Source organism: Akkermansia sp. BCRC 18949, assembly GCF_045011645.1.
GTDB lineage: Bacteria > Verrucomicrobiota > Verrucomicrobiia > Verrucomicrobiales > Akkermansiaceae > Akkermansia > Akkermansia massiliensis.
The window spans coordinates 1,377,787-1,493,129 of record NZ_CP123619.1; the positions used below are offsets into that span (position 1 = coordinate 1,377,787).

Here is a 115,343-nt window from a genome sequence, read left to right on the forward strand (position 1 = left end):
ACCAGCCACACGCCTCCCAAACGGCAAGGCACCTTTCTTATACGTTATCACACACCTCGTTAACACCCACCCCATATGGCCAATCTCAACAAAGTCTTCTTAATGGGCAACCTGACCGCCGATCCCGAGCTGCGCTACACCCCCAAAGGCACCGCCGTCACGGACATCCGCCTCGCCATCAACCGCTACTATGCGGGCGACAACAGCGAACGCCAGGAGGAAACCACCTTTGTGGACGTCACCCTGTGGAACCGCCAGGCGGAAGTAGCCGGCAACTACCTCAGCAAGGGCCGCGGAGTCTTTGTGGAAGGACGCCTGCAACTGGACTCCTGGGAAGACAAGGCCTCCGGACAGAAGCGCACCAAGCTGCGCGTGATCGGTGAAAACATCCAGCTCTTCCCCCGCGGCGGTGAAGGCGACATGGGCGGCGCTCCGCGCCAGCAGCCCCAGGGAGCTCCCCGCTCCAACAACTACGGGCAGTCCCGTCCGGCCCAGAACTACAATCCGCCCCCCATGCCTCCCTCCAACCAGCCGTCCAGCGACTTTGGAGACATGGACGACGAAATCCCGTTCTAAAGCCAGGACAAACAACTTCTTTTCACAGGCCGCCTTTCCTCCGTGTCAGGCGGTCTTTTTCATGGCCGGGATCCCCGCGGAAGCAAAACACCGCCCAGGGGCACGCAGACATTCCACAGCCGTCCCCTGAATCATGAAAGCCCCTTGGAGCAGCACGGAAAAAACCGTATGCCGGGAGTGCCTTCCCCGTTCATTTCAGCTTGGCAAAATCAGTCCGTCCCGGCATACTTGCCGCGTATGAAAATAGCCGTTATTGGAAAAGGTGGGCGTGAACACGCACTGGTCAAGGCGCTCAAGGAATCTCCCTCCGCACCGGAAATGTACTGTTTCCCGGGGAGTGACGCCATCAACCGTCTGGCAGCCCCCATTCCCGCCAGGGATCTGCCTACGCTGATCGACTGGATGGTTTCCAATAAAGTGGACCTCTGCGTAGCCGGGGAGGAAAGCTATCTGGTGAAGGATGAAGGCCTGGCGAACGCCTGCGCCCGCGTGGGCATTCCCTGCTGGGGGCCGATGAAGGAAAGCGCCCAGCTGGAAGCCAGCAAGGAATTTGCCAAGGAATTCCTGCTCCGCCACCACATCCCCACCGGGCAGGCCCGTGTGGCCGCCACTCTGGAGGAAGCCCGGCAATTCATCGGCGGCGTTTACCCCACCGTGCTCAAATTTGACGGCCTGGCCGCCGGCAAGGGCGTGGCCGTCTGCATGAGCAAGGAAGAAGCGGACTCTTTCCTGAAAGAAGTATTTACGGACAGGCGCTTCGGTGAAGGCCGCCTGCTGGTGGAAGAATTCCTGACCGGGCCGGAAGTCTCCATCTTCGGAGCCCTGGTGGACGACCACTACCTCATCCTGTGCCCGGCGCGGGACTACAAACGCCTCAAGGAAGGCGACGCGGGCCCCAACACGGGCGGCATGGGCGCGGTGGCCTCCCGCCAGCTTGTGGAGCCGGACATGCTGGAACGCATTGAAGAGGAAATCGTGGCCCCGACGGTAGCCGGGCTGAAAAAGGACGGACTGCCCTACCGCGGCTTCCTGTACTTCGGCCTGATGCTGACCCCGGACGGCCCCAAGGTGATTGAATACAACTGCCGCTTCGGGGATCCGGAATGCCAGGCCGTCATGCCCCTGCTCTCCGGGGATCTGGCCTCCTTCTGCCTGCATGGGGCCAAGGGAGAATTCACTCCGGAAGAAATCTCCTTCCAAAACGGCTGGAGCGTCTGCTGCGTGCTGGCCTCCAAGGGATATCCGGAAACCTCCCGCTCCGGCGACGCCATCCAGGGGCTGGACGACGTTGCGAATGCCTCCGTTTACCACGCCGGCACCAAATGGAATGCGGACAAAAACTGTTATGAAACCAACGGCGGCCGCGTGCTGGCCGTCGTGGCGCAGGGGGAATCCCTTTCCGAAGCGCGCCAGCGTGCCCACAACGAAACCAAAAAGGTCAAATTTGACGGCATGCAGCGCCGTCCGGACATCGGCTTTGCCAGCTTCGTCTGATTTTTACCCTTTTCCTAGCCCAACTACCCCATGAAACCCGCCGCCCTTCTCACCTTCCTCTTCCTTTCCTGTTCCGCGTGCCTGATGGCGGACAACGCCGCACTGGCCGCCAAGGCGCGCGAACAGATAGGAGTAACAGTCTCCTACAACGGAGGCTATCAAACCATCCCCTACCCCAACGGGGATGTCCCCAAGGAAACGGGAGTATGTACGGACGTGGTCATCCGAGCCATGAGGGCTTTCGGCCTGGACCTCCAGAAAGCCGTGCATGAAGACATGAAGGCCCACTTCTCCAAATATCCGAAACTATGGGGCCTGAAAACCACGGACCGCAGCATTGACCACCGCAGGGTTCCCAATCTCCGCGCCTTCTTTGCCCGGAAGGGATGGTCCGTTCCCATTACGGAAACCGCGGCGGACTACAAGCCCGGCGACCTGGTTACGTGGAACCTGTCCGACAGTGTTCCCCACATCGGCATCGTTTCCGACCGGAAGACGAAGGAAGGAACGCCGCTGATTATTCACAACGTCGGTTGCGGTGCGCAGGAGGAAGACTTCCTCTTCTCCCATACCATCACGGGCCATTACCGCCCTGTGCTGAAGCGGTAACCCTTCAAATCGGTTTCTTTCCTGAAATACCCTGGTTTCAGGGAAATTTTTATAAGGTCCAGAGGCCCTCATTCCCGGAACGCTTTCATTAGAAAACATAGTGGAAGGACACGCTCCCACGGTTTGAAAAACAACGGTGCCTGCACCGCCCAATTTTCCCTCTCCCGCGCACCCTCTGCCCATACCCTCCTTGAACCCAGGATTTCCCTGGGCCCACTCCCATGATGGTTGAAAACATCCACGTTTCCGCCACATGAATGCCCATGAACCTTCTTGCAAAAAGAGGGGGCTTCCGTCATCATGCATTCATGGTCACACCTGCATTCTCCGATTGTGTCAACAAGCTGGGCGTCGATGAAAACGACGTGATCCCCTTCGGCCGCAACAAGGCCAAGATTTCGCTGGAAGTACTGGACAAGCCGGCCGCACCCGGCAAACTCATTCTGGTTTCCGCCATCACGCCCACCCCTTCCGGAGAAGGGAAAACCACCGTCTCCATCGGTCTGGCGCAGGGGTTGCAGGCCATCGGTAAAAAAGCCTGCCTGGCGCTTCGGCAGCCCTCCATGGGCCCGGTATTCGGCCGCAAGGGCGGCGCTACCGGCGGCGGTAAAAGCTCCCTGACGCCGCCTGATGAAATCAACATGCACTTCACGGGAGACTTCCATGCCATCACGTCCGCCCACAACCTGATCAGCGCCATCATTGACAACGCCATGTTCTTCCACACGCTGAACATTGACGAACGCAAAGTCACGTGGAAGCGCGTCATGGACATGAATGACCGCTCCCTGCGCTCCATCATCGTGGGACTCAACAAGCAGGGCTTCCCGCGTGAAACGGGCTTCGACATCACCCCGGCTTCGGAAATCATGGCATGCCTTTGCCTCGCTACCTCCTGCAAGGACATGGAAGACCGCATCAACCGCATCGTGATCGGTTTCACGACGGACGACAAGCCCGTATTCGCCAGGGAACTCGGCATCACCGGCTCCGTCATGGCCCTTCTGAAAGACGCCCTGATGCCCAACCTGGTCCAGACCGTGGAAGGGGTGCCCTGCTTCCTGCACGGCGGCCCGTTCGCCAACATCGCCCACGGCTGCAACTCCGTGCTGGCCACCAAAATGGCCCTCCATTTTGGGGACTATGCCGTCACGGAAGCCGGGTTCGCCTTTGACCTGGGCGCGGAAAAATTCCTAGACATCAAGTGCCGCCAATCCGGACTGGACCCTGCCGCCATCGTCATCGTAGCCACGGCGCGCGCCCTGAAAATGCACGGAGGCACCGCCCTGGCGGACCTGAAAAACACGGACGTGGCCGCACTGAAAAAAGGCCTTGCCAACCTGGACGCCCATCTGGACGCCGCCGCCCACTACAAGCGCCCCGTGGTGGTGGCCGTCAACAAATTCTTTGACGACTCCCAGGAGGAACTGGACGCCATCGTGGCACACTGTGCGGAACGCGGCATTCCCTGCGCCATTGCGGACATCTTCTCCCAGGGAGGAGAAGGCGGCAAAAACCTGGCCCAAATGGTGGTGGAAGCTGCGGACAAGCCCTCCGCTCCTTTCAAGCCCCTCTATGAATCCGCCCTTCCGGTGGAAGAAAAGCTCAACATCATCGCCCGCAGTATTTACGGAGCGGACGGAGTGGAACTGACGCCCGCGGCCAAAAAGAAGCTGGCCCAGTTTGAAGCCAGCCGCCTGACGGACCTGCCCATCTGCATGGCAAAAACCCAGAACTCCCTTTCCGACAACGGCCGTCTCCGCGGCCGCCCCACCGGTTTCACCGTCACTGTGCGTGACTTTGAAATTGCCAACGGAGCCGGCTTCCTAGTGGCCCTCTGCGGTGAAATCATGCGCATGCCGGCCCTGCCCGTCTCACCGAACGCCATGCACATCTATCTGGACAACAAGGGCAACGTTCAGGGCCTCTAGGCAATCTCAATACAAGATACACACCTTCACCGCACACCATGAAAATCGCCATTCTGGGAGCCGGAGCCCTCGGCTGCTACTACGGAGCCAGACTTCAGGAATCCGGCCAGGACGTCTCCTTCATCGTACGTTCGGAATACGGCTACCTGAAAGAACACGGCCTGCAAGTGAAAAGCCTGCATGGAGACATCTCCCTGCCCCGGCTCAAGGTGTACCGGGACGCGGCGGAAGTCGGCCCGGTGGACCTCGTCATAGTCGCTTGGAAAAGCACGGCAAATGCCGGTTTTTCCAAGGCCCTCCCTCCGTTGATGGGACCGGATACGGTTGTAGTCACGCTCCAGAACGGCATGGGAAATGCGGAGGAAATCGCCCGCATCATCCCGGCTGACCGCATCTATGTGGGCCTCTGCTTCATCTGCGCCATGCGCGCGGAACCGGGCCACGTCAACCATCTGGAAGGCGGCAACATCCAGTTTGCCCCCTTCGTTCCCTCCCCGGAAGGCTCCGAAAAGGCCGGGGAACTCTCCGAATTGTTTGCCAACGCCGGCATCAAGACGCGCGCCTTTGACGCCGCGGAGCAAATCCAGTGGTACAAGCTCGTCTGGAACATCCCGTTCAACGGGCTGTGCCTGGCGCTGGGGGGCATCAGCATTGCGGAACTCTATCAAAACCCGGAAAACGTCGCCCGGGCGCGCCGCATCATGGAGGAAGTGGTCCGGGCGGCGAAGGCCCGCGGCTACACCCTGCCTGACGATCTGGTGGAATTCCACCTTTCCCGCACGGAAAGCATGGGCTCCTTCATTCCGTCCAGCGCCGTGGACTACAACGAAGGACGCCCTGTCGAATACACGGCCATCTGGGGAGACCCTCTCTCCAAGGCCCGACAGGCCGGAGCATCCGTGCCGGAATGGGAACTTCTGGACAAGGACATCCGCAAGCGCCTGAACATGGATTGACCATTCTGGTTCTGTCCTACTACCAAAGATGATGCAACGGTCTTATTATTCCAATGACCTACAGTCTTTTTGTACCCAATCTCTAAAAGAAATTTTAGGGCAGATTGCTTTTCATACACCATTTGACCTAGATCGAAATTCGCGCAACTCCTTTGTTCACGAAATCAAATCACTCCAACACGTTCTTAAAGATATTCCTGCTGGCTCAATAGCCTTTGAATACACCATTCCCCGCATCGGAGAACGAATAGATGTCGTCATCGCCTGTGCAGGTATTCTCTATGTCCTTGAATTTAAAGTAGGAGAATCATCTTATCCCAGACATGCTATTGACCAGGTTGTAGACTATGCACTAGCTTTAAAGTATTTCCATCAAGAAAGCCATCAAAAGAAAATTGTTCCTTTGGTAATTTGTACCCATGCTCCTTCTAAGGAACATCAACTTACAGTAGGTCAAGACGGAGTTTATCATCCTATCCTCTGTAATGATAACACCTTAGGACCTACTTTAACAAAGCTGACTAGCACTCTGTGCGATGAGGCATTCCATTTTGAACAATGGTTAACTTCACCATACATGCCTACTCCCACGATTATTGAAGCAGCTCAAGCACTTTACCGTGGACATGATGTTAAAGAAATTTCACGTAGTGATGCCGGAGCTTACAATCTTAGCCTCACCACAAAGGCACTGAATCGCATTATTGAGCAGAGTAAGCAGCATCATGAAAAATCCATTTGCTTTGTCACTGGCGTACCTGGTGCTGGAAAAACGTTAGTAGGCCTCAATATTGCAAATGAGCGGCATCAATATGATGAGCAAGAACATGCGGTCTTTCTTTCCGGTAATGGTCCTTTGGTTGCTGTCTTACGAGAAGCTCTAGCACGAGATGAAATCAAACGTTTTAAAGGTAAAATAACAAAGACAGCATCTAAAAGAAAAGTTGCTGCCTTTATCCAAAACATTCACCACTTTCGTGATGCTTATCTGCCTCCTTCAGAACAAGTCCCTGCGGAGAAAGTAGCCATTTTTGACGAAGCACAACGTGCTTGGACAAAAGAACAAACGGCCAAATTTATGTTAAAACGCCATGTTCCCGCCTGGAACATGTCTGAACCTGAATTTCTTATCAGTGTAATGGATCGCCACCAAGATTGGACGGTTATCATCTGCTTAATCGGAGGTGGTCAAGAGATACATACTGGAGAAGCAGGGCTGCTAGCTTGGTTTGACGCACTAAGAGACCATTTTCCACATTGGAATGTTTATGTATCACCCCAAATCTCTGATGTGGAATATACACACGGAAAACCACTTGAACATCTCTTTACGGGATTACGCCTCTATCGGGAACCAAACCTCCATCTTTCAGTTTCACTCCGTTCTTTCCGGAATGAACGAGTTTCTGCGTTTGTAAAATCATTATTGGACGAAAATTTACCAGTAGCCCAACAGCTCTACTCTGCTCTATCGCCTAATTATCCCATCACGATTACCCGCAGCCTGGAAAAAGCCCAAGAATGGATACGAGCCCAAGCCCGAGGAACGGAACGTTATGGACTCATCGCTAGCTCTGGGGCCAAACGTTTACGCCAATTTGGAATCTGGGTACAGAGTAATATTCAAGCAGAAAACTGGTTTTTAAATGATAAGGAGGATATTCGTTCCTCCTATTTCCTCGAAGACACGGCCACCGAATTTGATATTCAAGGGCTAGAAATTGACTGGGCAATCGTTGCATGGGATGCAGACTACCGCATAGAAAAAGGACATTTTAAAGCTTATAATTTTACAGGTTCTAGTTGGAAAACGGTTTGTAAAAAAGACGCACAGCTCTATCTTAAAAATACCTACCGCGTCTTATTGACACGAGCACGCCAGGGATTCGTGATTTTTATCCCGGAGGGATGTGACGCGGATTTGACTCGGCAATCCTCCTTTTATGATGGTATCTATTATTATCTAAAGAAAATAGGAATGAAGGAGCTATGAGAATTCTAGAGAATCTTTCTCTGGGGTAAAGAGCCTCACCACTTTTTGTAACATCATGCTGAAAACCATCGTCATTTTCATCATTGCCCTGCTGGGCTTCGGCATGATCCGCCTGCCTTTGCAGAACCGTATTCTGGAGCAGGAGAAGGCGGCGGGGCTGCTGGATGACCCGGTGGAGCTCTCCTCCTCCGATTATCTGGAACAGCAGCTCGCCATGGTTTCCCTGGGGGGGCTGCGCTCCCTGGTAGCGGCCGTGCTGAGCATGGAGGCCTTCGACTGCTTCCTGATTTCCGACTGGGCCAATCTGGAACGCCGCTACAACCAAATCACCTCTCTTGCCCCCCATTCCGACTTTTACTGGGACAACGGTTCGTGGCATTTGGGCAATAACGCCTCCTCCAGCTATCTGGACAATAAGCGGCTTTCTCCCATGGAACGAAGGGAAGGCTTCCGGAAGTACATCCAGAAGGGCCGCAGCTTCCTGGAAAAAGGCATCAGCGCCAACCCGGACAGCTGGTACCTGCAATCCCTGCTGGGCAACATGTACAGCGATACCTACCGCCAGCCGGATTTTGAAAAGGCTGCGGAAGCCTACCGCAAGGCCCGGGAACTGGGAGCGCCGCCCCTGACGGCGCGCAAGGAGTTTTATGCGCTTGTCCGCGTTCCCTCCAAATCCCGCGAGGCGCTGGAGCTGGGCCGGGAATTGTTCAAGGATCCCAGGAACCGGACGCCCAGCCTGGTGAGCAATATTTTCGTCCTGGAAAACAGGCTGAAAGTGCCTGAAAAAGACCGCGTTCCCTTCCGGGAATTGTTCCCGACGGACGAGATTGCCCGCGACCTGATGAGCAGCCACCTGGCCAATTCCCTGAAATACCCCGTGGACGGCTTGAGGGAGGCCTTGGAGGCCTTGCCTCCCGCAAAAACGGATGACTAAAAACAAAAGACTAAAGATAAATTAAAAGGAGCTCCTCCTTTAAAGGGGCGCTTTTTCAATGACGGCTGGGATGAACTTTAATTTCCGGCCTTTAATCTTTAACCGCTCCGCTGAAGGCGCTTGGCAACGCCCCGGAAAGATGCTATGCTTTTTCTCCACAACACCATGAGTAGAATAGCCCTGATCAGTGACATCCATGCCAATCTGCCCGCTCTGGAAGCGGTGATGAAGGATATAGAACAGCTTCAATGCGACGCCGTTTACTGCCTGGGTGATATTGTGGGCTACAACGCCAATCCGGCCGAATGCCTTGAGTTCGTCCGCGGACGCCAGATTCCCACCGTGCGCGGCAACCATGATGAGGAAGCCATTGGGGAAGACAATCCGGCGGGCATGAACCCCGTGGCGTACAAAGCCCTGATATGGACGCGCCAGCAGCTTTCCGAAGAACAGAAGAAGTGGCTTCGCCGCGCCCCCTTCCAGCGTATCCTGCCCAATGAAATCGTTCTGGTGCACGCCACCCAGGACAAGCCCAATTCCTGGTCCTACGTCACGAATGTGGACACGGCCACGCACAGCATCAACATGTTGCGAGACAATCAGTTCCTGTGCTTCAACGGTCATACGCACGTCCCCCGCACCTTCATCCGCCATGAAGGGAGCATCCAGGAATATGAATCCGGAGACATCCAGCTTCTCAAAACCAACAAGTACCTTATTAACGTGGGTTCCGTCGGCCAGCCCAGGGACGGAGACCCCCGCGCCGCCTACGGCGTGCTTGATGTGGACAGCATGGTTTATTACCAGCGCCGCGTGGAATACGACGTGGAGGAAGCGCAAAGGCGCATTCTGGCCGCCGGACTCCCGGAGATGCTGGCGCGCCGCCTGGGAGAAGGCATTTAATGTTTTGCGAACCGTTGACGGTAATACGGGATGCTCCATTGAAATCCTGCGGAATCTTTAATTGTTTCCATTCCGCATTAAGAAAAAATGGGGAAACCGCATGTTAGCAAAGGCTCACAAATTTGCATTGCTACTTGCCTCGCCTGCCACAAACCAGTAGAGTTCTGCGCGACGAATGAAGACCTATATCATCAGACGACTCCTTCTCATGCCCCTGACGCTGCTGGGGGTCACGTTCCTCGTCTTTTGCATAACCCGCTTTGTTCCGGGAGGTCCCATTGAGCAGATGATGCAGCAGCAGAGCATGAGCGCCCTGTCCGGCCAGAAGGCGGGGTCCCAGCGCGGCGACAATAACCTGAGCGAAGCGGATATGGAGCGCCTGGAGGAACAGTACAGCCTTCAGGAGCCCATCATCACCGCTTATCTGCAATGGCTGGGAGTGCTCCCAAAAAAGATTTTCATTTCCCGTGAGGAATTCGGGGAGATCGGCGGCGTGGAAGCGGCGGACAAGGAAGATGAATATTCCGGCATTTCCGATACGCACACCCGGATCAACCTGAATGAAACGGGAGAACAGGTCGTCGTAGTGCGCCAGGACAAGGATTCCGACAGCGTGAAGGACGCCTTCTTTTCCGGCACTCCGTCCCGGAAAGCCGCCTCGGAAGGCTGGACCGTGGACATAGAATCCCCCATGGACCGCGCGGAACGCTGGGCGCGCCGCATGAGGCAGACGGACAATACGGAAGCCGTCAGGGACAAGGCGCGCGGCTATGCCTGGCGCGCCGTGATGTATAAGACCAGCTTTGACGGGCTGCTCCAGGGCACCATGGGCAACTCCTTCAAATACAATGAACCAGTGTGGGACATGATTAAGGAGCGCATTCCCGTCTCCCTGTACTTCGGCATCCTGAGCGCCATTATTACCTATTCCGTCTGCATTCCCCTGGGAGTAATAAAGGCCATCCGCCACAAGAGCCTGGTGGACAACATCTCCTCTGTTCTGATTTTCCTGGGGTACTCCGTGCCCGGCTTTGCGCTGGGCGCCGTGCTGGTGGTGTATCTGGGCGCGCGTCTGGAATGGTTCCCGCTCTGCGGGCTTACGTCTCCGGACTTTGCGGACATGGGCTTCTGGCAACAGGCCGGAGACCTGCTGCACCATACGGTGCTTCCCCTGATCTGTTATGTAGTCAGCTCCTTCGCCATCACCACCATGATGATGAAAAACAACCTGATGGACAACCTTTCCGCGGACTATATCAGAACGGCCATGGCCAAGGGCGTGAGCTTCAAGGGGGCCGTTATCAAGCACGCCTTCCGCAACTCCTTCATCCCGATTGCCTCCACGCTGGGCAGCCTCATCAGCCTTATTGTGGCCGGCTCCATGCTGGTGGAAAAGGTCTTCGATATCCAGGGCTTCGGGATGCTGAGCTACCAGGCCCTGATGGACAAGGACTACGCCCTGATCATGGGCACGCTGCTGCTTACCTCCTTCCTGATGGTGCTGGGCAACCTGCTTTCAGACATCATCGTAGCCGCCGTGGATCCGCGCATTAAATTTGAATAACACACATGGTTAGAAAACTGGCATACCTTCTGGTCATTCTGGCGGTCCTCACTGCCGTGGGAGAGTTGTGCGGCCTGCTCCTGCCCACGTTGAGCTGGCCCTTCACCGTCTCGCGTGAAATGAGCATGCTCAACATCGTCTGCACGGACCAGAACAACGGCGGCATCCTGACGCCGCAGGGAAAATTCCTGTGGTTCGGCTGGGCCTGCGTGCTGGTCATGGCCGGGGTCGGCTTCTGGATCATGCTGAAAGGGCCGCGCCGCTTCCATCCCACGCCGATTACGAAACGCCGCATCCAGCGCTTTAAAAGCATCTCCCGCGGCTATGTCTCCCTCATCATCCTGCTCGTACTGACGCTGCTGGCCTGCATGGACCAGTGCCTGGTGGGCAAACGGGCGCTGCTCGTCGTGCAGGACGGCTCCTGGTACTTCCCCGCCATCATGCGCAAGGTTTACAAAGGCTCCACCTTCGGCCAGACCGGGGACTTTGCGGATGCGGAAGCCAACTACCGCGAACTGAAAAAACAGGCAGGGCAGCCGGGAAAACCCTCCCTCGTCATCATGCCCCTGGTGCCGTACGACCCCACGGGGGATTCCACCAATCCCGGTTCTGAAGCCCTGACGGTGAATGAAGACGGCCTGGTCTGCGAGTCCAGCGGCAAGCCGTATTCCGGCTTGGCCTCCCGGCTGCACAAGGATGAAGAAGCCCTTCCCCACATCAGCTACAAATTCCGCAAGGGGAAAAAGGTGGACCGCGCCACCGGCTGGCTGGAAGACCGGACGGAAGTGTACAGCGCCACGTATGAAAACAACCAGATCGTAGCGGAACACTACAGCGGCCCCGGCACCAAGGAGGACTTCCTGAAACAGACGGACGAGAACAAAATCAGCCGCATCTTCTACCACCCGGCCCCACCCCTCAAGGGAGGCCACCTGCTGGGCACCAACACCCAGGGCGCGGACATCCTGGCGTACCTGTACGGAGGGCTCCAGGTGAACATGAAAGCCGCCATCTTCTACCTTCCCATCGTGTACTTCATCGGCATCACCTTCGGGATGATGATGGGCTACTTCGGCGGCATGTTTGACCTCGGCATGCAGCGCCTCATTGAAATCTTCTCCCAGGTTCCCTTCCTGTTCATCATCATGATCATTTCAGACATGGTGCCGCTCCAGATGAAGGGCATGTTCCTGATCATCAGCCTGCTCATCATGTTCGGGTGGATGTCCATGACCTACCAGCTCAGGACCTCCACCATGAAGGAAAAGGCGCGCGACTACGTGGCGGCGGCCCGCGTGCTGGGGGCTTCCACCAGCCGCATCCTCTTCGTCCACATCCTCCCCAACCTCGTCGCCATCCTGGTCACGCTGGTTCCGTTCAGCGTCTCCGCCCTCATTCTGGCCCTGGCCTCCCTGGATTACCTGGGCTTCGGCCTTCCGGACACGTACGCCAGCTGGGGGCGCCTGCTCAATGACGGCCTGGCGGACCTCTCCGCCAGCTGGGTGGTCACCTCCGCCTTCTCCGCCCTGGTGATTACCCTCCTGCTCGTCACCTTCATCGGGGAGGCCATCCGGGAAGCCTTCGATCCCAAGAAATTCACCACCTATAAATAAAAAGACTCCTGTTTCCGCCATACCCATGCTCAAGCTGTCCGCCATCCTCCGCACCATCCTTTCCTCCGTGACGCTGTCCCTTCTGCTGGCAGTTGGTTCCGGTTGCAAGGATTCCTCCCAATCCCAGGGAGTGGGCTGGCAGCCGAACGTGCCTTTCGGCACGCTCCCTCCGGGATTTGACTCCTTCCCGGAACGGTGGAACAAGCAGATTAATGACCGGCTGGCGCGGGAAGAAGCCGCCAAGCAGAAGGAAATACGGGAACTCCGGGACAAATTCTTCAAGGAGGAAGACCCCAAAATCAGGGAAAAGCTGCAAAGCAAGCTCATTGCTGATGAAGCGGCCTTGTCCGTCATCCACCGCAGGCAGACGGAAGGGGACTACATCAAATTCAAGACTCCGGCGGACATCCCCCAGGACCTGAAATGGGAAGACGGGCTGGACAATCCGGAAATAGGCGACCCGAACGCCAAAAAAGGCGGCGTGCTGCGCCAATGGGCTCCGGGGTCCTACCCGGACACGTTCCGACCCAACGGCCCGAACAGCAACAGCGGCTTCCGCGGCCCGCTGTATGATGAAATCATCATCGGCCTCGTCTCCATTCATCCGGTCACCGGAAAAATCATCCCCGGCATCGCCCACAAATGGGCGGAATCCGCAGACAGGCGTACTGTTTACTTTGAACTGGACCCGGACGCCCGCTACTCGGACGGAGCCAAGGTAAAGGCCATCGACCTGCTGGTGAACATGTACATCCGCACCTCGGAATACAGCCGGGACGTCTTCTACAACAACTTCTTCTACCAGAACGCGTCCAACATCACCATCTACGACGACAACCGCTTCTCCATCACCCTCCCCTTCGCCAAGCCGCTGCTCCCGTTCTACTGCACGCTGTTCATCCCTTCCCCGCCGCACTTCTACTGCGAATTCGGCCCCAGCTACGTGGAACGCTACCAGTGGCGCGTACCGCCCACCACGGGCGCCTACGTGGTGAAGCCGGACGGCATCATCCGCGGCCGCCAGGTAACGCTCCAGCGCGTGCCGGACTGGTGGGCCAGGGACAAGAAATTCACGAAGTACATGTATAACGTGGACCAGATCGTGTACAACTTCATCGCGGAACCGTCCAAGGCCATTGAACTCTTCCGCATCGGGGAGCTGGACGTGCTGAACATCACGAAGCCGGAGCTGTGGCATGAGCGCATGGAAATCCCGGAAGTCCACAACGGCTATATCAACCGCAGCACGTTTTTCACCATTTACCCCCGGCCTCCGTACGGCCTCTTCCTGAACACTTCCAAGGCCCCCTTCAATGACCTCAACGTGCGCCTGGGCTTCCAGCATGCGCTGAACATCCAGAACATCATTGACATCACCTTCCGCGGGGACTACCAGCGGCTCAACTCCTACAACTCCGGCTTCGGCAAATTCACCAACCCCTACATCAAGGCGCGCCCCTACTCTCCGGAACAGGCCCGCGCCTGCTTCGCCAAGGCCGGATACACCATCCCGTGCCCGGACGGAATCCTCCGCAAGCCGGACGGCACCCGGCTCACCGCCGCCATCACCTTCCCCAATTCCTCCCCCTCCCTGGCCTCCACGCTGGGCAAGCTGAAGGAAGACGCCCGCAAGTGCGGCCTGGAAATCCAGCTGGACCCGCTGGACTCCACCGTGGCCTTCCGCAAGATCATGGAAAAGCGCGTCCAGGCCTCCTTCATGGCCTGGGGCTTCACCCCGCCCCACCCGATGAACGAGCAGGGCTTCCACTCCCGCTACGCCTATGACGAACGCGGCAGCCTCATCACCTATACCAACAACATCTGCGCTTATGCGGACAAGGAGATGGACAAGCTGCTGGACGACGAAACGAACGCCGCTACGGAAGACGAGCTTCAAAAGGCCACGTGGAAGGTGCAGCAGAAAATTCATGACGAGGCCCTGTGGGTCCCCTGCTGGACCACGGAATTCGTCAGGCTGGGCTACTGGCGCTGGGTCAAATGGCCGAACAGCGCCACCACGCAATTCTGCCATCCGGTCGTGTTTGACCCGATGGAAAGCTACCTGTACTGGGTAGACAACGACGTCAAAAAGGAAACCATGGAAGCCAAGCGGAAAGGAAAAACCTTCGAGGAAGTGGACACCGTATACGACCAGTACCGCTATATGGACTCCATCGACAGCCTGGACAACAAGGAAGGTGGCGGCAAGCTGCCGTCCGTTCCCGTCATCCCGGAAAACGGCGGCCCGCTGGAACCCTCTGCCACGGAGAAATAACAAATGAGCGAACCCCTGTTGGAAATCAAGAACCTGGTCACCGGATTCGAGACGGAATCCGGCCTGCTGAAAGCGGTGGACGGCGTCAGCTTCACCGTTCCCAAGGGAACCTGCGTAGGCATCGTGGGGGAATCCGGCTGCGGCAAAAGCGTCACGGCCATGTCCATCGTCCGCCTGCTTCCCCAGCCCATGGGGAAAATCCTGGACGGGAAAATACTCTTCAAGGGCCGTGACCTGGTCCAGGCGAAGGAGACGGACATGCACGGCATCCGCGGCCGCCACATCGGCGTCATCTTCCAGGAACCGATGACGGCTCTCAACCCTGTGCACAGCATCGGCAGGCAGATAGGGGAATCCCTGATGCTCCACCGGGGAATGAACGCCAGGGAAGCCCGGGACGCCGCCATCCAGCTCCTGCAACGCGTCCGCATCCCCGCGCCGGAACAGCGCGTGGACGAATTCCCCCACCAGCTCTCCGGCGGCATGCGCCAGCGCGTCGTCATCGCCATTGCTCTGGCCTGCCATCCGGAACTCATCATCGCGGATGAACCCACCACGGCCCTGGACGTCACCGTGCAGGCGCAGATTCTGTCCCTCCTCAAGGACCTCCAGGCGGAAATGGGCTCCTCCTCCATCCTCATCACCCATGACTTGGGCGTCATCGCACAGAGCTGTGACTCCGTGGTGGTCATGTATGCCGGCCGCGTGGTGGAAAAAGCTCCCGTCCGGGAACTCTTTGCCAATCCCCGCCACGCCTACACCAAGGGACTGCTGGCCTCCATCCCGCAGTTGAGCTCCGTGCGCAAGACCAAGCTGCCCACCATTCCCGGACAGGTGGCCTCCATTGCGGACTTTGTGCCCGGCTGCCGCTTCTGCCAGCGCCAGGGAGTGCCCGTGGAAGAACTCACGGAACGGCCGCCTCTCGTGGAAATATCCCCGGACCACTTCGTGGAAGCCTGCCCCCGCTGCGCCAACCTTTAACCTTTTTCCCCTTCTCTCGCCATGCCGGAACCACTCTTGCAAGTCAACAACCTGAAAATGTACTTTCCCGTCCGCTCAGGAATCTTCCTGCGGCAGGCGGGATGGGTCAAGGCGGTGGACGACGTCTCCTTTAGCATCTACCCCGGTGAAACGCTGGGACTGGTGGGGGAATCCGGCTGCGGAAAATCCACCATCGGGAAAAGCATCGTCCGCCTGCTGAAACCCACCGGAGGCTCCATCCAGTTCAACGGAAAAAACATCGCCACGCTCTCCCAGCGCAAAATGCGGCCCCTGCGCCCCCATATTCAAATGGTCTTCCAGGACCCGGCGGAATCCCTCAACCAGCGCCAATCCATCGGCCAGATTGTAGCGGAACCCTTCGTCATCCACCGCATGGGCACACCCGCCGCGCGCCGGGAATGGGTGCGCGGCCTGCTGGACCGCGTAGGCATGCCGGACAGCGCCATCGACCGCTTCCCCTTTGAATTCTCCGGAGGCCAGCGCCAGCGCATCGGCATCGCACGCGCCCTGACGCTGAACCCCAGCCTCATCATTCTGGATGAACCCGTCTCCGCGCTGGACGTATCCGTCCAGTCCCAGGTGCTCAACCTGCTGCTGGAACTCCAGGAAGAACGCAAGCTCTCCTACCTCTTCATCGCCCATGACCTGGCGGTGGTCAAGCACATCTCCGACCGCGTGGCGGTCATGTACCTGGGAAAAATCGTGGAAATGTCAGATGCGGAAACCATCTACCAATCCCCCAAACACGCCTATACCAAGGCGCTGCTGGACGCCATCCCGGAACCGGATCCCGCCAGGGCCAACAAGCACCAGCCTCTGCCGGGGGACGTTCCCTCCCCCATTAACCCGCCGCTCGGCTCCGCCTTTGGCCACCGCATCCAGCACCCCTCCTATCCGGAAACGGTGGGTGCGGATCTCACCCCTGTGGAAATAGAACCGGGCCACTGGGTAGCCCCGGACCCCTGCTCCCTGGAGCCGGAGGACTGGAACAAGGTGCGCCAGCGGTAAAAGCGCGGAAAAACGTCGCATCCGTTACCTATTGGAAAAGGCGCTCCCAGAAGTAAAACCTCCCATTTCAAGAAAATTCCGGCTGCCAAGAGGTATGGCGGAAATGCTGATTAACCATGAATTTACGGTTCCGGCAGCCTGGGGATGACGGCCTCCCCGCCCTTCATAACTAAAAATCCATCCAGAGCGCAGCCAAGGAAATTTTCTCCAGCCTGCGGACAGCATACCCCAACAAAAAGCCTCTGTTCCGCTTAGGAAAAACACCCATAAGGGGAACAACTCCCTCACTCCCGGAAGAGTCACCGCCTTTAAAGGCGATAGCGGAAACACCGGTTCACCGCAGCTTTGCGGCTTCGGTGCCTGCCATCCCGTCAAAAAAACAAACGAGCGCGAAACAGCCCGCGGCCCCTTACACGTAAATCCGCGGCACGCGGGCGCTGATGCTGGTCAGCACGTTGCTGGGAATGGTACTGGCGCGGCGCGTCAGCTCCTCCCAGCTTACATTAGGGCCCATGATCTCCACCAGGTCCCCGGTCTCCACCTGGTCCATGTAGGTGACGTCCACCATAATCTGGTCCATCGTCACACGGCCCAGAACCGGGCAGTACTGGCCGTTGATATACACGCGCGCTCCCTGGTTGGAAAGATACTGGAGGTAGCCGTCCGCATAGCCGATGCCGATGGTAGCCACCTTCGTGCTCCCCTTCGTCATATAGCAGTGGTTGTAGGAAACGCCATGGTTGCCCGGCAGCGTGCGTATCAGGGTAATGCGGCTGTACAGGGTCATCGTGGGCCGCAGCTCCTTGTTGTATGGGGAAGGCATCGGAGAATACCCGTACAGGATTCTGCCCAGCCTCACCATGTTGGCGCAGGGAACCTTGTAATTAAACACGGCCGCGCTGCTGCACAGGTGCCGGAACTTGTACTGGTGCCCCTGGGAGAGTTCGTTCACGGCCTCAGCAAAGCCGCTGATCTGCCCGTGCGTAAAGGAAATATCGTCGGAAGCTGCGGACAGGTGGGAAAACACGCCCTCCAGGTCCAGATGGCTGAACTGCTTGAGCTTTTCCGTCAGGCCGTGCAGTTCACTGGGAAGAAAGCCGCTGCGGCCCATCCCGGTATCCACGCCCAGATGGACATGGACGGGCTTGTTGTAAAGGGCGCCCAGGGAATTGAAATGTTCCGCCTCCTCCATGCTGGAAAGGGCGGCGCGCCAGCCGTTCTGCACAATCTCCTCCCGTTCTCCGGCAAAACAGGGACCGAGAATGAACGGGCATGTCTTCACCCCAGCATCCCTCACCCGGCCAGCCTCCGCCACCGTGGCGACGCCGAAAAAAGCGCAGTCTTCACCATCCAGAGCCTTCACTACCCCTTCCAGTCCGTGCCCGTAGGCCTCCGCCTTCACAATGGCCATCAGGCCGTGGTCCGGCATCACGCGGCGGACGACGTTCAAATTGTGCCTCAACGCATTGGTATCAACCTGGGCCCATGCTCTGGGAGGGCTTGTGCAACTCATGCCCGGAGTGTAGGAAGACGGTTGATGCTGTACAAGCCGGAATTGAGCCACCTTCCCACTTTCCGGAACGGAATCCGGACAAAGCCGCACATCAGTCAGGAGGAATGAATCCGGGAATCTTGACGGAAGGAAAGTATTCCCTCTTTTTCACCTGCCTTCAAAAAACTCCTTGCCAATCCCCTGCATGAACGATATATTCCCACCCGCACTGCAAATGCGCGGTTAGCTCAGTGGTAGAGCACATGCTTCACACGCATGGGGTCACTGGTTCGAAACCAGTACCGCGTACCATCTTCATAAACACCCTGGAATCCAGCATTCCGGGGTGTTTTGCGTTCGGGTCATCCAGCAGGCAAGAAGAGATTAATTAAACAGCCCTTCTTTGCTATATGTTGATTGTCTTGTCATCTACCCCTTATAAGGATAGCATGCTCCAAGTATCCCATCTCTCCTGAAATGCCGCTTTTTAATTCAAAACTGGAAATACTGAACCAAATCAAGGAAACCCCGTTCAAGTTGGAACGGGAAATTCAACATTTGGTGGAAGCTAATTTGAATACGCTGCTTGGAGTGGAATTCGTCAAATCCGAATTTACGATATCCGGTTCCGTCCATCAACTGAGAATAGACACCCTGGCTTTTGACAGGAAAAACAAGGCTTTCGTCATCATTGAATACAAGCAGGACAAGAGTTTCAGCGTCGTTGACCAGGGTTACGCCTATCTTTCCGTGATGCTCAACAACAAGGCTGATTTCATTTTGGAATACAACGAATCCCAGAACGAGCCGTTGAAACGCAATAGTGTGGACTGGTCCCAATCCCGCGTTATTTTCATTTCCCAAGGCTTCACTCCCTATCAAAAAGAGGCGATTAATTTCAAAGACCTTCCGATTGCTCTGTGGGAGATTAAAAAATACAGCAATCAAACCATCAGTTTTGAGGAGGTCCGAAAGCTCAACGCAACGGAAAGCATCAAAACAATCTCATCGGAAAACAGCGCCGTAAATGCTGTCAGCAAGGAAGTCGTAGTTTATACGGAGCAAGACCGATTGAAGGCCATTCCGGAAGAGGTGCAGGACGTTTACCACAGCCTCAGAGAAAAAATTCTCGATTTGGGAAACGTTGGAATCAAGGCCAACAAGCTTTATGTCGCCTTCACTGTCAACGGTTCGAATTTCACGGATATCGCTTTGCAGAAACAAGGCCTGAAACTCTGGATCAACCTTCCCAAAGGCGAATTGGAAGACCCCTATAAATTCGCTAGGGACGTTTCCAATATCGGCCATCATGGAAATGGCGCTTACGAGCTGGCTATCAAAAATGCGGACAAGCTGGATTACATCCTTACCCTGATCAAACAGTCTTATAAGCAAAAAGCTTAACCCCTCCTGGCTGGGAAGATTTAACCGTGCCATTGCTTTTTTGATGAACGCTGCATACTCCCGGCAGCATGGGCATTGACTTGGTTTTCCTTTCTCCGTATGCTTCCGCCCTCATGCCTGCGCTGCTGATCACGTCTTTCATCTGGGCGTTGTCATTCGGACTGCTGGGGAACTGCCTGTCCGACCTCCCCGCCAGTTTTGTCGCGCTGGCGCGCATGGCCGGCTCGCTGGCCGTTTTCCTCCCCTTCGTCCGGAAGGTTCCTTTCAGCCATGCAATGGGGATGATGGGGATAGGCGCCGTCCAATTCGGAGGAATGTACCTCTGCTATATCGCAGCCTTCCATTATCTGCCTTCCCACCAGGTCGCCCTTTTCACGGCCACTACGCCGATTTACGTGGTTCTGGTCAACGGCCTGATGAAGAAGAAGCTGCCGCCGCTCCATCTGGCGGCGGCCGTTCTTGCAGCCATAGGAGGCGCGGGCATCCTTTGGAAAGGGTATTCCGCCGGCAATGGCGAACTTACGGGAATTGTTCTGGTACAGCTTTCCAACCTTTGTTTCGCGGCAGGGCAAATCGCCTACATTTCCTTGAAGGATTCCTGGTTCGGCGGAAGTGAAGCTTCCTGCTTCGCCTATGCCTACGCAGGCGCCCTGCTGGTTACCTTGCCTGCCGGACTGCCGTCAGGGCTGGCCTGCTGGCAGGAGATTTCAGCCATGCAATGGTGGCTGCTGGCCTATTTGGGAGTCATCGCTTCAGGAGTCTGCTTTTTCCTCTGGAATTACGGCGCCCGCCGGGTGACGCCCGTCAAGCTGGCAATCATGAACAATCTCAAGATTCCCCTGGCGGCGCTGATTTCCCTGCTCCTGTTCCGGGAACAGCCCAATATGTTCCTCCTGGCTCTCGGGTGCCTGCTTATCCTGTCCTCTTTCCTGATCGCGCCCATTCCTCCCAAGAAGGCTGCGCGGAAACAGGCTTCCGGCGGCCGGATTCCGGAATAACGCACCCTTGTCATTTCCGCCCGCGCCAGTTTCCAGATTCTCCTTTCATGCTCCAGGAAAGGCATGACACATCACATCCGTTTCATTTTGAACCGGAGATGGAATGAACAGGTCTTTTCTGGCAGTACTTTCCTCCTGTTCATGTTTAAGGTCGCCTCCCATTTTTTCCCATTCCTGTGCTGCTGCCTGATGGCCCAGTTCTCTCCGTCATTCGCCAAAACGGTGGAATACGATTTATACGTCCGGAACGCTCCGGTCAATTTTACCGGGGTCACGCGCCCGGCCATGACCATCAACGGAAGCATTCCCGGCCCCGTTCTGTATTTTACGGAGGGGGACACCGCGGTGATACGGGTGCACAACCTGATGGATACGGAGACTTCCTTCCACTGGCACGGCCTGCTGGTGCCCAATGACCAGGACGGGGTGCCGTACCTGACTTCCGCGCCGGTAAAGCCCCACACCACGCATACCTATACTTTTCCCATCATCCAGAACGGCACGTACTGGTACCATTCCCACAGCGGCCTTCAGGAGCAGAGCGGCCTGTACGGCGCGTTCGTCGTCCGCAAGCGGCCCGGCGACCCGGCGCGCAGGCCGGAGGACGCCCTGCCGGAGTATACGCTGGTGCTGAGCGACTGGACGAACGAGAATCCCCAGGAGGTGAACAGGAAGCTTCACACCGGGTCGGACTGGTTTTCCATCCGCAAGGGGAGCGTGCAGAGCTACTGGGAGGCTCTGCGCGCCGGCTACCTGGGAACCAAGCTGACCAGCGAATGGAAGCGCATGAACGCCATGGACGTGAGCGACGTGTATTACGAACGCTTTCTGCTGAACGGCTCTTCGCAGGCTTCCCTGCCCCGGCTGAAGGGCGGCGACCGCCTCAGGCTGCGCATCGTCAACGGGGCTTCCTCCACCTATTTCTGGCTGAGGTACGCGGGCGGCAAAATCCGCGTGGTGGCCAGCGACGGGAAGGACGTCGTTCCCGTGGACGTGGACCGCATGATGATTGCGGTTTCCGAGACTTACGACGTCGTCCTGACGGTACCGGAATCAGGCAGGGCTTTCGAGTTCCAGGCGACGGCGGAGGATACCTCCGGGTCATCATCCCTGTGGCTGGGCCATGGGGAAAGGCAGCCGCTGCGCCCCTTCCCCAGGCTGAATTACTTCAAGAAGATGAAACAGATGAACGGAATGATGACCATGGGCGGTAACATGAAGATGATGAAAATGAATTCCGGTTCCATGCGCCAGATGCATCACCACGGCATGCCGGCCTCCCATTCCGGAGATATGGGGATGATGGACATGAAGTCCGGTTCCTCCCATGGTGGAGGCCACGGCAGCATGCAGGAGGAGGGGGAGGAAACCACCCTGACGTATGACATGCTGAAGTCCCCTTCCCGCACCAACCTCCCTTCCGGCGTTCCCGTGAAGGAGCTGCATTTCATGCTGACCGGGAATATGAACCGCTATGTGTGGAGCATCAACGGGAAGACTCTTTCAGAGACGGACCGAATCATGATCGAGGAAGGGCAGAATGTACGCATCATCCTGACCAACAATACCATGATGAGGCATCCCATGCACCTGCACGGGCATTTTTTCCGGCTGGTGAACAGGCACGGGGATTTTTCCCCGCTCAAGTTCACGGCGGACATCCAGCCCATGGCCACCCAGGTGATCGAGTTTAACGCGGCGGAGAAGACGCGCGGCAACTGGTTTTTCCACTGCCATATCCTGTACCACATGATGAGCGGCATGGGCCGGATTTTCACGTATGAGGATTCTCCCCCCAATCCGCAGCTTCCCCACCCCATGCGGGCGCTCCAGCACGTTTACGACATGGACCGGAAGTGGTACCTGACCGTGAACAATGATTTCGCCTCCAACGGGAACATCGGAGACCTGGAGTTCGGAGGCACCCGCTGGAGCGTTCAGGGAGAGTGGCAAATAGGCTACAAGGATACGCGCGGCTATGAGGCGGAAGGACGGCTGGGCAGGTACATCGGGGAGAAGCAGTGGCTTTACCCCTACATCGGGGTGGACTGGACCTGCCGCAAGGGTGAGGCCGGAGAACGCAACATGTTCCGCCAGACCACCAAAAAGGACCGGGAAGTGGACGGCACCCTGGGCGTCCGGTATACGCTGCCCCTGCTCCTGATTGGGGATGCGCGCATTGATACGGACGGAAAGGTGCGCCTGCAATTGGAGAGGGATGATATCCCGCTCACCTCCCGCCTGCGCCTTTCCTTTTCCCTGAATACGGACCGGGATTATTCCGTGGGCCTGCACTACATCCTGACCTCCCATCTCAGCGTTTCCACCAATTACGACAACAACCTGCACTGGGGAGTGGGGCTGATGCTGACCTATTGAACGCCTTCCCCCATTTTCTCCTGTTCCAGCCGGGCATTCCCCTGTAGCATTCCTTCACCATGTCAGGGATGATGAATTGGCAGCAGCTTTTGTCGGACGCCCGCTGGGGGTCCAGGCACCAGAGTACGGCGTCTCCGCAGAAAAACCGCAGCAATTACGACCGGGATTACGGGCGCATTCTGTTTTCCAGCGCTTTCCGCCGCCTTCAGGACAAGACGCAGGTTTTCCCCCTGGGTCGCAATGATTACGTTCGCACCCGCCTGACCCACAGCCTGGAGGTGGCCCACATCGGCTCCTCCCTCGGCATGCTGGCGGGAGAGTGGCTGGCGGAGAAAGGTTCCCTTCCCGCTCCTATAGTGCCTTCCGACGTGGCCACCATCGTTTCCACCGCCTGCCTGGCCCACGACATCGGCAATCCGCCCTTCGGCCATTCCGGGGAGGACGCCATTGAAACCGCCCTGAAACGGCACGGCCTGGAGCTGCCGTTTGAAGGGAATGCCCAAGGGTTCCGCATCCTTACCCGCACCGGGGATCCGATGGAAGGCAACGGCCTGAAACTGACGGCGGCCGTTCTGGGCGCCTTCATGAAGTATCCCTGCACGCAATCCTATTCCGCGGCCGTCAGGAAAGGCGGCATGACGGCAGCCAACAAGCTTGAATGCAAGAAGTTCGGCATCGGGGAACAGGAGAGGGAGGCGGCTTCCTTCGTGGCCGGCCATCTGGGGCTGCTTCCCCGTTCCGCGCCTGATGAAAAATATCTTTGCTGGTGCCGCCATCCCCTGGCGTACCTGATGGAGGCCGCGGACGATATCTGCTACCGTATCGCGGATATTGAAGACGGGTATTTTTCCGGCATTCTGGATTTTGAGCCTACCAGGGATTTATTCAGCCCTTTCCTGACGGAATCCCAGCTTTGCTACGTCCGGGAGCTGGAAAAGAAGGATGAAAAAGAATCCTGCATCCATTACATGCGCGCGCTCGCCATCGGCAGGAGCATCCAGTCCGCCGTGGACAGTTTCATGAAGCATGAAGAGGAGCTTCTGCAAGGGAGCATGGATCAATCCCTGATTGACCGTTCGGAACTGGCCGCGCCGCTGAACGGATTGTACCAGTACGCCATTGAGAACGTGTACCAGGCCCGGGAGGTGATTGAAGTGGAAGCCATGGGCTACAAGGTGCTGGGAGAGCTGATCGACTTTTTCATGGAGTGGGTGAACCATCCTTCCTCCGGACAGTCCAAAAAAGTAGCCATCATGCTTCAGGGAACCGGTCTGCCCAAGGATGACGAAGGGAAGGACGCACGCCTGGCGCACATGCTTGATTATATTTCCGGCATGACAGATTCCTTCGCGCTGGAGACGTACCGGAAATTGACCGGCATTCTGTAGTTCCTGCCGCACTCCGCTTTTCAAAAGGAGTTCAAGACCTGCCCACAGGGAGGCCGCAAGATATCCCCTTTCTTTTCCTTCCCTCTTCTTCCGGCGGTTCCTCCGGATGTGGAATAGATGTCCTGCTGCTGTTCCGTGCTTTTTCTTCCCGGAACGCGCCGCTTTTTCAGAAGAGGAAAAAGCCCCTTTTCTGCATGAAAAAGGCTGCCCCACACAGGGCAGCCGTCCTTAACATAATGATCATGGATTTCTCCATTGTTTCATGAAGAGGTTAAAAGCAGAAATTGGTTTCTATGTTTTTCAGGCGTTCCCTGACGGCTTCCGGCACGGCTTCCTTTTCCTCCGGCGTGTTGTAGGGGCCGGAGTACAGGACTTTTCCCGCGGAATCCGTCACATGGACGGTGGTGCCCGCCTGGGAGCTGGAAGAAACCACAATGGTTCCGTTGGCGTCCGACATCCGGACGGAAGACGTGCTCTGCCCTCCGCCGGACACCTTGCCCATAGGGGGCATAGGCATCTGGTGAAGGTTCTGGAGGCTCCGGAGCATCTGGGCCGCTCCCGGGGTCAGGTTCATCCGGCCGATGATGTCATCCATCCGCGAATCATCAATCGCGGAGTCCCTCAAAAAATCATCCATCATCTGCTGCATGTCCAGAATGCGCTGCGGAAGGTTGGGCCGTGCGGCCATTCCGGCGGGAGGAACCGCCTGGCGCCGGACGGAGGGAACCACGCGCGGCTGGGTGCGGGGATCTCCCTGGGCCGCCAGTATTTCTTCCGCGGAAAGCGTTCCGCCGTCCAGCGTGACATCCGCCGTTTCCCGCTTGCCCTTGCGGTAGAATACAGCCGTAATCTTGTCTCCCGGAACTTTTTCAGACAGGGCTTCCGTCACGGAGCGCGGGCCGGACAGGGAGATGTCCCCCAGCTTGATGATGACGTCGTTTTCCTGGAGTCCGGCCTTGGCGGCGGGGCTGTCCGGCATCACCTTGGTCACCAGCACGCCGGGAAATCCGCTGAGTTCCAATTGAGCCACGACTGCCTGCGGCACCGTGCCGGGCACAATGCCCAGCCTGGCCGGTCTGGAAGAGGGCAGCGGCTTGGTCTGCGGCGTGTAGGGAGTCAAGGGCGGCGGCTGAAGGTTGTCCGTACTTCCTGCGGGCCGGTCAATGGAATATCCGGAGCCCGAACCTATCAGCAATCCCAATGTCAGAAAGATACAGGTTTTCATATCCATGTGAGATAATATACAGCATCCGTCCGCGCAATGTTCAAAATTTGTGCATTTTTTTTGCAGGTCCCCGCCCGTCCCCTTCCATCCCGCAGCGTCGGCAGACCGTCAAGGAACGCATCACGGGAGTAAAGCCAAGCCAACCCACACTTGGGTGAGACCTTTATCCGGACGCCTTTCCCTCCACCGGCAGGGAGATTTCCCTCCCGGTAGAACATTTATTTCCGGGCATGGGAAAAGAGCTCCGCCATGCATCCAGGGCGCTTTCTTTTTCTTCACAAAGCAGAGACGCGGAACAAGGAACAGGACCGGAGAGCGCGAACGCTTGCAGCAACAGAATGGAAAATTTCAACCGCGCTGCCCACAGGCGTTCACGCGGCGGTCCTTTAATATTCCTTTTCAGGAAGAATTCTACGGATGACGGCAGGAGCGATCACGGGCACGCGCTCGTCTCCGCCCTGCAATTCAAAAAGAGTGGGTTTCCGCAGCAGCTCCCGCTTTTCCCCGGGCAGTACAGGGGCTTCCGTCTTTTCAGCTCCGGCTTCCACCTCATTCCCTCCGGCCACCGTGCCGCCGGGCGCTACCAGCGTATTTTGAACCAGCAGAACGGCGCCCACCGCAGCCGCCACGGAAATGCCTGAAATATAGGCGAGCCGCCGCCACAGGGGGATTTTCACCGCTTTTTCCTGCTTCGCCTCTCCGGCGCAGTCCATGGCCTGCGCCATTTTGCACACGGAGAATTCCAGCATGGAAGAGGCGGAAAGCCTTTTCAGCCGGGTTTCCATTTCATGTTCGGACTCGGCGCACATCAGGGAACAGCATTGTTCCCGGAACAGAACCCTCACCGGGGCAGGCCGCAAACGCTTCAAAAGGGATTCCATCTCATGAATTTCCTCATCGGATATTTCATCATGCCGGAGACGGTCGTTCAGGGGGAAGATTTCCTCACACCTTCCGGCCAGGCGGGAAATCAGTTCATCGGATACGGGAAGGGGCTGCATGGCGGCAGTACCGCCGCCTTCCTCCCCTGCGGCGGATGATGTTGTTTCATGTTTCATAAGAGTGGAGCGGCATTAGAGTTGGTCTTTTTTGTTTCTCAGCGCCTTGCGGAGCAGGTCGATGCCATAGCGGTACCGGCTCGCCACCGTGTTCTGTGAGATTTCCAGCGTTTCCGCAATTTGCTGAAAGGTTTGTTCCCCCCATATTTTCAGGACAATGACCTCGGAGAATTTGGAAGGGAGCTTCCTGAGCTGCATTTCCATGAACTGCTTGAGCTCCTCGTCCGCCGCGGCGCTGGAAAACCAGGGGTCCGCATAAACATCCTCGTCCTGTTCGGCGGCGCAGGCTTCATCCTCCCTTTTCTGGCGCCGGTCGGATTTGCGGCCATAGTCCACCGCCAGACGCCGGATGGAGGCAAAGACATAGGAAAGCCATGCCTCCTGCCCTCCCACAAATTCTCCGGAGGCCTCCTTGCGCGCCAGCCGTATCAGGGCATCCTGAAGGATGTCCTCCGCATCTTCCGGAGAGCGGGACTGCTGGCGGGCAAACAGCAGCAGTTGAGCGACGTGCCTCCGCAGCCATTCATCCCAGCTCAGCAAATGGCTGTCTTCTTCATTAACTTCCTCTTCCCTGATGTAGGCGGACGTATTCATTTCTGCATGTTCGGTTCCTTCATCAATCATAGCGCAACAAGTTCATTTTTTTGTTTAAAATAAAAGACGGAATATAGTTTTCCTTTTCACGGGAAGAGGGAATGCCTTCCTGAAAAGGGCTTATTTTTCCTTATTGATTATTTTCTGCATATTGTTGATCCATGGCTCCAGCTTTTTGGCCGCCGGAGATTCCGGATCGGCGTCACGGGCCATGTTCAGGTATTCCAGGGCCTTGGGATAATTGCGCTCCAGCGCATACCCGTCGCTGACGTATTTGGCTATTTCCAGGCGGATGGGCGGCAGGAGGTCCCGCTTCTCCAGCATTTGCAGAGCTTCCTCCTGTCCCGCGCGGATTTTTTCTGCGGAAAAGGGGCCCGCGTGCTTTTTGTAGAATTGCTCCATCATGAGCCGCTGCGCCGCCAGGGTCACGGCTTTTTCAGCCTTCCCGGCAAATCCGTATTGGTCGTCCGGGTCCAGGACGGAGATTTCCGCAATCAATTCCTTCTGATAGGGCTGCAAATCCTCCGGAAGCAGCTTAATGGCCTGCACCAGTTTTTCCAGTTTTTCCTTTCCTTCCAGCGCGCGGGCCGCAGCCACGGCTTCTTTCAGCTTCAGCCTCGTCTCCCCGGCGGCTTCCAGTTTCTTCAAATATTCCTCCACCGTTCTGGAGGGCCCCACTATTTTGGCATAGGGAGCGCCATTCCCCTCCATCATCAGGACGGAGGGAAACACGGAGATTCCGTAACGGCGCATCAATTCCTCATGAAACTTGAGCTGTTCCGGAGGCATTTTCCCCTCCGTCCTGGGAAAATCCAGCTCCACCAGCACGAGGTGGTTGTCTCCCGCATACTTGGCGAAGGCGTCCGTATCAAAAATATTTTTCCGCAGATAAATACACCCCGGGCACCAGTCGGAGCCGGTGAAGTCAACCAGCACCGGCTGTCCGCTTTTGCCGGCTTTCTCCAGAGCCTTGCTCCAATCCGTCTCCCAGACGGGAGATGCGGAACAAACCACGGCAGAAGCCAGAGAAAGAACGCCAAGGACAGAAAAAAATGAATTCTTCATCTTAAAGGCATCATAGCACCATCCCTGCCCTTGTCATTCTTTTTCAGACGTTCCCGCTCCTGACAGCCCGGCGGCTGCCGTGACGCCGCGCCTTCGGTCCCCCTACTGCCGTGACCGGCGGCGGATGTCCTGGCTCAGGCGCATGGCACAGAAGTCCGGACCGCACATGGAGCAGAAGTGGGCCTTTTTGGCGTTGGCATGGGGAAGCGTCAGGTCGTGGTAGGAACGCGCCTTCTGCGGGTCCAGGGAAAGGTTGAACTGGTCCTCCCAGCGGAATTCAAACCTGGCCTGCGCCAGCGCGTTGTCCCGCCACTGGGCGGACGGGTGCCCCTTGGCCAGGTCCGCGGCGTGGGCCGCCAGCTTGTAGGTGACCACGCCTTCCCTCACGTCCTCCCGGTCCGGGAGGCCCAGGTGTTCCTTCCTGGTCACATAGCAGAGCATGGCGCAGCCGCGCTGGCCGATGATCGCTCCGCCGATGGCTCCGGTGATATGGTCGTAGCCGGGGGCGATGTCCGTCACCAGTGGACCAAGCGTGTAAAAGGGAGCTTCCATGCACCATTCCAGCTGCTTGCTCATGTTCTCGGCAATGAGGTGCATGGGCACGTGGCCCGGCCCCTCATTCATGACCTGTACGCCCGCTTTCCACGCGCGCATGGTCAGGTCCCCCTGCACTTCCAGCTCCGCCAGCTGGGCGAAGTCATTGGCGTCCGCCACGGAGCCGGGCCGCAGGCCGTCCCCGATGGAGACGGCAATGTCGTAAGCCGCCAGAATGGAGCAGATTTCATCCCAGTGGGAATAAAGGAAGTTTTCCTGTTCGTGGATCATGCTCCACTGCGCCATGATGGACCCGCCGCGGGAGACGATGCCCGTCATGCGCCGTGCGGTGTGGTTCACAAACCGGAACAGCAGGGCGGCGTGCACCGTCACATAGTCCACGCCCTGCCGGGCCTGTTCCAGAAGAGTGTCACGGAAGACTTCCCAGCTCAGGTCCGCCACCTTGCCGCCCACCTTTTCCAGGGCCTGGTAAATGGGCACGGTACCGATGGGAACGGGGGAGTTCCTCAGGATCCATTCCCGCGTGGCGTGGATATTCTTTCCGGTGGACAGGTCCATGACGGTATCCGCCCCCCAGTGGATGGCCCAGCGCAGTTTTTCCACCTCCTCCTCAATGCCGGACCCCAGGGCGGAGTTGCCGATGTTGGCGTTGATTTTCACCAGGAAGTTGCGGCCGATGGCCATGGGCTCGCACTCAGGATGGTTGATGTTGGCGGGAATCAGGGCGCGTCCGGCGGCAATTTCGTCCCTGACGAATTCCGGCGTAAAATAAGCGGGCATGCGGCAGCCGTTCCGGCGTTCCGGCGCGTGCTGGTGGTCCAGCCGGTCGCGGGCCACCATGCTGGAGGGGCCGAAGCCTTCCTGCGCCTCCAGTTCGGACGGCCGCGGCATCATGGTGAGCGCCTCCAGGACTTCCCGGGCTTCGTCCGGGCGGCTCTTGGCGTTCGGATAACGGTCATACACCGCCTTGAACGCTTCTTCCCTGCCCAGGTTTTCCCGGATGGCTACAAATTCCATTTCCGGCGTAATGACGCCCTGGCGGGCGTAATGCCGCTGAGTCACAGGCGTGCCCCCCGCAGCCCGGAGGCAGCGGCCCTGGTCCGTTTCCGCCTCCTCCACATCACCGCGGGCCCGGATCCACGCGGCGCGCAGGGCGGGAAGCCCCTGCTCCGGGGTTCCCTCATAAGCCGCATCCCCCCACGGCCCGGAACAATCGTACACGCGCACGGGGTCATTGGAGTGGGCGGTGCCATCTGGCAGCAGGGTATCGCTCAGGAGGATTTCCCTCAAGGGAACCTGCACGTCCGGATGCAGACGGCCCGGAATATAAATGCGTCGGGAGCCGGGATAGGTCAAATTGGCGGTGTCGTTCATGGAATGGATGCTGTTCTGTGCCGGCAGGGGAACAGCGGAAACGAGACCTTCCCGAGAAACGGGGCATGCCCGTTCAATCGAACTCCCTGCGGCGGAATTATCCGCATCAGGTTTGAAGGGTTCTGCGGGAACAGCATGCCGTTCCCGCAATCTCAGCCTTTGTTTGGGCACCCCTGCCGAACTTGGGAAAAAGATAGCACGGGCTCCCGTCCCATCCAAGCGTTTTCCGGTCCGGGTGCCAAACCCACGGCGCAGGAGCGCCGCATGCCAATGCGGCAACTTGATATCATGCGTCCGCAGGGTGCGCGATACTCCCCTCTCCCCCGTTATGGAGCTGTTTCCCCCGCGCCGTGGGGAGCCATGCTCTTCTTCCTCCCCCATTTCAGCAGAAAGACGGAATTGACGATCACGACGACGGAGCCTGCATTATGGACCAATGCGCCCGCCACGGGATTCAATATTCCGCCCACCGCCAGCATGATGGCGATGAAGTTCAGGGCCATGGAAAACGTCAGATTGCACTTGATCGTGCGCATCATGCGTCTTGCCAGGCGCAGCAGATGGGGGAGTTCCCGTATATCGTCGCTTACCAGGACAATGTCCGCGGCGTCCACGGCAATGTCACTGCCTATGCCTCCCATCGCAATTCCGGCATGGGAGGTTTTCAGGGCCGGGGCGTCATTGATTCCGTCCCCGATCATGCACACCTGGTTCCGTTCCTTCTGGAATGCGTCAATCCAGTTGAACTTGTCCTCCGGCAGGCAGTCCGCGTAAACCCGCTCAATGCCGAGCTGCCCGGCTACATGGGCCGCGGCATTCCCATGGTCTCCGGTCAGTAGCACGGGAACCACCCCGGTTTCCGCCACTTCCCGGATGGTGGAGACGGCGTCCTCCCGCAGGGTGTCCGACAGGGCGATGAAGCCTGCGGCCTTACGCTCCATGCCGAGGAAAATCACGGTGCATCCCTCCCTTTGGTACTGTTCCGCCGCCCTTCTGACTTCGCCGGGCACCTCCAGTCCGTTTTCCCGGAACAATTCCAGGTTCCCGGCCATCAGTTCACTCCCGTCCAGGACGGCCTGGACGCCTCTCCCCGGAATCATGCGGAACTGTTCCGGCTGGGGAAGCTCCCGCGTTTCTCCCTTCCGGTAACAGCGGACGACCGCCTTGCCCAGAGGGTGCTCCGACCGCAGTTCCGCGCAGGCGGCATACCTGTAAAGCACCTGTTCGGGGAGGTCCGGCAGAAAACTGCGTACCGCCGCCACGCGGGGCGTCCCGTGGGTAAGCGTTCCCGTCTTGTCAAAGGTGAGGTGGGATACGGAGGCCAGGCGTTCCAGGGCATCCCCCTCCCGCACCAGGAATCCATGCCTGGTGGCGTTTCCGATGGCCGCCATGATTGCCGTGGGGGTAGCCAGCACAAGCGCGCAGGGGCAGAATACCACCAGGATGGTGACGGAGCGGATGAGTTCGCCCGTGACCAGCCAGGCCAGCCCTGCGGAAGCCAGGGCAATGACGACGATCCAGGTGGCCCAGCGGTCCGCCAGGCTCACGATTCCGGCCTTTCCCGCATCCGCGGATTGGACGAGACGGACCATGCGCTGAATGGAACTGTCCTCCCCGGCCCTGGACGCCTTCATGTCAAAGGCTCCGAACTGGTTGACCGTTCCGCTGGAAACCTCGTCCCCGGCTTCCTTGTCCACCGGAAGGGGTTCACCCGTCATTACGGCCTGGTTGATGGAAGTGTGGCCGGAAAGAATCACTCCGTCCGCCGGAACCGTCTCTCCGGGCAGCACGCGGAGGACGTCCCCCGCACATACCTGTTCCGCCGGAATGACCTCCTCCCGGGAGCCGTCCACTTTCCGGGCGGTAGCCGGGGTCAGATGAACCAGCTTTTCAATTCCCGCCCGGGCTTTGGCCACGGTCAGGTTCTCAAGCAGCGCGCCGAGCTGCATGATGAACGCAATTTCCGCCGCGGCAAAGTCCTCCCCGATGATGACGGAAGCGACCAGCGCGATGGAAACGAGCACATCCGCCTTGATGTCCCAGGCCGCCGCCAGTCCAAGCACGGCTTCCAGCACGATGGGAACGCCGCACAGCACAATGGCTATCCACGCGACGCCAAAGGGAAGCGGTTCAATATCAAGCATGCTCAACAGCAGCGCGAATCCGGAAACGGACAGCAGCGCGACGTCGCGCCTTGTCCCTCCCCATTCCAGCAGTTTTTCCAATCGGTCCAGCATATGATGCTCCTTTCCATACCCATGCAGGTACGGGTTTTATATACCTATAGGGGTATAGGTTTGTCAAGATGAGACGGAAAAATCCCCGGAAATGGCGGTTGAAAAAAGTCTCTTGAACCCTCCTGCTAAATCATGTTGGCAAACCGTTCGACCGCCTTGGTAAAGCGTGCGATGGTCTGCTCCGGGTCTCCGTGCTCCAGTCCGTCCCGGACGCAATGGCTGATATGCCCCTCCAGCACGACCTGGCCCACCTTGTGCAATGCGGACTTGGCGGCATTGAGCTGGGCAAGCACATCTTCACAGGGAACGTCCTCGTCAACCATCCTGTCGATCGCCTGCACCTGTCCGATGATTTTCTTGAGGCGGCGATGCAAATTTTCAGAATTCATGCATTGTTTCATTGCGGCGTTTCCTTATACTGTTAGGGGTATCTGTATCATCAAGTTATCAGGCAGACAGGAAATGCTGTCAAGAACAGAGTCCTCCCGCGGGCGTTCCATCCGGAAGGGCCTACTGTGTCCGGCCCCCCTTCTTTCCTCCTTATTCCAGGCGCAACAATCCTTTCCCGCCCCCGCATGAAGACTGGAAGAACGAAGTTCCGGCCTTCCCCCGTCAAACGGGTCCGGTTTCCATGGCGGGAGCCGTATACAGGCGTTCCCGGGCATGATGACCGCCCGTCGCCATTGTCAGCAGTTCCCACCCGCATTTTTCATAAAACCCCGCCAGGTCCGTCACCAGATAGAGACGGGGATATCCGAGCGCGGCCAAATCCTTCCGCACAAAGTCCAGGATGGACGCGGCCACGCCCCTGCCGCGATGCCTTTTTTCCACAAATAGCGCGCATAAGTTGGGGGTTAAATCCTTCCGGTCATGGAAATCGTTTTCAATCACTCCGGCTCCCGCAATGATTGCCCCCTGTCCATTCATGACCACGTACCATTGCGGAATGCCCGTTTTCCCTTCCATGCATTCCTTCATGCTTTCCTCATAGGCCTCCACGGGAACGTCCCACTTGGAGCCGAACTAGGCGGAAGCTGTGGAAAGGAATTCAGGATGATTCCTTAAACAGACCAATTTACCGGCATTTCTTCCTTTCATTTTCCCTTACCCTAGCAGGCCCCTCCGGTCATTGTCAAACCGGAGCGGCATGGAGGGAGGCCTCCGTATTTCCATCACGCTCCGTCTTCCCACCGGGAAAAGAACGGAATGTTCCACCCCCTCAGCCGTCCCCGGCCATCGGCAGGAGCAAAACGTTTTGTCCGGCGCCTTGCGCGGAAAGAGAAGAAAGACCCGTTTTCATCTCGTCAGCCGCGGAAAAATGGGATAGACCTTTTTTCCGGGGCATGCGCCCTTCCGGATGCAACCTTTCACCGGACACGGGGTTTATAGAAGGGAATTTCATGGACGAAGCACAAGACATGCCGCCTGCGGAACCAGACGAGGACGCCCAGCTGATGCTGAGAGTCAGGAATGGCGACGCTTCCGCCATGGAAATGCTGGTCCGCAAACACCAGAACTCCGTGTACGCCACCGTAGCCCGCATGCTGAACAACGGGCCGGAGGTGGAGGACATCGCCCAGCAGGTTTTCATCCGCATCTGGAAGGGAGCCGGGAATTACGAACCCTCCGCACGCTTCACCACCTGGATGTTCACCATCCTGCGCAATCTGGTCTTCAATGAAGTGCGCCGCCAGAAGCGCAAGCCCACCACCTCCGCGGACGCCATGGAGGAGGAAGGCGGCATGACCGTGTTCCTGGAACCTTCCCAGGCCCCGGATGAAGCCATGGAGCACACGGAACTCCAGCGGGCCGTGGATGAAGCGATTGCCGCCCTGCCGGAAAAGGCGCGCCTGGCCGTCCAGCTGCGCCGCTTTGAAAACATGCCTTACGAGGAAATAGCCCGGACGCTTGACATGACGGTTCCCGCCACCAAAAGCCTGCTGTTCCGCGCCAGGAACATGCTGAAGGACGCGCTGGCTTCTTTTCTGGAGTGACGGCCAGGGAACAGGAAAAAGGGCTGATCCGGAGAAAGCTTTTTTACAAGGGCCCGGAGGCCCTTGCTCCAGCAGCGCAGCCACCAGGGACTCACACTCCCGCGGCCTGGAAGAAACACCGCCGCCGGGAAACGGAGGCTTGATTCGTGCCTCTTTCAGATTCACTCCCCCTGCGCGTTTCAAGCTTCTCTTTCCGTCCTCCCGGCCCTCATACCTGAACTCCCTCCCCTGCGCTTTGGAGAAATTCCTACCCAAAGACCGCTGCCAAAAAAGGGCCGCTCCCGGAAGGAAACGGCCCGTAAACGATTACCTGAAAGCGGCGTCAGCGCGCACTGCCCGCGTTGAGAACCTCCTTGTACGGGATTTTCAGGAAGTTCAGCGCTCCCTGGGATTCATACAGCACGCCCACGTGGTTTTTATCCACGGGCGCCAGGCAGGAATAACCCCAGCCGTTGCGGGCATCGTAAAGGAGCCACTTGTCCTCCGGCCAGGAGCCGGCGTCATCCGTGGAGGCCTTCAGGGTCATGTGGGAACGCCCGGAGGTGGTGTTGGGGTTGGAGAACAGGACCACCCTGCCCGCGCCCGGCACTCCGTCCACGGCAAGCAGGCTGCCCTGGCAGACGGGTTCCTTCAACTGGGGAGTGCGGTTGGTGGGGTGTTTTTCCCAGGTTTTGCCCAGGTCCTTCGTAACGCCCACCACGCGGGAGCCGCCCCAGTTGCAGCGGGCATTGATCATGATGGAGCCGTCTTTCAATTCAATCACCTGGGCTTCCGTCGTCTGCTGGTTGACGCCCGTGCCGCAGTGCCAGGTCTTGCCCTGGTCCTTGGAATAAACGATGGTGGACCACGGCACGCCCTTGCCGTCCCAGTACTGGGCGGCAAAGACCAGCGTGCCGTCCTTCATGCAGATGCCGTTGCCGGGGCCGTTGAACAGAATGCGCCAGTCCTTGTCCTTGGTCTGTTCCGTAATGTTGATGGGCTTGGACCAGGTAAGGCCGTCGTCATCGCTGTACGCCAGCACCAGCTGCCCGCAGGCTTCCGGGGAATTGTCCCCGGACTTGCTGCCCCAGATGGAATGCTTGTGGCTCCAGATGGCGGCCACCCAGATGCGGCCCGTCTTTTCATCCACCAGAATGGCGGGGTCCCCCACGCCCTTGGTAGCCCCCAGGGAGGGGTCAATCTTGGAATCGTCCATGGCGATCTTGACGTCGGACCAGGTGCGGCCCCCGTCCGTGGAGCGGCTCACGCCCACGTCAATGTTGGCCGGAAGGTCGCCGGAATGGTTGTAACGGATGTCGTAAACGGCCAGGAGAGTCCCTTTCCTGGACCTGTCCAGGCCGGGAATGCGGTAGAACTTGGAGTTGAAATCCCCGTGCTTCACTACGGCCACGCCGATGCGCTGCGCCACCGGGGCGGCATTGGCCACCTTCATCAGCTTGTTCCCCGCCACAACGCTGGCCGGGCGCACCACCACCCTGCCGTCCAGGGAGGCGCCCTTCTTCATCGTCACGCATGCCCACAGGTAATTGTCGCCGGGGTCCAGCTCCAGCTTCCCCTTCACGGAAACCTGGGGCCTGGAGGAGCCGGAAAGCTTCACCGTACCCAGTACCTGGGAGGCATCCTTCGGAAACGGGTCTTCCCCGTGCTGAATGGGCGGAGCCTCTTCTCCCCGCACCACCGTCACGGATTCAATGTCGGAAAGCTTCGTCGTGCCCGTAAAATCCAGATTGACGGCCGTCAGGAACTGAGGATTAAGACAGCCGTCCGTTTGAACCTTCAGGGAAAGAACGGGACTGCACGGGATGCGCACCATCACCGGATAGGCGGAAGAAGCCATCTCCACCTGCGGATTCACCTTCATGGGGATGCAGGGCACGATGAACAGGTCGTCCAGCTTCAACCCCTTGTTCTCCGGCGACGTCAGCTTGAACACCAGGGAGCGCGTTCCGGCGGGAACGCCGGCCTCTATCCTGGTATTGAAGCCGCCCGTCCTGATGTCCTTGCCGTCATAAATCTTCTTTTCCCCCTTGGGCCCTACGGCCACAATGGAAAATTCAAAGGGGGCCTGTCCGGTCCAGCGCTCCGCCCAGGCGGACAGCCGTACTTCCCTGGAAGGAGTATCCTTCAAGTCCAGCTTCAGTTCGGTATCCTGCCCGCCGAACATCCGCAGGGAAGATTTCCCGGATTTTCCCCCTCCCCCGATTTCCGCCACGCCGTCCCGGCAGGACATGGGGCCGTACTTGGTGGAAAGCGTGGTAAACTTGCCGTGTTTGGCCTGCTCAAAGCTTTCCGTACCCAAGGCAGCGGGAACAGACATGCCCAGGGCACACAGCAGGGCAAGCCCCGTTAATGTATTCAAAGGTAAACGCATCGTATTTATGGTGTGTTTCGCAGGACAATACGCAGCGAACCGGAACAATCTTGCCCGGAGCTGCGTCATTGCCAGCCTGTTTCCTAACACACGCTTTTCCGCCGCGTCCAGCCTTGCCTGGGAGGCCTGTAGAAAGACCAGTCCTCAACCCTCCGTTTTTCCACTGGAAGGAGCCGCCGGCTCCATGGAAATCACGGGACGTTCTGGAAAGGAGCTGGAATCCCGGTGCATGTAGTAATGGGACCAGTGAAGGACAACCTTGTCCCCCGGCTTCAGGGCGGCTACCTTTTTCAGGATGTCCGCCCCCTGCAGGATGGGCTTGTGCGCCGGATTAACGTCGATCATCAGCTGCTCCTGCTTTTCATCCCCGTACTTGCCGGGTTTCCGGTAATCCAGATACTTGATAATCCGGAAGGCGGCGAAATCCTTGGCGTGGTCGCACTTGTCCGGACAGAGGGAGGTAAGGAACCTGCACTTGCGGTGAATAATACCCGTAAACTCCGCCTCCGCCACATGGTCTGACAGCAGTTCTCCGGACGGCAGCGTCACGCCGCTTTTTTCATCCGTCTTTTCCGGATTGGCGACGGGGGAATCTTCCGCCTGAACGCCCCAAAAACCGGCCAGCCCAAGACAAACGGCAAGAATGCACTTCTTCATCAGCCCATCCTTAGCCGCCTCGGAAACAGGAGTCAAGAAGAAGCCGGGTCTCCCGTGAACGCTGACAGGATATCCCAACCCAAACATACCGCTTTGTTTTATTTGTCAACATGTTGGATGATTTCTGGACTCTTTTCCGTTTCCAGATTGACGCACCGCCGTCCTTGTGAGAGATTGACAAAAGCAATATGGACAAAAACCGTACCTCTACCGTGCCGATCGTTCCCAAACAGTACCGGCTGCCGTTCTTCATGCTGGTCTCCTGTTTTGCGCTGTGGGGGCTGCTGAACAACATGACGGACAACCTGGTCCCGGCATTCAGCAAGATCTTCATGATTAACGCTTCGGAATCCGCAGGGGTGCAAATCTCCTTTTACGGGGCGTATGCGGTGCTTGCCATCTTCGCCTCCATCCTGCTGGAGGAATTCTCCTACAAGGCCGGGGTGCTCATCGGCCTGGGGTTCTACATGATCGGCGCGCTGTGCTACATACCCGCCGCCATCGGGCAAAGTTTTGACATTTACCTGGTAGCCATCTTCGTGCTGGCGGGCGGCCTCTCCATCCTGGAAACCACCTGCAACCCGTTCGTCCTCTCCATGGGGTCCCAGGAGACGAGCGTACGCCGCCTGAACTTCGCCCAGGCCTTCAACCCCATCGGCTCCCTGACGGGCATCTTCCTGGCCAAATACTTCATCCTGGCGCATTTGAATGATGCGGACATGGACACCCGCAAGGCCATGGACCCGGAACAACTGAACGCCATCGTCAGCGACGAGCTCTTCTGGGTGTGCGTTCCCTATGTGGGCCTGGTCGCCATCGCCGCCGTCATCTGGTTCTTCTTCTGCCGCTACAAGTCCGACGATGAAAGCGTGCCCACCCGGGAAAACACGCAGCCCCTTTCCTCCAAGCTCGGCCGCCTGGGCCTGTGCGTCGCCTTCATCCTCATTCCCTTCCTGTTCCAGTACTACTCCACCTTTGAATTCAGCATGGTGCAGCAGATCCTGATCATGATGATCGGGCCCATCGCCTTCCTGCTCATCATGCCGGACTACCGCTGCCAGCTCATGAAGCTGGTGAAGCTGCCGCGCTACTTCTGCGGCGTGGTGGCCCAGTTCTTCTACGTGGGCGTGCAGATCGCCGTCTGGACGTGGACCATCAAGTACATCATGTCCGTCTTCCCCGGCATGCAGGAAGCGGCGGCCTCCAACTACTACATCTTCTCCATCGTCCTGTTCATCGCCTGCCGCGCCATCACCACGGCGCTGATGAAAAAATTCAACCCGGCCAACATGATGTCCCTCTTTGCCATCGCGGGCATCCTCTGCTGCCTGGGCACCATGTACCTGCCCAAGGAAATCTCCGTCTGGACGCTGGTGGGCATCTCCGGCTGCATGTCCCTGATGTTCCCCACCATTTACGGCATCGCCCTGCGCGGACTGGGTTCCGAAGTGAAGCTGGGCGCCGCGGGCCTCATCATGGCCATTCTGGGGGGCGCGGTCATCACCCCGTACATGGGCTCCTTCATTGACAACACCACGGTAAAAAACCAGGTGGCCTACTTTGAATCCATTGACCGTCCCCTGATCGCGCAGGCGGAAGCAGCGGACTCCCGCAAATCCGTCTCCGGCGCCATGCTGGCCCTCTACAAGATGTCGGAAGCCAATCCCGCCGGGGGGGAAGAACAGGCCAAAGCCGCCGCCAAATTCCAGAAAAACCTGGATACCTTCCTTTCCCTCCATACCCTGGACGGGGAAGCCTTTGACCGGGCGGCCAAATCCCTGCCCGGCTGCTCCGGCCTCAAGCCGGAAGAACTGGCGGTCTTCAAGGCCAACCTGGACCGCCTGCCCGCCCCCGCGGACCGGGAGCAGCAGATCCAGCAATTCTCCCTGATTCCGGCGCTCACCACGCTCTCCGGGAACCAGGCCGAGGTACTTGGCAACCTGATTTCCGACCCCCTGGACATGAAGCAATTCCAGACAGCCCAGGAAAACTTTGTGGAAAAAGCGGTGCGGTCATCCTTCTTTATTCCCATCATCTGCTTTGCCGTGGTACTAATCTACGGCTTCTTCTTCCGCAACACCCATTTGAAAAAGGAAGAGGATGCGCCTGCCCAGGCCTGAACCAGCTTCACATCACCTACGCAAGATATGAAAACAGCATTACCAACCATCGGTATCCGCCCCACGATTGACGGCCGCCGCCTCGGCGTCCGGGAATCCCTGGAAGATCAAACCATGAACATGGCCAAGGCGGCCGCGGTTCTCATTGAGGCCAACATCCGCCACGCCTCCGGCGAACCCGTCAAGTGCGTGATCGCAGACACCTGCATTGGCGGTCCGGCGGAAGCCGCCGCCTGCGCGGACAAATTCAAGGCCAACAACGTCGGCGTCTCCCTGGCCGTCACGCCCTGCTGGTGCTACGGCAGCGAGACCTTTGACATGGACCCGTTCACGCCCAAAGCCATCTGGGGCTTCAACGGCACGGAACGCCCCGGCGCCGTGTACCTGGCCGCCGCCCTGGCCGGACTGAACCAGAAGGGCTTCCCCGCCTTCTCCATTTACGGGAAAGACGTCCAAGACGCCGGGGATACCTCCATTCCGGAAGACGTGGCTGAAAAAATCCTGCGCTTCTGCCGCGCCGGCCTGGCCGTAGCCACCCTCCGCGGCAAGGGCTACCTCTCCATCGGCGGCTGCTCCATGGGCATCGCCGGCTCCATCGTGGACCAGTCCTTCTGGGAAAACTACCTGGGCATCCGCGTACAGGCCGTGGACATGACGGAAGTGCGCCGCCGCATGGACCAGAAGATTTACGACGAAGCGGAATTCGACCTCGCCATGCAATGGGCGGACGCCGTCTTCAAATTCGCCGAAGACAAGAACCGCCCGGACCTGAAGCTGGACGAAGCCGGACGCCGCAGGACCTTCAAGGAAAGCGTGCTGATGGCCATGATCTTCCGGGACATGATGCAGGGCAACCCCAAGCTCAAGAAAATTGACCGCGAAGAGGAATCCCTGGGCTACCAGGCCATTGCCGGCGGCTTCCAGGGCCAGCGCCACTGGACGGACTTCTACCCGAACGGAGACATTGCAGAAACCCTGCTCAACTCCACCTTTGACTGGAACGGCCCGCGCGCGCCAATGCCCTTCGCCACGGAAAACGACTCCCTGAACGGAGCCTGCCTCCTCTTCGGCTACCTGCTCACCGGACAGGCCAACGTCTTTGCGGACGTGCGCACCTACTGGAGCCCGGAAGCCGTGAAGCGCGTCACGGGCTACAAGCTGGAAGGCCATGCCAAGGACGGCATCATCCACCTCATCAACTCCGGCTCCGCGGCCCTGGACGGCTGCATGGCCTGCACGGACAAGGACGGCAAGCCCGTCATGAAAAAGCACTGGGACGTTACCCCGGACGACGCGAAAACCATGATGGAACAAGCCGTCTGGTGCCCGGCCAACCGGGAATACTTCCGCGGCGGCGGCTACTCCGTCCACTACGTCACCAAGGGCGGCGCGCCCGTCACCATGATGCGCCTGAACATCGTCAAGGGCCTCGGCCCCGTCCTCATCGTGGCGGAAGGCTGGTCCGTGGACCTGCCCGCCAAGGTGCACAAGACCCTGGACGAACGCACCGATCCGGGCTGGCCGACCACCTGGTTCGCCCCGCGCCTGACCGGCAAGGGAGCCTTCACGGACGTCTACAGCGTCATGGCCAACATGGGCGCCAACCACGGAGCCTTCACCTACGGCCACATCGGCGCGGACATCCTGACGCTCGCTTCCATGCTGCGCATCCCCGTATACGCCCACAACATCCCGGACGATCAAATCTACCGTCCCTCCGCCTGGGGCCTCCATGGCACCGCGGACCCGGAAGGCGCCGACTTCCGCGCCTGCGCCAACTACGGCCCGCTGTACGGCAAATATTAACGACTGACCTTTTCATCAGGGGAAGACATTCTTCCCCTGATGACGTTCAGCGTTAATATCAAAGACTAAATACGAATGATTAAAGACTAAAAGATGAACGAAAGTGCCGCTCATGAAAAAAGTTTTGCCTTTTCCATTCGTATCGTTTCCTTATGCCGCCATCTTCGCAAGCAACGGTGCGAGCAGGCACTGATCCAGCAAATTCTGCGCTCCGGAACAAGCATAGGAGCCAACCTCGCAGAAGCTTCCTATGCCGTAAGCAAAAAAGACTTCTTCTCCAAAGTACACATTTCACTAAAAGAATGTTCGGAGACTTGGTATTGGCTCCGCCTTCTGCATGCAACTTCCTGCCTGACGGACCAGCAATTTGAAAGCTTGAAACAGGATTGCCTGGAATTAATGCGGCTATTGACCGCTACGACAAAAACGCTTGCCGGGCAAAATCTCTGAACAGTTTCCCTTTAGTATCTAATCTTCAATATTTAGTATTTCTCTATGTACTCCCTCTGCTTGGACTGCGGCGCGACGAACGCGCGCGCGATGGTTGTGGATGAACAAGGCGTCATCGCGGGGAAGGCCTCGCAGCCGAACGCCACGCTGCCCGGTGAGGAAAACCCGGAATTCCACGTCTGGGACGCGGACCGGATTTTCAAGCAGCTCTCCGAATGCGCCGTGAAGGCCCTTGAGGGCCTGGATGCGGAACAGGTGCGGGCGGTAACCGTCACCACCTTCGGCGTGGACGGCGCGCTGGTGGACGCCTCCGGCAGCCAGCTTTACCCCGTCATTTCCTGGAAGTGCCCCCGCACGGCGGAGGTCATGAAAAACATCGGCAAGTACATCTCCCAGGAAGAGCTTGACCGCATCTCCGGCGTGGGCGCCTTTGCCTTCAACACCATTTACAAGCTCGTCTGGATCAAGGAAAACCGCCCGGAGCTGCTGGAAAAGGCCCATGCGTGGCTCTTCATCTCCAACCTCCTGGCGTACAAGCTCACCGGCGTCATGGCGACGGACCGGACCATGGCCGGGACCTCCCAGCTCACGGACCTGGAAACGGGAGACTTTTCCGAGCTTATCCTGAACCGCCTAGGCCTGCGCCGCGGCCTCTTCCCCCCCACGGTGGACGCGGGGGAAACCATCGGCGTCCTCACGCCGGAAGCGGCGGCGGCCATGGGCATCCCCGCCCTGGCGGGCATCCCCGTCATTTCCGCGGGGCACGACACCCAGTTCGCCATCTTCGGTTCCGGAGCGGACAGGGACCAGCCGGTCCTTTCCTCCGGCACCTGGGAAATCCTGATGGCGCGCTCCGCGCAGGCCCGGCTGACACCGGAGGACTACGCGGACGGAGCCACGGCGGAATTCGACGCGGAACCGGGCCTTCTGAACCCCGGCCTGCAATGGCTCGGTTCCGGCATCATTGAATGGGTGAAAGCCACCTGCTTCCGCGGTGAATCCTACGATACCATGGATGCGGAAGCGGCCGCCATCCCCCCCGGCTGCGACGGCGTAACGATGGCTCCGGACTTCCTGGCTTCCGGGGACCGGAAAGGCTCCATCGGCGGCCTGGTGCTGGGCCGGACGCGCGGCCACATTTACCGCGCCGCCATGGAGGCGCTTGCCTGGCGGCTGAAATCCCGCCTGCGCCGCCTGGAATCCGTGGGCGGGTTCAAAAGCGAATTCCTCATCCTGGTGGGCGGAGGCGCCAGAAACAGCGTCTGGACCCAGATGCGGGCGGACATCCTCCGGATCCCCGTGAAGGTCTCTGAAGTATCTGAAAGTACCGTGCTGGGCGCATCCATGTTTGCCTTTGCGGGCGCCGGGGTGTACTCTACGCCGGAGCAGGCCAGGGACGCCTTCGGCATCACTTACCGGACGTATATGCCGGGTCCCCAGGAAGCCGCCTACGAAAAGCTCAACCACTAACACGCAACTAAATATGTCAGAAGACTGGTCAATCTCCCCTCCCCTCCCGGACAAAGTGTTCCCGTGGGAAAAATACAACCCCGTCACGCGGGAGGAAGTGAACGAATTCTTCCATTCCCCTGAAATCCTGGTTATCAAGGAACGCATGTGCGACATAGGCCGCCGCCTGTGGAACCGCGAATATGTGGACGGCAATGGGGGCAACATCTCCGTGCGCGTGGCGCAGAACCTGCTGCTCTGCTCCCCCACCCTGTGCTCCAAGGGCTTCATGACTGTGGAAGACATCTGCATGGTGGACATGGACGCGCGCCAGAAGGCGGGCATACGCCCCTCCACCAGTGAGGTGAAAACGCACATCGCCATGATGAAATCCGTGGGCGTCAACTCCTGCATCCACGCCCATCCCCCGCACTGCAACGCCTTCCTGTTCGCCGGGCAGGTTCCCCCCTCCGGCATCAATCCGGAAGCGGACATCTTCCTGGGCCACATCCCGCTGGCCCCCTACGGCACGCCCGGCTCTCTGGAGACGGCGCAAGCCGTAGCGGAAGCGGCCAAACAATCCACCGTGGTCTTCATGGAAAACCACGGCGTGATCACCGGAGCCCGCGACGTGGAAGAAGCGGAATGGTTCATGGAAAACGCGGACGCCTACTGCCGCATGGTGCTGATGGCCGGGCTGCACAAGGCCCCCCTGAACCAGGTGGGACCGGAAGGCGTGGCGGACTTCCTCGCCATCCGCAAATCCATCGGCTACGCCGTGCCGGACAACCAGCCCCTGTACAACACGGAAACCTACGCCGGGTACAAGCTGGGCAAATCCGGCAGATAACCCCCCTCTCCAAGGGGGCGGCGGCTGATGCAGGCCAGCCGCCCCCTTTTTTCTCAACGCCTCCCTCCCTTGTGAAAAAATGATCAGCCTCCTTCCCCTATCCCTCGCCGCCCTTGTTTGCAGCCCGGCAGCCATCCCGCAATCTTCCGGGACCATTCCCGTCAGTGTGGAATATACCGGGGCCGGAAAAAGCACCCCTGATAAAAAAATGTCCTTGAGCATTACATGGACGTGCGGAACCGGCAAAGAACATCAAACCGCCTGGGAAACCACCTATGTCCACCCGGACGTGAGGGCCTGGCGCCTGCCTGGCCTCCGCATTCACAAGATCTTCCTGGAATCGGGGGAAAGCCGGATTGAGGAACTGTCCCTCATCTGGAAGAATCCTTCATCCGGCGGCGTTAGAACAGTCTATTCTTCCGTGGGAGGCGGAAACAGGGAACTATCCTTTGACTGGGTGGAAAAACCTTTTTCCAGGTAGTACGCACCCGGACTGTCCGTCTTTGTCCGTTTTTCTTCTATTGAACGCTCATGTTCATCGCCCATCTGCCTGCAGGCTATCTCCTGGCAAAAACCATCCGTTTACGCACACCGGGAAGGAAGGCCGTCATGACCGCCGCCCTGCTGGGGGCGATTGCCCCGGACCTGGACCTGTTTTATTTTTATACCCTGGACGGCCGCCAGCACCACCATCATTCCTACTGGACGCACTATCCTTCCGTCTGGTTCGCGCTGATGCTCCTCGCATGGGGAGCCAGCCGGATCAAACCATGGAGCACGGGCGGAACATGGCTGCTGATCTTTTCCATGAGCGGCTTCCTGCACCTCCTTCTGGACTGCATCGTGGGAGACATCCCTCTCCTGGCTCCGTGGTCCATGCGCTTTCACGCGCTGGCCACTGTCCAGGCGCAGTACCACCCCTGGTGGCTGAACTTCCTGCTGCACTGGTCTTTTTTTCTGGAATTGCTCATCATTGCCGTTTCCATCTGTATCATGGTTTCTGGCAGAAGGAAGACGGAATCTCCCTCAGGAAATCCATTTTCTACAGGAATCCATGATGAATGACGCTGGGACGCCTCTTCCTTTTCCGGAGGATGGGACAACGCGAAGCTCAACCGCACGGTCAACTACGGGGAAGGCAGCTACGGCACGCAGGGCAACACCAGCGGGTGGGGCTTTGGAGCGATGTATGAATTGACCTACGACGTGTACCTCAACGAAGACAGGAGCAGCATCCTGCAGCCCCTGGCCAACGCCTCGGTAGTAACCACGAGAATGGACGGCTACACGGAAACGGGAGCGGGGAACGCGGGCCTGAACGTAGGCAAGCAGGAATGGACAACGGGAACGGTTGCGCTGGGCGGCCGGTGGATGGGGCTCATTGGCAGCAACATCTTCGGGCGAGAAGCATTGGCTGAGTTCCGAGTGAACGCGGCCCAGGACATGGGCGACCGCCGCGGAGAAACCAATGTGGCGCTGCTGGGCAACCCCGGCTTCATGCAAAGCGTGCGTGGGACCAAGGTTGGAACGACGGCTCTGCAAATAGGAGCGGGGCTGAGCGTGCCGGTGGGAACGCAGGGAACGGTCTTCATCAACGGGAACGCGGACTTCCGTGACGGAGCCAACTCGGTGAACGGAAGCGTGGGCTACCGGTATGACTTCTAAGGAGAATTGAGGTTTGAGAGAGAGTGGAGCGGAGACGCTCTGCTCTCCGGACCCGCAGGGCCGTTCCGGCATTGTCCGGAACGGCCCTGCTGCGTCACGGAACATTGCATGCTGTGTGTCAACCGGATTATCAATGAGCGTTGGCGGACCGGTTCATTAAAGACGGGAAACATCAATCCAATACGGGACTACAAAAGGGCGCGGCTTGCAGCCGCGTTTCCGTTCAGTCGCCGCGTGGGCATGCGGCGCTCCATGACGCTTTTCTCCGGGAAACCCGGCATTCCCCTTCTCTACCTCCTCCGGGCGGGAGCCGCCGCGGGGGGAACAGGGGCTTTTCCGCCGGAGAACGGCGCAAAGCTCCAGGAAACATTGCTCAAAGGCCCCGTGCCGCGCACCTGGAACAATCCCCCCGCCAGCAGGAAGACGGGAGAGGTAATCAGCCCCGGCAGGCCGCGAAGCCCCAGCTTGAAATCAGAATTAACCTGCAAGTCGGCAAGGCGTATCCAGCCGCCTCCTTCCAGGGACATATTGCTGCCCTTGGCCGAGAAATTGCTGGTGCGGATATAGCCCTTCTCAATGGAAAAATCGCAGTCGGCCCTGGTGATCTTGTAATTGATCAGGTGGCCCAGGCCCGGAATATAATTGGAGAGGGCTTCCCCCAAAAAGCCGAAGAGGGGGATTTCCACCAGGTCCCCATGCACCAGGGCGGCCTCGCCCTTCGCCTGGATGGAGTTCATATTGCCTCCCTTGGATGAAAATTCAATGGCCCCGTGCACGGTGGCCTTCTCCATCTTCTTGCCGTAGGATCTCCCGATGGAGGTCAGGTTCATGTCCTGGAGGACAAAGGAGCCATTCAGGGCGTCCCCATCGTCAATCTGCGCCAGCACGCGCCCCGTAAAGGAGCCGTCCCAGATGGTGCCCTTCATCTTGTCCACCACCACCCACTGCGGGGAAATAAGAATTTCCCCTTTCGCCTTTCCAAGGTCCAGCGTGGTTCCCAGCAAGGGATAGCGCACGCGCCCCGCGGAGGCGTCAAAGCGGATGCGCCCCTTCATCAGCTTCATGTCGTCCCCCATCGGGAACATGCCTCCGCCGGAAAGCGTCACGGGCCGGGTAAAGACAAACTCCTTCAAAACCTTGGCGGCGTTGTCGGAAAACATGCGCATGGTATAACCGGGGTAGGCCTGCCCCTCCATGCCCAGAACCTCCACCGTATCCTGGACAAAGCGGAAATCTATGCTCTTGGCCTTGAGCGTGCACTCCGCGGGACCGCCGGACAACCCGGCGGAAGACAGGTAATTCCCGTTGGAAACCACCGTCGTCACGTTGGTCAGCACCAATTGGTCCGTCACCAGATGGGCATCCGCCCGCGCGGACTTCAGGTCCACGCCCTTGTACCGCGTATTCGTCGCGGAAACAGTGGCCTGCAAATCGTAAGCCTTTTCCAGATTGTACAGGCCCAGCGTCCCCTGGAAGGAAAGCTCCAGGCCGGAATCCTTGCGGAAGACGAAGCGGCTCATAAAAAAGTCGTCATCCTTCATGCCCAGCAGCCGGTCTATCGTTTCCAGCGGAACCGTGGACTGCCCCATCACGAACATCTGGCCGTCCAGGAAACCGTTGGCGAACAGCTCAAAAACGCCCTTCTCCATCCCGATCCGGCAATTCTGTACAAAAAGCTGGTTGGGGCGGTACTCCACCTCCACATTCGCCGTCTTCACGGGCACCTTGTTCCAGGCCAGGTTTTCCGCATTGATGCGCGCCCGGACCAGCGTGGGCTCCACAGGCTTGCCTTCCGGAATATCCAGCCTGCCGTGCACCCACAGGGAGGCTTTTTCCGGCAGCTTCAAATTCTCGGGAATGGGCGCTAAATTCCCGGCCAGGGCTACCAGCAATTCAGGCTTCAAATCAGATTCCAGCGTGAAGACAAGATCGGTTCCCAGATAGCTGCCTTCCAGCTTCACATGGCCGTCCTCCCGCGCCAGGTCCAACTGGGTGACATTGATGGAGCGGCCGATCAATTCCCCCCTGGCGGCGGCGGAGGCGAACTCCACCCCCTGGTAGGAGACGTCCGTCACGGCCGCTTCAATCTGGAGGCGGTCCACCCGGAACGGCCCTTTCCAGCCCTTCCCCATTCCCACGGTGCCGTACACTTTCAATTCAGGGTCTCCCTTGATTTCCAGCGTAGGAGGCAGCTTCACGTCTTCCGGAGCAATGGACCGGGCCATGTCCAGCATCGCATGCATGGGCAGCGTGCTGTGCACGTCTATCTTGATCTCTCCGTCCACGCCCATCACCTTGCCGGAAAAAACGCCGCCGGGGTGCCGTATGTCCAAATCCGTCACATAAAAATTGCCGTCCTCATAGCTGAAATCGCAGGAGGCCCTCTGGAACTTTTCCCCCAGCACGGAGAAAGCTCCCATGGAACCGGAGCCCATGACGTTCAGATGCTCCACGCCCTCCCAGTTCTCCCTGAAAACCGCACGGCCCGACACCTGTACGTGCGGCTCGCTCAGGAACTTCATCTCCCGCGGCACCAGGGCTTCATCAACAATGGCTACGGCCCAGGACACCAGGGGAGCCGTGCTGCGGACATCCCAGATCAGGGAACGTTTCTTCAAATCGGCCTGGAGGGAAAGATTGACGAAGCCGGCCGTTTCCGCATCCCTCATGGTAAAGCGCTTGGCCATGATGACGGAATCCGCGTAATCCCCGCTGAACAGGAAATCCCTGACCCGGATTTTCCCGTACCTCAGGGAAGGAGCCTGCAAATCCATGCCCACGCGCACTCCCCCTTTCGGGTCGTCGCTCAAATTGACGGCCAGGCTGGGCGGAGACGCCTCCGGCCACTTCACCCGGTCCAGGTATTTCAGCACCTGGTTCAACTGCTCCCTGACGGCGGCCATGTCTTCAGCCGTCAGCGTAAAATCTCCGGAATCCTCCTGCCCGATGGAAAACGCCCCCTGGGCAGTCACGCTGATACCCTGCACCACGGCATCAGCCTTCACGATGTCCACCATGCCGGGACGCCCCAGGTCCAGCTCCGCATTCAGCCCTGCGGTGGAAAAAACTCTTTCAGGCTTTTCCGCGTCCACGGGAAGATTGACGTCCAGCCCTTTCACGTTCAGCCGTTCCGGCACTACCTGCCCGTCTATCAGCTCCTTCCAGTTCAGGGCCACGTCCGCCTCATGCAGCAGGGCCACGGGGCGGCGCGCCTCCGGAGGAACACCAGGATCCAGCAGCTCCACGTTCTTCAAGGTCACCACGGCGCGGGGCCACAGGGAAATCTTCAGCGTCTCTATGTGGACGGGAATGCCTTTTTCCATCAGAGCCTGTTCCACACGCTGCACGACAAAGGAGGGAGCGCCCCAGATGGAGACATAACAGATGCACCCAAGCACCAAGGCGCCCAGCAAAATAATCACCGTAGGAACCAATCCCTTGATCCATCTCATGAATGTCCGATGAGCCATACGCCTTGTCTTGTTTGCACAGGTACCGCGACACGCTACCTTAAAATAAGAGACATTGCACCATCAATTTGTGTTGCCGATTTATTTTACGTCAACGGACATGCTGTCATGCGCCTTGAACAGCCCCGGGGTCCATCCGGTCAAACCATCTACAGGCGGGAATCCGCTTTCCATACCAACCCTATCAATCATGAACATCATCATTGACCGTGCATCTTCCCGTGGGCATGCCAACCACGGATGGCTGAATACATACCATACGTTCAGTTTTGCCAATTATTTCAATCCGGACCGCATGCAGTTCGGAGCCCTGCGCGTACTCAACGACGACACGGTTCTCCCGGAAGAAGGCTTCGGCACCCACCCCCACAAGAACATGGAGGTAATTTCCATTCCCCTGAAAGGACAGCTCCGCCACGGAGACAGCCTGAACAACAGCCATACCATCACCCGCGGAGAAATCCAGGTGATGAGCGCCGGAACGGGCATCCAGCACAGCGAATTCAACGGCAGTTCCACGGAACCCCTGGAATTCCTTCAAATATGGGTCATTCCGGACAGGGTCAACACGCCCCCCAAATACCGGGACTACGACATCAAGCCCCTGCTGAAGCACAATGAGATTTCCACCTTCCTGGCTCCGGAAACGGATATCTCCATCATGCAGCAGGCCTGGTTCTCCTGGGCGGAACTCGACCGGGGCGTGGAACGGGAATATCAATTCAAGTGCCAGAACACCGGGGTGTATGTCTTCGTGATAGACGGAGAAATCAAGATCGGAGACACGGTGCTGCACCGCCGGGACGGAGCCGGAATAACGGATACGGACTCCATCACCATTGAAGCGGTCCAGAACTCTACCGTTCTGCTGATGGAAGTGGCCGTCTGACGACCGGAAAAATGCTCCAAGTTTCGTCTCTCCCGGGAGAGAGACTGGGAGACTCCGTGTTCTCAGCTTCCAACAGCAGAACACGAACGAGTTAGTAATGGCAAAAAAATAAATTTAGAAAAGCTTATCGGGCATCCTTGCTGCCACGTCCCTTGTACAGAAATTCCGTGGTTGAGTCCCGCCCTACAGTACGGTCCACAAGATCGTTGATTTCCCCTCCCTGATAGCCTGCCAGGCGGATATATTTGATCACCTCTCCCTTTTTTCCGGGGAACAGGCGAACCAAAGTAGGCACGAAATACCTTTCCATCCTCTCGACGGTACTTTTAATCTCCATATTCCTTCCGTCGTTGGCCACTATTTTGTTATTCAAATTAGTAGACATCCTTCCGCTCTCCGCTCCAAACGGATCAAGTTTTTCCTCCAGCGTAGTTGCTTTTTCCATGCGTTCGGCAACCGCTTTTTGATAATTCTGCCGAGCAACCTTTTCCCGTTCCGGCAAATCGTCAACATAGGCATTTCTAACTTTGTTCAGCATGCGGGCGGCATAAAGGCTGAAAAGAGGCGCCAATTCCTTCCGTTTCAGGGGCTGCTGGGTTGTGAATTCATCCAGATCATTCCGGGCTATTTTGAGAAAACGATCAAAAACGTCTCCCAAAAGCCGTAAATCTATGTTGTCGTTAAAGGAAGCCGTTGTCCTGCAATCATCATCCTCAAAAGGAAAAAGAGGCGCGAAGGAAACATAGTAGGCAAGCCAGAAAAACTTCCGCACAGATACTATATCTTCTGAATGAGGATAACTTTTGAGATGCCATTCCCTAGATTTTTTGTAAAATTCTTCGAGCTTGTTTTCCTTGAGCAAGACACCCAAGGCCTTGATATCTTCCGGAACATCACTTAAAGATTTGATATTACTAGGTTTTTCCAAGGGAACTGGAAAATCTGACGCATGTGAAGAAACCACGATTCCCATAAAGAGGGAGAGAAGACAAGACTGCATTTTCATAATCTAATTCCGTTAATTGGTTTCTTTAGGTCCCAAATAGTTATAATGATTTCCGGTACCATCTGAATAAGCCTGAGCCGTACATCCAAATTTCGACACTTCCCCACAAACGGCACTTATTCTTTGCGTTTGAGGATTGAGCATATAATAAAATTTAAAACTTTGTTCGACAACTTCTCCTATTTGTCCCACATCATCATTTCCAGAAGTTGCTATTGGTCCACCCCTGCCCTTATGAACGCGCCAGGAACATTTCCATTTCCAATTCTGCGGCAAAATATGTATTTTCTGTTGAATATCCTGATGGGCAACCGTTCCTTTAAGATGATCTTCAAACCGATTCGCCTTGTTAATTTCTATTACTTTATCAACTCCCTGACCTGTATGGCCAGGATCCAGAGTTTTTCGAGGATTGTTGGGATCGGAACCCAAATCCCGTTCAATGATTTTAATATTTTTAAAGGAGACGTTCGTAGGCTGCAATGTAACAACCAATTGGGCTGAAGGTTGCGTAGCGCCCCGGTTATTACAGCCTACCTCTGGTGTCCCGGTTCCCCTATGTGCGGCGGTCATTCCGGTGGGAAAAAATACGGCTATCGGATTTTGCATGGTCACTATAAGACCTTCGCTTGTTGTAACTTTCAGTTCGATGCTGGATTCGTTCTTAAGTTGATCTGGTGTCAGATCTTTTCTAGCCGTCAATGTAATTTCCGTTTTACCTTTAAAGTCGTTTTCTTCATTTTCTTTCACCAATTCCTTTCCTGAAACAAATTCCCATGTCAATTTTTCAATATCTCCCATGGGTTTTCCCGTCAACGTAAGAGTGAAGGATTCTCCTATGCCTATGGAACTTCTCTTTTTATCGTCTTCATTTTCTTCTCCCTTGATATAACAATCAGCGGAATAAAGGGCAGTTTTCGATTCAATGGAGAGCGCTCCCGTGTCTCCATCAGGCAACGGTTCTTCAGCCTGGGAACAAAAACAGCCCAATAGCGTGACCCCGCCAAACCAAAGAAAGATCAGGCAGTGTAAATATTTCTTGAACAGGGCCTCAATAGAGGGAGACATCATACTCAGGAAAGTTTCTCAAAAATAATATTTTCACCATAAACGTCAATAATAAAATGATACTTTCAAATTCCAGAAGTCCATAAAATATATATCTATCTCATGCAGACGCTTGCTTCCCCCTGCAACACATGACAGGTGGCGGCTTTATTTACCAAAACCTTTTCCGGAAGAAGTCTTGCCCGGATTTTTCCTACTGCGCAGGAAGTGTCCCGCTCCCCATGCAAGCTGCACCAGACCGTAGCACAGGCAGCCCAGCACCACGCTGGAAACAATCCAGCCCGTCAGGAACTCCAGGCTTACCATGCCGATGCTCAACCCGTCAAACGGGGCCCAGGACCATTGCTGCACTCCCGTTTTCAGCATCTGCCAGTTCGCTCCGGACGTGGGGAGCCCCACAAGGGAAAAAAGGAACCACCCCAGCCACCACTGGGCCGGAATGGCGAAAAAGGTGAAGCCGGGGGGGGAAAGCCACGCCATCAGGATGGCTACGGGGATATTCCCCTTGCGCCACAGGCAGGCGAAAACGCCCCACAGGCTCTGCATGGGCAGCGGGGCAATCGCCGCCGCGGCCCCCCAGGCGGCGCCCGTAGCCACGGACTGCCTGTTCCAGGACCAGTAGACGGGGTCAAAAATCCTGGCGGAAAGGAATTTGCTGGCCCACGATTTTTTACGCACCTCCGTCAGCAGGTAAAGCCTGACCTTGCGCATCAATTGCCTGTAGCGGTGTTCCATTCGCCGCAAAGTCTCCTATAAATCCGGGCTGAATCAATCGTAAAATGTTCCAGCGCGCGCCATGCCTCCTTTTTGCCCCCAAATGCCTTTCTTCGCGCGGTTTTTCTTGATTCCCCATGCGGTTTCATGAAATACCTGCGTACGCACCTTCCTTCCGAATCATGAGCAAGCAACGACTCGACGTCCTTCTGGTTTCCCGCAATCTCGTAGAATCCCGGGAACTGGCCCAGAGGCTTATCATTGCCGGAGAGGTAAGCGTGGGTGGCCACCCTTCCACCAAACCGGGCCTCAAGGTCAGTGAAGACGCGGAAATAGCCATCCGGAACCGCCCCCGCTACGTCAGCCGCGGCGGCCTGAAAATGGAGGGAGCCCTGAACGCCTTCCCCGTCTCCGCGGAAGGCAAGGTCTGCCTGGACATCGGCGCGTCCACCGGAGGCTTTACGGACTGCCTGCTCCAGCACGGCGCCGTCAAAGTGCACGCGATCGACGTCGGCACCAACCAGCTCGTCTGGAAACTGCGGCAGGATCCCCGCGTCGTCGTGAAGGAGAAATTCAACGCCCGCTACATGACTCCGGAAGACATCGGGGAACAGGTGGACCTGATCGTCTCCGACGTCTCTTTCATTTCTCTGAAAAAAATCCTGCCCGCGGCCTTCCCCCTGCTTAAGGACGGAGGGGACGCCCTGGTACTCATCAAACCCCAGTTTGAACTCCAGCCGGAAGACATCGGCCCCGGCGGCATCGTCCGGGACCCGGCCCTGCACCAGCGGGCGGTGGACTCCATACGCGCCTTCGTCACGGAAGAACTAAACCGCTCCTGGATGGGCTGCGAGCCCTCCCCCATCACCGGAACCGACGGGAACCATGAATTCCTGGCGTGGCTCAAGTAGCCGGAACCCTTTTCCTGTGAGGCATGCCGCGCCCCAGGAACGCAGCGCAGGCGGTCCTCTCCCGCTCCCCGCTGACGCCGCACGCTGCCGGCGGAGCGGAACTTTCCTTCCCCGGCGGGTCAGAGCCTATGGTACACCTCATCGAACGGGACTCTGTACCGCTCGCCCCAGATACCTTTCTCTCTGTCCCGTATGCCGCAGGGGACTACCATATTGATCCCGGCGCCATGAGGCAATTTCAGCAGTTTTTTCATCCGCTTGCTGTCAAATCCCTCCAGCGGGCAGGTATCGTATCCTTCAGCGGCCATGGCAATCATGAACGTCTGGGCGGCGAGGGCGCAGGATTTGTTGACCGTGACGCGCATATCGCACTCCGAGACTTCGCGCATCATGGGGCGGAAAAGGCCGATGCCCCTGGCCAGAAAAGCCCGGAAAGCCCCCAAAATACCGCAGCAGCGCGCATAGAGGAACGGCATCAGCTTTCCATAGTATAATTCCCGGTCCCTGATGCGTTTGGCCTGGCGTTCCTCCGGGCTGTTCCGCCGGATGTTTCCACGCTCGAATTCGAGGACGAATTGCGCCCGCTGCCGGTACAGGTCCTGCCGCGTCACGAAAACGACTATTTCCGAAGCCGTGGCGGCAGCCGGCTGGCCTAGGCAGGCCCCGGCAACGCGGGCTATCAATTCAGGCCGGGTGATTTGGAAGAATTCCCACAACTGCATGTTGGAACTGCTGGGAGCCAGGGAGGCCAATTCCAGGCAGTGTTTCATCTTTTCAGGGTCCAGCGGTTTATTTTTATCAAATACCCGCACGGCCCGGCGGTAATTCAAGGCTTCTTCCAAATTCATGCCATTCACCGCCAACTGCTATTGATTAAACCGTCCCATGACCGTTTCAGCCATCTTTTCCGAACTGAACGGGTCCTGGCCCGTGATCAGATTTCCGTCGGCCACTACTTCCGGCATCATCGGAATCAATGACTTCTTGTAATCCGCCCGCCGTTCCTTCAGCGCGGATTCCAGATCGAAAGGCACCTCCTTTTTCTTTCCGGCCAGACCTTCCTCAAACCAGCTGAATCCCGTGACTTTCTTATCTTTTACCAGATATTGTCCGTCCGAAAGCTTCACGTTTAACAATCCGCATACGCCATGGCAAATAGCACCAACTATTTTATTATTTTCATAGTGGTTTTTGATGAGTTCCTGCAGAACGGCGTTATCCGTAAAATCGAACATCGCGCCGTGGCCTCCGGCCAAATAAATGCAGTCGAACATCTCACCGGAAACTTCATCCAGGCTTTTCGTGTGCCGCAGCACATCCCGGAATTCCGAATCGTCCCAGCAGCTTTTGGACAGTTTGTCCATGTACATCGTTTTCAGACTCATGGGATCGACGGGGGTGTCGCCTCCCTTCGGACTTGCGATGACGATGTCATATCCCCGCTTTTTCGCTCTGTCGTAAATGTGGGTGAGCTCGCTGAGCCACAATCCCGTTTCCTGTTTTCCGTCGGGAAACATCCCGGTTCCGGTTACGACCATCAGTATCTTCATTTGTTTCATATTTCTGTTTTTCCTGTTCTATCTATAAAAACCGGCCATCATCTGTAATTCCTGAATGAAATATTAATTACACACTGCCGGATATATTTATTTTTCATCTATTGGCACCTTCAACCATGCACGGAAAATGAAACTCTTGTCAATGCGCCACTCCATCCTAATAAAAAGGTGCAGCCGGTTAAACGGCCAATCCGCCATCCCCCTTTTAAAGGAAATCCCTGACAGGAACTCCGGGTTTGCCTCCGGGCTCCGGAACCGCATCCGGAAACAGGAAAACACGTCCCACACATCATTAAAACTCATTCATTTTTAATAAACAATAAAAATATCACCCCCATTTCATCCCACCGGACCAGCCATGGAAGGGAAAAACGGACCTTCTTTATTACCTGCCGGCCTGCGTCCACCGGAGCAGCCACAGCTGTTCCACACTCCCCTCAATGACACAAAATCTTCCTTCACGGGACCAACGGTCCGGACATACGGAACTCCCCCCACGCCATCCCCGCTGGAAAAAGAAGATTCCGCCTTCCTTCATTCCATCAAAAACGCCGCCTTTCCACGGAACCGGGAAAAGCGGCGTGTTCGTTGTTGAACGGATAATTAAAGCTGGGAAGCGGCGCCCTTGTCCAGAAGGAACTTGGCGTTCGGGTGCTTCTGCAGGTAGGAGGCGGCCACGTCCACCGTCACAGGCCCCTGAACGGCCTTCTTCACGATGGAAGCCTTCTTTTCGCCCCAGGCCATCAGAGCCACTTCCCGGGCGCCCATGATGGTGGCCACGCCCATGGTGATGGCGGTGGTGGGAACGTTTTCAATGCCGCCGAAAGCGGGGGCGGCGTCGGAACGGGTCAGTTCGTCCAGATGCACCTGGCGGGTGATGGTGGTATCGTCGGAGCCGGGTTCGTTGAAGCCGATGTGGCCGGTGCGGCCAATACCGAGAATCTGGAGGTCGATGCCGCCGCAGTCCTTGATTTTCTGTTCGTAGGCGGCGCAGTGGGCGGCAATCTCGTCACCCTTCACCGTGCCGGAGGGCAGGTTGATGTTCTCCGGCTTCATGTCGATGTGGTTGAAGAGATTGGTGTGCATGAAGTACCAGTAGGATTCCGGATGGTCGTGGTCCAGGCCGCTGTATTCGTCCAGATTGAAGGAGATGACGTTGGCAAAGGAAAGGCCTTCTTCCTTGTGCAGGCGGACCAGCTCCGCATAAAAGGGCAGCGGAGTGGCGCCCGTGGCGAGGCCAAGAACCACGTTCCTGCCTTCGGCGGCGCGCGTGCGGATCAGTTCCGCAACTTCTCCTGCCAAAGCTTTGGCAGCATCCTGGGGAGTTTCAAAAGTTTCTACTTTCATAACGCGCCACATTTTACTTCGTTTCCGGGCATTTTCAACCGAAATAGTCCCGGAATGATGCGCATTGGTTCACTTGTGCGGAAAATTCCAGGGAACGGAAGCCTTCACCCTTCCCGCTGCGGAAAATGACCGCAGGCCTCTGCCACAGCCGGATGGATATTCGGCTGAAAGACGCGCCCTTTAATCAGAAAAGGCCATTTTTAATATTACTTCGCTACCATCCAGTTCCCCTTCAGTTGCCGCAAAGGTTTGCGGCGCTCCTGACTGCCAAGGAAGGAAAACCCGGTTTGTTTTGATTTACGAGGGCCGGGAGGCCCTTGTTCCCGGGGCGCGGCCATCAAGAGAGACAGCGGAGGTTCACGGCTTAAATGGAAAACGGCCAACTGGAAGCGTAGGGTTGAGCCGTTCATCTTTTAAATTCATCCGTTCCTCGCGTTGCATGCTTCGCTTTCCGTCCAGCCACCAGGCGGGTTCTCCCGGCCTTCCCTCCCGAACCATCATCCGGAGCACGGCAGGGAGCTTATTTCTTACTTCCCATAAGGGCATAAACAGCACGGGAAGAGAAAAAAGCTTTTCTCCTTTAACAGACATTCCCTTCCCTTCGGCAGCGGCGGCCCTTGCGCCACCCCTCCGCATTACCCTTGAACTTTCCACCCTGATCATGTATTGCCTTTCCTGACATGGCAGGTTTGATTATTTCTCCAAGAGCACGCATTTTTCAGGGGCACGACTGGGTTTACGGCACGGAAGTGCGCAAGGTCTTCGGCAATCCCCAGCCGGGGGACGTCGTGGCGCTGAAGGATTTCAAGGACCGCTTCCTGGGATCCGCCATGTTCAACCCCCATTCCCAGATCGTCGCCAGGCGTTTTTCCCGCCGCAAGCAGGAACTGGACGGGGACTTTTTTTCCAGGCGCATCAGCCAGGCGGTGGAACTGCGCCGCCAGTGGCTGCCGGAGGAAACGCTCACGCGCCTCGTCTGGAGCGAGTCTGACGGCCTCCCCGGCCTGATTGTGGACCGTTACGCGGATTACCTGGTCGTCCAGACGCTGACCATCGCGATGGAGCGCCGCCTCCCCATTATCCTGAACGTTCTGGAAGACCTGCTTTCCCCCAGGGGAATCATCGTCAGGAACGATTCCCCCATGCTGGCGGCGGAGGGCATTGAGCCTTCCGTCCGGGTGGCGCGCGGGCAGGAGCCGGAACCCTTCGCCGCAAGCAGCGGCAGAGTGCAATTCATGATTGACCTCCAGACGGGGCAGAAAACAGGGCTGTACCTGGACCAGCTTGACAATTACGCCGCCGTGGCGCGCTTTGCCCGCGGACGCCGCGTGCTGGACTGCTTCTGCAACCAGGGCGGCTTTGCGCTGGCCTGCGCCCTTGCCGGAGCCGCGGAGGTAACGGCCGTGGACGTATCCCAGGACGCCATGGACGCCGTAGCGCGCAACGCAAAGCTGAACGGCGTCTCCATCCAGTGCGTTACGGACAACGCGTTTGACTTCCTGAAGAAGGAGGCGGCCCTCGTCCGGGACGGAGGGGAACACAAGTGGGACCTGATTATCCTGGACCCGCCCTCCTTCACCAGAAACAAGAAGTCCGTGCATGACGCCATGCGCGGGTATAAGGAAATCCACCTCCGCGCCATGAAGCTTCTGGCCCCGGGAGGCATTCTTTCCACCTTCTGCTGTTCCCACCACGCCGGGGCGGACCTGTTCCGGGAAAGCGTTCTCGACGCCGCCATCGATGCGCCCGCCACCCTGCGCCTGATACAGCAACACGGCCAAAGACCGGATCATCCAATTTTACTGAACATTCCGGAAACGGAATACCTTAAGGGCTTCACTTATGAACTGCTTCCCGGCAGATGATTTTGTTATTATAACAATATCCTTCTTTCCGGCCTGATATTGTAAAGAATACGATGTTGTTTTTCCTGAATAAAAACAATCGTTTCAATGAAAAAATACTTGCTTATCCCTTTTTCCTGTCCTATATTGCGTTTCGAGCAGGTGAGCGCTCGTTAAAAAAGCTCTCTGGATCTTAACGGATCCAGTTTCATAGGGTAGTTGGGGCGCCCCGGTCGTTTTACGACCGGGGCGACTTTCTTTTTCAGGGAATGTCTGGAATTGCATCTTTTCAATCAGGCGGTTTTATAGTAGGGTAATGGAAATAACCCACATTTCCCTTCATGCATCCTGCCGTAGAACAAATCCGCCAGTACCTGCAATTGATCGCCCTGCAATTCGTGCAACATCCGGAACAGGCGGAATTGCGCGTTGCGGAATCTCCGCAGGGAGACGCCGTCCGCTTCCGCCTGATTCTGGAAAAGACGGACGTGGCCCGCATCATCGGCCGCAACGGAATGACGGCCTCCGCCATCCGCTCCCTAGCGAAGGCGGCCGGGGAAAAGCACGGCCTCAAGGTCATCGTGCACATGCTTTCCCATGAGGAGGCGGCCGAACAGCCGTAAGCGCTCCCGCGCCCTATAATTCCACATCCAGCACCAGGGCCAGCAGATTGAACTGGTCCGGCGTCTCCACACGGAGGGCGAAGCAGGACTGTTCATCCATGCCGTAGTTGTGGATCATCCGCACGTAGCCGGAATAAGGCTCCGCCACGCCGTACCTGCCGGGCTGGAAATCCCTCCACGCATCCGGATGGCCCGTTCCGTAACGGGATTTCAGGGTGCTTTCATGAAGGAGCGCCCGCGCGCCAAGCTGCTTTTTAAACCTGCCCAGCGTCTCAAGCGTCTCTAGGGGCATCGTCCTCACCTCCGCCGGAGCGGCCAGCCCTACGGTCACGGTTTCTCCGTCCAGCCTGCCGGGACAGGCGGCATTCCCCTCCCCGTCCACGCTGACGGGCAGGAAGGCGCCCTCCCCGTCCAGCAGGAGGGCGCCGCACCCCGCCAGATGACCCAGGCCGGCCATCTTCTCTCCCTGCACCACGGCCTCCGTGCAGGCATCCAGGCAGACGTTGCCGTCCGCCAGGCGTTCCACCGTGATGCAGGCCCGCTCCCCTTCCCCGCGCGCCACGGCAAACCACACCTCTTCATCCGGCGTGCCATGGGAGCCGCGCAGGGACGCCACGGACAGGATGCGTCCATGCTCCAGGCGGTGGGCGTGCCACGCCGCCACGTTCTGCTCCCTGTTCAGCGTCATGCACACGGCGCTGCCGTCCCCCAGCACGCACCAGACGTGGAACGCCGTGCTCCTCTGCACCGTCCAGTCCACAATCCCCGCCGCCAGCAGGTGGTCGGACAGCAGGCTGACGTCCCGCGTCTGGTAGCCGTCCGCCTCCAGGGAATAGAACAATTCCCGGACCTTCATCCCTCCCTGCTGCACGAACAGAAGGCTGTTTTCCACCGTCAGGGCGTCCAGAGAGGCGGACCCCACCCCGGAATGGCGCTCAAACCCGGCATTGGACGCATTCAGCCCTTCCGAGTTGGAGGCGGACAAGCGCCACTCTCCCTCGCTGGTGCCGATCATCAGCCCCCGGAGGGAGGCAATCCAGGAGATGCGGTTCTGCTGGGAGGCCGCCATCGTCAGAATCATGGGAGAATCCGACGGAATGCCGGGAGTGAACGCGGAAAAATCATCCACCCTGCTGGCCCACAGCGTCTGCGGCTGCCCCGGCGTACCCCCGAACCACAGCCGCCCCTGGTGGAACTCCACCGTGCACGGATAGCCGTTCCGGACGCCGAACGCGCCGAATGACCAGTCATTGGTCTCGCAGTCGCCCAGCACGTAATAGGACAGGTGAAGGGCGTTCGCGAGGTAGACGCTGCGGGGGGAAACATATTCCTCCACTACCATTTCATGGTTGAAGGAGCCGGCGGCGGCCTGGAACACGGGCGTTCCCGTGGAAACGCCGTTCCTGTACGCCATCAGGCGGATTTTGTAGTAGGACATTTCCTCTTCATTGCCGCTCAGGGTAAAGTTGTTCCGGAACCCGTCCCGCTGCTGGAAGCTCTTCACGGAATGCCACACCAGCTCCGGCTGGTTGGGAAGGTAGTTGGAGCCGTCCGGATACCCCCGGCAGATTTCCCACTCCGCATCCCAGGTGCCCGTCGTTTCCAGCGTCCACGCGCCGCTGACATGGACGCGGGCGCTGGCATCGGAACCTTTTTCAAAAAAGGCCGTGTACCGCTCCGGGCGGTTCACTCCGGGCTGGTAGTCGTTTTTCCGGCTGAAATCACGGATGCAGGTATAGGCCTGCCGCCAGCCGTCCTCCCGGTCCATGGAAAAAGTCTCCCCCTTGTAGAGGTCCCGGTCCAGGGTCGTCAGATGGTAAAAGGGCATCTGCGTTCCCTCCACAACAGCCTCTCCGTACTTCCTGGTGACGCGCAGAAATTCCCTTCCCTCCATTTCCGGCGTGAACACATCATCGTCCGCCGTGGCCAGCAGCCTGTTGGCGCTGCCGTCCCGCACCATGCGGCATTCCAGCCTCACGGCATTGAACAGGGAGCTTTCATAGGGCATGCCGGAAAACTCCAGCGCCTCCAGCCTCCAGTCATCGTCCGCATGGCGGGCCAGCGTCATGGGCGGCGTGGACGGCTCCACGCAGTAAATCACATCATTCAGCTGCTGCATCCGGAGGTTCCCCACTTGCTCGTCCGTCTTCCACGGGGTAGGCGTTTCCAGCACGCCGCCCTCCGCATCCGGCAGGGGCGCGCCGTCCTTGAAATACCGGATGTAGCCGCGCCCCACTTCCAGCATGAACTGCACCCCCGTGGAGTACTTGAAGGAAACCAGCCTCACGCCCCCCTCCGTGCACCCAGCGCGGGCAACCAGGCGCGTTCCCGGCCTGCGCCGGAGTCCGCCGAAGGGGCTGACCAGGAAATTCCTCAGCCGGGAGGCGCCGCGGGACACAGGGTCCAGGTCGGCGCGCCCGGCCAGCCACGGGGTCAGTTCCCCGGCGGTGAAACTGAGCCGCTGTAATACTTGTTTTGCCATATTCCTTCCCACCAAAGCAGGGAGGAGGAAAAGCCGTCAACACGCCTGAAAGGTGATGTGAAGAATCGCCTCTTCCGGCGCCTGCCTGCTTCAATCTCCTTTGCGCACCATATACGGAACAGACTAACCATTTATTGGTATAAAATTTTCATAACCCTATATTTCAAAAACCCATATTGACGGGTAATATGTTTTTATATAAAATTCAATTATTCTTTTATAAAATGCCGCTAACTCCCCCTTCATTTCTTTCCCGTTTGTCGATCCTCATTCTGATGATTCTATTCAGTTCCGTTTTTCTGTGGGCTGATGAAGAAGAGGAAGACACTCTGGAAGAAACGGAAGAAGAAGCCACCGGCCCCCTGCAAATTAAACAGCAAACAGCACTTTGTTCTGCAGATTATTACATCAAAGGCGGAACAGGAGATAAGGAAGAGGATCGGAAAAGGAAAAACATCGGGATCGGTGAAAAAATCACTTTCTTGCTTGTCGGCAAACCGAAAGGCGCCATCAAAGAACTTAAATGGAATATAGAAGGGAATGGGTTCAAACAAGTTAATACCGAACAACTTCAGGGAGAATTAAAAATTGCTCTGACTGCAAAGGATGACCTGGAGAAGGACGCGACCGCAAAAATCAAAGCAGAAACAAGTGAAGGTCAAAAAGCTGAAATTACTATCAATATCAGAATCCCTAAAAAGTTAAAGAAAGAAAAATTTGAGGGTATAATAGACATGGGAGACGGAAACCCCATATCTACTGATATGTTTCAATTCTCCAAAGGGGAACATGGCCTTTTAGGCTTTATTCAATTAACGCTTTCCCCTACTAACGTCAGTTTCAAAAAGATCAAAATCATTGAACGGGATGGGGGCCTCATGTGGGAAGGGAAAAATTCCAAGCCTCCAAAAACTAAACCAGAACTGGCGAATGAACATAAAACTTGTAATCTTGCCGGTTCCGTTGGAAACAAAAATCATTTTTATGATATGGTAGGCGATAATCGTCTTATCGAAGAAATTATAGAAACAATTAAGAATTCGAAATATAATCCTCAAAAATTTTGGCTTGTATGCAAATTATATGTACATAGAGGACATGGAGGAGAGGGAAGCGAAGCAGAAGATACCATTCTGTTGAGCACAACTAATCAAAAATATCATATAGAAGCCATTGATGAATCTACGACAAATACGATTGTCGAAAAATTCAATATTAAATTTGAAAGAAACAGCAATGATGGCTAAAACCTTAATGAAAATACTGCCACGCTTATTCCTTTGTTTTGTCTTGCCAATAATCGGCTGGAATTCCGCCTTGGCTGCTCCTGAGTTGGAAAGCCCGGACTGCCTTGAGCAGTACAAACACCCTTCCCCCGGCATCGGAGAGCTTGCCGCCATGCTGAAAGACAAACGGTTCAAATCCTTTTACAAGAAGATGGAACAAGATGCCCTCATTTTTAAAGTGACAACGCAGGATAACATCCATACTGAGTTAAAGGAAAAAGTCTGGCATTGCTACCTCGCCGCCCTGGCTCCAGTTTTTACCTTTAAGACCTACCGGGAAACGGAACCGGATGTCGATATGGACGATGCGGAGGACCTGAACCGTAAATCCATGGTATGCGGCCATCTGGAAAAATATATAACCCTGGTCCGAAATTCCGGGAAAATGAAACCACCCCTGAAAAAAACGGTCATTCGGAAACTTCTGCTTCCCTATTACGCCCGTATTCTGAAACAGTTTAAAAATGCCGGAGAGAAGAATCCCTACAGGATTGCAGCCTATAAAGATCTTAAAGATATGCCTGCCCAAACAGAGGAAAACCGGAAACGCTCTGAAGAACAGGTGAGAAAACTCAAACAACTCAGCATGAGAGAGCTTAAGATTCTTATCAATGATGTAGCGTGGGGAGAGTCTTTCATTGAAGCAAGAAACGTCATGGTGGAAGACGAAGTCAAGCATCTGGAAAAAGTGTTCATGGAATTGCTCGTCTCCGAATTTCCCGGTCAATATTCCAAGGTAGAAGAATTCCTGCTTCAATCCGGATACACCAGGGAAGACATTCCCAACCTGATTGACCGCACCGTTGGCCGTGAACCTGAAACCGACTTTCTCTACCAGGGCAGGCACCGGGTGAAACATGACCGGCTTCTTAAAAAGAAGGGAAAGAAATAAAAACACCTGTTCCCCTTTGAAGAATAACCTTTCAAAAGCACCTGCCATAAAAACGGCAGGTGCTTTTTCAAGTCATTACTTTCGTAAAGTGCGGGGAAACATTGAATATCCAGTCCTTCCCTACAAGGCAATCGCCCAGAGCACCTTCAGGTAGCGGCCTTCCGGGTACGTGCTCAGGAAGGGGTGGTCCCAGCCGGGGCCGGTCATCGCCATGATCTGGAGCTTGCGCCCCTGCCGCTGGGCGGCCTTGATGACGGTGTGCTCAAACTCCGCGGGGGAAAGCAGGCCAGAACAGGAACAGGTAACGAACAGGCCGCCGGGGCGCACGCACTGCAAGCCCAGCATGTTGAGGTCATGGTACTTCTTGATGCCTTCCTCATACCCCTCCCTGCCGATGATGAATTTGGGCGGGTCCAGCAGCACGGCGTCAAACAGCCGCCCGTTGCGCACCATCTGGCGCGCGTAGACAAAGGCGTCCGCATGCACGAAGTCGATGCGCTGCTGGTTGATATTGCCGTTCCTCTTCGCCATGGCGATGGCCTTTTCATCCAGGTCCACGCCCGTGACTTCCGCGGCGCCTCCCAGCATCTTGGCGGCAATGGAAAAGCCGCCGCTGTAGCAGCACAGGTCCAGCACCGTGGCTCCCTTCACCAGGGAGGCGAATTTAAGGCGGTTGTCCCGCTGGTCACAGAAGAAGCCCGTCTTGTGCCCCTGGGCGAAGTCCACTTCATAAGTGATGCCATTCTCCACAATCTTCACCAGCCGGACGGGAGCCGGGGATTCCGGGGCGTCTTCCGCGCGGATGCCCTCCATGCGGGCAATGCCCTCATCCACCTGCACCACATGGCGCTTTGTGCCGCACAGGCGGTGCAGCAGGGGCAGCCAGCGGTCCAGCCTCTGCCAGACGGCCAGCGTGCTCACCTCCAGGCTCAGCACGTCCGCGTAACGGTCTACCACCAGGCCGCCCAGGCCGTCGGAGTCACCGTGCAGCACGCGGTAAGCGTTGGTGGTTTCATCCAGGCGCAGAATCTCCCGGCGCAGCTTCACGGCGCGTTCCAGGGCGGCGTCCAGGTCCCGTTCGGTAAAGGCGTCCTTCCCGTGGTACACCACGCGCAGGGGCGTGCGGCTGGCCTCGTTCCAGAAGCCCGCGCCGAAGAGCTCCCCGTTCTTGTCATAGACGTGCACCAGGCTTCCCGGGGCTATTTCCCCGCTCACGGAGCCGAGCATGCGGGGGAAAACGGCGGGATTGTACGTAAAGTATTTCAGCTCCACCCACGGCGTGAGCCATTGTTCACTGCCCTCCGGGGACTTGTTGACAAAAAGGTTCTTTTTGGGAGCCGTGCGCGGGCGCCCCGGCTGGGAGCGGCGGTCCCGGTAGGCAGGCCTGGGGCGGGAATCGCTAGAATCACGGGAATTGCGGAAATCGTTCATGAAATGCGGGAGAGGAAGGTTGAATCTGAGGCATAGCGGGCCACGGCCAGGTCGATGGCCTCTTCATACGTCCTCACGGGCCGCTTCATCAGGGAAGCGAGCCGTTCGCAGGACATGGCGGTATGCCGGGGCCGAGCATCCCTGAAACCGGCCTGTTCGTCGAGCTTTTGTTCCGCCACGGGCGGCAAAGAAGGCAGCAGCCCGTGCTTCACGGCGCATTTCAGAGCGGTCACGGCATATCCGTGCCAGGAGACGGGTTCCCCGGACTGGCACAGGTGCAGCACGCCGGACGCGTCGCTTTCATAGGCCAGGAAACGGAGCCACCCGCACAAATCCTCCACCCACGCGGGCATGGACCATTTGTCCGCCACGGCGGAGAGGGGTTCTCCGTTCAGCGCCTTCCGCAGCACCATCTCCGGGAAGGAGAGCCGTTCCGGATTGCCGAACACCCAGGAAACGCGGGCAACCAGCGCCTCCGGCATTTCCTCCCGCACGCGGAGTTCCGCCTCCAGCTTGGATTCTCCGTACACGTTCACGGGGCGGCACTTGTCCAACTCCGTTTTCAGGCCGCCCCTCCTGCCGTCCAGCACGTAGTCCGTGCTCAGGTGGATGAAGCGCATGCCCTCCAGGCGGCAGATGCGGGCCATCATCTCCGGGGCCATGGCGTTCACGCGGTGCGCCGTCTCCGGATCATCCAGGCAGGCCTCCAGGCCGCTCACGGCGGCGCAGTTCACCACGTGGGTGGCGCCGGAGGAAAGCAGCACGTTTTTCAGGGCTTTTAAATCCTTTAAATCACAGGCGTCCCGTCCGCATCTCACCACTTCCATGCCTTCCTCTTCCAGATGCGCCGCCAAGCGGCTCCCCACACGGCCGCCCGCTCCGAACACCAATGTTCTGTACATGACACGGAGCTTAGCCATTCCCCCTCCAAAATCCAATGAAAACCTTTTTTCATCGTGACAAAAGATGGGAAGGCTGTTTGAATTAAAGTTGTGTTTTACCATGAATATTCTTTAACGGCCTGCGGTCCGCTGAACGCCAGAGCCGCGGAAGTATGCAGGAAAGGAGCCCTCATTAAAACGGATGAAGGCGGGTACGGCTGCATCCAGCCATGGCCGGAGCTGGGGGACGCCACGTTGCAGGACGAACTGGACGCGCTCAGGAAGGGAAACCCGCTGCCGCTGGGCATCCGCGCCTTGGAATGCGCCCGGACGGACGGGGAGGCGCGCGCGAAGGGCGCCAGCCTGTTTGACGGCCTGCACATTCCGGCCAGCCACGCCACGCTGCCCTCCTGCGTCAGCCCCGCCACCATCCGCATCATGGAATCCAAGGGGTTCAAGGCCGGAAAAATCAAGGCCAGCCCCAACCTGGCCGCCGCCCTGGAACGGCTGACCATGCTCGCCTCCATGGTCCCCGCCTGGCGCTGGCGGCTGGACTTCAACGGCTGCCTGAATGAAAACGACGCCCTGAAATTCTGGAAATCCCTGCCCCACCACCTGAAAACCCGGATAGATTTCATTGAAGACCCGTGCCCCTTCTCCGTCCAGAGCTGGGAACGGCTGGTGGACGCCGGCATGCCGCTGGCCCTGGACATGGGCTCGGACTCGGAGCACCAGCCGGCCATCTCCTCGGACCTGCCCATCATCCGCATCGTCAAGCCCGCGAGGGAAGCTACGCCGGAGTATCTTTACGAGCCCCCCGTGTTCACCACCGTCATGGACCATCCCGTGGGGCAGCTCTGGGCCGTCTACCAGGCGGCGGACTACTACCGCAACGCCCTGCCCACGGAAATCCCCCTTTGCGGCCTCTGCACGCACCTCCTGTTTGAGCCGGACCCCTTCCTTGACCAGATGGGCGGCATGAACCCGCAGGTAGCCGTTCCCGCCGGAACGGGCCTGGGCTTTGACGGGATGCTGGAAGCCCTGCCCTGGAAAAAACTCTGACAGGACGCCGCGCTCTCCCGGAACCCCGTCCGGCCATAAAAAAGGCATGAAGCGGAACGCGCCTCATGCCTTCGTCATTTGCCCGGGAACAACCGGAAAAGCCCTTTACTTCGGTTCCGCGGCGAACTTGAGGCCGGGATACTCCTTCACGTTGCAGCCGGGCGTCTTGGGGTTCACCTGCACCGGAACGAACGTGAACATCCACCGGCGCGCGGAATTGTTGCTGGGGCTCTTCACCAGCACGCGGTTCCAGCCCTTCTTCAGGGGAACCATGGAAGGCTCCCGGAAATGGTAGTTCTCATCCACCAGCACGCCGCCGTTGCGCGGCTTCTTCCATTGCGGGGGGGCAATCTCCTGCCCGTTCACGAAGAACCTGGGATTCGCGTGGAACCACTTGCCGGGGACGCTCGCCGGGCCGTTGCGCCAGTCGGACGTGGCCCAGGTATGGCCGCTGATCCAGAAGGGCACCGTCTGCGCCTTCGGGGAATAAATCCAGGTCTGCGCGTAATAGGTGTGGTTCTTGTGGGGATACGCCCCCATCTTCGCACCGTTGAACAGCGTCGGGAAATCGCAGTAATGCTTGAAGATGATGGTGGCTCCGGTGTAGGCGTCCTTGGACCACTCGTAGGTAACGCCGTCAATCTCGTAGGAATCCTTCATCTTCCCGGTCTTGTTGTCCGCCTCCGGGGCGAACTCCGTTTCCGTCTTCCCTCCGTTGGGAATGGGGCCCAGCAGCTTCCACGGAATATTGGCCTGCCGCACGTAATTGAACTCCTTGTTCACGAAGAAGCGGTCCCGGATGGCGAGCACGCGGTTCTCGTACTCCGCAAATCCTTTCAGCAGCGGGTCCCCCTGCACGGGCAGGTTGGAGAAATACTTCATGTATTCGTCCTGGTTGGGGTCTCCCTGCACCTTTTCATGGGGATTGTTCCACAAGGGCTCGGAAACGAACGCCATCCCGGCGTAAACGGGCGTCTGGAGAACCTGGTTGCGCGGGTCCGTAATTTCCAGGTCCGGGAAGGAGCACAGCATCATGCCCAGGCCGTCCGCATTCTGGAACGGGCAGGCCCGGCGGAAGTACATGGTCATGGCCGTTTCAAACGGATCGAGGTGGTTCAGGTAGGTCTCCAGGGAATCCACGTACTTGGACCCGTTGACAGGCCATGCGCCGCGGTTCTGGCGGCCGGACCACAATTGCAGGATGGAGCCGTTATAGCCCTTAGGCGTCAGACCGGGGTGCCACCTCATGGGCGTGCGGCCGCAGGACTCCACCGCATTGATGTATTCCTTCAGAATGTCATTGTTCACCTGCTCGTCCTTGCCGTGGGCCTCGTCCGTGCCGATGTGGATGATGGGCATCTTCTCCTTGGGAACCAGGGCGCACATCTCCTTGATCAGGGCCACCAGGGCCTTCGTGGCCTTTTCATCGCTCATCTTCACGTTGAGGGCCTTCCGGAACGCCTGGCTGTGCCCCGGCATGTCCATCTCCGGAATCAGCAGAATGTTGCGCAGGCGGCAGTACTCCACCAATTGCTTGAACTCCTTCTGCGTGTAGAATTTGCCCGGCATGCGGGTGAAATTCTTGGGATCATTCAATTCCGGATAAATCTTGGACTCCAGCCGCCAGCCGGGATGCTCCGTGAAATGGAAGTGGTACACGTTCAGCTTAAGCTGCGCCATGGAATCCAGCTCCTGCGCGATCAGGGGGAGCGGCATGTAATTGCGGCCCACGTCGTTCATGAACCCGCGGATTTCAAAATCCGGCCAGTCCACGATATCGCAGGCGGCGATGGTCGTCGTCCCGCCGCGGCGCAGAAGAAGCTGCTCCAGCGTCTTCATGCCGTAATAAAACCCCCTGGTGTCCGCCGCCGTAATCAGCGCGCCGCCGGGAGTCACGCGGAGTGAATAGGCCTCCTCCTTCAGCTTGGGATTCTCCGTGCCGGCCTTCACCTCCCCCTTCACGAACTTGACGGCGAACGCCCCGTCCGGAGCCACCTTCACCCGGTGGTCCGCCAGGAAGGACTTCAATTCGGAAACGATGAACTTCATCTGTTCCGGATAGGAAGTCCTGGACGGAGACGGGGCCAGGATGCGAACGGACTGCACGGGAATGGCCTTGCCGGTCCAGTGCAGCTGCTGGGGCCTGGGAACCAGGGGCGGCTGGTCCGCCGGGAACAGCCTGTAATTGGCTCCGTTCGCCGGGAAGGAGGGAGCCGTATCCTGCCCCCACGCCCCGGTGCACGCCATGCACATCCACGCAAACGATAATAAAAGGAACTTCATGCGGGTAATAATACGCCCGCAAAGGCCCCTGCCTGTCAAATCTATCGTGTTCCACAGCCCGGAAAACGGGTTCCCGGCAGCGGTTTTTGCAAAAAGACCAGAACCCGCGCCTACATGACGGAGGGAGGCTTGACGGCCTGCGCGGCGGGGTGGTCTTCAATCTCCCCGGTGGTTCCGTTCACGGCCACGCCGCGGCGCACGGCGTAAAGCCCCGCTTCCTCCTCCTTCTTCCCGGCCACAAAGGCCCAGTAGTAACTGTTCCGGTCATGGTAGCAGGCCCACTCTCCGGCAATGCCGGGGCGCGCCTCCATCAGCAGGGAATAGGAATCCGCGGGGGAAACCTTGAAGCCCCTGGGCGTATCCAGCCCGGAGGAGGGAAAGGACCGGATGTCCCCCCTCCACACCAGGTCCAGGGGGGAGGTGGACAGCAGGCCGTCCGCAAGATGGCTGCCCGCCAGCATCTGCCCGGTGCCGAGCATGGGCAGGCAGGAAGAGCACAGAAGGGCGCCTCCGCAGACGGCGGCAAGGCGCAGGAAAGGGCAAACGGAAAAAGTCATGGCGTGTTCCTGGAAAAAGGCGGAAAGGAATCAACCCCCAAAAGCTTCCCCAGTCAATCAAAAACAGGCCTTTCCGGCCGCTCCGGCGGAAAAATGCCCGCTCCCCGGACGGGTGGACAGCTTGACAACCCCTCCGCGCATTCCTATAGTTTGCCTCCCGTCTGAAAAGGAGGTCCGTCCATGGCAGCCCAGTCACGCAACATCGCAGAATTGGAAAACGCATCCGTATGGCGTCTGCTGGTCCAGTACTCCCTGCCCTCCATCGCCGGCATGGTGGTGTACTCCCTGTACAACATCATTGACAGCGTCTTCATCGGCCACGGCGTGGGCCCCCTGGCCCTGTCCGGCCTGGCCGTCACCTTCCCCATCATGAACCTGACCTTTGCGCTGGGCACGCTGGTGGGCATCGGCGGGGCGGCCATCAGCTCCATCCGTCTGGGAAAGAAGGACCAGGAGGGGACGGAGCGCACGCTGGGGAACGTCCTCATCATGAGCCTGATCGCCGCCGTGGTGCTGGTGGTTCCCACACTGCTCTTCCTGACGGAAATCCTGACCGCCTTCGGCGCCAGCGGGCAAACCCTCGCCTACGCGTACGACTTCATGCTCGTCACCCTGCTGGGGCTGCCCGTCACGTACGTCTTTTTCAACCTCAACCACGTGATGAGGGCCACCGGCTACCCGAAAAAGGCCATGGGCTCCACCCTGCTCTCCGTGGGGATCAACATCATCCTGGCTCCCATCTTCATCTTCTGGTTCAAATGGGGCATCACCGGGGCAGCCCTGGCCACCCTGCTGGCCCAGGTCACCGGCATGGCGCGCGTGCTGCTCCACTTCTCGGACGCGGCCAGCACGGTCCACTTCCGCCGCGGCATCTGGGAACTGCGCAAGGCCATCGTCACCGGCATCCTGTCCATCGGCATGGCTCCGTGCCTGGTGAACGTCTGCGGCAGCGCGGTCACCATCGCCATCAACAGGCAGCTTGCGGACCACGGGGGGGACCTGGCTATCGGCGCTTACGGCATCATCAACCGCATTCTCATCCTGTTCGCCATGCTCGTCATCGGCCTCACGCAGGGCATGCAGCCCATCATCGGCTACAACCACGGGGCCATGAAGCCGGGGCGCGTCCTGCTCACCCTCAAGTACGGCGTGCTGGCGGGCACTTCCTTCACCACGCTGGGCTTCCTGGCCTGCGTTTTCTTCCCCCGCGGCATTGCCGGGCTCTTCACGGATGACGCCGCGCTCATCAGCCTGGCGGCCAACGGCCTCACCATCTGCGTGCTGGCCTTCCCGCTCATCGGCAGCCAGATCATCATCGGCAACTTCTTCCAGGCCATCGGGAAGGCCCGTCTGGCCATCTTCCTTTCCCTGACGCGCCAGATGCTCTTCCTGCTGCCGTTCCTGCTGGTGCTGCCCAGGTTCTGGGGCCAGGACGGCGTCTGGGCCTCCCTCCCGCTGGCGGACGTGCTCTCCTTCATCGTCACCCTGCTCTTCATCCGGAGGTTCCTCAAATACTACCGGCTGAAAAACAGGCACTACCTGGACCACAGCACGGCCGAAGCGTGAAGCCCTTCCAGGGAGCGCCGCAGGCCTCTGCGGCTTCGGAATGAACAGGCGGACAAAGGCCGCGCCCTCTCTTTCCACACTCGTTCGCTGACGCTCGTTTTTCCAGCAGCAGCAAGGGCCAGTTTCACTCCTGACGGCTCGCGGGCAAGTTCAGTCCGGCCCTGGCGGAAAGCCCTCTTTTCCAGCTTTCCACACGTTCTCCCTGACATTTTGCGGGACATAACACCGGCAGTATGCCGAACGCGCCGCGCTTTAAGGACTCTATTTTGTTGACGGCTTCGTGTGAAATCATCATCCGGAGCCCCGCCCGGCAGACGCCAGGGAACCGTCTTCCCCATCAGCCGGCCTCCTGAAGGCGGAACAACCCGAACGACATTTACAAGGAATCTGACAAAATGAAAAACGGAATCATGATGCAATATTTTGAGTGGAACCTGCCCAATGACGGGCAGTTCTGGAACAAGCTGAAGGAAGACGCCCCCCATCTGGAAGAGATAGGCGTCACAGCTGTCTGGATTCCCCCGGCCTACAAGGGCAAGGAACAGAACGACGTGGGCTACGGCACCTACGACCTGTTTGACCTAGGGGAATTCGACCAGAAGAACACGGTCCGCACCAAATACGGCACCAAGCAGGAACTCCAGGACGCCATCAAGGCTCTTCATGAACACCATGTGGGCGTCTACCTGGACGCCGTCATGAACCACAAGGCCGGAGCGGACTATACGGAAAAATTCATGGCCAAGGAAGTGGACCAGCAGAACCGGGACAAGGAAATCACGGACGCCTACGAAATCGAAGGCTGGACCGGCTTCAACTTCCCCGGCCGCGGAGACAAGTACTCCGACTTCAAATGGCACTGGTACCACTTCACCGGCACGGACTACGACGCCGCTACGGAAAAAACTTCCATCTTCAAGATCATGGGGGACGGGAAAAGCTGGAGCGAGGGCGTGGATGAAGAAAACGGCAACTATGACTACCTCATGTTCGCCAACCTGGACTTCGACCACCCGGAAGTGGTGAAAGAAATGGAAAAATGGGGCGTCTGGGTATCCCGGGAACTGGACCTGGACGGCATGAGGCTGGACGCCATCAAGCACATCAATGACGAGTTCATCAAGAAATTCCTGGCCGCCGTCCGCAAGGACAGGGGAGAGGATTTCTACGCCGTGGGCGAATACTGGAAGCAGGACCTGGACTCCCTGAACGAATACCTCAAGGAGGAACGCTACAAGGTGGACCTGTTTGACGTGCCCCTGCACTACAACATGTACCAGGCTTCCAAGCAGGGCCGTGATTACGACCTTTCCAAGATTCTGGACGGCACCCTGGTCCAGAACCACCCCACGCTGGCCGTCACCTTTGTGGACAACCATGACTCCCAGTGGGGCAGCTCCCTGGAATCAGCCGTGGAAGACTGGTTCAAGCCCTCCGCCTATGCGCTCATCCTGCTCATGAAGGAAGGCTATCCCTGCATCTTCTACGGGGACTACTACGGAGTAAGCGGCAACCCGCCCATGCACCGCGGCATCATCGACAACCTGCTGGAAATCCGCAAAAACCATGCCTTCGGGGAGCAGAACTACTACTTTGACCACCCGAACACCATCGGCTTCACCCGCGTGGGGGATGACGACCACCCGCATTCCGGCGTGGCCGTGCTCATCTCCAACGGAGAGGACGGGGACAAGGTGATGAACGTGGGCAAGCAGCACGCCGGGGAAACCTGGAAGGAAGCCACCGGAAACGTGGAGGAAACCGTCGCCATTGACGAGGAAGGCAACGGCCAGTTCCTCGTCCACGGCGGCAACGTGGCCGTCTGGATTCCGGAAAACGCTCCGCAGGACCCCAAGCAGGACGCGAGGGTGGAAGACGAGGAATAAATTGAATGATTGCCCCGCCGGCAGGCAAGCCGGAGCGGGCGTGGAGGAACGGCCTGTTCCGGCGCCGGACCATCTTTCCGGAAGGCGGGTCAGGCCGTTCTGACTTTAATCACCAGTTTACGGAGAGCCCCTTCCCCGATGCAGCCGGCATGGGCGTCCTCCGGGAAAAAGACGGCGAACTGCCCCGGCTTCACGGTAAAAGAGGTGTCCGGCGCATCGTCGTAATGCTGCGCGTCCTTTTCCATGTTGAACGGTTCGGAAGGCTTTTCCAGGGCAGAGCGGTCCTTCCACGCAAACCCTTCCTCCCGTGAAAGGGGAACGTGGATGTCAATGAACCTGTCGTGCACTTCCATGCGGGCCTTCTCCGGCTTCTTCATCGCCGGCTCATTCACCATCACAATCAGGGCGTCTTCCTCCAGGACGTGGGGGCCCGGTTCCAGGGAAGCCGGACCGGCCTCCCTGACAAAATCGAAAGCCCGCTGGAAAAGGGGATTCAAAGACTCGTAACGGGCGGAATCGGAAAGGGAGGCAATAATCATGGCGCAGGCTCCATCCCGGAGCGGTCTCATTGTAACGGGCCGGAAAAGCCCGTCAAACCCTTTGACTCTTTTCCATGGGAATTCCCGGACTTGCCGGGACACGGCGCACGCCGGCCCCCACTTCCCGCTCCGGACAATTCCTGACCGGGCCCCCGTCCGGCGGAAGGAAAGCCGTGAAACCGGAGTTTCAGGAAACGGACGGGGAGGCACTGGCTCCATCCGCCTCCCTTTATTGAGGTATTCCTCCCCCGCGGCTGCCAACTACAAGCATCACCAGCGCAGGAAAACACCTTCTTAACGTCTCCATAATATATTCTGTTTCAATTACCTAAAACATAGAGAAGACCATGCATCGGATTAACAATCCGGAGTCAAGCATGAACATCTGAAAGAAAAACGTTTTCGGGAAATTTCCCTTGTCCATACTCCGTAAATCGTCAGCTTATGTTCCTGATGCAATAGATTTTCTCTTCGTTCCGCAACGAAGCAGGGAAGCCCGAACTTCCGGGAAAGACGCGTCTGTGAAAGGAAACAGCCATGAGATGAGGAGCAGGCTCCCGTCCTTTCCAGGCGAAAGGCAACCTGCAAAAGAAACGGTGGAAATGTTTATTCACGGTGGATTTGCGCCTCCCGCGCCTGGGAACGGAAGGCTCCCGCCTTTCGTGGGTAAAAAATCTTTCCGCAGCGCAGCGGAGGTTCTCCTTCAATAGCCGCCATCCTGCTCCGGCGAGAGTATCCATTAGGGCCGGGAGTTCCCAATTCCCAGGCAGTATGCGGGCTTGGAAGAAAACGGGAAAGTGTTTGTTAACCATGCATTTGAGCTTTCCTTCGTTCCCGTTTGAAACGTCTCCGGAGCTCCGCGGATTGTTAATCCGGTAGTTTGCGAATAATTCAATCATTCCACACGAATATGAAGAAAGCATTATACCTCATCATCCACCTGGCCGTGGCCTCTCTGGCAGGCGTCGCTGCGGCGGCAACCGTCGAGCTGATGCCCGACATCGGCGCCATGACGGGCCAGGGCTACAACTCAGCGGGACGCCTTGCCGGGGACGGCATCACGGGAGACGACGTTAAAAACTGGCTCGGTTCTCGGGCTGACGGATGGTACACCACTACCGGCAACGGCGACATGCGCTGGGGGAATGCCACCTCCAACACGGAAGACCAGACCATCAACCTGCCCAGCATGTCCGGCACGGCGGGCGTCTGCTTCGGTCTGAAAATGACCATTGAAAACATTCAGGATTACTCCGGCCTGAGCTTCAGCATGAACCTCACCCCGTCCGGAACCACCGGAACGTACACGTATTCCGTCTGGTATGAAACCAGGGACGGGGAAATGGTGGAACTCTGCAAGGGAACGAGGAACAATGACGGCTCCCCCTGGAACGTTCACTATGACCTCACGGAAGACCAGTTGAGAGCCATGAAGGAAAACGGCAACGGCAAGGTCTATGCCGTGGTGGGAAGCTCCGGAGGCCGGGGAGGAGATAACGCCACCGTGGAAGACCTTTCCCTGGAAGGGACGCTGGCCGTCCCCGAACCGGCCGCGGCCTCCCTGAGCCTGCTGGGGCTTGCCGCCATGATGCTACGCCGCCGCAGGGTGCGCGCCTGAAATGTGCTTTCTTCCAATGAATCAAGGCTGTTCCTTCACCGGAACAGCCTTTTTCATGTTCCGGCGTCTTCTCCAGGAGCAACCATGGAGACGGCTTTCCGGCCTTTCCCCTTTTCCTTCATCCGGCAATTAGTCAGTCAGAAAACCCTTCCGTCCGCCGGAAAGCGGTCCCAGCCGTTTTCCCTGCCTTATGAACACGTTATTGCCCGCGAGGCAACGCAAAACGCTTGCCATCCCGCAACCGGTAGTATATTAGAGTAACTGTAAGCCATCAACTGCACAATGATCACACAAAAGACCCCATCCAGCTCCTACCGGCCTTCCTATGACCGCACTCCCAAATATACCGTGAAACAGGTTGCGGAAATGATGGAGATGTCCGCCTACACCATCCGCTACTATGAAAACGCCGGATTGATTCCGGACGTGGACCGCAGCGGAGGCAATGCCCGCATGTTTTCAGACTACACCCTGGGCTGGCTGCGCCTGGTTCACTGCCTCCGGATGACGGGCCTCCCGATTGAAGGCGTCAAGCACTACATCGACCTGTGCCAGGAAGGGGACACCACCATTCCGGAACGCGCCGAACTGATTTTCAAGCAGGAGAAAAGCCTCCGTGAACAACTCCGCATCCTGAAAAAGCAAATGGAAGTCTTGAAGTACAAGAAGAAATTCTACCAGGATCTTTTGAACAACCACAGGCCGGACAGCTGCAATCCGCTGAACCACGTCAGCGCCAGCGAACCGAACATCGCTCCGGAAGAATAATCTTTCCCTTAAATCCGCAACAGGAGGCATCCGGGAATTCCATTGGAATTCCCGGATGCCCTGTTTTTTCCTTCATTTCCCGTCAGGGAGAAAAACCTTCCCGGCTGCCCCCCTCTCCGAAGGAAAAGGAGGAAACGCCGGAAAATCCCTGCGCTTTTATTTGCTTCCCGTCGCCTCCGCATACTCCGCATCGGTCACGGGGCCTCCCCACGCCGTCCTGTTGGAAGCCGCCCTGGGCGTGATGCCGAGGTGCACGAACTCACTGTCCGGAGCCGCGCCGTGCCAGTGCTCCGTATTGGCCGGGATTTCCACCACGGAACCGGGCGTCAGGCGCCGGGCGGTCTTGCCGCGCTCCTGGTAGTATCCCGTGCCTTCCGTGCAGAACAGCACCTGGCCCACGGAATGGCTGTGCCAGTTGTTCCGCGTGCCGGGGGCAAAGGTGACGTTATAGGCGGACATGTCGTAATCCCTGTTGTCCACCAGCATGGCTACCCAGGCTTTTCCGGTGAAATTGGCCGGAGCCGGCTCCCCTTTGGGGAAGGCGTCCTTCTTCCCGGCAGCGGCGGATACGGCCAGAATGGCCTCCACCTGCCCGTCAGTCAGGCCGTTGTGCTTCCCGATGCGGATGTGGGAGTTCAACTGGCTTTCCGTGCCCGTCATGGCGGCCAGGGCCGCGATGGTGGCGAACTCCCGGGTCTTCCAGTCCATGTTGTCGCGGCCGAAAATGTCCCCGAACAAATGCGCCTTCAGGAACTCGTCAATGGCCGGGGCGAACAGGAAAAGATCCCCCTTCACCGGAGCGCCGCAAAGCTTCGTCTGGTTGGCCGTGCCGAAGTCGATGCTCTTTCCGGCGGGCGGCGCTCCCGCCTCCGCTCCCACCGTATCATTGATGCCGCGCGAGGCGCGGTCCTTCGCCAGAACCATCAACTCATTGAGAGCGTTCAGGCTGCGTGGAAAACCGCAATAGGCATACATCTGGACCAGCACCTCCTTGAGCTCGTTCAGGGTCAGTCCGGCATCCAGCCCCGCCGTCAGGGCGTTCCGCAGGCCGGGCATGTCGCCCCTGGCCGTATGGGCGCTGATGGCGGCAATCTGTTGTTCTTTTGGCGACAAGGCGCTTGTATCGTTATTCATGGTTTGGGCTTCTGAAAGGTTCATCAGACAGGCAAGGGAAAAAGCCATTCCCGCAAGGGTTCGTTTCATAAGGAGCATTATTTGTTGATGGTGATTGTGTCATTGACCCACTTGACCAGCGCGGGCCTGGCCGTCCGGATGCCTTCCCCGGCAAAAGCTCCGCCCTTGAGAACGGTGGACTTGGGGCACAGCTTCCGCACCTCGTCCCCGCAGCGCGCCATGCCGCCGCCTCCGTGCGTCACAAACGGAATCACCGTCTTGCCGGAAAGGTCGTGGCTTGCCAGGAAAGAGGCGACCGGAGGCGCAATCGTGCTCCACCAGTTGGGACTGCCGATGAAAATCACGTCGTACTTGCCCATGTCCTCCACCCTGGCGGCCAGCTCCGGCCTGACGCCTTCCTGAATCTCCTTTTTGGCCTGTACCGTACATTCCCGGTACCCGGACGGGTAAGGCTTGACCGGCTTGATTTCAAACAGGGTTCCGCCCGTCGCCTTCTGAATCTGCGCAGCGGCGTACTTCGTATTGCCGCCCCATGAATAATAGGCAATGAGAACCTTGGAGGGTTCCGCGGAAACCTTGGGCTGTTCCTGTCCCGAGCATCCGGCCCCCATCATCAGGGCGGCCGCCAGCGTGCATATCATTGATATTGTTTTCATGAATTTAATGTCTGGGTTGGAAGGCCGCGCAGAAAACAGCCCGGGAAGAAAAACGGCTTCATCCGGCAGTCTCCGTGCACGAACCTTGTTCCTTCTTCCTGTCTAAACGTTAGAGCAGCTATAAGTCAACATGTTTTCCCTCATCTGTTCCAAAGATTGCACCCGCTCCACTCTAAACTCTCTTATTCCTCTTTCCGGAGCCGGATCAGCACGATTTCCGAAGGAACGCCGATGCGGATGGGAAAGCCGTTCCAAATCCCCGCCCCGTTGGAGACATACAGCTTCATACCCCCCACCGTGTACAATCCGGACACAAAGCCCTCGTTGAACCGGGCCACCAGCCGGTCAATGCCGGCAATCATGCCGCCGTGCGTATGGCCGGAAACCTGGAGGTCCACGCCGTGCTCCGCCGCTTCCGGGGCCAGCCGCGGCTGATGGGCGGCGAGGATGCGCACGCCCTTTTCCGGGGCTCCCGCCAGCGCCTTGCGTATATCCGGCTCCTCCTTTCCCATGATGTCGGCTACAGGATCCGTCACCCCCGCCAGCACTACCGCGCCCCCGCCCGTCTGCACATGTTCATTGTGAAGCATACGGATGCCCAGGGTGGGCAGGAACTCCATCCACTCCTCATAACCGGAATAATACTCATGATTGCCCGGCACGCCGAACACCCCGTACCTAGCCTTCAAATCCGCAAGCGGCCTCAAATCATCCCCGTGCACGGGAACCGTCCCGTCCACGAAGTCCCCGGCAATAATGACGATGTCCGGATTCAGAGCATTCGTGCGTTCCACAATTTTCCTGATGCGGTCCGCCCGCGTGATGCCGTCCACATGAAGGTCCGCCAGCACGGCGACTGTCAGGCCGTCCGCCCCATCCGGCAGATGGTTCACGGAAATCGTTTCCTCCTTCACCCGCGGCACCCCGGTTCCTCCGGCCATCCCCACGGTAGCCAGTACGGCGGCGAAAGCCAGCAGGGCAAGATTCACCCGGTTGCCGATGACGCGGAACCGTTCCGTCTTCTTCTTCCGCAGGCAGAACAGAACCAGCAAATACAGGAGGCGTATCACGTCCGCCGCCAGCAGCAGGAAAAAGAACAGGAAAAGCACGGAGAACAGCCATGCGGTCGCCAGCAGGACGCCTTCCGGCAGAACCGGGGAGAAAAACATGGGGCCGCCGAACAAATGCAGCAGATGGAATTTGAACGCCGCCACCGCCAGAAGGACGGCAAGCAGGGCCTTCCAGCCCCATTTCAGCCTAAGCGGCAGAATGGCGCGGCAGAAAACGTAAACCGCCAGCAATGCTCCGAAAATCAGTATCATGTGTCTCTTGCTTAAAATGGCTTGAACCCCGCCGGAACGGGAAGAACGCAGTCCTTCCCCTGCGAACAACCGGCAGACGACTTATCATGTTGAGTCCCTCACCGTAATCAGCTCCCTTCAAAGTCAGCCGCAGAACCGCCTTATTTCAGATGCTCCTGAAAGAACTGCTCGATTTTGCCGAAAGGAATAACCCCGGCTTGATTGTCATAGAGATCCACATGGCTCGCGCCGGGAATGATCATCAGCTCCTTGTTATCCCCTTTCAACTTCTTGAAGGCATCCTCGCTGAAATAGCGTGAATGGGCTTTTTCTCCGTGAATCATGAGCACGGCGCTGCGGATTTCACCGCTGTACGCCAGGAGGGGCATATTGATGAACGAGAGCGCGGAGGTGGTATTCCATCCGCCGTTCGAGTTGAGCGAACGCTTGTGGTAGCCGCGGGGCGTCTTATAGTAATTGTAGTAATCCTTCACGAATCCTGGGGCATCGTCAGGCAGGGGATCGGGCACGCCCCCCGCGAGCGCATAAGAACCGTTTTTTGCATCGGCGGTGCGCTGGGCATTCAGTTGCTTGCGAAGCTCATAACGGGCGTCGGCGTCCATCGCGTCGAAATAGCCGTTCGCGTTCACGCGGCTCATATCGTACATCGTGGACGCTACCGTCGCCTTGATGCGGGTGTCGATAGCCGCCGCGTTCACCGCCATGCCGCCCCACCCGCAAATGCCGATGATTCCGATGCGTTCGGGGTCCACGTCGTCGCGTGTGGAGAGGTAGTCGACGGCTGCGGAGAAATCCTCCGTATTGATGTCCGGGGAAGCGACATAACGGGGTTCCCCGCCGCTCTCTCCCGTATACGAGGGATCAAACGCGATCGTTAGAAAACCGCGCTCGGCCATCGTCTGGGCATAGAGCCCGGAAGATTGTTCCTTCACGGCTCCGAAGGGGCCGGAAACGGCGATAGCCGGCAACTTTCCGCCGGCCTTCCGGGGGATATACAAATCCGCGGCCAGCGTAATGCCGTAGCGGTTGCGGAAGCTTACCTTGCGGTGGTCTACCTTGTCGCTCTTCGGAAACACCTTGTCCCATTCCTGCGTTAAATTCAGTTGTTCGTTCATGATCCTGTCCGTGTTGGCGTTATTGTTTTCAGCGGATAAGCTCCCTGCACAGCAAATGCAGGCGGAGAAAGCCGCGCAAAACCTTTTAAATGAATGCCCTGTCATCTTTCCAATACTTAAGGTGAATTACTGCTTCCCGTAATTGATCAGGTACAGGACTGACTCCGGGTCCTGATGGCACAGGAAAAGGCTCTCTCCGCGGTCCAGCCTGGCGATGGCCCCCATGTCCTCCTGGGAAAGTTCAAAGTCAAAGACGTTGAAATTCTCCTCCATCCTTTCCCGGTGGGTCGTCTTCGGAATGACGATGACGCCGCGCTGGATCAGGAAGCGCAGGGCCGTCTGCGCCGGAGTCTTGCCGTACTTCTCTCCGATGTCCTTCAGCACCGGATTCGTGAAAAATCCATTGCGGCCTTCCGCGAAGGGCCCCCAGGATTCCATCCTGGTACCGTACTTCGCCATCAGCTCCCGGGCCTTCACCTGCTGGTTGAACACGTGCGTTTCCACCTGGTTGACGGCGGGCTTGATCTCGCAGAACTCCGCCAGGTCCACAAAACGGTCCGGATAAAAATTGCTCACGCCGATGGCGCGAACCTTTCCGGCCCGGTTAGCCTCTTCCATGGCCCGGTAAGTGCCGTAATAATCGTTGAAGGGCTGGTGGATGAGCAGCAGGTCCACGTAATCCGTGCGCAGCTTGCGCAGGGACTCGTCAATGGAAGCCTTCGCCTTTTCATACCCGCCGTTGGTAATCCACACCTTCGTGGTGAGGAACAATTCCTCGCGCGGCACCCCGCTCTTCTCCGCCGCGCGGCCTACGGCCTCCTCATTGCCGTAAATCTGGGCCGTATCAATGGAACGGTAGCCGGCGCCGATCGCGTCCAGCACGCAGCGCTCGCACTCTGCGGCATCAGGTATCTGAAAAACTCCGAAGCCCAGGATGGGCATGACCACTCCGTTATTTAATGTAATTTCTTCCATAATTATTTCTGGTTGTATTTTTTAATAAAATCAAGATAAATCCTTATACCTCACCTCCTTCAAGGAAGGTCCGCGCAAGGGGCATCGTCCATTTCGACATTCGCTCCATCCATCAAACGGAAAAGTTGTCCGATGGCAGTCGACTTCCTGAAAGAACATCCTTTAGTGGACTATCATCATAGCGTTGCCACCGTAGGAGGAGAATAAAGCTCCGGTACGCTGCCTATATTGTTTTCATATTCTTCTCTATTTGTTTGTTTTTATTTTCAGAAATATCTCAGGCATGCCTGCCGGATCAAGGGCATGCATGTCCACTAAGTCGAGGCTCTTCACCATGTGCAGCGTAGCCGTCTTGTACTTCCGGAAGTGAGCGGTCTGAATATGATGCCGGTAGGCTTCGGGAGAAGCGTAGATTTCGAGGATGCGGATTTGTGTGGAATCCCGCTTCATCTGCATCGGGAAAATGCAAATAACTCCCGATTCCTCTTTGACCGATGTAGCTCCTACCACAGAGGCATATTCCAGATATTCTTTCAAATACTGGGGATATACTTCGATTTCGGAAATACGGATTAACATATTCTCTGCTGAAACGGCCGGCTTCGTTTGGGCTGATAGCTGGAACGATGTGATCAAAATCAATAAGCTGATAAAAAGATATCTTTTCATTCTCTTTAAAACGATAACTGATTATTTGGCTTTCTACGGCAGTGTCTGCGCGACGTTCTCATCAGATTGATTTTAGGCCCCCTCTTTATGGAATAAACGATGTGTATTCCCATGGCCCCCTCCCGCCAAGTCGCAGTAGAAATGACGGAGGTTCCCCTCCCAGTCCACCGACTGCATCAATCCCTTTGCCTTCATTACGGAATGCACCGCTCCATCATCAGTATCCATTCTTTAACGTCATCGGATTTAACAAGCCTGCTAAGATTCCAGCTTCTTCAGCTCATACTTCCTGGTGCCCAGGCCTATCTGTTCGGCGTAATCCACCGTGTGCCGCCCATGACGGCTTTCAATGCGCTCGATCAGGGGTTTGCTGTTGTCTCCGGCGGAAGGCTTGACGGCGTAAACGAGGTCCAGGCAGGCCTGGTCCAGCGCCACCGGGTCAAGGGAAGCCAGAATGCCGATGTCCTTCATCTTCGGGTCATGGGGGTGGGCATCGCAATCGCAGTCAATGGACAGCTTGTTCATCACGTTGATATACAGAATCCTGTCCCCGAAGTAATCGGCCACCGCCTGAGCGGAGGCAGCCATGGACTCCAGAAAATCGTCCTGCGCGGCCAGATTGTTCCACACGGCGGCAACGTCCCGCGTTTTTCCGGCGGAATGGATGTACGCCTTGCCGCTTGCGGAAGCCACGCCGATGGACTGGTTCTTGATCACGCCGCCGAAGCCGCCCATGGCGTGCCCCTTGAAGTGGGCCAGGTTGATCATGAAATCGTAGTTCTTCAGATGGCTCCCCACGATGTCGTATTCCAGGTGCTTCCTGTCCTTCACCGGAATGGTGAATTCACCCTCCGCGTCCATGATGTCCACCCGGGCAATATCAGAAAAGCCGTGGTCCTTCGCCGCCTTAAGGTGGTCCTCCGTCCGGGAGCGCTTGCCGCCGTAAGCCGTATTGCACTCCACAATGGTGCCTTTCACGTGATGCACCAGATCCTTGATCAGCTCCGGACTCAGGAAATTATGGCCGCCCGGTTCCCCGGTGCTGATCTTGACGGCCACCCTTCCGGAAGCCGTTCGCCCCATAGCCTGGTAAATCCTTACAAGAGCCTCCGGAGAAATCTCCTTCGTCATCCATACCCTGGAAACCCCGTTCTTCTCCGCGGCCGCGCCCAGCGCATATTCCGGCAACGCCAGGCACGCCAGGGCCGCGGTGGAAGACTGGAGCCACGCTCTTCTCGTCATATTATTTCTCATGGCAACTTGATTGTTTGTTCTTGATGATCGTTCTTCGCGCTCTCTCCATTGAGACCTTTCATGTCGCCGGACGCGTTCATGTTCCGGAAACGCGGCCGCCCAGCGTACGGCAGATTCTTTCCACCCCCTCAAGCAGCAGTTTCCGGGGACAGGCGATGTTCAGGCGGATGAAACAGCCCTCCGATTCCCCGTACATTTCGCCGCCGTTCACCATCACCCGGCCTTCTTCCTCCAGCAAACGGACAATTTCCGCGGAGGAAAGCCCCAGCGCGGAGCAATCTATCCAGACCAGGTACGTTCCCTCCAGCGGCAGCACGCGGAGCTGCGGCAGGCGTTCGCCCAGCATGTCCCGGACCGTCTCGTAATTCCCGTAAAGGTAAAGCTTCAGCTCCTCCAGCCAGTCCTCTCCGCCGTTGTAGGCCGCTTCCAGAGCATCCACGGCGAAGGAATTGACATCGCACACCTCGTTGATGTTGATAGCCTTGTCAATCTTCCTCCGGATCTCCTCATCCGCCGCGACGATATTGGCGATCTGAATGCCCGCCAGATTAAAGGCCTTGCTGGGGGAAATGCAGGTGACGGAATGGCGCAGGGCCTCCTCCGAAAGGGAGGCGAACGGCGTGTAGGGATGGCCGGGATACGTCAGTTCGCAATGAATCTCGTCAGCCACCACCAGCACGCCGTTTCTCCGGCAGATATCCGCGATCTTCTCCAGCTCCGGCCTCGTCCAGACGCGCCCGGCGGGATTGTGGGGATTGCACAGGAGCAGGAGCTTGACGGCGGGATCCGCCGCCTTCCGCTCCAGGTCCTCCGCGTCAAGCGCGTACTTCCCGTTCTCGTACTTCAGCGGGCTGGTTTCCGCCACGCACCCGTTATTGCGGATGGAGGAAAAAAAGCAATTGTACACGGGCGTCTGCACCAGCACCTTGTCCCCCGGAGCCGTCAGGGCCCGGATGATGGCGGACAGCGCGGGCACCACCCCCGTGGTGTAAATAATCCACTCCGGACTGATCTTCCAGCCGTGGCGGCGTTCAAACCAGTTCGTGACCGCCTCATAATAGGAATCCGGAACCCGCGTGTAGCCGAAAATGCCGTGTTCCGCCCTCTTCCGGATGGCCTCCGTCACCGCCGGAGCCGTGCGGAAATCCATGTCCGCCACCCACATGGGCAGAATGTCCGCCCGGGGCATGGAATCCCACTTGTAGGAATTCGTTCCCCGGCGCGGCACAACGGTGTCAAAATCGTACTTCATGCTGCTTCTCCCGACTGCGTTTTTCCCGTTTCAATGGAGCAGTTGGCCGGAGCCTTGCAGTGCTCGTCCAGAATAACCTCCCCGTACTCTTCCGCCACGATGCGTCCGCTGCGCGGGTTCTTGACGCTGTGCACGCGCCCCTTGATTTCCGCCTGCACGGAGGAATATTCAAAACAAAGGTCCGCATCCTCCCCGAACGTGCAGTTTTCCAGCACCAGGTTCTCCGCGTAGCACAACGCCTGCGTGCCGGAAATACGGCAATTCACCAGGCGGAGGTTTTTGGAATGCCAGCCCAGGTATTCCCCGTCCACCACGGAATCGTACACCGTCACGTCCTCCGTATTCCAGAAGGCGTCCTTGGAATGAATCTCCGCATTCCGGATCACCACATTCCTGCAATACTGGAAGGAGTAGTTCCCGTTCAGGCGGAAACCGTCAATGTCCATATTCTCCCCGTGCATGAACAGGTAATCGCCCTTGTCCGCCTGCACGTTGCGCAGCTCCGCATTCCGGCAGTGCCAGCAGCATTCCAGGGCGTCCGTCAGGACCACGTTCTCCAGAACCATCCCGTCCATGTCCCGGAACATCTTGGGGGCTTCCACCCGCGTATCCTTCATGCGCAGGTTCCGGGAATACCAGATGGCGGCTCGGGCGCCTTCCCTGAACAGGCAATTCTCAATCAGCAAGCCGTCGTTGTGCCAGAAAGGGTACTTTCCCCGGAACTCGCACCGTACGGCTTCAATGTCGGAGCATTCCTTCAGGGCGGACTCTCCCGGATAAATCGTGACGTCTTCCAGCCTCAGATGATGGGAGGCAAACAAGGGGCGCTCCCCCTCGTAGGAAGTATTCTTAATCATTTTCTTGGTCATGGTGATGGGTTGGTAAAATGTTCTTTTGGAATTCATCATATGCGTTTAAGCGGCGGCAATCGGCATCCGGAAAAGGAAGACCGGGAAAAAGACGGGGAGCGGCATTCTCCGCATTCCCGGCCTTCTTCTTTCTTCCTTCAGGCTATTCCTTATAGTAACTGTAATGCAAAGGATTTTTAGCATTTTCTCGTTCATCATTTGTAATGTATTCATAATTAATAAATATTAACTGTCATAAAAATCATTTCATGAACCGTGAAATCATGAAAAAAACTTCATTTTTCAGATTCCCGGCACGATATTCCCTTTCTGTACGCCATGGCGGCCGCAGGGGAAAGCGCGCGCCCTTTCCCGGCGGAATCTTCCGGAGGCGTTCTCCTCACCAGCGCGATGCTCCCCAGGATGACGAACAGCCCGGCCATCCGCGCCCACGTCATCCCTTCCCCTCCCGCCGCACACCCCAGGACGACGGCCACCAGGGGGTTCACATAGGCGTGCGTGCCTACTTCCGCCGCCGGACGAACCTTCAGCAGCCAGATATAGCTGGTGTACGCCAGGACGGAGCCGAACAGCACCAGATAAAGGAGTGACAGCCACGCGGAAGCAGGAACTTCCTCCCAATCCATGTTCTCCGGCTCCTTCCGGACGAGGGTCCAGCACCAGAACATCACCCCCGCCGCGAGCATCTGCCACGCCGCCCCGCCCACATTGTTGACCGCCTCCTCCGCGCAGGAACGGTACTTGGCGTACAGCGTCCCCAAAGCCCAGGAAACGCAGCCGAAAACCAGCAGCAGGATACCGTGCGCGCCCTGGCCCCCCCCTTCCTCCCGTCCAAGCTGCTCCGCGAACAAAAGGCCCACTCCCAGGAATCCGGCCGCTATCCCCGCCAAAACGGAAATGCTCCGGAAATTCCTGCGCCACATGGGAACATCCAGCGCGATAATCCAGATGGCCGTGGACGATGCGATGATCGCCACCAGGCTGCTGCTCAAATACTGCTGGGCCAGCATGACGACGGCCATATCCACGAAAAGGAGGATAATGCCGCTGACGGCGGACTTCCGGACCAGGGGACCCCGGAAAATATCCTCCCCCCTTGCCCGCCCGGCCAGCAGCAGAAGGAGCCCCGCCGTGCAGAAGCGCATTCCGCCCAGCAGAAACGGAGGGAACCCCTGCAACGCTGTCCCGATAAAATAATAGGTGGACCCCCACACCACGTAAATCATCAGATACGCGGTGATGACTCCCAGCCGGCCCGGCGGCTCCGTGATTGGATAAACAGCCATTGGAAAACCTCCATGAACTCTTTACTTGTTAAAAGGAGCCGCCTTCCTTCCGGGGAAAGACGGAGTCTTCCGGAACAACCGGAGCCTTTTCCCGTACGTCAGCATGCGCCAGCCCCATTCCAGGGGGCCGAACAGGCAGAACTTCAGCCAGACGCGACTGAACAGCGCCTGGAACAGGAAGACGGAGGCAGCTACCAGTTCCACCTGCGCCAGCCCCAGCCGGGCCCCCAGGCGGAAGCCTATTCCGTAAAACAGGACGATGCCCAGCACGGACTGCCCGATGTAATTGGTCAGCGCCATCCGCCCGGGAGCCGCCAGCGCCCGGAACAAGGGAGCGTCCTTCCGGCGAAGGAACCACAGGCAGAAAACGGACACATACGCCAGGCTGAGGGGAATAACGCTGACGGCATACAGGAAGGCCCCGGCCACGGGCCCGCCGCCCAGCAGGTGAAGCGCATGGGCGGCGTACAGGAAGGAAAGGGGCAGCCCCGCCAGAAAACCGCAGCGGCATACCCTCTTCAACAGCGTCCGCCGCCTCTCCAGATTCGCATAAATTCCGTTCCTTCCCACATACAGCCCCAGCAGGAACAAGCCCAGCACCTTGAAGACGCGGTTGCTCTCCAGCAGCTCCTGGACGCGGATGAACGCCCCGGACAGGGTGAACTTCAGAACGTCGGAATAATGTTCCCCGTCCACCAGCCATCTGCCGAAATTCGCGTCCGTAATCCCGCTGAGGCCGTTGAAATACCGTACTGCGCCCCCCACCGGGGCGGCGAGGTCAAACCGGTAGCCTGAAAAAACCTTCAGGGCATCCATGAGAACGGGGCAGAAAACAAGCGCGGCGGCAATCGCCAGCAGCTTTCTGTCCGGCACATTCCGGAACAGCGGCAGCAGCAGGCCGGCCAGCGCATACAGAAGCAGGATGTCCCCGCTCCACAGGAGCATCAGGTGCAGCAGCCCGATCAGGGCCAGAAGGCCCATCCTGCGGTAAAAAACGGCGATGCCGTCGCGCCCCTTCTCCATGGAATGCGACATCATGATGGAAAAGCCGATGCCGAACAACAGGGAAAACAGGCTGTAAAACTTGCCGTCAATAAACACGTACTGGAGGAAGCGGACCACCCGGTCGATTCCGGCGGTGGGCATGGCGGAAACAACCTCCGGACTCTGGAACGTGTACAGGGAAAACTCCGGAAAATTCGCCAGGCAGATGCCGAAAAGCGCCAGTCCCCTCAAGGCGTCCAGAACCACGGAACGCTCCCGCGTGCTGACGGGGCCCATCCTGTCAACGGGAGGCATCCGCCCCTCCTTTCCCATCACCGGGCACCGCAGCGCACGCATTCAATAAATATTTTATTTTCATATCATTAAAAAAATCTCATGTATCTTTAATATCTTTTCTCCAAAAAAATGAGGCAACAGGCCCCCGCCCGGGAAAAACAGCCTTCTCCCGATTCCTTAAAAAAGGAACGCTGCCCCATCCCGGAAAACCGGGATAAAAACCTGCCGGACAAACCGGAAGGTCAGCGTTTCACGTCAATGGTCACGCGGATCTTTCCGGAAACATCCAACGCCTTCATCCCTTCCCCGTCCACGCTCCCCAGAATCACCAGGCCGCGGGACGGCTCGAAGGCCTTCCTGAAAATGCACAAATTGCCCCACGGGGCGTAATAGGCGATGGCCCCCCGGAAGGGTTTCCCCATGGCCGGAGACCCGGCGGTAGACAACTTGCCGGGCAGAGGGCTGATCTTCTCGGTATCGCCGTAATCCTCCAGCGTCAGCATCAGGGGAAGCCGGGCCACGAAATCCCTGGCGGCGGCATTGTCCTGAAGAGTGGCGGCAATTTCCTTTTCTCCTGCTTTAATCGTAATATTCATGGTGTTCGGGGATGGCTGGGGAGTCTCCGGCTCCGCGGCGCAACAGGGGGCAAGGAAAGCCCCTGCCGCGTACAAATATGATAATAATTTTTTCATCGTCTATATTTTAATAGGAATGGCTGCCCGGCAGGATTGAACGGGACCGGGAATCCCCGCGAAGAAGGAAAAAACGGCTGCCGGCCTTCTCCGGCAACAGAAGGCGCACCACAGGCAGGAGAGAAGCCGGAAACATTGCCGGAGCTTTTCTTCCCGCGGCGCCCTCATCCCCACCCGGGAAATCGGACGCCGCGGGAAGCTGTCTCACCTATCCTCGCTGGGCGCAAAAAACATTCTATATGAAATCCGGTTGATATTATTCCATGGGCGGTTTTACGGCTGATCTTCTTTAGTGGGGAAAAAGGCTCAAACCCCTATCCCCATGATTCTGGCCTGCTTCATGGCCGGATTGCCCTTGATGCCGCCCATCTTCCAGGCCCCGGTGCCGTAAACCACGCCTTTCTCCACCGCCCCTTCCAGGCAGTCCAGAAAACCGCGGAAGCACTCCACGGTGCGCTCCATATTGGCCCGGTTATCCTCCGCCGCGGCCAGAATGAAGTAAAACTCCTTGTCACGGATGTCCAGATAACGGGGGACCGTGCGGTCGATAAACGTCTTCATCTGGCCGCACAGCGTATAAAAATACACGGGAGTGGCCAGCACGATGACATCCGCTTCCAGCAGCTTGTCCAGCAACTCTTCCATATCGTCCTTCTGGAGGCAGGCGTGGGTGTCATGGCACACGCCGCAGCCGCGGCAATAGCCGATGCGCTTCTCCGCCAGGCGCACCTTCTCCACGTCATGCCCTGCGCCCCGCGCCCCCTTCATGAACTCATCGCACAGGAGGTCGGAATTGCCGCCCTTGCGCGGACTGGAGGAAATGATTAAAATCTTCTTGCTCATGGTACAGGCTCCCGGGCTTACAGATAAGACTTCCGGTAAATGGAAACGCAATCCTCCACGGACAGCTCCGCGCGGTCGCACTGGAACAGGAACCCCATGGTTTCCCGCGCATTGCGAGCCATTTTCCCGAACTCCTCCGGCGCAATGCCGTAATCGCTCATGCGCAGGCCGCTTACGCCGCAATCCCGTTGCAGCCTGTCCAGCATGGTGATGAAATCCATGGGGTCCGCCGCCTCCGGCATTCCCATGGCCTGCGCCATGCGGACAAAGCGTTCATCCGCCACATGCCGTTCAATCAGGTGCGTAAAATACGCCTTGCTGATCATGATGAGGCCGGCCCCGTGGGGCAGCTCCTGATGGTAGGCGGACAAGGCATGCTCCAGGGAATGCTCGCTGGTGCAGCGGCCCACGCACATCACGTAGCCGGACAGGGTATTGCCGAAGGCCACATGGGTACGGGCCTTCAGGTCGGAGCCGTCGGCCACCGCCCTGGGCAGGTAGCGGCTGATATGCTTAATGGCCTCCAGGGCGTACATGTCGCTCATCAGGTTCGTGCCGTTGGAAACGTAGCCCTCCACGCTGTGGAACAGGGCGTCAAAGCCCTGGAAGGCCGTAAACAGCGGAGGAACGGTAAGCATCAGCTCCGGGTCCACGATGGAAAGCGCCGGAAACAGGTCCGGATGGACAAACCCCGTCTTTTCATGCGTTTTCTCGTTCGTGATGACAGTGCCCGCGTCCGCCTCCGATCCGGTGCCGGCGGTGGTGGTAATGGCAACGATCGGCAGGGGCCTGTTGGAAACCGGCTTCCCCTTCCCCGTGCCGGAGGGAATGTAATCCCAGTAATCGCCGTCATTCACTGCGATCAGCGCGATGGACTTGGCGGCGTCCATGCAGCTCCCTCCGCCCAGGGCGATGATAAAATCGCAGCCGTGTTCCCGGGCGAACCGGCCTCCGGCATTGACGGTTGAATTCAGGGGATTGGGCTCCACCCGGTCAAAGACGGCGCAGGCGATTCCGGCCTTGTCCAGTTGCCCCGTGAGGCGGTCCAGATAACCGTTGGCCCGGGTGGATTTCCCGTTGGAAATGACGATCATGGCCTTGCGGCCCGGCAATGCTTCCGCATGCAGGTTCTCCAGTTGCCCGGCCCCGAAAAGAAGCCGGGTGGGCACATGCATGAGAAAGGCGGAATGGGTATGGTTTGACATGATGACAGGTTGGTTTAAAGGCCGCTTCCCGGACTCCCGGAACACCCGTCCGGAAACGGGAAGCAACACACTACCTATCATCTAAAAGGTTACACCTGCTCTAATGAAAGAAAAATCTTAAAAATAATTTTATCTTTATTTTAAATAACTTATTACCAAATATTTCCGACACAAAAAAATAATTACCCCCTGCCATTTCCTCCTCAAAAAAGAGACGATTTCTATTCATTCCCCCCACCGCCACGGAGAAGCTCCGCAACAATGGAAGCTCATCCGGACTCCGGTTCCCCACTGGAACCTTTCATGCCTTCGCAAGCCATTTCAACCGGGGGAAAACGGACCCGGCTTCATCAAACGCAGTCCCTGTTTATTTCCGGGAGCGGCGCCACAAAAAACCGCTCAGGAACTCCGGCCAGGGTCCGGCTTACGGCCTTATGGAACAGGAAGACTTGGATGCCTGCAAATCGGAATTGTCCATTTCTACGGCCAGCCAGAACACGCCGACGGCCAACAGGCCGAAAGCACAAGCCCCCGCGACGGAAAGAACGGTCATCACCATCTTCTGCCGTTCCGCCTTTGCCCTGCATTGACGGACCAGCGTTTGCACTGCGCCGCAGACTGCCCCCAGGCGGCCGCGCCATCCTTCTTCCCCGGAGGGCTGTCTTTTGGGATGCAGGTCGGGCCTCATCATCACGGAATACGGGAACGGCTCCGGCTTCATCATGGAAATGTCCAAAGGCATGTACTTCATGACTTCTTTTTAACGATATTCGTTAATCAGTCAACATATTTTTCACGGATTTAATTTACTTCTTTCTATCGACAATTCACGAAAATCGTGTATCATCAAGCCATGACACCGACAAAAGGGGACGTGAAAAACTGGCTGAAAGCCATCGGAAAGGACCGTGACTGGCTCGCCAGGGAATGCGGCACGGAGAAAGGAACGGTCAACAACTGGCTTTCCCCCTCCGGCCCCTTCCCCTCCAACGCCATTTTGAAAATCCACTCCCTGATGTCCCAATACGGGCCGGCTCAGCCGGAAAATGAGGCTATCCAGACCAACCGCCTTGTGCTGGAAATCACGGAGGAACGCATGCGGAAATACGAAAGGGCCGCTTCTGAAAAGGGCATGCCCCTGCGCCAGTGGCTGACCGAGCTGGCGGATGAAGCGGCGGACGTGCGCCAGCTCCGGACGGAGCAAAGCTCCTTCATTCCCTTGGCGGAACAACTCCCGTCCCTTGCCGGACATGCCGGGCGCGAGTACAGCACGCAGATTGTCGGCAACATCGCCGCGGGCTCCCTTTCGGAAAGCGATACCGTCCCGTCCACCATCTACATGGAAAGGCCCCTGGGCAAAAACGAATACGTGGTCCGCGTAGAAGGAAAATCCATGGAACCCCTCATCCCGGACGGCGCGCTGGTAGTCATGCGGCGCCATACGGCCCCGCCCGTCCCCAAGCCGGGAACCATCGTGGAATACAACGACGGACGCGGAGTGACCCTGAAAAAACTGATCCGGAGGAAAAATGCGGAAACCGGAAAAACGGAATACCTGCTCCAGCCCCTCAATCCCGCGTTCAAGGATATTGCCCCCATGGAGGGAGGCAGCATCTCCGGAATATACGTGGAAACGCTCGCGAACTACCGCAAGGGGTAGCCTTCTGCCCCATCATACAGGAAAAGGCGCTCCCTGTTCCCCATCCACTCCCGCCTCCAAAGCCGTCTTCCCTCCCTGCCCGGCGGTGATTCCCCCTATTCCCCCTATTCCCCCTATAAAGCCCTATGATAAAGGACAATGGATGAAAGAACTTGCAGGGTGGAATGGTATTTGATTAGGTAACGCGAAAACTGCGCCTCCGGATGATTTCTCCCCTGTACGGGGCTATCCGTAGCGGGGAATGGGCTGATACGGCGGAAACTCTCTCAAAGCAAAACGAAAATAACATTAAAAAACAGCTTCTCCTATGTCGAACCCTCAGAACTCTCCCATCCCACCCGGAAGTGAAAAACATCACTACCACATTCTTGACGGATTGCGCGGGGTGGCCGCCATTGTCGTCGTGTGGTTCCATATCTTTGAAGCATACGCCACCAGCCATGTGGACCAAATCATCAACCATGGCTACCTGGCCGTCGACTTCTTCTTCATGCTGTCCGGCTTTGTCATCGGCTATGCCTACGACAACCGCTGGAAAACGATGACGACCGGGGAATTCATCAAGCGCCGCCTCATACGCCTGCAGCCCATGGTGGCGATCGGGGCGGTCATCGGCGCACTCATCTTTTATTTCCAGGGCTGTTCCGTATGGGATGTGTCCCAGGTCACGGTCATCTCCCTGCTGGTCGCCACCTTCGTCAATGTCCTGCTGATTCCGTCGCCTCCCGGTCTGGAAATCCGGGGACTGGGAGAGATGTACCCGCTCAACGGGCCAAGCTGGTCGCTATTCTTTGAATACATCGGCAACCTTCTCTATGCGCTGTTCATCCGGAAACTCTCCACGCGCTCCCTGGCGGCGCTGGTGATCCTGGCCGGATGCGGCCTGGCTTCCTTCAGCTTCTGGGGGCCCAATGGAGACATATGCTCCGGCTTCGCCATGACCGGCACGGAATGGACAGGCGGCTCCCTGCGCCTGCTGTACTCCTTCTCCGCCGGGCTGCTTCTGTTCCGCCTGTTCAAGCCCTTCAACATCAAGGGTTCCTTCTGGCTATGCGGCATCTCCCTCGCCATCCTGCTGGCCATGCCCCGCCTGGGAGGAGAAGACGCTTTCTGGATGAACAGCCTCTATGAAACCGTGTGCTTCGCGGTCTTCTTCCCCCTTATCCTCCTCTTTGGCGCTTCCGGAAAAATCACTGATCCCTATACGGATAAAATATGCCGGTTCCTGGGCAGAATCTCCTACCCCCTGTACATGGTGCATTACCCGTTCATCTATCTGTATTATGCGTGGGTGAAAAACGGAGACCTCTCCTTCTCTGAATCCCTCCCCGGTGCCCTGGCCGTCGTCATCGGGAGCATCCTGCTGGCCTGGCTGTGCCTGAAATTCTACGATGAACCGGTCCGGAGCTTCCTGGCAAAGCATTTCCTGAAACGGAAAAATAACCGCAGCCTTGAGCCTTCATCTTCCGTACTCCAAAAAAAGACGGACGGCTAAAAGCCGCCCGTCTGAATGCGAACCAATGTTCCTGCTGTCGTTTGATTCGGACAGCCGCTTCAAGCGTTACTGTCCATCAGTCCAGAGCAGGCCATGACCGTTATTTACGCCTGCCTCACGCTTGGACAGTTTGCGTGATGACGACTTTTTCATAGGCTTTAACTCCGGCCGCCTCATGGTTGCCATCCGTCGCAAGGATGAGCGAGCCATGCCGCGTTTCTTCCGCAGCTCCGGCTGATACGGTCACGACAGCGCCGTTCTCCCAATGCTCCGCACCTGCGTCCAGCCAGTCGGGCTTTGAAACCAGCGTCCATGCAGAACCGGCGCCGGAATTCAGCGTCAACGAAGAGCTTCCCCCGGCAGAAGGCAGATCAATACCGGATAAAGGAGCATTCGAATTGCGCTCAACCCATTTGGAACGGGAATAGGGAAGCGGCTGCTTGCCGAGCCAGTCCCTCAGCTTATTATCTTCCACGTGCGCTATGGCGGAATAAATTTCACTGTTACCATGAAACAGCAATTGAGCTTCAGTGATAGCGTAACCCTGTGAGGCCGGCGTAGCGGCGATAAGCTTCAGTTCTCCTGAGGGCGTCACGTAATACACGTCCAGATACTGGTGGCGGTAGGCATAAATGAGGCGTGCCATTTTAACATTGTAAAATTCCTCCGGCATATCCCATTCATAAACGCTCAGCACCCCCGGAGCCACGGCGGAATTCGAAAGCCTGGAATGATATTTCACCCGGAATTTGCGCAAAGCACTGTCGATTTGAAGACTGATATAAATGCCGGCGGCATTGCCTGTTTGCCGTATGGTATGGGCATAGGCATAATGATCTTCCGGAGGAGCGGTAAAATCCGCAAACGTGCATGAGCTCACCTCAAAAACGGCCCGTTCATCCGGAACAAAATTGATTTGTACGACAACCTTGTCCTTGCTCCACCATCCCCACGGGTTTCCGGTGCCTCCCACTTTTACCGGCCTTCCGTCGGCAGGCCTGGAGATATTGAACCCCATAGGCCCCTTCTGCTTAACCGTCGCGTTGAAGGCGCTTATCAGAGGTATGCAGGAACAAGCCGTCACCTTCGCGAGCATGCGCCCGGTTTCCAGTGCGTCCGATGTTACGGGGCCGTTCAGAACGACAGCCCCGTTGAATGTTTCCACGCCTGCGTGCGTGTTGTTGCCGGTGTAAGTGCCGGATGCGTCAGGAATAGCGGCGGCGGAATTCCAGGCCGTACGCTCTTCTTCCGTAAGATGCATCGTTGTATTCCCGGTATGTCCGGTTACTTCCTCCTGGGATGCCAGAGTGATTCCATTGAGAATATTAATAGTATTCATGGTTTTGTTTATTACTGTTACTTGTAATGAAGTGGCATGACGACTCTGCTGCCTTCATATCCATGATGGTAACTCCGAAAACATTCTCGCTCGCGAAAAGCCTGCGGTCTTCCCGGATTTTGACAGTTTCAACGGTTAGATGGCTTCTATGTTGGTTTCCACAGAAGCCCCTTTTTCCAGCCGGGACAACAGGAATCTGATCCAGCCATCCCCTGGTTTAACGTGTCCTCCATTTTCCGAATACACAGCAATCATTGCTGCCACTGCAAAAAAATCCTGCATATGTTCCAAAGAAATAGCATCCTGCATGAAGCGTTGAGCCTCCTCTCCGGGTTGTGCTTCTGTTCCACCTGTTCAAGCCCGTCAACAATCAACATCAAGACCCCTTCTGGCTATGCGGAATCTCCCTCGCCATCCTGCTGGCCGTTCCCCGTCTGGGGGGAGAAGACGCCTTCTGGATGAACAGCCTCTATGAAACCGCGTGCTCTGCGGTATTCTTCCCCCTCATCCTCCTCTTCGGCGCTTCCGAAAAAATCACTGATCCCTATACGGATAAAATATGCCGGTTCCTGGGCAGAATCTCCTACCCCCCTGTACATGGTGCATTACCCCTTCATCTACCTGTACTATGCGTGGGTGAAAAACGGCGACCTTTCCTTCTCGGAATTACTCCCCGGAGCATTGGCCGTCATCATCGGAAGCATCCTGCAGGCATGGCTGTGCCTGAAGTTCTATGATGAACCAGCCTATAAGTACCTGATGACGCGGTTTTAAAACAGAAAAATAATTGGCGATTTTGAGTAGCCGTCATACGCATTTTTCTATGGAACAGGTTTCATTAATAATGAAACCCTTCTATGTCATTAGTTTTTTAATTCTTATCAAAGATAAGTATACCAAATTCAGAAACGTCATAGTTATTTATCTACAGATATGATAGACAGCTACTAGCAAATTTAAATTTCTAAAATAATCAACTATCTTAAATCTTCTGAATATGCGTTTATCTACAATATTGGTTATAATTTTTTAATTTCTCTATCAATTCTTTTGTAGTGGTTCTTCTCTTTAAATCAAAATTCAAAGCATCTTTAAGTATATCATTAAATCCTGGTAATTCAGATATTTCGTAGAAATCTATAGCTTCAAAAAAATTAATAGAATTTCGTCTTAATACTTGGTTACTGACTGGATCTATAGAAACAATATCCTTCTTATAAATCATTTTATATAAAATTACAGCTACGGCCCAAGTATCAATGTAAGGATGCAATTCTCCTCTTTGAGCTTCTGGAGGATAATATACTTTTCCCCGAGCATACTCATATTTTTCTCCTTCTACAAATTTGATTGATCCACCAAAATCAGCAATTTTTGCAGTACCATTGTGAATTAACACATTATCTGAAAATAAATCTTTATGTACTAATCCACGATCTTGAAGATATTTAACAGCTTCCAACATATCTATTCCATACTTAATAGCAACTTCATAAGAAATTTTTGAAATATAAGGCGTGAGACAGCCTTCTTCTGAAAATTCCATTAAAAATCCAGGTTCTACAGGAAATCCTAATTTTAATTTCTCGAAATTATCTCCTATGCTTCCAAAAAACATATCACCAGGAAGATTTCTACCAAAATTACTTTCTTTTTCTAAATCTTCTACACTACAGCGTTTTCTAGTTTTTAATATATATTTTTTACTAATAGAACTGTCTTCTACCAACCAAATATACCCACTCCAACCTTCCTTTAAAACACTTTCTTGACAAAAAATCAAACTAATCTCTTTTTCATTTATCTTGAACCCTTCAATATCTTTTAACATTTTCATATCAATCTTATTATAATATGTTCACGCATATATAGAGATTACGATATAATTCTATCTAATCCTATTTTTCTTTTCAACTTTTAATCTATGAATAACCATGCAATATTCGCCACCATTCTTATTGAGGATTGATACATTATCAATACAAACGACAGAGTAGTCCTCCCTATATTGCCCAAATGGCCTACTGTCTATATATTATAACTTTCCTAAAAAGAAAAAATTCCTTAAACTAGGAAGTTAAAAATGGAGCGGATGATGGGATTCGAACCCACGACATCAACCTTGGCAAGGTTGCGCTCTACCCCTGAGCTACATCCGCTTGGATGGGTCAGCGGACCGGAACCGGCCGCTGGGGAGATTTATACGCCCGTTGCGGGAAAAAGCAACCTTTATTTTGGCAATTTCCCCATACGCCATCCGTCCTTTTTCTGCCGAACTGCATCAATGTGTGGCTTATCAATGAAATTCTCTCGTCAGAATGAAAGACACATTCTATGCTGTGGCGGCATGAAAGAATTGCTCATTACCCTGATCACGCTGGCGGGCCTGTTCATCGGCGTGTATTATCACGATTCCCTGGCGGAAGGCGGACAGGCAGACCAGCAGAAGGCGGAAGCTCCCGCCTCTGAACAGTAGTCCCCGGCAATCATGAACACGGCTTTCCGGAAACCCTGTTTTTCCGCCATTCTCTGCGGAGCGGCCCTGCTGGCTCCGCAGGCGCGGGCGCAGTCCGCCGACAGCGCCGGAATCCTTTCCACCACGCCGCAGTCCGTGGAGGACCTCCAGCGGATTGAACACCAGCTCCAGCAGGTGCTTCCCAGGGTGCTCCCCGCCCTGGTCTGCATTGAAGTGAACAACGGCAGCGGCACCGGCATTCTGGTTTCGGAAAAAGGCCTGATTTTTTCAGCGGCTCATGTCGTTGACAAACAAGGAACCGTGCTCAAGATCATCCTGCCGGACGGCACCCGCCTGCCGGGAAAAACCACGGCGCAGAACAGCGATTCGGACGCCGGAACGGCTGAAATCACGACCAAATTGAACAAGAACCTTCCCCGCGTGGAGAAGGCGGAGAAACTGCCCCGCGTGGGGGACTGGGTGTTCGCGCTTGGGCACGGAGGCGGCCTGGACCAGAAACGCGGCCCGATGGTGCGCCTGGGGAGGGTGGTTTCCCTCAAGCACGGCGTCATTCAGACGGATTGCAAGCTGATCCGCGGGGATTCCGGCGGCCCTCTTTTCAACCTGAACGGGGAATTGATCGGCATTCACAGCCGGGTGGGTTCCGGGCTTGAAGACAATCTCCACGTTCCCATGAAGGATTTCGACGCACTGATGGAATCTCCCGCAAGCGGAAAGGCCCCCCTGCCTCCGTCACCGGAACGGGACGGCTAGCTTTTTCCCTCCATGGTCATGAAACTCTCCTCCTGCGCCTGCCTGCTGCCCCTGGCCTGTTCCCTTCTTCCCTCCGCCCTGGCGGAAGGGTTTAACGGGAGCCTGGATTTTGAACAGCGCATCAACGGAAAAACCGTTCTGAAAACCATTGAGCCCATCCGGGAACGGCTCCAGGATTTGAGCGCGGTTTTCTTTTCCGGCCATGACGTCGTGATTTACGGCATTGTACTGAGTACGGACGGCTACATCGCCACCAAGGCCTCGGAACTCCACTCCCACCAGAACCTGGTGGTCCGGATAGGTTCCTCCAAGTACGGCCATTTCAAGGAGATTGGCACGGACCCGGCCACGGACATTGCCGTGGTGAAGGTGGACGCCGCCAGCCTGCCCGCCCCCGGCCCCGTCAGCAATGAGGCAGCCATGGGCATGATGGTGGTCAGCAACGGCTCCACCACCCGCACTTCCAGGCGCCCCCAGCTGGGCACCCTCAGCGCGGCGCGGCGGCCCATCCCGAACGGGGACACGGCCTACATGGGCGTGATGTTCGGAACTCCCTGCTCCATTCAGGAGGTCGTCAAGGACGGTCCCGCCGCCAAGGCGGGAGCCATGGCCGGAGACGAGATTCTGGAGGTGGACGGCACGCCCATCACCACGCTGGAAGCCGTTTCCCCCATCCTGTCCAAGAAGGAGATCGGGGAAAAAGTGACGCTGAAGGTCAGGCGCAAGGGCAAAAAGCTTTCCTACGCCATCACGCTGGGCTCCCGGCGGCAGGCCCTGGGGGAAGACGCTCCCGAGGATTCCAACGACCTGATCAGCGGAGGCTTCAGCAAACGCAGGGATGATTTTCCGATGGTCCTCCAGCATGACACCCCTTCCCGGCATACGCTGATGGGCGGCCCGCTGCTCAACCTGAAAGGGGAGCTCATCGGCATGAACATCGCCAGAGTGAACCGGGCGGAAAATTACGCCCTGCCCATCAGCGTGGTGCAGGAGAGCGTGCAGCGCATCCTGAAAAACGCGCCGCAGCCGGAAAGGAAGCCGCAGGGGGATTCCTGAACCGTCTTCCACTCCTTTCCGGCGCAGGGAACGGCCCGGCGTCCATTTTTCTTGTTTTTCCTCCCGCGCAACAACCGGCAACACCGGGCGGATTACATGCCCGGAACGTCCGCGGCGTCCGGCACCGTCTTGGGCTGCACGGTGGGGTCATAATGGACGGCTCCCGTCACGCGCACGCTGCCGTCCGGGAGAAAGACCATGGAGGGGGTGCCCATCACCTTTTTGTAGTATTGGAGCTTTTCCATGGTTCCGCGGTAGTTGATGCGGGAATACGCGCCCAGCATGGGCGTGGTGGGGAAGAAGACGTGCACGTTCGCCTTGCCGTCCACCATGCACTGCGGGCGGGTGGTGCCCAGCCAGTCCCCGATGCATACGGCATTGTAGGCCACGCCCGTATCCGGGTCCTTCGTCTGCACGTACAGTTTCTGGATTCCGCGCACGGCAATGGTGCAGATGGAGAAGGTGCACCGTTTGGCGCTGGAGGGAATGGCTACGGTCTGGGACCACATGGGCGTGCCCGTCCGGACGGCGAACAGGGATTTCTGGGAGGCGAACATGTCCTTCTGGTTGGGCATTTTCACGACGGCCTGCACATGGTAGTTCCCCTCACGTGACAGGTCATAGAAGTGCCGCAGGTCAATTTTACGGGAGACGCTCATGCCGGCCGGCACCTTGAGCGGAGGGAACATGGCGAATTTGGACTGGGGGAGTTCCGCGCCCGCGGTGGAGTGCTCCACATGGATGTCCAGCCAGGAGGAATATTCCTGGCTTTTCAGTTCCACGGGCACGCCGGAGTTGTTGGTGATGGTCAGCCTCATGTACATGGCCTCCCCGCTGAGGAAGGTTTTCTTTTCCGGAACTACTTTCACGTAGATCTGGGCCAGGGCCCCGGACGCCCCCATCAGGGCCAGTAGCAGCATTGCAAGGATGTGTTTCATGGTATTGGTTTGTCGAGTATGTGTTTTTAAACAGGTCAGCGGACGTCCCGCACGATTCTGAAGCCCAGGTTGTCCCGGCTTTCACCGCGGGAGCGCAGGTATTCCACCCGGTTGGTGATGCCGGGCTGCCTCCAGTCCCCGCCGCAGGCCACCGGGCCTGGCGGCTCCTTCACGCGCGCGGGATCCTTTTCCATGGAAGAGGTCCATTCCATCACGCCGGAAGCCATGCCGCAAATGCCCGTCTTTAAGTCGTAATCATTGCTGTATCTGTCAATCACCAGGGTCTTGTCTCCCTTTTCACCCGTTTCCAGCATGTTCCCCAGGGCCATCCATTCCCCGCGCGCGGGCAGGCGGTAACGCGGCTCTCCGGGGGCCACGGGCTTCCAGCTCGCGTATGCCCAGGCATCCCAGAAGGTGACGTTGACGACGGGGGAGCGGGGCGTTATTTTCCTGCCCTTCCATTTGCCTCCTGGAGTGGAGGCCGCCTTCCACATGGCTTCCCAGTCCTCGGGGATATGGGTGGCGGTCTGCTTGTCCGGCTGGTCCGGATGGGAGTATTCCTCCCTCAGTTCCGGGGTAAGGCGCGCCCACTGGTCCAGAAACAGGCGGTAGGATTCCAGGGTAATTTCATGAGCCCCCACGATCAGTTCCCCGCCGCCGGGAAGGTTCACGCGGACTTCCGTATGGTCGCTGGCGGAGAAATCCGGATAGTGTTTCGGCACCGGGGGCGGAGCAGGCGCGGAGGCTTCCTCCCGGGGGAATAAAAGAAAAACGGCAGCCGCGGCTATTCCTGCGCCCAGCAGGCCCGTTCCGGTCCAGAGCATCCATTTTCCGGAGTTTCTGCGGGGTTCCACGGGAACGGTATAGCGGTGCGTGGTGGCCCGAGGGGAAAGCCCCAGCTGTTCGCGGACCGCGGCAATCAGCTCCATGACCTGGTCCCACTGCATCGGCTTGCCGTTCTGGCCCTCCCGCATCCATTCCAGCAGGGTGCGCATGCGGGTGGTTCCGGGCACGTCCGGCGTCACCAGGGGCAGCAGGTCGGCCCCCAGGCGCTTCATCTGCGCACGGGATATTTCTTCATGAAAGTCGCCGGGCATGGCCGTATTCATCAGCCGCACGGCGGATTTGTCATCCAGGAAGATGTGGCGCGGCTCCATGACGTTGAAGGCGGTTTGCAGGCGTTCATACCTGCCGCACATGCCGCCGACCGTTTCAATCACTTTCAACAGGTCCTTCATGGACAGGGTCTGCCCGCGGTCCAGCATGGACTGGAGGGAGGCCCCCCCCAGTTGCTCGCTGGTGACGAACCAGTACCCCTGGGCCTGGGATGCCTCATAGACAGTTCCCAGCACCGGCGCGCTGACGGCGGCGCGCGTGCGGGCCTTCATCAGAAAATCCTCCACGCCCACGCCTTCCGGGTTGTCCGGCTCCAACAGCTCCAGGAACACGGAGCGGTCCATGCCCTGCTGGATGGCCTGGTAGAGCATCCCCCCCCGCGTGCGGCCAATGAACGCCACCAGCGTATAGTCGCCGAAGTTGTGGGGGAGGTCGAACATGGACGATTCAGGCATCAGGGAGGCAGCAGGGAGTCATAGGAGTCGGAAACCGGAGACGCCTCCACCGGAGGAAGCAGGCCGCCGTCATAAATTTCAGGCATGCCGGAAGGGGAACTCTGGTTCATCTGCTCCAGCAAAAATAGCACAGGCGGGGAGGCATGGCAATCCATCGGTTCACCCTTGTAGTACAATTTGGCGGTGTAGCCATAGTACTTGAGGCTTCCGTAGGCGATCGTCTCCTCCTCCGTCAGGGGGGGCATATAGTAGGTCACCTCCATGATTTCCTCTCCGTCCGCCCAGTCCGCAGGTTCCGTGACGCACCGCGAGGAGGGTTCCGGAGCGTGCGTTTTTTCCACCTTTTTGCCGTTGACCTTGTCAAAGAACTGGACGATGACGCGCAGGTCCTCCGGCCTGACGTTCAGGCCATCCTTCATCAGGATGGGTACGATCAGCTTGACGCGCTCCCCGGCGGGGCATTCCGGGTCCCGGTATTCCAGAATGGTGCCGAAGGACATATCGCCCCGCAGGTCCGCAGGGCTGGAAAAACCGGCCTGGAGGTGCTGGGCCGCGCGCGCAAAGTATTTCCCCGCCTTTTCCCGCTGGGTGTATACTTTCAGAAAAAATTCCCGGGATTTATCCGCATTCCTCAGCCATTCATAGGTGAGGCCGTAGTAATAAAGCACCACCGGGTTGTCCGGCTCCAGCCTCATGGCCTGCTCCAGCTTCACCACCGCTACTTTAAGGTCTCCGTCAATCTGGGCATACCGCGCCGCCTTGACCAGCTCCGCCACCTCCTCCGTCATGGGCGGCATGGCTTCCGCCGGGTTCTCAGCCGGCAGGGGTGACTGGCCGGAGACGCCTTCCCCTCCCGGGACTGGGGCTGCCACTGCCGCAGGGACCGGATCGCCCGCCGGATCCGACAAATCGGAGGCCCGGAGCATTTCCTCCACGGAACGGGGTTTTTCAGAAGAACCCGCCGGAACGGCCGCAATGCCTGCCGTATCCGGTTCGTCCCCTTCTTCAACAGCCGCCGGCCCTTCCGGATTTTGCTGCACCGGAACGGGCACGGGCGTTTCCACCACCTTTTCCACCACCACGGTGCGGGCGGTCAGGCTGAAGGAGACGCCCACCATCAGCAGCAGGACGAACGCCAGCGCGCCCAGCGTCCAGCAGGCGATGCCGAACGCGCGGTCACGGGCGTTCTTTTCCGGTGGAAGGGATTCGCTCATACGGCATCCTCGTCATCCTTCCGGGCAGGCGTGCCGCCGGACTCCGGAGCTTCTTCATAGTCAACTACCTCACCCCGGTAAAGGGAAAGAAGGGCCTTCATGAAATCTTCCGCGTTATTGGGGGAATCCTCCTTCCGGAAGCCGCCGTAGGTCAGGCCGTCCAGCCTGATCCGGTCCCCTCCGCATTCCGGGTTCAGCGTCGCAATAGCCAGCCCCTTCATCTTCCATCTGCGCAAGTCCAACCGGGCGATGTCATCCACGCGGAAGACCCTGCCGGCAGCCGTTACCTGCCCTTCCTTCAGGGCCATTTTCCTGCCGCGCGTCCTCACCAGGAAAAACAGCGCCACCAGGGCCAGCACCATGCAGATGCTTCCGGCCACCCATTGTTCAAAAATCTTGGAGGCGTCATACGGGTGGTCCACTGGCTTGATAGGGTAGCGCTTTTCTCCGGAATAGGATTGCCACGCGGCGCTCCAGCCCTTGCCGGGGGCGGACATCAGCCTGTAATCCGCCAGAACGTCGGGCCACGGCGTCGCGTCCCGGTCCACGCCGGACGGGACCTGGTACCCTTCCGGGAATTCAACCGTGCGCTCCAGAACGGTGCGCTCCCAGTCCTGCGGGGAGGCCCCGTTCCCGCTCACCTCACGGTCAAAGAGGGCTCCCGCGTCCACAAACGCCTTGTGCATGAAAAACTCCAGGTTCTTCTGGGGATACCCGGTGGAAGCATCGTAATAAAAATACACTCCGAACCCCAGGAACATGAGAGCCATGATAACCGCCCTGCCGGTAAACCACATGGTCGGCTTACATTCTACCGTGTCAGACTGCATGTTTCTTACATACCAGCAATTCCATGCCCTTGACCATAAAAAAAGTGCACGGCATCCACCTTTGCGGGAAAGCGGGGCGCCATGCCGCCCGGAGGACAGTCCGGACGCACGGCTCCGGAAGAAAAAAAGCCCCGGCATTCCCCGCCGGAAACATACTTGAAAAATCACTTTTTACCTTCTTCTTGGCTTGATTTATTTTGTGAAAGTTAAATAATAACACGCGCAGGGATTCCCCGGCACGGCCATACCGGCCGGGAATGCTGCAATCCCGCACACCGGCCGCATCATTTTTACCGCGTATGAAACCAAGCAATCCCCAATACCGCCGCATGGATGCCGATCCCGGCTACCATCCCCAGGAAGACGACCAGGTGGATGCCGACATGGAACAGGCCCAGCTCCGACTGGAACAACTGCGGAAGGAAAAGGAGGAGGTGGAAAGCTCCCGCCGCCGCCTGGAGGAAACCCACCTGCGCAAGGCCCGCTTCATGGACCAGCAGAACGAACTGGGCGACCGCATGGTCAACGCCGCGGACCTCATCGGCAGGGAGGTGGAAAGCCTTCGCCAGGAAAGCAATGAGCTGGAGCAGATTCACATGGCCCTGACGCGGAGCCTGAAAATGCTCAGCACCGTGCGCCCGGACGAATGGCCCATTGAAAACACGGACAACCTCATCAACCAGGGCCAGCAGGTCATCGACCGCTGCGAGGAGGAATTCGCGGACGCCGTCCAGCAGTGCGCCCGCATGCAGCACACCAAGGTGCTCACGGGCGTGCGCCGTTCCAGCAAAGTGCGCATCAGCTCCCGCGAATTCATGACCCAGTTCCTCCAGGGCCTTTCCTTCCACCTTCCCCTGCTCCTGATTGCCCTTATCATCCTCTTCTTCATCTGGATTTTCAGCCCCTCCGCATCATGATTAAAAGAAAAGCCAAACGCCGTTCCTCAGAACTGGCAGAACTGGACCGCGCTTCCCGGGAAATTGAGAACCGCATCCAGGAATTGGAAGCCTCTCTCAAACGCCCCGCGCAACAGACCCGCATGCGCCTGGACCGCAATACCATGCCCCCGCCGGACCGCGTGCGGGAAGGCACCCAGAACCGCGCCCTGCGCGCCGTGGTGGCCCGCGACGGCCGCGCCACCAACATGAGGCGGGAGCTGCGTGAAAACTTCATGCTGCTGGGCCTGCTGGTCTGCGCCATCGCCGCCTCCTTCTGCTGGATCGTCCGCCTGCTGGAACAGCAATAGGCCTCACCCTCCCTTTCTCTTATATATTACGCACGTTCCCATCATGAGCACGCCCCAAATCGACGTAGCCTACATTGCCAAACTGGCGCGCATCGACCTGACGGAGGAAGAAGCCGCCCTCTTTTCCAAGGACCTGGACAAAGTCCTGGCCTACATCACCAAGCTGGAATCCTACGACGTCACGGGCATCGCCTCCATGAACCATCCCCTGCCCACGATGGACGTAATGCGCAAGGACGTTCCGGAACCCGGCCTTTCCCAGGAGGAAGCCCTTTCCAACGCCCCCCAGCAGTCCCAGGGGCAGTTCCGCACGCCCAAGGTGGTGGAATCCGCCTGACATCCTCCCGGTCCCTCCCTTTTCACGTTTCAACCGTTCTTATCCCTTTCTTTCCATGTCAAGCATTCAAGGCACCCTGGCCCAGTGGCGCGACCGCCTGCGCCGCAAGGAACTTTCCCCCGCCGAACTGGTCAACCTGACGGCGGACGCCATTGAGGCGGACCGGACCACCAACGCCTATATCTCCTTTGACCGCGAGGCCGCCCTCAAGGCCGCGGCCGCGGCCGATACGTCCAGCCCCCTGGCCGGCATCCCCATCGCCGTGAAGGACAACATCAACGTCCTGGGCCAGCCGACACGCTGCGCCTCCCGCCTCCTGTCTCCCTATGCTTCTCCCTATGACGCCACCTCCATCCGCCTGCTGAAGGCGGCGGGCGGCATTCCCCTGGGCCGCACGAACATGGATGAATTCGCCATGGGCGCCAGCGGTGAAAACTCCGCCTACGGCGTCACGCGCAACCCGAACGCTCCGGACCACATCCCCGGCGGTTCTTCCAGCGGCTCCGCCGCCGCCGTCGCGTCCGCTACAGCCATCGCCGCGCTCGGTTCGGATACGGGCGGCTCCATCCGGCAGCCCGCCGGGCACTGTGGCATCGTGGGCCTCAAGCCCACCTACGGGCGCGTTTCCCGCTACGGGCTGGTGGCCTTCGCCTCTTCCCTGGACCAGATAGGCCCCATGACCCGGACGGTGGAAGACGCCGCCATCCTGCTCCAGGCCATCTCCGGGCACGACCCGAAGGATTCCACGTCCGCAGACGAGCCCGTGCCGGACTTTGAGGCCGCGCTGGGCCGTGACGTCAAGGGCCTGAAAGTGGGCATCCCCGCGGAATATTTCACCTCCGGCAACCATCCGGGCATTTCCGAGGCCGTGCAGAACACCGTGAAGCAACTGGAAAGCCTGGGCGCGGAACTGGTGGAAATCAGCCTTCCCCACGCGGACGCCGTGGTGGCCGCCTATTATATCATCGCCTGCGCGGAGGCCTCCTCCAACCTCTCCCGGTTTGACGGCGTGCGCTACGGCAAGCGGGCGGAAGACGCCGCCGGCCTGGTGGAACTTTTCTCACGCACCCGTGAAGAAGGCTTCGGACCTGAAGTCAAGCGCCGCATCATCCTGGGAACCTACGTCCTCAGCTCCGGCTACTATGACGCCTACTACTCCCGCGCGCAGAAGGTCCGCTCCCTGGTCGCCAGGGACTTCGCGGAAGCCTTTTCCAGGGCGGACATCATCGTAGGCCCCACCTCTCCCGCCCCCGCCCCCAAAATCGGGGACTCCGCGCTGGACCACCTCCAGACCTACCTGGCGGACATCTACACCATCCCCGCCAACCTAGCCGGGCTGCCCGCCATGTCCATCCCCTGCGGAACCGTGAAGGAAGGCGGCATGGAGCTCCCCGTGGGCTTCCAGATGACGGCCCCCCATTTCCGGGAAGACCTTCTCTTGAAAACCGGATTTGCCCTTGGGAAATAATCGGAATTTTTCAACGCAAGCGCCCGGCAGACTGTCTCACCCGCTATTAAGAATCATGGACACCCGAGAATTCAACGAAATTATCGCCGCGAACTCATCGTGGATTTCTGCTCTCAGAACGGAGGTAGGCAAGGTGGTCATCGGCCAGCAGGCGCTGGTGGACAGGTTGATCCTCAGCCTCCTCTGCAAGGGACACGTCCTGCTGGAAGGCGTGCCCGGCCTCGCCAAGACGCTCTCCGTAAAAGCCATGGCGGGCACGCTGCACGCGCAGTTCGCCCGCATCCAGTTCACGCCGGACCTTCTGCCGGCGGACTTGCTGGGCACCATGATCTATAATCCGGAGGAAAGGCAGTTCACTGCCAAGAAAGGCCCGATCTTCGCCAATCTCATCCTGGCGGACGAAATCAACCGCGCCCCGGCCAAGGTCCAGTCCGCCCTGCTGGAAGCCATGCAGGAACGCCAGGTAACCCTGGGGGAAACCACCTACCGCCTGCCGGACCCCTTCCTGGTGCTTGCCACGCAGAACCCCATTGACCAGGAAGGCACCTACCAGCTTCCGGAAGCCCAGCTTGACCGCTTCCTCTTCAAGGTTCTGGTCACCTACCCCACGCGCGAAGAAGAACTCCAGGTGCTGGACCTCATGGCCAGCTCCGCCAAGCCTCCGGAAACCTCTCCGGTCACCACGCCGGAACAGGTGGCGGCCTCCCGCGACCTGGTGAACCAGATTTACATTGACGACGCCGTGCGCGGCTACATCGTGGACCTGGTGCGCGCCACCCGCTTCCCGGAAACGGTGGACGTGAAACTGCGCGGCCTCATCCGCGCGGGCGCATCCCCGCGCGCCACCATCAACCTGGCCCTGGCGGCCCGCGCCAACGCCTTCATGCACCACCGCTCCTTCGTCACCCCGCAGGACATCAAAGACCTGGCCCATGACATCCTGCGCCACCGCATCCTGCTCTCCTATGAGGCGGAAGCGGAAAACATCTCCACGGACGACGTCATCGACCACATCCTGACGAAGGTTCCCGTGCCGTGACGGCAGGAGGCGGCACCCCCGTCCGCCCTTATCCTTCAGCCCCCGCGGGGCGCCTCACCGGAACCTGATTGAATTCAAACAGGGAGGATCACTTCATGGATAAAGCCTCAGACATTCTCAAGCGCGTGCGCCGCATTGAACTGCGCGCCAGGCATCTGGCCACGGAAAACTTCGCCGGGCAATACCAGTCCGGCTTCCGCGGCCAGGGGCTGGACTTTGACGACTTCCGGGAATACACGCCGGGAGACGATCCCCGCTTCATTGACTGGAAGGTGACGGCCAGGATGAACTCCCCCTTCGTGCGCCGCTTCCGGGAGGAACGGGAGCAGGCCGTCATTCTGGCGGTGGACGTCAGCGGCTCCATGCACTACGCCTCCTCCGCGGCCCGGGCTTCCAAGCTGGACTATGCGGCGGAAGTGGCCGCGGTGCTCGCCTTCAGCGCGGCCCAGAGCGGGGACAAGTGCGGCCTTCTCATTTACGGGAACAGCCACTCCCATTACATTCCCCCGGCCAAGGGCATCAAGCAGACCCTGCGCATCGTCCGTGAAATCGTAGCCAGTAAAAACGACGGGGCGGATCAAAGCATCGCGGATGTAGCCCGGCAGCTCGTCCTTTCCCAGAAAAAGGCAGCCATGGTCATCATGCTCAGCGACTTCTGGAGCGAGCACAACAAGGCCGCCCTGGGACAGCTCAACTTCAAGCACGACTTCATCCCCATCCGCATCGCGGACCCGATGGAGCTGCACCTTCCGGACGCCGGGCGCGTCATCCTGAAAGACCCGGAAACCGGCAAAAGCATGTTCCTGAACCTCGCCCGCCAGGACGTCCGGGAAGCCCACGCCAACGTCGTGCACCTGCACCGTGAAAAATGGACGCAGGACTTCCGCCGCCTAGGCATCGATTTCCTGGACCTCCAGACCACGGACAACTTCATGCCGCCCCTCCAGGCCCTCTTCACCAGGAGGTCCCGCAAATTCTCACGCTAAACCCTTCTCCGCCAGCCATGCCAGCACCCGCCACCTTCCAGACTCCCCCCACGGCCATTCCGGAACCGCCGGCCTTCCCCACGCTGATGGAAACGCAGTCCCCGGACGCCTACCTCCAAGCGGGCTTCTGGGATACGTGGGGCATCTGGATCATGCTCGCCTCCATCCTGCTGGCCGTCGCCATAGCCGTCATCGTGCTCATCCGCAGGAAGGGGCGCACCCCCGCCGCGCCGCTCAGCCCGGCGGAAACCGCTATCCGGGACATCACGATGCTCCGGGAAACCCACCCCTCCCTCAGGCAGGCCGCCGTGGAATTCTCCCTGCTCCTCCGGAAATACCTGGTGGGGGAAACCAAAGACCCGGCGTTGTATGAAACCCAGCAGGAATTCAACCGCCGGGCGGACGCGCTCACCGCGCTCCCCTCGGAACTCCAGGGTCCCACGCGCGACCTGCTGGACCGCATGGCCTCCCTGAAATATGAGCCGGACACTCCGGAAAACGACTCCCTGGTCAACGAACTGGCGGACGACACGGTCCAACTCATCAACGACATAGAAGCGGACGCACACCGCACGAAGGAGGAAACGGACCTCGTCGTCAAAAAACCTTCCCCACGCCCCAACCAACGCTAGCACACCATGACGGAACACTTCCAATTCGCACAACCTGAATGGCTCTATGTCCTTCCCTTCATCTTGTGCCTCATTATCCTCCGCCGCAGGCGGGGGGCGGAAGGCTCCATCACCTACCCGACCGTTCGCTTCATCTCCTCCCTGGCGCGCAATCCCCAATCCCTGGCCGGAAAAATAGGGGCCATTTGCTTCGTGCTGGCGGCGGCGGCCCTCGCCATCGCGCTGGCGCGCCCCCAAAAAGTGGAGGATAAAACCTTCCGCACCGTCAACGGCATTGACATCATGATCGCCTTTGACCTCTCCTACTCCATGGAGACGCCGGACATGGTCCTCAACCGCATGCCCATCAACCGCCTGGTGGCCGCCAAGCATGTCATCACCCAATTCGTCGACAGCCGTCCGGACGACCGCATCGGCATCGTGGGCTTTGCTGGGAAAACCAAATCCTTCTGTCCGCTCACGCTGGACCACGCCCTGGTCAACGGCATCATCCGGGACTTCCATCCTCGCATGATCCAGGCGGACGGCACGGCCATCGGCTCCGCCATTGCGGCGGCGGCCACCCGGCTGGACGACCGCAAGGACACCAAATCCAAAATCATCATCCTGGTGACGGACGGCGCCTCCAACTCCGGCCAGATATCCCCGCTGGTGGCGGCGGAAAACGCGGCCAAGCTGGGCATCAAGATTTATACCATCGCCGTGGGCACGGAAGAAGGCACCCTGGCGAACGGGATGGTGGTGCAAAGCGAATTTGACGAACCCACCCTGCGGAAAATAGCCCAGCTCACGGGCGGGGAGCACTTCCGGGCCACGAACATGGCCTCCTTCAACAAGGCGTTCGCCTCCATCGGCAAGCTGGAAAAAAGCGAGGCCAAGGTGCAGACCGTCCGCCACATTGAAGAATACTTCATGTACTTCCTCGTAACGGGCGCCGCGCTGACGCTACTGGGCCTCTCCCTGCAAGTGCTCAAACCGGCCCCCGCCCCGTAACACCATCCCTTTCCCGCCATGACCTTCCTTTATCCCAACGTTCTGTACGCGCTCATCCTCCCGGCCCTGCTCGCGGCGGCGGCCTGGTGGCTGTGGCGCCGCCGTTCCAGAAAATGGGAAGTGCTCGTCTCCCCGGAATACCGGCAGGAGCTGGTTCACGCTCCGGCCACCTGGCACCGGGTGCTCCCCGTCATCTTTGCCGTGCTGGCTTCCATCTTCGCCATCCTCTCCATCGCGCGTCCGGTGGACGGCTACACGGAGGTAAAGGAGATTCCCAAATCGCGCAATATCCTCATCGCCATTGACTGCTCCCGCTCCATGCTCAGCAAGGACGCCTCCCCCACCCGCCTGGGAAGGGCTAAAACCGCCGCCTACGACCTGCTGGACGCCCTGCCGGGGGACAACTTCGGCATCATCATCTTCTCCGGGGACGCCGTCCTGCTCATGCCCCTTACCCATGACCACAACGCGCTGAAGGAAACCATCGAACAGCTTCAATTCGGCTGGGTCTCCCAGGGAGGCACCAATCTGGAAAACGTCGTCCGGCTGGCCCTCCAGACCTTCAAGCGGGACAAGGAGGCGGACGCCAAAAACGCCCTGGTCATCCTCAGCGACGGGGAAGACACCGTCAACATCACTTACAAGACGGCGGAAGCCGCCAGGCAGCACCAGCTCATCATCGTAACGGCGGGCATCGGCACCACCATCGGCACCACCATTCCGGATGAGCAATCCCCCTCCGGCCTGTACCGGGACCGCCGCGGCCAGCATGTCGTCTCCAAGCTCAATCCGGAAAGCCTGCAATACCTGGCCCGGCAGACGGACGGCCAGTATGTGCAGCTCTCCGACGGAGCGGCGCTGAACCGCTTCGTCAGGGACATCGCGGACCGCCTGGACATCACGGAAGGCCGGGAGGAAGTGCGCCGCGTGCCGAACGACCGCTACGTCATCTTTGCCGTTCCGGCCCTCATCTGCCTGCTCCTCACTCTTCTGGCGGGTACCCGCTGGCGCTCCTTCCGCCGTTCCGGACGCCGCGGCATGACCGCCCTGGCCGCCGCAACCCTGCTCTGCGCCGGACTGCTGGGCACGGAAGCGCGCGCGGACACGAGCGCCCTGGACAACGTCACGGACCTGATCCGGACGGGAAAGACAGAGGAAGCCGTCAAGGCCATTGATGAAATGCTCGCCGTTCCGGACCTGGCGGAAGAAACGCGCCAGGCCCTGGAATTCGCCAAAGGCTGCCTGGAACAAAAAGCGGACAACCCCAAGGAAGCCGCGGAAGCATTCTCCCAGGCGCTCCTTTCTCCCAAAGCCTCCCTTCAGGCGGATTCCCACTTCAACCTTGGCAACCTGGAAGCCGCCCAGGCCCGTAAAACCATGATCTTCTCCCGGCCGGAAGGGGAACAACCGCAGGCGCAGCCCTCTTCCATTGATGACCAGATCAAGGAAATTGACGCCCGCCTGGCAAAAATACCCGTGGCGAAAGAACACGTCAAGGAAGCCGTCAAGCGCTTTGACGACGCCCTCTCCGCCTACGGCTCCCATGAAGGAGCGGCCGCCAACAAGGAGGAAATGCTCCGTTATGACAAATCTCTGGACGAATACCGCAAGCAGTTGGAGGAATTAAAGAAGAAATTGGAAGAGGAAAAGAAAAAACAACAAGAGCAGCAGAACAAGGACCAGAACAAGGACCAGAACAAGGACCAGAACAAGGACCAGAACAAGGACCAGAACAAGGACCAGAACAAGGACCAGAACAAGGACCAGAACAAGGACCAGAACAAGGACCAGAACAAGGACCAAGACAAGGACCAGAACAAGGACCAGAACAAGGACCAAGACAAGGACCAAGACAAGGACCAAGACAAGGACCAGAACAAGGACCAGAACAAGGACCAGAACAAGGACCAAGACAAGGACCAGAACAAGGACCAAGACAAGGACCAGAACAAGGACCAGAACAAGGACCAGAACAAGGACCAGAACAAGGACCAGAACAAGGACCAAGACAAGGATAACGCCGCGGGCAAGGAAAACAAGAGGGACGAAAATGAAATGAAAAACGCCCAGCTCCCCTCCTCTCCGGAAAAAGACAAGCTGCCTGAAACGCCCGGCATGGAAAAACCGCAGCCCAAGCCGCAGCCGGAAGGGGACAAGCCCGTACCGGTAGCCACGCAAAAGGAAAGCAAGGAGGAAAAGGAACGCCGGGAGGCAAGAGCCATCCTGATGGAACGCAGGGACATTGAACCCGGCTGCCCCGTTCCCCAGCGTTCGCCGGAAATTCCTCCGGACAAGGATTATTAACCCGTTCCGCCCGCATCCACGATGCCAACCCTTCAAACATATCCCGCAACATGATGAAAAAACTGCTCGCCATTCTTTCGCTCTTCTTCTGCATGACCGTCACGCTCATGGCTCAGCAGGTGGTCACCACCTGGCTGTCCGACGCCGTTGTGCCGGGAGAACAAACCCGCCTCTTCATCATCCTGACGGACGGCAGCATCGCCCGCCAGGACCCGCTTCCCAGGGTGAAGGGCGCCAGCCTGCGCTGGGTCAGCCAGGGCAACTATATCCGCTGGCCGGGGTCCCCCAACCAGTCCGCCTTCCTGATGGCTATTGAAGTAACTCCGGACGAAGTGGGCACCGTGGAAATCCCGTCCCTGACCCTGCAAGCCAACAACGGCCGCTCCTATACCACGCTTCCCCAGACGCTGACCGTCTACCCGTACAGCGCCATCAAGTGGAACACGCTGAACCTGAACGGCACTACGGTTCCGTACGGCATGCTGTGGCATGTGGACAACCAGAAGCCCTATGTCCACCAGCCGGACCGCTGCGAACTGAAAATTTATGCTCCGGAATACATTCTGGAATACACGGCGCCCACCATCACCACCTCCAACCTGGCTACATGGCGCTTTGAACCCACGCTGGTGGAATTGCTCCGCGGCCAGCCCCGCGGCTCCGTGCTCTATAAAGGCGTCAACTGGAACGTCATGACCTTCCAGAGCACTCTATTCCCGCTGCGCGCCGGGGAAGTCACGGCGGCGGGCACTGTCACGGCACGCGCCGCCCTGCCGGAAGCGGACCCCCTCATCGCCAACTTCATCCGCTCGGAGGTACTGGTGGAAATGTCCATTCCGGAAGTGAAAATCACGGCCCAGGAACTCCCGGAGGGAGCGCCCGCCTCTTTCACCAACGCCGTGGGGGACTTCCGCATCTCCGCCAGCACGGATGCCCGGGACCTCAGCGCCAATGAACCCATCACCGTTAAAATCAAGGTGACGGGCACGGGCAACATCCACAGCATTGCCTGCCCGGCCCTCACGGACGCTTCCAACTGGAAGCTTTACCCGCCCAACAAGCTGGACCCGGGCCAGAACACGCGCTCCATCCAGGGAACCGTGGGATTCCAGCAAATGATGCGTCCGATTGCCCAGACGGACGCCATCCCGCCCTTTGAACTCACCTTCTTTGACCCCAGCACGCAACAGTACAAAACCGTAACCACCTCCCCCATTCCCCTGGAATGGAAGGCCTCCGCCATCACCGGAACGGCGGCCGGCGGAGCCGCTCCCGCCACGCCGCCCCCGGCAGGCACCATTCCGGTAGCGGAAATGACGGACATTTACGGGATCATGCCCGCCGCCGTCATGAACGCCCTCACCGCTCCGGCCCACTGGGGATGGTACTTCCTGGCCTACATCCCCGCCGTCGTCCTGCTGGGCATGGCCCTGATCCGCTACATCCGGAGAGTCCAGAAGGAAAGCTTCACGGCCCGGGAACGCATGCGTTCCTTCCGGAGGCTCGCCTCCACGCCGCGCCAGGCCAGTCCCACGGAATTCCTGCGAGCCGCCGGCAACTTCATCGAATCCTACATTCCTCCTTCCAAGCAGAATGAAGAAATGAAAACCATCCTTCAGCTCCGGGATGACAGGGCGTTCAAGCCCTCCGGCTCTTCGGACGAACTGCCGCACGCGGAACGCCAGCACATGCTCCAGGCCATTAAAAAAGCCATCGCCAAGCTTCCCGTGCTCATCATGGCCGCCGTCCTGGCCCTGTCCGTGGCCGGAGCAGCCGGAAACG

At 57.9% G+C, this 115,343-nt stretch carries 96 protein-coding genes, 2 tRNA genes, 3 pseudogenes and 1 riboswitch (1 of these 102 running past the window's edge); of the genes and pseudogenes, 54 read left to right on the top strand and 47 right to left on the bottom strand.

Annotated features, from left to right (window positions below; all coding sequences use genetic code 11):
• Window positions 1–75 precede the first annotated feature (75 nt).
• The 13 genes from P8A25_RS05720 to P8A25_RS05780 all read left to right on the top strand — a co-directional run bounded on the left by P8A25_RS05720 (window position 76) and on the right by P8A25_RS05780 (window position 16,858).
• Window positions 76–576, top strand: a complete 501-nt coding sequence (locus tag P8A25_RS05720; RefSeq protein WP_102722020.1) for a single-stranded DNA-binding protein — start codon at window positions 76–78, stop codon at window positions 574–576.
• A gap of 237 nt (window positions 577–813) precedes the next feature.
• Window positions 814–2,070 (top strand): phosphoribosylamine--glycine ligase, encoded by a 1,257-nt coding sequence (gene purD, locus P8A25_RS05725; RefSeq protein WP_215443331.1) that lies wholly within the window; start codon window positions 814–816, stop codon window positions 2,068–2,070.
• Between the two features lie 30 nt (window positions 2,071–2,100).
• Window positions 2,101–2,679, top strand: coding sequence for a DUF1287 domain-containing protein (locus P8A25_RS05730; RefSeq protein ID WP_215443330.1), 579 nt, complete (start codon window positions 2,101–2,103; stop codon window positions 2,677–2,679).
• Window positions 2,680–2,987: 308 nt separating this feature from the next.
• Complete coding sequence (locus P8A25_RS05735) at window positions 2,988–4,610, top strand: formate--tetrahydrofolate ligase (RefSeq protein WP_251827984.1); 1,623 nt, start codon at window positions 2,988–2,990, stop codon at window positions 4,608–4,610.
• 38 nt (window positions 4,611–4,648) lie between these two features.
• Window positions 4,649–5,566 carry a 2-dehydropantoate 2-reductase gene (locus P8A25_RS05740; protein ID WP_215443328.1) on the top strand — a complete coding sequence of 306 codons (918 nt, stop codon included), beginning with the start codon at window positions 4,649–4,651 and terminating at the stop codon, window positions 5,564–5,566.
• Between the two features lie 31 nt (window positions 5,567–5,597).
• The gene (locus tag P8A25_RS05745) at window positions 5,598–7,559 is read left to right on the top strand and encodes a DNA/RNA helicase domain-containing protein (protein WP_404838801.1); all 1,962 of its coding nucleotides are present in this window, start codon (window positions 5,598–5,600) and stop codon (window positions 7,557–7,559) included.
• Between the two features lie 55 nt (window positions 7,560–7,614).
• The gene (locus P8A25_RS05750) at window positions 7,615–8,493 is read left to right on the top strand and encodes a hypothetical protein (RefSeq protein WP_022398359.1); all 879 of its coding nucleotides are present in this window, start codon (window positions 7,615–7,617) and stop codon (window positions 8,491–8,493) included.
• A 165-nt stretch (window positions 8,494–8,658) separates the two neighbouring features.
• Window positions 8,659–9,396 (top strand): metallophosphoesterase, encoded by a 738-nt coding sequence (locus P8A25_RS05755; RefSeq protein WP_215443326.1) that lies wholly within the window; start codon window positions 8,659–8,661, stop codon window positions 9,394–9,396.
• 175 nt (window positions 9,397–9,571) lie between these two features.
• Window positions 9,572–10,960 (top strand): ABC transporter permease, encoded by a 1,389-nt coding sequence (locus P8A25_RS05760; protein ID WP_022398361.1) that lies wholly within the window; start codon window positions 9,572–9,574, stop codon window positions 10,958–10,960.
• A 5-nt stretch (window positions 10,961–10,965) separates the two neighbouring features.
• Window positions 10,966–12,573, top strand: coding sequence for an ABC transporter permease subunit (locus tag P8A25_RS05765; RefSeq protein ID WP_022398362.1), 1,608 nt, complete (start codon window positions 10,966–10,968; stop codon window positions 12,571–12,573).
• 25 nt (window positions 12,574–12,598) lie between these two features.
• Window positions 12,599–14,848 (top strand): extracellular solute-binding protein, encoded by a 2,250-nt coding sequence (locus P8A25_RS05770; RefSeq protein ID WP_022398363.1) that lies wholly within the window; start codon window positions 12,599–12,601, stop codon window positions 14,846–14,848.
• A 3-nt stretch (window positions 14,849–14,851) separates the two neighbouring features.
• Complete coding sequence (locus tag P8A25_RS05775; RefSeq protein WP_215443325.1) at window positions 14,852–15,829, top strand: ABC transporter ATP-binding protein; 978 nt, start codon at window positions 14,852–14,854, stop codon at window positions 15,827–15,829.
• 21 nt (window positions 15,830–15,850) lie between these two features.
• On the top strand, window positions 15,851–16,858 hold the full coding sequence (locus P8A25_RS05780; RefSeq protein ID WP_022398365.1) for an ABC transporter ATP-binding protein: 1,008 nt from the start codon (window positions 15,851–15,853) through the stop codon (window positions 16,856–16,858).
• A gap of 409 nt (window positions 16,859–17,267) precedes the next feature.
• Here P8A25_RS05780 and alr read toward each other — a convergent pair whose 3' ends face one another.
• Window positions 17,268–18,371, bottom strand: coding sequence for an alanine racemase (alr, locus tag P8A25_RS05785; protein WP_215443324.1), 1,104 nt, complete (start codon window positions 18,369–18,371; stop codon window positions 17,268–17,270).
• 216 nt (window positions 18,372–18,587) lie between these two features.
• Between alr and P8A25_RS05790 the strand changes: the two genes are divergently transcribed.
• From P8A25_RS05790 to dgt, 5 genes are all read left to right on the top strand, one after another.
• Window positions 18,588–18,662 (top strand) — tRNA-Val (locus P8A25_RS05790).
• 165 nt (window positions 18,663–18,827) lie between these two features.
• On the top strand, window positions 18,828–19,754 hold the full coding sequence (locus P8A25_RS05795) for a DUF5655 domain-containing protein (protein WP_102726348.1): 927 nt from the start codon (window positions 18,828–18,830) through the stop codon (window positions 19,752–19,754).
• A 113-nt stretch (window positions 19,755–19,867) separates the two neighbouring features.
• Window positions 19,868–20,752 carry an EamA family transporter gene (locus tag P8A25_RS05800; RefSeq protein ID WP_146018191.1) on the top strand — a complete coding sequence of 295 codons (885 nt, stop codon included), beginning with the start codon at window positions 19,868–19,870 and terminating at the stop codon, window positions 20,750–20,752.
• A 141-nt stretch (window positions 20,753–20,893) separates the two neighbouring features.
• Entirely contained in the window at window positions 20,894–23,131 is a 2,238-nt protein-coding gene (locus P8A25_RS05805; RefSeq protein ID WP_102726410.1) for a multicopper oxidase domain-containing protein, read from the top strand.
• A 68-nt stretch (window positions 23,132–23,199) separates the two neighbouring features.
• Complete coding sequence (gene dgt / locus P8A25_RS05810; protein WP_180975952.1) at window positions 23,200–24,519, top strand: dGTP triphosphohydrolase; 1,320 nt, start codon at window positions 23,200–23,202, stop codon at window positions 24,517–24,519.
• Window positions 24,520–24,790: 271 nt separating this feature from the next.
• On the opposite strand, the gene P8A25_RS05815 is transcribed toward dgt, so the two are convergent.
• From P8A25_RS05815 to P8A25_RS05850, 8 genes and pseudogenes are all read right to left on the bottom strand, one after another.
• Window positions 24,791–25,744, bottom strand: a complete 954-nt coding sequence (locus tag P8A25_RS05815; protein WP_180971671.1) for a S1C family serine protease — start codon at window positions 25,742–25,744, stop codon at window positions 24,791–24,793.
• 386 nt (window positions 25,745–26,130) lie between these two features.
• A complete protein-coding gene (locus P8A25_RS05820) occupies window positions 26,131–26,802 on the bottom strand; it encodes a hypothetical protein (protein WP_215443323.1) in 672 nt (223 codons plus the stop codon).
• Between the two features lie 15 nt (window positions 26,803–26,817).
• The gene (locus P8A25_RS05825; RefSeq protein ID WP_240454321.1) at window positions 26,818–27,396 is read right to left on the bottom strand and encodes an RNA polymerase sigma factor; all 579 of its coding nucleotides are present in this window, start codon (window positions 27,394–27,396) and stop codon (window positions 26,818–26,820) included.
• Window positions 27,397–27,516: 120 nt separating this feature from the next.
• The gene (locus P8A25_RS05830; RefSeq protein ID WP_215443322.1) at window positions 27,517–28,461 is read right to left on the bottom strand and encodes a thioredoxin family protein; all 945 of its coding nucleotides are present in this window, start codon (window positions 28,459–28,461) and stop codon (window positions 27,517–27,519) included.
• Between the two features lie 102 nt (window positions 28,462–28,563).
• A complete protein-coding gene (gene thiC, locus P8A25_RS05835; protein ID WP_215443321.1) occupies window positions 28,564–30,390 on the bottom strand; it encodes a phosphomethylpyrimidine synthase ThiC in 1,827 nt (608 codons plus the stop codon).
• A 65-nt stretch (window positions 30,391–30,455) separates the two neighbouring features.
• Window positions 30,456–30,575, bottom strand: a riboswitch (TPP riboswitch).
• A gap of 141 nt (window positions 30,576–30,716) precedes the next feature.
• Window positions 30,717–32,627: a cation-translocating P-type ATPase gene (locus P8A25_RS05840; protein WP_215443320.1), complete on the bottom strand. Its 1,911-nt coding sequence runs from the start codon at window positions 32,625–32,627 to the stop codon at window positions 30,717–30,719.
• A 125-nt stretch (window positions 32,628–32,752) separates the two neighbouring features.
• On the bottom strand, window positions 32,753–33,028 hold the full coding sequence (locus P8A25_RS05845) for a metal-sensing transcriptional repressor (protein WP_022398378.1): 276 nt from the start codon (window positions 33,026–33,028) through the stop codon (window positions 32,753–32,755).
• Between the two features lie 211 nt (window positions 33,029–33,239).
• Window positions 33,240–33,725 (bottom strand): annotated as a pseudogene (locus P8A25_RS05850) (GNAT family N-acetyltransferase).
• Window positions 33,726–34,027: 302 nt separating this feature from the next.
• Here P8A25_RS05850 and P8A25_RS05855 point away from each other — a divergent pair.
• Window positions 34,028–34,621 carry an RNA polymerase sigma factor gene (locus P8A25_RS05855; protein WP_022398380.1) on the top strand — a complete coding sequence of 198 codons (594 nt, stop codon included), beginning with the start codon at window positions 34,028–34,030 and terminating at the stop codon, window positions 34,619–34,621.
• Between the two features lie 322 nt (window positions 34,622–34,943).
• On the opposite strand, the gene P8A25_RS05860 is transcribed toward P8A25_RS05855, so the two are convergent.
• Together P8A25_RS05860 and P8A25_RS05865 are read right to left on the bottom strand one after the other, a co-directional pair.
• Entirely contained in the window at window positions 34,944–36,992 is a 2,049-nt protein-coding gene (locus P8A25_RS05860; RefSeq protein WP_180973611.1) for a sialidase family protein, read from the bottom strand.
• 144 nt (window positions 36,993–37,136) lie between these two features.
• Window positions 37,137–37,649, bottom strand: a complete 513-nt coding sequence (locus tag P8A25_RS05865) for a hypothetical protein (RefSeq protein WP_102728156.1) — start codon at window positions 37,647–37,649, stop codon at window positions 37,137–37,139.
• A gap of 188 nt (window positions 37,650–37,837) precedes the next feature.
• On the opposite strand from P8A25_RS05865, the pseudogene P8A25_RS05870 reads away from it, so the two are divergent.
• The 8 genes and pseudogenes from P8A25_RS05870 to P8A25_RS05905 all read left to right on the top strand — a co-directional run.
• A pseudogene (locus P8A25_RS05870) lies at window positions 37,838–39,223 on the top strand (sugar MFS transporter); the annotation flags it as partial.
• A 573-nt stretch (window positions 39,224–39,796) separates the two neighbouring features.
• On the top strand, window positions 39,797–41,575 hold the full coding sequence (locus P8A25_RS05875) for an L-fucose isomerase (RefSeq protein WP_215443319.1): 1,779 nt from the start codon (window positions 39,797–39,799) through the stop codon (window positions 41,573–41,575).
• Window positions 41,576–41,668: 93 nt separating this feature from the next.
• Window positions 41,669–42,025 (top strand): four helix bundle protein, encoded by a 357-nt coding sequence (locus P8A25_RS05880; protein WP_022398386.1) that lies wholly within the window; start codon window positions 41,669–41,671, stop codon window positions 42,023–42,025.
• Between the two features lie 45 nt (window positions 42,026–42,070).
• Window positions 42,071–43,495 carry an L-fuculokinase gene (fucK, locus tag P8A25_RS05885; RefSeq protein WP_215458372.1) on the top strand — a complete coding sequence of 475 codons (1,425 nt, stop codon included), beginning with the start codon at window positions 42,071–42,073 and terminating at the stop codon, window positions 43,493–43,495.
• A 13-nt stretch (window positions 43,496–43,508) separates the two neighbouring features.
• Window positions 43,509–44,324 carry a class II aldolase/adducin family protein gene (locus P8A25_RS05890; RefSeq protein WP_102726363.1) on the top strand — a complete coding sequence of 272 codons (816 nt, stop codon included), beginning with the start codon at window positions 43,509–43,511 and terminating at the stop codon, window positions 44,322–44,324.
• Between the two features lie 79 nt (window positions 44,325–44,403).
• Window positions 44,404–44,805, top strand: coding sequence for a hypothetical protein (locus P8A25_RS05895; RefSeq protein ID WP_404838793.1), 402 nt, complete (start codon window positions 44,404–44,406; stop codon window positions 44,803–44,805).
• A gap of 50 nt (window positions 44,806–44,855) precedes the next feature.
• Entirely contained in the window at window positions 44,856–45,389 is a 534-nt protein-coding gene (locus P8A25_RS05900; protein WP_215442686.1) for a metal-dependent hydrolase, read from the top strand.
• 30 nt (window positions 45,390–45,419) lie between these two features.
• Window positions 45,420–45,989 (top strand): annotated as a pseudogene (locus tag P8A25_RS05905) (autotransporter outer membrane beta-barrel domain-containing protein); the annotation flags it as partial.
• Window positions 45,990–46,279: 290 nt separating this feature from the next.
• Here P8A25_RS05905 and P8A25_RS05910 read toward each other — a convergent pair.
• Window positions 46,280–49,441: an AsmA-like C-terminal region-containing protein gene (locus P8A25_RS05910; RefSeq protein ID WP_215442685.1), complete on the bottom strand. Its 3,162-nt coding sequence runs from the start codon at window positions 49,439–49,441 to the stop codon at window positions 46,280–46,282.
• Window positions 49,442–49,649: 208 nt separating this feature from the next.
• On the opposite strand from P8A25_RS05910, the gene P8A25_RS05915 reads away from it, so the two are divergent.
• On the top strand, window positions 49,650–50,348 hold the full coding sequence (locus tag P8A25_RS05915) for a pirin family protein (protein ID WP_215442684.1): 699 nt from the start codon (window positions 49,650–49,652) through the stop codon (window positions 50,346–50,348).
• 124 nt (window positions 50,349–50,472) lie between these two features.
• On the opposite strand, the gene P8A25_RS05920 is transcribed toward P8A25_RS05915, so the two are convergent.
• The 3 genes from P8A25_RS05920 to P8A25_RS05930 form a co-directional block, all read right to left on the bottom strand.
• Window positions 50,473–51,354, bottom strand: coding sequence for a hypothetical protein (locus P8A25_RS05920; RefSeq protein WP_146019645.1), 882 nt, complete (start codon window positions 51,352–51,354; stop codon window positions 50,473–50,475).
• A 12-nt stretch (window positions 51,355–51,366) separates the two neighbouring features.
• The gene (locus P8A25_RS05925; protein WP_146019644.1) at window positions 51,367–52,425 is read right to left on the bottom strand and encodes a hypothetical protein; all 1,059 of its coding nucleotides are present in this window, start codon (window positions 52,423–52,425) and stop codon (window positions 51,367–51,369) included.
• A gap of 144 nt (window positions 52,426–52,569) precedes the next feature.
• Window positions 52,570–53,157 (bottom strand): DUF2062 domain-containing protein, encoded by a 588-nt coding sequence (locus tag P8A25_RS05930; protein WP_215442683.1) that lies wholly within the window; start codon window positions 53,155–53,157, stop codon window positions 52,570–52,572.
• A gap of 161 nt (window positions 53,158–53,318) precedes the next feature.
• Here P8A25_RS05930 and P8A25_RS05935 point away from each other — a divergent pair, with 161 nt between their 5' ends.
• Window positions 53,319–54,047, top strand: a complete 729-nt coding sequence (locus P8A25_RS05935; RefSeq protein WP_215442682.1) for a TlyA family RNA methyltransferase — start codon at window positions 53,319–53,321, stop codon at window positions 54,045–54,047.
• 119 nt (window positions 54,048–54,166) lie between these two features.
• Here the strand turns inward: P8A25_RS05935 and P8A25_RS05940 are convergent, their stop codons facing one another.
• The 3 genes from P8A25_RS05940 to nagB all read right to left on the bottom strand — a co-directional run bounded on the left by P8A25_RS05940 (window position 54,167) and on the right by nagB (window position 56,953).
• A complete protein-coding gene (locus P8A25_RS05940; RefSeq protein WP_215442681.1) occupies window positions 54,167–54,895 on the bottom strand; it encodes a nitroreductase family protein in 729 nt (242 codons plus the stop codon).
• Window positions 54,896–54,913: 18 nt separating this feature from the next.
• Complete coding sequence (locus P8A25_RS05945) at window positions 54,914–55,606, bottom strand: type 1 glutamine amidotransferase domain-containing protein (protein WP_022397112.1); 693 nt, start codon at window positions 55,604–55,606, stop codon at window positions 54,914–54,916.
• Between the two features lie 603 nt (window positions 55,607–56,209).
• The gene (nagB, locus tag P8A25_RS05950; protein WP_022397114.1) at window positions 56,210–56,953 is read right to left on the bottom strand and encodes a glucosamine-6-phosphate deaminase; all 744 of its coding nucleotides are present in this window, start codon (window positions 56,951–56,953) and stop codon (window positions 56,210–56,212) included.
• 680 nt (window positions 56,954–57,633) lie between these two features.
• Between nagB and P8A25_RS05955 the strand changes: the two genes are divergently transcribed.
• Both P8A25_RS05955 and P8A25_RS05960 read left to right on the top strand, forming a co-directional pair.
• Window positions 57,634–58,818, top strand: a complete 1,185-nt coding sequence (locus tag P8A25_RS05955) for a class I SAM-dependent rRNA methyltransferase (protein ID WP_022397115.1) — start codon at window positions 57,634–57,636, stop codon at window positions 58,816–58,818.
• Between the two features lie 320 nt (window positions 58,819–59,138).
• Window positions 59,139–59,420 (top strand): KH domain-containing protein, encoded by a 282-nt coding sequence (locus P8A25_RS05960; protein ID WP_102711411.1) that lies wholly within the window; start codon window positions 59,139–59,141, stop codon window positions 59,418–59,420.
• Window positions 59,421–59,433: 13 nt separating this feature from the next.
• Here the strand turns inward: P8A25_RS05960 and P8A25_RS05965 are convergent, their stop codons facing one another.
• Window positions 59,434–61,902, bottom strand: a complete 2,469-nt coding sequence (locus P8A25_RS05965; protein WP_404838794.1) for a hypothetical protein — start codon at window positions 61,900–61,902, stop codon at window positions 59,434–59,436.
• A gap of 224 nt (window positions 61,903–62,126) precedes the next feature.
• On the opposite strand from P8A25_RS05965, the gene P8A25_RS05970 reads away from it, so the two are divergent.
• Together P8A25_RS05970 and P8A25_RS05975 are read left to right on the top strand one after the other, a co-directional pair.
• The gene (locus P8A25_RS05970) at window positions 62,127–63,149 is read left to right on the top strand and encodes a hypothetical protein (RefSeq protein WP_215442679.1); all 1,023 of its coding nucleotides are present in this window, start codon (window positions 62,127–62,129) and stop codon (window positions 63,147–63,149) included.
• Complete coding sequence (locus P8A25_RS05975; RefSeq protein ID WP_215442678.1) at window positions 63,139–64,080, top strand: hypothetical protein; 942 nt, start codon at window positions 63,139–63,141, stop codon at window positions 64,078–64,080. The genes P8A25_RS05970 and P8A25_RS05975 overlap by 11 nt, the downstream gene beginning before the upstream one ends.
• Before the next feature lie 120 nt (window positions 64,081–64,200).
• Here the strand turns inward: P8A25_RS05975 and P8A25_RS05980 are convergent, their stop codons facing one another.
• A complete protein-coding gene (locus P8A25_RS05980) occupies window positions 64,201–65,511 on the bottom strand; it encodes a class I SAM-dependent rRNA methyltransferase (protein ID WP_102729329.1) in 1,311 nt (436 codons plus the stop codon).
• Window positions 65,508–66,413 (bottom strand): sugar nucleotide-binding protein, encoded by a 906-nt coding sequence (locus P8A25_RS05985; RefSeq protein WP_180976178.1) that lies wholly within the window; start codon window positions 66,411–66,413, stop codon window positions 65,508–65,510. The genes P8A25_RS05980 and P8A25_RS05985 overlap by 4 nt, the downstream gene beginning before the upstream one ends.
• A gap of 90 nt (window positions 66,414–66,503) precedes the next feature.
• On the opposite strand from P8A25_RS05985, the gene P8A25_RS05990 reads away from it, so the two are divergent.
• Entirely contained in the window at window positions 66,504–67,454 is a 951-nt protein-coding gene (locus P8A25_RS05990) for an enolase C-terminal domain-like protein (RefSeq protein ID WP_146019399.1), read from the top strand.
• 105 nt (window positions 67,455–67,559) lie between these two features.
• Here P8A25_RS05990 and P8A25_RS05995 read toward each other — a convergent pair whose 3' ends face one another.
• Together P8A25_RS05995 and P8A25_RS06000 are read right to left on the bottom strand one after the other, a co-directional pair.
• Entirely contained in the window at window positions 67,560–69,737 is a 2,178-nt protein-coding gene (locus P8A25_RS05995; protein WP_215442677.1) for a family 20 glycosylhydrolase, read from the bottom strand.
• 110 nt (window positions 69,738–69,847) lie between these two features.
• The gene (locus tag P8A25_RS06000; protein WP_102728141.1) at window positions 69,848–70,294 is read right to left on the bottom strand and encodes a hypothetical protein; all 447 of its coding nucleotides are present in this window, start codon (window positions 70,292–70,294) and stop codon (window positions 69,848–69,850) included.
• 180 nt (window positions 70,295–70,474) lie between these two features.
• Here P8A25_RS06000 and P8A25_RS06005 point away from each other — a divergent pair, with 180 nt between their 5' ends.
• Both P8A25_RS06005 and P8A25_RS06010 read left to right on the top strand, forming a co-directional pair.
• Complete coding sequence (locus P8A25_RS06005) at window positions 70,475–71,860, top strand: MATE family efflux transporter (RefSeq protein ID WP_022397124.1); 1,386 nt, start codon at window positions 70,475–70,477, stop codon at window positions 71,858–71,860.
• 395 nt (window positions 71,861–72,255) lie between these two features.
• Complete coding sequence (locus tag P8A25_RS06010; RefSeq protein WP_102727801.1) at window positions 72,256–73,746, top strand: alpha-amylase; 1,491 nt, start codon at window positions 72,256–72,258, stop codon at window positions 73,744–73,746.
• A gap of 89 nt (window positions 73,747–73,835) precedes the next feature.
• Here the strand turns inward: P8A25_RS06010 and P8A25_RS06015 are convergent, their stop codons facing one another.
• Complete coding sequence (locus tag P8A25_RS06015) at window positions 73,836–74,315, bottom strand: YhcH/YjgK/YiaL family protein (RefSeq protein WP_180971813.1); 480 nt, start codon at window positions 74,313–74,315, stop codon at window positions 73,836–73,838.
• A gap of 880 nt (window positions 74,316–75,195) precedes the next feature.
• On the opposite strand from P8A25_RS06015, the gene P8A25_RS06020 reads away from it, so the two are divergent.
• Together P8A25_RS06020 and P8A25_RS06025 are read left to right on the top strand one after the other, a co-directional pair.
• The gene (locus P8A25_RS06020; RefSeq protein ID WP_102728139.1) at window positions 75,196–75,903 is read left to right on the top strand and encodes a PEP-CTERM sorting domain-containing protein; all 708 of its coding nucleotides are present in this window, start codon (window positions 75,196–75,198) and stop codon (window positions 75,901–75,903) included.
• 282 nt (window positions 75,904–76,185) lie between these two features.
• Complete coding sequence (locus tag P8A25_RS06025) at window positions 76,186–76,671, top strand: MerR family transcriptional regulator (protein WP_022397129.1); 486 nt, start codon at window positions 76,186–76,188, stop codon at window positions 76,669–76,671.
• A gap of 156 nt (window positions 76,672–76,827) precedes the next feature.
• Here P8A25_RS06025 and P8A25_RS06030 read toward each other — a convergent pair whose 3' ends face one another.
• The 15 genes from P8A25_RS06030 to P8A25_RS06100 form a co-directional block, all read right to left on the bottom strand.
• A complete protein-coding gene (locus tag P8A25_RS06030; RefSeq protein WP_215442676.1) occupies window positions 76,828–77,805 on the bottom strand; it encodes a carboxymuconolactone decarboxylase family protein in 978 nt (325 codons plus the stop codon).
• Between the two features lie 77 nt (window positions 77,806–77,882).
• Complete coding sequence (locus tag P8A25_RS06035; protein WP_251827981.1) at window positions 77,883–78,461, bottom strand: flavodoxin; 579 nt, start codon at window positions 78,459–78,461, stop codon at window positions 77,883–77,885.
• A 182-nt stretch (window positions 78,462–78,643) separates the two neighbouring features.
• The gene (locus P8A25_RS06040; protein WP_215442675.1) at window positions 78,644–79,783 is read right to left on the bottom strand and encodes a metallophosphoesterase; all 1,140 of its coding nucleotides are present in this window, start codon (window positions 79,781–79,783) and stop codon (window positions 78,644–78,646) included.
• 140 nt (window positions 79,784–79,923) lie between these two features.
• A complete protein-coding gene (locus P8A25_RS06045) occupies window positions 79,924–81,003 on the bottom strand; it encodes an alpha/beta hydrolase (protein WP_102721969.1) in 1,080 nt (359 codons plus the stop codon).
• Between the two features lie 21 nt (window positions 81,004–81,024).
• Window positions 81,025–81,873 carry an aldo/keto reductase gene (locus P8A25_RS06050; protein ID WP_215442674.1) on the bottom strand — a complete coding sequence of 283 codons (849 nt, stop codon included), beginning with the start codon at window positions 81,871–81,873 and terminating at the stop codon, window positions 81,025–81,027.
• A gap of 246 nt (window positions 81,874–82,119) precedes the next feature.
• Window positions 82,120–82,542, bottom strand: a complete 423-nt coding sequence (locus tag P8A25_RS06055) for a putative quinol monooxygenase (RefSeq protein ID WP_215442673.1) — start codon at window positions 82,540–82,542, stop codon at window positions 82,120–82,122.
• A 258-nt stretch (window positions 82,543–82,800) separates the two neighbouring features.
• On the bottom strand, window positions 82,801–83,796 hold the full coding sequence (locus tag P8A25_RS06060; protein WP_215442672.1) for a DUF362 domain-containing protein: 996 nt from the start codon (window positions 83,794–83,796) through the stop codon (window positions 82,801–82,803).
• Between the two features lie 76 nt (window positions 83,797–83,872).
• Window positions 83,873–85,048: a MalY/PatB family protein gene (locus P8A25_RS06065; protein WP_215442671.1), complete on the bottom strand. Its 1,176-nt coding sequence runs from the start codon at window positions 85,046–85,048 to the stop codon at window positions 83,873–83,875.
• On the bottom strand, window positions 85,045–85,917 hold the full coding sequence (locus P8A25_RS06070) for a DUF3737 family protein (protein WP_102722084.1): 873 nt from the start codon (window positions 85,915–85,917) through the stop codon (window positions 85,045–85,047). Before P8A25_RS06070 ends, P8A25_RS06065 begins: the two co-directional genes overlap by 4 nt.
• A gap of 275 nt (window positions 85,918–86,192) precedes the next feature.
• Complete coding sequence (locus tag P8A25_RS06075; protein ID WP_215442670.1) at window positions 86,193–87,203, bottom strand: EamA family transporter; 1,011 nt, start codon at window positions 87,201–87,203, stop codon at window positions 86,193–86,195.
• A 21-nt stretch (window positions 87,204–87,224) separates the two neighbouring features.
• Window positions 87,225–88,544, bottom strand: coding sequence for a DUF418 domain-containing protein (locus P8A25_RS06080; RefSeq protein ID WP_215442669.1), 1,320 nt, complete (start codon window positions 88,542–88,544; stop codon window positions 87,225–87,227).
• A 182-nt stretch (window positions 88,545–88,726) separates the two neighbouring features.
• The gene (locus tag P8A25_RS06085) at window positions 88,727–89,080 is read right to left on the bottom strand and encodes a cyclophilin-like fold protein (RefSeq protein ID WP_215442668.1); all 354 of its coding nucleotides are present in this window, start codon (window positions 89,078–89,080) and stop codon (window positions 88,727–88,729) included.
• A gap of 402 nt (window positions 89,081–89,482) precedes the next feature.
• A complete protein-coding gene (locus P8A25_RS06090) occupies window positions 89,483–90,019 on the bottom strand; it encodes a flavodoxin family protein (RefSeq protein ID WP_022397143.1) in 537 nt (178 codons plus the stop codon).
• Between the two features lie 17 nt (window positions 90,020–90,036).
• On the bottom strand, window positions 90,037–91,224 hold the full coding sequence (locus P8A25_RS06095; protein ID WP_251827980.1) for an iron-containing alcohol dehydrogenase: 1,188 nt from the start codon (window positions 91,222–91,224) through the stop codon (window positions 90,037–90,039).
• Window positions 91,225–91,648: 424 nt separating this feature from the next.
• A complete protein-coding gene (locus P8A25_RS06100) occupies window positions 91,649–91,975 on the bottom strand; it encodes a hypothetical protein (protein WP_215442667.1) in 327 nt (108 codons plus the stop codon).
• Between the two features lie 102 nt (window positions 91,976–92,077).
• Between P8A25_RS06100 and P8A25_RS06105 the strand changes: the two genes are divergently transcribed.
• Together P8A25_RS06105 and P8A25_RS06110 are read left to right on the top strand one after the other, a co-directional pair.
• On the top strand, window positions 92,078–92,884 hold the full coding sequence (locus P8A25_RS06105; RefSeq protein ID WP_022397146.1) for a LexA family transcriptional regulator: 807 nt from the start codon (window positions 92,078–92,080) through the stop codon (window positions 92,882–92,884).
• Window positions 92,885–93,191: 307 nt separating this feature from the next.
• The gene (locus P8A25_RS06110; protein WP_022397148.1) at window positions 93,192–94,379 is read left to right on the top strand and encodes an acyltransferase; all 1,188 of its coding nucleotides are present in this window, start codon (window positions 93,192–93,194) and stop codon (window positions 94,377–94,379) included.
• A 115-nt stretch (window positions 94,380–94,494) separates the two neighbouring features.
• On the opposite strand, the gene P8A25_RS06115 is transcribed toward P8A25_RS06110, so the two are convergent.
• Both P8A25_RS06115 and P8A25_RS06120 read right to left on the bottom strand, forming a co-directional pair.
• A complete protein-coding gene (locus P8A25_RS06115) occupies window positions 94,495–95,544 on the bottom strand; it encodes a hypothetical protein (RefSeq protein WP_215442666.1) in 1,050 nt (349 codons plus the stop codon).
• A 309-nt stretch (window positions 95,545–95,853) separates the two neighbouring features.
• A complete protein-coding gene (locus tag P8A25_RS06120; RefSeq protein WP_215442665.1) occupies window positions 95,854–96,027 on the bottom strand; it encodes a hypothetical protein in 174 nt (57 codons plus the stop codon).
• Window positions 96,028–96,315: 288 nt separating this feature from the next.
• Here P8A25_RS06120 and P8A25_RS06125 point away from each other — a divergent pair, with 288 nt between their 5' ends.
• Window positions 96,316–96,492 (top strand): hypothetical protein, encoded by a 177-nt coding sequence (locus P8A25_RS06125; protein ID WP_215442664.1) that lies wholly within the window; start codon window positions 96,316–96,318, stop codon window positions 96,490–96,492.
• A 229-nt stretch (window positions 96,493–96,721) separates the two neighbouring features.
• Here P8A25_RS06125 and P8A25_RS06130 read toward each other — a convergent pair whose 3' ends face one another.
• Together P8A25_RS06130 and P8A25_RS06135 are read right to left on the bottom strand one after the other, a co-directional pair.
• Window positions 96,722–97,555: a protein kinase domain-containing protein gene (locus P8A25_RS06130; protein WP_215442663.1), complete on the bottom strand. Its 834-nt coding sequence runs from the start codon at window positions 97,553–97,555 to the stop codon at window positions 96,722–96,724.
• A 247-nt stretch (window positions 97,556–97,802) separates the two neighbouring features.
• Window positions 97,803–97,877, bottom strand: a tRNA-Gly gene (locus P8A25_RS06135).
• Window positions 97,878–98,065: 188 nt separating this feature from the next.
• On the opposite strand from P8A25_RS06135, the gene P8A25_RS06140 reads away from it, so the two are divergent.
• From P8A25_RS06140 to P8A25_RS06150, 3 genes are read left to right on the top strand one after another with little or no spacing between them, the layout of a single operon-like run.
• A complete protein-coding gene (locus tag P8A25_RS06140; protein ID WP_284709699.1) occupies window positions 98,066–98,194 on the top strand; it encodes a hypothetical protein in 129 nt (42 codons plus the stop codon).
• A gap of 12 nt (window positions 98,195–98,206) precedes the next feature.
• Window positions 98,207–98,947, top strand: a complete 741-nt coding sequence (locus P8A25_RS06145; RefSeq protein ID WP_102729260.1) for a S1C family serine protease — start codon at window positions 98,207–98,209, stop codon at window positions 98,945–98,947.
• A 12-nt stretch (window positions 98,948–98,959) separates the two neighbouring features.
• Entirely contained in the window at window positions 98,960–100,003 is a 1,044-nt protein-coding gene (locus tag P8A25_RS06150; RefSeq protein WP_215442662.1) for a S1C family serine protease, read from the top strand.
• A 92-nt stretch (window positions 100,004–100,095) separates the two neighbouring features.
• Here the strand turns inward: P8A25_RS06150 and P8A25_RS06155 are convergent, their stop codons facing one another.
• The 4 genes from P8A25_RS06155 to P8A25_RS06170 are packed head-to-tail and all read right to left on the bottom strand — an operon-like array spanning window position 100,096 to window position 104,496.
• The gene (locus P8A25_RS06155; RefSeq protein WP_022397153.1) at window positions 100,096–100,941 is read right to left on the bottom strand and encodes a hypothetical protein; all 846 of its coding nucleotides are present in this window, start codon (window positions 100,939–100,941) and stop codon (window positions 100,096–100,098) included.
• Between the two features lie 35 nt (window positions 100,942–100,976).
• Complete coding sequence (locus tag P8A25_RS06160) at window positions 100,977–102,512, bottom strand: SUMF1/EgtB/PvdO family nonheme iron enzyme (RefSeq protein ID WP_215442661.1); 1,536 nt, start codon at window positions 102,510–102,512, stop codon at window positions 100,977–100,979.
• Window positions 102,512–103,726, bottom strand: coding sequence for a M48 family metallopeptidase (locus P8A25_RS06165; protein WP_102731781.1), 1,215 nt, complete (start codon window positions 103,724–103,726; stop codon window positions 102,512–102,514). Before P8A25_RS06165 ends, P8A25_RS06160 begins: the two co-directional genes overlap by 1 nt.
• A complete protein-coding gene (locus P8A25_RS06170; protein ID WP_146017915.1) occupies window positions 103,723–104,496 on the bottom strand; it encodes a hypothetical protein in 774 nt (257 codons plus the stop codon). Before P8A25_RS06170 ends, P8A25_RS06165 begins: the two co-directional genes overlap by 4 nt.
• A 359-nt stretch (window positions 104,497–104,855) precedes the next feature.
• Here P8A25_RS06170 and P8A25_RS06175 point away from each other — a divergent pair, with 359 nt between their 5' ends.
• The 10 genes from P8A25_RS06175 to P8A25_RS06220 all read left to right on the top strand — a co-directional run.
• Complete coding sequence (locus tag P8A25_RS06175) at window positions 104,856–105,473, top strand: hypothetical protein (RefSeq protein ID WP_102733284.1); 618 nt, start codon at window positions 104,856–104,858, stop codon at window positions 105,471–105,473.
• The gene (locus P8A25_RS06180) at window positions 105,470–105,802 is read left to right on the top strand and encodes a hypothetical protein (protein WP_102711358.1); all 333 of its coding nucleotides are present in this window, start codon (window positions 105,470–105,472) and stop codon (window positions 105,800–105,802) included. The genes P8A25_RS06175 and P8A25_RS06180 overlap by 4 nt, the downstream gene beginning before the upstream one ends.
• 43 nt (window positions 105,803–105,845) lie before the next feature.
• The gene (gene gatC, locus P8A25_RS06185) at window positions 105,846–106,139 is read left to right on the top strand and encodes an Asp-tRNA(Asn)/Glu-tRNA(Gln) amidotransferase subunit GatC (RefSeq protein WP_215442660.1); all 294 of its coding nucleotides are present in this window, start codon (window positions 105,846–105,848) and stop codon (window positions 106,137–106,139) included.
• A gap of 55 nt (window positions 106,140–106,194) precedes the next feature.
• Entirely contained in the window at window positions 106,195–107,607 is a 1,413-nt protein-coding gene (gene gatA / locus P8A25_RS06190; RefSeq protein WP_215442659.1) for an Asp-tRNA(Asn)/Glu-tRNA(Gln) amidotransferase subunit GatA, read from the top strand.
• Window positions 107,608–107,662: 55 nt separating this feature from the next.
• Window positions 107,663–108,646, top strand: a complete 984-nt coding sequence (locus tag P8A25_RS06195; RefSeq protein WP_012420813.1) for a MoxR family ATPase — start codon at window positions 107,663–107,665, stop codon at window positions 108,644–108,646.
• A gap of 95 nt (window positions 108,647–108,741) precedes the next feature.
• Window positions 108,742–109,632 (top strand): DUF58 domain-containing protein, encoded by an 891-nt coding sequence (locus tag P8A25_RS06200; protein ID WP_102729256.1) that lies wholly within the window; start codon window positions 108,742–108,744, stop codon window positions 109,630–109,632.
• 17 nt (window positions 109,633–109,649) lie between these two features.
• Window positions 109,650–110,264: a hypothetical protein gene (locus P8A25_RS06205; RefSeq protein WP_022397162.1), complete on the top strand. Its 615-nt coding sequence runs from the start codon at window positions 109,650–109,652 to the stop codon at window positions 110,262–110,264.
• 6 nt (window positions 110,265–110,270) lie between these two features.
• Window positions 110,271–111,257 carry a VWA domain-containing protein gene (locus tag P8A25_RS06210; RefSeq protein WP_022397163.1) on the top strand — a complete coding sequence of 329 codons (987 nt, stop codon included), beginning with the start codon at window positions 110,271–110,273 and terminating at the stop codon, window positions 111,255–111,257.
• 18 nt (window positions 111,258–111,275) lie between these two features.
• A complete protein-coding gene (locus P8A25_RS06215) occupies window positions 111,276–113,561 on the top strand; it encodes a vWA domain-containing protein (protein ID WP_404838795.1) in 2,286 nt (761 codons plus the stop codon).
• A 50-nt stretch (window positions 113,562–113,611) separates the two neighbouring features.
• Window positions 113,612–115,343 carry the 5' portion of a tetratricopeptide repeat protein gene (locus P8A25_RS06220; RefSeq protein WP_404838796.1) on the top strand. 686 nt of this gene lie beyond the right edge of the window, so 1,732 of the gene's 2,418 nt are visible here — the first part of the coding sequence; it begins with the start codon at window positions 113,612–113,614; its stop codon lies beyond the right edge, outside the window.

Bases quoted from the DNA above. Each gene is read 5' to 3' on its own strand.
- P8A25_RS05740 (WP_215443328.1), top strand. From the start codon at position 4,649: ATGAAAATCGCCATTCTGGGAGCCGGAGCCCTCGGCTGCTACTACGGA.
- P8A25_RS06015 (WP_180971813.1), bottom strand. From the start codon at position 74,315: ATGAGACCGCTCCGGGATGGAGCCTGCGCCATGATTATTGCCTCCCTT.
- P8A25_RS06075 (WP_215442670.1), bottom strand. From the start codon at position 87,203: ATGGCTGTTTATCCAATCACGGAGCCGCCGGGCCGGCTGGGAGTCATC.
- P8A25_RS06050 (WP_215442674.1), bottom strand. From the start codon at position 81,873: ATGGAAGAAATTACATTAAATAACGGAGTGGTCATGCCCATCCTGGGC.
- P8A25_RS06045 (WP_102721969.1), bottom strand. From the start codon at position 81,003: ATGACAGGGCATTCATTTAAAAGGTTTTGCGCGGCTTTCTCCGCCTGC.
- P8A25_RS06065 (WP_215442671.1), bottom strand. From the start codon at position 85,048: ATGAAGTACGATTTTGACACCGTTGTGCCGCGCCGGGGAACGAATTCC.
- P8A25_RS06125 (WP_215442664.1), top strand. From the start codon at position 96,316: ATGGTGCATTACCCCTTCATCTACCTGTACTATGCGTGGGTGAAAAAC.
- P8A25_RS05805 (WP_102726410.1), top strand. From the start codon at position 20,894: ATGTTTAAGGTCGCCTCCCATTTTTTCCCATTCCTGTGCTGCTGCCTG.
- nagB (WP_022397114.1), bottom strand. From the start codon at position 56,953: ATGAAAGTAGAAACTTTTGAAACTCCCCAGGATGCTGCCAAAGCTTTG.
- P8A25_RS05830 (WP_215443322.1), bottom strand. From the start codon at position 28,461: ATGAAGAATTCATTTTTTTCTGTCCTTGGCGTTCTTTCTCTGGCTTCT.
- P8A25_RS05825 (WP_240454321.1), bottom strand. From the start codon at position 27,396: ATGAATACGTCCGCCTACATCAGGGAAGAGGAAGTTAATGAAGAAGAC.
- P8A25_RS05860 (WP_180973611.1), bottom strand. From the start codon at position 36,992: ATGCGTTTACCTTTGAATACATTAACGGGGCTTGCCCTGCTGTGTGCC.
- P8A25_RS05865 (WP_102728156.1), bottom strand. From the start codon at position 37,649: ATGAAGAAGTGCATTCTTGCCGTTTGTCTTGGGCTGGCCGGTTTTTGG.
- P8A25_RS06195 (WP_012420813.1), top strand. From the start codon at position 107,663: ATGGACACCCGAGAATTCAACGAAATTATCGCCGCGAACTCATCGTGG.
- P8A25_RS05930 (WP_215442683.1), bottom strand. From the start codon at position 53,157: ATGGAACACCGCTACAGGCAATTGATGCGCAAGGTCAGGCTTTACCTG.
- purD (WP_215443331.1), top strand. From the start codon at position 814: ATGAAAATAGCCGTTATTGGAAAAGGTGGGCGTGAACACGCACTGGTC.
- P8A25_RS05735 (WP_251827984.1), top strand. From the start codon at position 2,988: ATGGTCACACCTGCATTCTCCGATTGTGTCAACAAGCTGGGCGTCGAT.
- P8A25_RS05995 (WP_215442677.1), bottom strand. From the start codon at position 69,737: ATGAAGTTCCTTTTATTATCGTTTGCGTGGATGTGCATGGCGTGCACC.
- P8A25_RS05815 (WP_180971671.1), bottom strand. From the start codon at position 25,744: ATGAAAACCTGTATCTTTCTGACATTGGGATTGCTGATAGGTTCGGGC.
- P8A25_RS05955 (WP_022397115.1), top strand. From the start codon at position 57,634: ATGGCAGGTTTGATTATTTCTCCAAGAGCACGCATTTTTCAGGGGCAC.
- P8A25_RS06095 (WP_251827980.1), bottom strand. From the start codon at position 91,224: ATGTCAAACCATACCCATTCCGCCTTTCTCATGCATGTGCCCACCCGG.
- P8A25_RS05960 (WP_102711411.1), top strand. From the start codon at position 59,139: ATGCATCCTGCCGTAGAACAAATCCGCCAGTACCTGCAATTGATCGCC.
- P8A25_RS05915 (WP_215442684.1), top strand. From the start codon at position 49,650: ATGAACATCATCATTGACCGTGCATCTTCCCGTGGGCATGCCAACCAC.
- P8A25_RS06025 (WP_022397129.1), top strand. From the start codon at position 76,186: ATGATCACACAAAAGACCCCATCCAGCTCCTACCGGCCTTCCTATGAC.
- P8A25_RS06080 (WP_215442669.1), bottom strand. From the start codon at position 88,544: ATGCGTGCGCTGCGGTGCCCGGTGATGGGAAAGGAGGGGCGGATGCCT.
- dgt (WP_180975952.1), top strand. From the start codon at position 23,200: ATGATGAATTGGCAGCAGCTTTTGTCGGACGCCCGCTGGGGGTCCAGG.
- P8A25_RS06000 (WP_102728141.1), bottom strand. From the start codon at position 70,294: ATGACTTTTTCCGTTTGCCCTTTCCTGCGCCTTGCCGCCGTCTGCGGA.
- P8A25_RS05720 (WP_102722020.1), top strand. From the start codon at position 76: ATGGCCAATCTCAACAAAGTCTTCTTAATGGGCAACCTGACCGCCGAT.
- P8A25_RS05800 (WP_146018191.1), top strand. From the start codon at position 19,868: ATGCCTGCGCTGCTGATCACGTCTTTCATCTGGGCGTTGTCATTCGGA.
- P8A25_RS05840 (WP_215443320.1), bottom strand. From the start codon at position 32,627: ATGCTGGACCGATTGGAAAAACTGCTGGAATGGGGAGGGACAAGGCGC.
- P8A25_RS05965 (WP_404838794.1), bottom strand. From the start codon at position 61,902: ATGGCAAAACAAGTATTACAGCGGCTCAGTTTCACCGCCGGGGAACTG.
- P8A25_RS05890 (WP_102726363.1), top strand. From the start codon at position 43,509: ATGTCAGAAGACTGGTCAATCTCCCCTCCCCTCCCGGACAAAGTGTTC.
- P8A25_RS05760 (WP_022398361.1), top strand. From the start codon at position 9,572: ATGAAGACCTATATCATCAGACGACTCCTTCTCATGCCCCTGACGCTG.
- P8A25_RS06010 (WP_102727801.1), top strand. From the start codon at position 72,256: ATGAAAAACGGAATCATGATGCAATATTTTGAGTGGAACCTGCCCAAT.
- P8A25_RS06150 (WP_215442662.1), top strand. From the start codon at position 98,960: ATGGTCATGAAACTCTCCTCCTGCGCCTGCCTGCTGCCCCTGGCCTGT.
- P8A25_RS05875 (WP_215443319.1), top strand. From the start codon at position 39,797: ATGAAAACAGCATTACCAACCATCGGTATCCGCCCCACGATTGACGGC.
- P8A25_RS06130 (WP_215442663.1), bottom strand. From the start codon at position 97,555: ATGAAAATGTTAAAAGATATTGAAGGGTTCAAGATAAATGAAAAAGAG.
- P8A25_RS06110 (WP_022397148.1), top strand. From the start codon at position 93,192: ATGTCGAACCCTCAGAACTCTCCCATCCCACCCGGAAGTGAAAAACAT.
- P8A25_RS05730 (WP_215443330.1), top strand. From the start codon at position 2,101: ATGAAACCCGCCGCCCTTCTCACCTTCCTCTTCCTTTCCTGTTCCGCG.
- P8A25_RS05820 (WP_215443323.1), bottom strand. From the start codon at position 26,802: ATGAAACATGAAACAACATCATCCGCCGCAGGGGAGGAAGGCGGCGGT.
- P8A25_RS06145 (WP_102729260.1), top strand. From the start codon at position 98,207: ATGAACACGGCTTTCCGGAAACCCTGTTTTTCCGCCATTCTCTGCGGA.
- P8A25_RS05750 (WP_022398359.1), top strand. From the start codon at position 7,615: ATGCTGAAAACCATCGTCATTTTCATCATTGCCCTGCTGGGCTTCGGC.
- P8A25_RS06040 (WP_215442675.1), bottom strand. From the start codon at position 79,783: ATGATACTGATTTTCGGAGCATTGCTGGCGGTTTACGTTTTCTGCCGC.
- P8A25_RS06155 (WP_022397153.1), bottom strand. From the start codon at position 100,941: ATGAAACACATCCTTGCAATGCTGCTACTGGCCCTGATGGGGGCGTCC.
- P8A25_RS05925 (WP_146019644.1), bottom strand. From the start codon at position 52,425: ATGATGTCTCCCTCTATTGAGGCCCTGTTCAAGAAATATTTACACTGC.
- P8A25_RS06175 (WP_102733284.1), top strand. From the start codon at position 104,856: ATGAAACCAAGCAATCCCCAATACCGCCGCATGGATGCCGATCCCGGC.
- P8A25_RS06030 (WP_215442676.1), bottom strand. From the start codon at position 77,805: ATGAATAACGATACAAGCGCCTTGTCGCCAAAAGAACAACAGATTGCC.
- P8A25_RS06060 (WP_215442672.1), bottom strand. From the start codon at position 83,796: ATGAGAAATAATATGACGAGAAGAGCGTGGCTCCAGTCTTCCACCGCG.
- P8A25_RS05795 (WP_102726348.1), top strand. From the start codon at position 18,828: ATGCCGCTTTTTAATTCAAAACTGGAAATACTGAACCAAATCAAGGAA.
- P8A25_RS05970 (WP_215442679.1), top strand. From the start codon at position 62,127: ATGCCGCTAACTCCCCCTTCATTTCTTTCCCGTTTGTCGATCCTCATT.
- P8A25_RS06120 (WP_215442665.1), bottom strand. From the start codon at position 96,027: ATGCAGGATGCTATTTCTTTGGAACATATGCAGGATTTTTTTGCAGTG.
- P8A25_RS05980 (WP_102729329.1), bottom strand. From the start codon at position 65,511: ATGAACGATTTCCGCAATTCCCGTGATTCTAGCGATTCCCGCCCCAGG.
- P8A25_RS06210 (WP_022397163.1), top strand. From the start codon at position 110,271: ATGACGGAACACTTCCAATTCGCACAACCTGAATGGCTCTATGTCCTT.
- P8A25_RS05940 (WP_215442681.1), bottom strand. From the start codon at position 54,895: ATGAATTTGGAAGAAGCCTTGAATTACCGCCGGGCCGTGCGGGTATTT.
- P8A25_RS06215 (WP_404838795.1), top strand. From the start codon at position 111,276: ATGACCTTCCTTTATCCCAACGTTCTGTACGCGCTCATCCTCCCGGCC.
- P8A25_RS06085 (WP_215442668.1), bottom strand. From the start codon at position 89,080: ATGAATATTACGATTAAAGCAGGAGAAAAGGAAATTGCCGCCACTCTT.
- P8A25_RS05755 (WP_215443326.1), top strand. From the start codon at position 8,659: ATGAGTAGAATAGCCCTGATCAGTGACATCCATGCCAATCTGCCCGCT.
- P8A25_RS05910 (WP_215442685.1), bottom strand. From the start codon at position 49,441: ATGAGATGGATCAAGGGATTGGTTCCTACGGTGATTATTTTGCTGGGC.
- P8A25_RS05880 (WP_022398386.1), top strand. From the start codon at position 41,669: ATGAACGAAAGTGCCGCTCATGAAAAAAGTTTTGCCTTTTCCATTCGT.
- P8A25_RS06005 (WP_022397124.1), top strand. From the start codon at position 70,475: ATGGCAGCCCAGTCACGCAACATCGCAGAATTGGAAAACGCATCCGTA.
- gatA (WP_215442659.1), top strand. From the start codon at position 106,195: ATGTCAAGCATTCAAGGCACCCTGGCCCAGTGGCGCGACCGCCTGCGC.
- P8A25_RS05975 (WP_215442678.1), top strand. From the start codon at position 63,139: ATGATGGCTAAAACCTTAATGAAAATACTGCCACGCTTATTCCTTTGT.
- P8A25_RS05935 (WP_215442682.1), top strand. From the start codon at position 53,319: ATGAGCAAGCAACGACTCGACGTCCTTCTGGTTTCCCGCAATCTCGTA.
- alr (WP_215443324.1), bottom strand. From the start codon at position 18,371: ATGAGTTGCACAAGCCCTCCCAGAGCATGGGCCCAGGTTGATACCAAT.
- P8A25_RS05775 (WP_215443325.1), top strand. From the start codon at position 14,852: ATGAGCGAACCCCTGTTGGAAATCAAGAACCTGGTCACCGGATTCGAG.
- P8A25_RS05745 (WP_404838801.1), top strand. From the start codon at position 5,598: ATGCAACGGTCTTATTATTCCAATGACCTACAGTCTTTTTGTACCCAA.
- P8A25_RS06020 (WP_102728139.1), top strand. From the start codon at position 75,196: ATGAAGAAAGCATTATACCTCATCATCCACCTGGCCGTGGCCTCTCTG.
- P8A25_RS05945 (WP_022397112.1), bottom strand. From the start codon at position 55,606: ATGAAACAAATGAAGATACTGATGGTCGTAACCGGAACCGGGATGTTT.
- P8A25_RS06180 (WP_102711358.1), top strand. From the start codon at position 105,470: ATGATTAAAAGAAAAGCCAAACGCCGTTCCTCAGAACTGGCAGAACTG.
- P8A25_RS06170 (WP_146017915.1), bottom strand. From the start codon at position 104,496: ATGGCTCTCATGTTCCTGGGGTTCGGAGTGTATTTTTATTACGATGCT.
- P8A25_RS05855 (WP_022398380.1), top strand. From the start codon at position 34,028: ATGGACGAAGCACAAGACATGCCGCCTGCGGAACCAGACGAGGACGCC.
- P8A25_RS06070 (WP_102722084.1), bottom strand. From the start codon at position 85,917: ATGACCAAGAAAATGATTAAGAATACTTCCTACGAGGGGGAGCGCCCC.
- gatC (WP_215442660.1), top strand. From the start codon at position 105,846: ATGAGCACGCCCCAAATCGACGTAGCCTACATTGCCAAACTGGCGCGC.
- P8A25_RS05985 (WP_180976178.1), bottom strand. From the start codon at position 66,413: ATGTACAGAACATTGGTGTTCGGAGCGGGCGGCCGTGTGGGGAGCCGC.
- P8A25_RS06200 (WP_102729256.1), top strand. From the start codon at position 108,742: ATGGATAAAGCCTCAGACATTCTCAAGCGCGTGCGCCGCATTGAACTG.
- P8A25_RS05765 (WP_022398362.1), top strand. From the start codon at position 10,966: ATGGTTAGAAAACTGGCATACCTTCTGGTCATTCTGGCGGTCCTCACT.
- P8A25_RS05900 (WP_215442686.1), top strand. From the start codon at position 44,856: ATGTTCATCGCCCATCTGCCTGCAGGCTATCTCCTGGCAAAAACCATC.
- P8A25_RS05895 (WP_404838793.1), top strand. From the start codon at position 44,404: ATGATCAGCCTCCTTCCCCTATCCCTCGCCGCCCTTGTTTGCAGCCCG.
- P8A25_RS06140 (WP_284709699.1), top strand. From the start codon at position 98,066: ATGAAAGAATTGCTCATTACCCTGATCACGCTGGCGGGCCTGTTCATC.
- P8A25_RS06165 (WP_102731781.1), bottom strand. From the start codon at position 103,726: ATGAGCGAATCCCTTCCACCGGAAAAGAACGCCCGTGACCGCGCGTTC.
- P8A25_RS05770 (WP_022398363.1), top strand. From the start codon at position 12,599: ATGCTCAAGCTGTCCGCCATCCTCCGCACCATCCTTTCCTCCGTGACG.
- P8A25_RS06105 (WP_022397146.1), top strand. From the start codon at position 92,078: ATGACACCGACAAAAGGGGACGTGAAAAACTGGCTGAAAGCCATCGGA.
- P8A25_RS05920 (WP_146019645.1), bottom strand. From the start codon at position 51,354: ATGAAAATGCAGTCTTGTCTTCTCTCCCTCTTTATGGGAATCGTGGTT.
- P8A25_RS06035 (WP_251827981.1), bottom strand. From the start codon at position 78,461: ATGAAAACAATATCAATGATATGCACGCTGGCGGCCGCCCTGATGATG.
- P8A25_RS06100 (WP_215442667.1), bottom strand. From the start codon at position 91,975: ATGAAGTACATGCCTTTGGACATTTCCATGATGAAGCCGGAGCCGTTC.
- P8A25_RS06205 (WP_022397162.1), top strand. From the start codon at position 109,650: ATGCCAGCACCCGCCACCTTCCAGACTCCCCCCACGGCCATTCCGGAA.
- fucK (WP_215458372.1), top strand. From the start codon at position 42,071: ATGTACTCCCTCTGCTTGGACTGCGGCGCGACGAACGCGCGCGCGATG.
- P8A25_RS05780 (WP_022398365.1), top strand. From the start codon at position 15,851: ATGCCGGAACCACTCTTGCAAGTCAACAACCTGAAAATGTACTTTCCC.
- P8A25_RS06090 (WP_022397143.1), bottom strand. From the start codon at position 90,019: ATGAGCAAGAAGATTTTAATCATTTCCTCCAGTCCGCGCAAGGGCGGC.
- thiC (WP_215443321.1), bottom strand. From the start codon at position 30,390: ATGAACGACACCGCCAATTTGACCTATCCCGGCTCCCGACGCATTTAT.
- P8A25_RS06160 (WP_215442661.1), bottom strand. From the start codon at position 102,512: ATGCCTGAATCGTCCATGTTCGACCTCCCCCACAACTTCGGCGACTAT.
- P8A25_RS06055 (WP_215442673.1), bottom strand. From the start codon at position 82,542: ATGAAAAGATATCTTTTTATCAGCTTATTGATTTTGATCACATCGTTC.
- P8A25_RS05845 (WP_022398378.1), bottom strand. From the start codon at position 33,028: ATGAAACAATGCATGAATTCTGAAAATTTGCATCGCCGCCTCAAGAAA.